We start from the raw sequence: 111992 nt of genomic DNA, 5'->3' as shown, positions 1-111992 counted from the left end.
GGACCGGCAAAGAATTGGCGGCTACAAAACCCGGTGGTTCGCCCTTCCCACGTGATATCCGGTGGGGAAGGATTTCTCGATGACCTGCAGCTGATGGTCCACCCGGGACTCGAGTTCGAGCACCACGCAGTCGTTGAGTGTCTTGGATTCCAGAACTATGTAGCGTTGGCCGCAATCCATAATCGGATCACCAGAGTGCAAATTTTCGACGGGGACCAATTCCGGGTTTCCGTGTGCCTCCACCCACCACACGTTAGGTCAATTCGGTGGGGGAGGGAATAGCGTGTCAGCGCCCCTGTTTGAAGAACACGCTGATATGAGAGATCAGCCCGTCGCCGCCCCGCTCGAACAGGATGCACTCCGGCCACCGCCGGGTGGCGCCGTCGATGTCGAACGCCTCGGTCAATTCGACGTAGCAGCGCCCGGCGTCCACGTGTGACACCCGCTGCACCTCGAGCCGGTGGCCGGGCAGCTCGGTGAGGACCCTGCGCAGGTAGTCCAGGTATTCGGCCTTGCCCTCGATGACGTCGCGGAACGGGCCCTCCCGGGTCAGCCCGTCGTCGGCGATGGTGCCGGCCAGGCCGTCCCAGTCGTGCGCGGCCAGGCACTGCAGGTAGCGCTCGACTACGCCGGTCCCGGCCGGATCGGGGGACTCCACGGACCTCACAGTAGGCCAGCCGAACAGGAAAAAATACTGCGGCAAAGCCGCGCGCGGGGCCGGCCGCGGCGGGAAACAATGGAGCGATGAGCCAACCGGACGCACCGCCGATGAGCTGGTGGGTGGTGGGCTCCGAGCACACGCTGAGCCAGCAGGTGCCGGCCCCGCCGGCCGCGGTCCGCGACTTCTACGTCGATTTGGACAACCTCAGGCTGGTCCACCCGCTGATCGTCGCGGTCCAGACGCTCTTTCGTGGGCAGACCCCGGACGGCTACCTGCACCGCTACCGGGTGACGGACCGGATCCCGTTGGGGCCCTTGGCCTTACGCATCAACTATCGGGCCCAGCTGCTGGTGCGCGCGGACGGGGTGGTGCTGACCGAGGCCGACCAGTCGCCGGGGGTGCGCCTGCGCGGCACGGTCAGCTTCGCGCCGACGGCCGCCGGCACCCGCATCACCGAACGGATCCGGATCGCGGCGCCGCGACCACTGGCCCCGATGACCGTCCGGCAAGCCGTCAAGGCGCACACGGCGATGCTGGCCGGGATCCGGAGCCACTTCGCGAATCCGGTTGAGCGGTAGCGCAAGATGGATTCGTGCCACGCCCCGGCGTGGCCCGGGGGACGCCACCAGAGAGCAAGGAGCCGCAATGAAGTGTCGTGCCGCCGTGATCCGCGGGGTCGGCCGGGACTGGGAGATCGCCGAGATCGAGCTCGACCCGCCGCGCAGCGGTGAGGTGCTGGTGCGGATGGCCGTCGCCGGGATCTGCCACTCCGACGACCATCTGTTCACCGGTGACGTGGTGCCGACGCCCGAGGTGGTCGCCGCGAGCGGTCAGCCCGCGCCGGACTGGTTCCCGCTGCTCGGCGGTCACGAGGGCGCCGGTGTCGTCGCGGAAGTCGGGCCCAACGTGACGTCGGTGCGCCCGGGCGACCACGTGGCGCTGTCGTTCATCCCGGCGTGCGGCAGCTGCCGGTTCTGCGTGAACGGCCAGAGCTACATCTGCGACGTCGGCGCCAGCCTGTTCGTGCGCGAGATGCCCACCGACGGGACCTGCCGCCGCCATCTCGGTGCGGAAAACCTGTTGGCCTACGGGCAACTCGGCACCTTCGCCGAGTACGCGGTGCTCTCGGAACGGTCCGTCATCAAGATCGACGAGGCGATTCCGTTCCATGCCGCCTCCCTGGTGTCGTGCGGGGTCAGCACCGGATGGGGCTCGGCGACGGTGTCGGCGGGCACCGAACCGGGCGACACCGTGGTGGTGATCGGCGCCGGCGGTGTCGGGATGAACGCGCTGCAGGGCGCCCGCGCGGTGGGCGCGAAGTACGTCGTCGCGGTGGATCCCATTGCAGCCAAACGGGATTCGGCCAAGATCTTCGGCGCCACGCACACCGCCGCGTCCGCGCGGGACGCCATACCGCTGGTCAGGGAGATCACCGCCGGCCTGATGGCCGACCGGGTGGTGGTCTGTCCCGGCGTGGTGCACGTGGACTCGATCCCGTTGGCGCTGGCGCTGCTGCGCAAGGGCGGGGTCTGCGTGCTGACCGGCATCACCCCGTTCACCGAGCCCCCGGTTCCGCTGGTGCTGCAGGAGATGACGCTGTCGGCCAAACAACTGCGGGGCGCCCTCTACGGCGGGATGAATCCGCGCACCAGCGTGCCGATGCTGTTGTCCCTGTATCAGGCGGGCGATTTGAAACTCGACGAGTTGGTCACCCGCCACTACCGGCTCGACGAGATCAACGAGGCATTCGCCGACCTGCGCGAGGGCCGCAACATCCGCGGCGTCATCGACTTCGCCGGCCGGTAGCCGCTAACTCACGGCGCGATCCACTCCGAGGTCAGCGCGTACTCCGACAGATACTTCGTCGAACTCCATCCGCCGTCGACGACGATCGTCTGGCCGTTGATGAAACTTCCGCCCGGCGAGCACAGGAACGCGACGGTGGCGGCGATGTCGTCGACGCTGCCCAACCGTTGGTGCGGTGTCATCTCCGTGTTGATCTTGCGAAAGCGCGGGTCCTGCAACCGGTTTTCCACCATCGGGGTGACCGTCACCCCCGGCGCGACGGCATTGCAGCGGATGCCGGAGGCGCCGTATTGGCAGGCGATGTGGGTGGTCAGCGCGGTCAGCCCGCCCTTGGCCGCGGAGTAGGCGCCGCCGCGCAGGCCGCCGACGACGGTGAACGTCGATGTCACGTTGATGATCGCCGATCCGGGCGGCAGGTGGGGCAGCACCTCGCGCGCGAGCCGAAACGGTGCCCGCAGCATCAAATTCAGGAAGTAGTCCAGGGTCTCGTCGTCGGTTTCGTGCAGCGGTTTGGGGCTGCCCACGCCGGCGTTGTTGATCAGGAAGTCGATGTGGCCCCACCGCTGCAGGGCGCGGTCCACGATGCGCCGCGGCGCGTCGTCGTCGGTCAGGTCGACCGCGACGGTGGCGACCCGGTCGGGGTCGCCGATCGCGGTTTCCAACTCGGCCAACCGCTTTGGGTCGCGGCCGGTGCCGAGCACCGCCATGCCCGTCCCGGCCAGCCTGGTCGCGCAGCCCAACCCGATGCCGCTGCTTGCGCCCGTGACGATCGCGACCTGCATGTCAGCCATCCTTACTCAGCGCCGCGCGGATCCGATGCTTGAGCACCTTGCCGGCGTCGTTCTTCGGCAGGGCATCCCAGAGCACCACCTGTTCGGGCGCCTTGAACTTGGCCACCCCCTTGCTCACCAGCAGCGCCAGCAGGCTGGCCACGTCCGGGCTCGCCCCGGGGGTCGGAACGATGACCGCGCACGCCCGCTCGCCGGTGCGCTCGTCGGGCAGCCCGACGACCGCGATCTCGGCGATGCCGGGATGGTCGGCCAGCAGGTCCTCCACCTCCTTGGCGGAGATGTTCTCGCCGCTGCGGATGATGACGTCCTTGGCGCGGCCGGTCACGACCAGGTACCGGTCGGCGGAATCGGCTAAGGCCCAGCGGCCCAGGTCGCCGATACGGAAAAACCCTGCGGCGTCGAAGGACTCGGCGTCGTCCTCCGGGTGGCGGTAGCCGCGCAGCATCTGCGGGCCGCGCACGCAGATCTCGCCGTCACCGGTGGGCGCCGCCGGGTGCGCGACGAGCTTGATCTCGGCGATGCCGGGCCGGCCGTCGGTGTCGGCGGCGTAGTCGGCCTCCTGCGGCCGGGGCGCCCCGACGGTGGCCACCGGCACCTCGGTGCAGCCGTACACCCGGGTGACGACCGCGCGGTCGAAATAGGCTGCGGCCCGGCGGATCAGTGACGGCGACACCGAGGCGCCGCCGCAGATGAACACCTTCAGGTCGGGCAGGCGGGTGCCGGCGTTCGCGGCGGCCGAGAGCAGCTGCTGCAAAAACGGTGTGGCCCCGGCCATGTGGGTGCAGCGATGCGCGGTCATCAACGCCACCGCCCGCGCCGGGTCCCACCGGTCCATCAGCACCGCCGTGGTGCCCAGCAGCAGCGGGCATTCAAACGCGTAGATCGAGCCGCCGATATGGGCGAGCGGCGACGGCACCAGGAATGTGTCGCCAGGATCGATCGCCCAGTGGTCACGGATCTGGCAGATCAGCGCATGTATCGAATTATGGGTGTGCAGAACGCCTTTCGGGCTGCTGGTGGTGCCGGAGGTATAGAGGATCATCCGCACCGCATCGGGATCCAGTGCCGGAAGGCCCCCGGGCGGTCCGCCCAGCATGCAGCGGTACGGGGTGTGCCGACCGGTTCGTCCCGTGTCGGGGCCGCGCAGCACCACCACCTGCGGCGCCGCGCTCATCGCGGCCGTCACGCGGTCCAGCATCGCCGGGTAGTCGTGGCCGCCGTACCGGTGCGGGACGAAAACCATTGCGGCGCCGGCATCCTCGAGAACGAAACGCAGGTCGTGGTCGCGCAGTGACGGCAGGATCGGGTTCACCACCATGCCGGCCAGTGTCGCGGCCAGGTAGATGACCGCGGCCTCGTGCCAGTTCGGCAGCATGAACGACACCACGCTGCCGGCCGGGATACGGGCCAGCAGGGCGGCGGCCAGCTCGCCGGCCTGGGCGTACAGGGTGGCGCAGTTCAGCCGAACCTCGTTGTCCACCAACGCTATCCGCTCTGGCGTACGTTGCGCAGCGGCGCGCGCCGCGTCGGCCAGTGTGCTGCGCACCCACCAGCCGCGCCGGTAGGCCAGGGATGTTTGCGCGGTGTCCGGGGCGGCGCGGGCGGTCATCTCAACCGGCCTGACCGGTGACGCGGCGCATCGTCATCGCGTACCGGAAGTTCGGGGACAGGTGGGTGTTGATCGTCACCTGGGCCACCTCGCCGTCGGAGGTGGTGTAGGTGCGCCGCATCTGCAGCGCGGCCGTCCCCGCCTCGGCGCCCAGACCGTCGGCGAGTTCCGGCGACAGCAGCACCGCGGCGATCTCCTGGTGCAACTGGGCGACGCTCACACCGAACAGGTCCTCGATCAACGGAAAGATCGGCCCGGCATGCCGTTGCAGCAGCCGGCCGACCGCGGCGAAGCTGCGGTTGATGTAGTACTCGGTGCGGCAGATCGGCACCGGGGCGCCGTCGGCCTGCCGATAGCCGCGCACCGACAGCCACTGGGTGCCGGGCTCGAGCCCGGTCCGGGCGGCCAGCTCGTCGTCGATCGTCACCATCGCGTTGGATTCGATGGTCAGCTGCGCGCCGGCCGCGAACGCGAGCAGGTCGTCGATCGACATCGCGTCCTGGGCATAGGAACTCGACGCCGGGCGGGGAACCACCCGGGTGCCCGCCCGCGGCCGGGACGCGACCAGGTTGTCCTCGCGCAGCCGGCGCAGGGCTTCGCGGATGGTGTAGCGGCTCACCGCGAAGCGTTCGCACAGTTGGTGTTCGGTCGGCAACTGCGACCCCACCGGATAGACCCCGTCGACGATCTCCTTGCGCAGCGCTCGCGCGATCTGCAGATAGCGGTGGTCGCCGGAGATGGTCTGCGGCATCAGTGGCCGTCCCGGGTCGGCCGCACCGCCAGCACGCTGCCCTCGCCGTCGGCCGAGACGTACAGCGTCCCGTCGGCCGCGGCGGTGATCCCGGCGAACGGGCCCTGCGGCCCGGAGAACGGCGGCATGCCCTTGAGCGGCTTGGGGTTCACCCCCGGCGGGGGACCGACCGGCAGGCCGGACGCGATGGTTCGCCGCGTCTTGTCGGCCGGATCGAACGCGATCAGCTCCTTGGCGCCGGCGCCGACCACGTAGAGCACACCTCCGTGCAGCAGAATGCCTTGCGGGCGTTGCAGATCGGCCATCACGGTGTCGACCTTCGAGCCGTCCACCCGGACCACCCGCCCGGCTCCGGCCTCGGCCACCAGAGCCGCCCCGTCGCTGCCGATCGCGACACCGACCGGCTCGCGCAGCCCGGCCGCCAGCACCTCGACGGCACCCGAGCGCTGCAGCGACAGCACCCGGCCGGTGCCCAGCTCGGCGACCACCACGCCGGCCGGCCCCGGGGCGATGCCGTAGAGCTGGTCGAAACCGTCTGCCAGCACCTCGCTTTCGCTGGCCTGGGGCCGGTAACAGCTGATCTGCCCGCCGGACGTGGTGACGACGAACTCGCCCGGTCCGCTCGCCGCGACACCGCGCAGGAACCCGGGATAGCCGGGGCTGAACAGCATCCCCACGGTGTGCAGGGCGCCGTCGGGCAGTGCGGCGTAGAAGTAGGTGCCGTCGGCGACGTAGAGCCGCCCGTCGTGGCCGACCGCGAGGTCCAGCGGCCAGTTGAGCCCACCGGGCAGTACGGATCGCGTGGTGCCGTCCGGTGATATCTCGGTGATCTCGCCGGTGAAGTTGGAGACGAACAGCCGGTCGCCGACGAAGGTGCAGTTGTCCAGGCCGGGGTTCAGCTGGGCGAGCACCTGCTGCTCGCCGCTGCGCGGATCGATGCGCAGCACCTGCCCGCTGGCCACCTGCGTCGAGACGATGTGGCCGCGCGCGTCGAACTTCACCGAGTCGGGCACACCGAGACCCGTTGCGACGCACTGCGGTTCGCCGCCGTCGGGGTCGACGCGCCAGATCTCGTTGGCGCCCATCACCGGGAAGTACAGCAGCCCGTCCGGGCCGACCTCCATCGCGTTGGGTGAGGGCACGTTGTCCAGCAGCACCCGGGGCGGCCCGCCGGCCAGGTCGAATTCGAGCAGCCGGCCGCCCTCCCGGCACTCGCCGATGAACAACCGGCCCCGATGGAACGTGATGCCGTTGGCCGACGGCACGTCGTCGCGCAGCACCCGCGTCCGGCCGCCAGTGTCGCGCACGCTGACCCGCCCGTCCATCACCTCGGTCGCATACAGGTTGCCGGCGGCGTCGAACGCCACGTCGTCGGGCGCCACGATGTCGCCGCCCTTGGGGCTGGCGGTCTCCAGTTCCCCGGTGTGGTGATCCAGCGCGCTGATCTGGCTCCCGGTCACCTGGGCGATGTAGATCCGGCCGTCGGGACCGGTGCGCAGACCGTTGGCGCCGAACAGCCGGCTGGGCGCGGTGACCCGGTGGAGCCGCCAACCCGGCGCGACGTCGATGGCGGGCACCGGCGAACCGGGCGTCGCGTACCGCGAGGGCTGCGTGGAGATGGCCCGTGAAATGGACATGCGTGCCGGGATCCTTCCGTCCGCCGTTGGGCTGGACGCTATCAACTCGGTGTAGTCCAGACAATAGCGGCCACTGCACCGTAGGCGGGCCTTGACAGCCGCCTTCGCCGATCGGAATAGTGTTCTCCACGGGACAGAATGCGATATTTTGTCCGGACAAAAATCGGGTGAACCTCTCCGCGACAGGCCCGCCGGTGTCCGGGCAGCAGAAAGCAGGTCATGGACGACGATCTCCTCAGGCTCGAGGGCCGCGTGGTGGTGGTGTCCGGCGCCGGTGGCGGCGGCATCGGCACCACCGTCACGGCCATGGCCGCCCGGGCCGGGGCCACCGTGATCGCGGTGAGCCGGTCGAAGGAGAACCTCGACGAGCACATCGCCCCGCTGGCGGCCCGGGGGCTGGCCGTCCTGCCCGTCGCCGCCGATGCCTCCACCGACGAGGGCATCGCCGCGGTGATCGACCAGGCGCGCCGGGCGGACGGGCAGCTGTACGGACTGGTCAACGTCGCCGGCGGTGCGGAACCGTCGACCTGGATGCCGTCGACCCGGGTGTCGCGCACCGACTGGCGCAAGATCTTCGCCGATAACCTCGAAACGGCGTTCTTCATGAGCCAGGCCGTCGCGGCCGAGCTCCTCGCACGGCGACTGCCCGGGTCGATCGTGTCGATCTCCTCGATCAGCGGCATGAACACCGCGCCGTTCCACATCGCCTACGGGACGGCCAAATCCGCCATCGCGGCGATGACCCGCACCATGGCGCTGGAGCTGGCGCAGTCCGCGATCCGGGTGAACGCCGTGGCGCCCGGCGTCACCGAGACGGCCGCTTCCCGCACCTACGTCGCCGACGACCCGGATCGGGATCGGCGGGCGATCGCGATGGGCCGCCGCGGCCGGCCCGAGGAGCAGGCCGGCGCCATCCTGTTTCTGCTCTCCGAGCTGTCGAGCTACGTCACCGGCCAGACGCTGCTCGTCGACGGCGGGCTGGACCTGCGGTGGAGTCACCTCGGCGCCGACAACACGTCGCTGTTCCTGCATGACGAATCCTTCCGCGCAGCGATCAGGAGGATGTGATGACCGACGTTGCCAAGGACGCGAATTCCGCGGTGGCAGAAGAACTCTCCACGCCGATGACGATCGGGGTGGAGGCGTACATCAGCGAGGACTATGCCCGCGCCGAGCGCGACAAGCTGTGGCGCAAGGTCTGGCAGCAGGTCGGCCGCGTCGAGGAACTGCCCGAGGTGGGCAGCTATCTGACCTACGACATTCTGGACGACTCGATCATCGTGGTGCGCACCGGCGCGAACGAGTTTCGCGCCCACCACAACGTGTGCATGCACCGCGGCCGGCGGCTGATCGACACCCCCGAGGGCGCCAAGAACGCGCTCGGACGCACCCGCAAGTCGTTCGTCTGCGGCTTTCACGGCTGGACCTACGGCCTGGACGGCGCCTGCACACACATTTGCGAGCAACAGGATTGGCGGCAGGCCCTCACGCCCGACAACACCCATCTGCGGCCCGTGAGGGTCGACACCTGGGGCGGCTGGCTGTGGATCAACATGGACCCCGACTGCGAGCCGCTGGCCGACTACCTGTTCCCCGCCGCGAAGATTCTCGAGCCGTTCGGGCTGGAGAAAATGCGCTACAAGTGGCGCAAGTGGCTCTACTTCGACTGCAACTGGAAGGTCGCGCTGGAGGCGTTCAACGAGACCTACCACGTCTACACCACCCATCCCGAGTTCAACAAGTTCGGCGAGTTCAAGGGTTGGGCGAAAGCCCAAGGCAGGCATAGCAACATCGGCTACGACGCGCCCGAGGACATGGAGGCCACCAAGTCCAAGATCCGGCTGGGCATCGGCGCCGACCCGCGGGTGTCGACCGCCGAGATGCAGGTGTACACCATGGAGGAGACCAACGCCACCACCACCCAGACCCTGGTGAACGCCGCCAAGCGGCTGGTCGACGAGTTGCCCGAGGGCACCCCGGCCGACAAGGTCCTCGAGCACTGGCTGGCGTCGGCCCGCCGCGACGACGAGGCGCGCGGCGTGATCTGGCCGACCATCCCGCCCGACATCCTCGGGCAGGCCGGCACCGCGTGGCAGATCTTCCCCAACTTCCAGATCGGGCAGGGCCTGACCAGCGCGCTGTGCTACGGAGCGCGGCCGCACCCCAGCTACAACCCCGACAAGTGCATCTTCGAGGTCTCGGTGTTCGAGCTGTACCCCAAAGGCGAAGAGCCACAAACGGAATGGGAATACACCCCGGTCGGTGACCCGCGATGGCGTTCCGTGCTGCCGCAGGACTTCTCCAACATGGCCGCCGTGCAGCAGGGCATGAAGTCACTCGGCTTCCCGGGCACCAAGCCCAACCCCTACCGGGAGCGCAGCACGGTCAACCTGCACTACCAATTGTCGCGGTACATGGGTACCGGTGCGCCCCGGGAACTCTCAGACAAGGAGCACCCACTGGCATGACCCCCGACGTGGACACGCAGCAGGACGGTTGCGGGCCGACCCAGACGCCCGACGACATCGACATCGACGCGCTGCGGCAGAAATACGCCCACGAGCGCGAAAAACGGCTGCGCAAAGAGGGTTCCAAGCAGTACATCGAATTGGAGGACGACTTCAGCGGCTACTACGAGGTCGACCCGTACACGCCGGTGACGCCGCGCGAGCCCATCCGCGAGGACATCGACGTCGCCGTCCTCGGCGGCGGGTTCGCGGGCCTGCTGTCGGCGGCCCACCTGAAGAAGGCGGGCGTCGACGACGTGCGCCTCATCGAACTCGGCGGCGACTTCGGCGGCGTCTGGTACTGGAACCGGTACCCGGGAATCCAGTGCGACAACGAATCCTATTGCTACATACCGCTTCTGGAAGAGCTCGACTTTATGCCGTCGAAGAAGTTCGCCGACGGCGCCGAGATCTACCAGCACTGCCGCAACATCGGCAAGCACTTCGGCCTGTACGACTCGGCGATCTTCTCCACCCAGGTGCACGACCTGCGCTGGGACGAGCAGATCAAGCGCTGGCGGGTCAGCACCAACCGCGGCGACGACATCCGCGCCCGGTTCGTGGTGCTGGCCTCGGGCCCGTTCCACCGGCCGAAGCTGCCCGGCATCCCCGGCATCAAAACCTTTGGCGGGCACAGCTTCCACTCGTCGCGGTGGGACTACGACTACACCGGGGGCGACTCGGGCGGCAACCTGCACAAACTGGCCGACAAGCGCGTCGGCGTCGTCGGCACCGGCGCCACGGGTATCCAGATCGTGCCGTTCCTGGCGCGCTACGCCCAGCACCTCTACGTGTTTCAGCGCACCCCGTCCACCGTCGACGCGCGCAACAACACCTCCTACCGACCCGGAATGGGTCAAGACGCTGCGACCCGGCTGGCAACGGGAGCGGCAACGCAACTTCCACGCCTGGACGTTCGAGGGCATGGCGCCGGGACAGCCGGACCTGGTGTGCGACTTCTGGACCGAGCTGGGGCGCAACACCGCGGCCCGGGTGCTCGCCCTGGACGACCCCGCATCCCTGACGCCCGAGCAGTTCATGGCGATCCGGGAGGAGGAGGACTACAAGATCATGGAGCGGCTGCGCCGCCGCATCGACACGCTGATCGACGACCCGGCGACCGCCGAAGCGCTCAAGCCCTACTACCGATTCCTGTGTAAGCGGCCCTGCTCCAACGACGACTACCTGCCCAGCTTCAACCGCCCGAACGTGACCCTGGTCGACGTGTCGGCGAGCAAGGGCGTCGAGCGGGCCACCGAAAAGGGTTTGGTGGCAAACGGTGTCGAGTACGAGCTGGACTGCATCATCTATGCCAGCGGCTTCGAGATCACCACCGAGATCAGCCGGCGCTACTCGATCGAGACGATCGCCGGACGCGACGGGCTGTCGCTGTTCGACTACTGGCGCGACGGCTACAAGACGCTGCACGGGATGACCAGCCGCGGGTTTCCGAACCAGTTCTACACCGGCTTCACCCAGGTCGGCATCTCGGCCAACATCGCCGCCAACTACGAACTCCAGGGCGAGCACATCGCCTACATCATCGCCGAGGCGCTGAAACGCGGGGCGGCCACGGTGGAGCCCAGCGACGAGGCGCAGCAACAGTGGTGCACCACGATCCGCGAAACCGCCGTCGACAACTCGGCTTTCGACGCGCAGTGCACGCCCGGCTATTACAACAACGAAGGCGGCGGCGGGGGCGAGGGCATCCGGTCTCACCTGGGTGAACCGTACGGTCCCGGCTTCTACGCCTTCGAGGACCTGCTGCGGGCCTGGCGCGACAAGGGTGATCTCGAAGGGCTGGTGCTCGGCAGTTGAGCGAAACCCTCGCGCCCCCACTGCGATTCGACGACCGCGTGGCCGTGGTGACCGGAGCCGGCCGCGGGCTGGGCCGCGCCTACGCTCACCTGCTCGCCGCGCGCGGCGCCAAGGTGGTGGTCAACGACGTCGGCGGAGCCCTGGACGGCGCGGGGGTCGACACCGGTCCCGCCGCGCAGGTGGTCGACGAGATCACCGCGGCCGGCGGAGACGCGGTGGCGTGCACCGAATCGGTCGCGACGCCGGAAGGCGGACGGGCGATCATCGAGACGGCGCTGGCGCACTACGGCCGCCTCGACGTGTTGGTGCACAACGCCGGCAACGTCCGTCGCGCCTCGCTCAAACAGATGAGCTACGAGGACTTCGACGCCGTGCTCGACGTGCATCTGCGCGGCGCGTTCCACGTGCTGCGTCCCGCGTTCCCGGTGATGTGCCGGGCGGGCTACGGCCGCATCGTGCTGACCTCGTCGATCGGCGGGTTGTACGGCAACCAGGGCGTGGCCAACTACGTGGCCGCCAAGGCCGGCGTGATCGGCTTGTCCAACGCCGCCGCGCTGGAGGGCGCCGCCGAGGGGGTGCGGTGCAATGTGATCGTGCCGGCCGCGCTGACCCGGATGGCCGACGGCATCGACACCTCCGCCTACCCGCCGATGGGGGCCGAGCTCGTCGCGCCCGTGGTGGGCTGGCTGGCGCACGAATCCTGTTCGGTCAGTGGCGAACTGTTCATCGCGCTGGCGGGCCGGGTGGCCCGGGCGGTCATCGCGGAAAGCCCCGGCGTGTGCCGGCCCGGGTGGACGGTCGAGGACGTCGGCGAGCACCTGGACGCGATCCGCTACGTCGAGGCGCCGCTGATCTTTCCGGTGGTCCCCGACGGGCACGCCGAGCACATCCGCTACAGCTTCGAGCTGGCGCAGCGCGCCAACGAGCAGGGGGCGCTGCATGGCTAACGGTCGGGCGCGCCGAGCGTGGGCCCTGTGCACGCCATCGCAAGGCTTTTCGTGCATAACCCCCACGCTCGGCGAGGCCGCACGGCAGCGGGCGCGGCATGGCTAGCCCCAGCGGCCCGATGGCCGGGGTGCGGGTGATCGACCTGACCGCGATGGTGATGGGGCCGTACTGCACGCAGATCATGGCCGACATGGGCGCCGACGTGATCAAAGTCGAACCGCCGCAAGGGGATAACACCCGCTACATCTCGGTGGGGCCGGCGCCGGGCATGAGCGGGGTGTTCGTCAACGTCAACCGGGGCAAGCGCAGCGTGGTGCTGGACCTGCAGACCGACGCCGGGGCACGCGCGTTGCGCGGCCTCGTCGAGACCGCCGACGTGTTCATCCACTCGATGCGCGCCAAGGCGATCGCCAGGCTTGGTTTCGGCTACGACGACGTCGCCGCGATCAACCCCGCCGTCGTCTACACCAACTGCTACGGGTACGGCCGGCGCGGACCCGACCGCGACCGCCCCGCCTACGACGACACCATTCAGGCCGAATGCGGCCTGCCGGCGGTGCAGCAGCAGCTGACCGGCCAGGCCGACTACGTGGGCACCATCATGGCCGACAAGATCGCCGGCCTCACAGCGCTTTACGCGACGACGATGGCGTTGTTCCACCGCGAGCGCACCGGGCAGGGCCAGGAGGTGGAGGTCGCCATGTTCGAGACTATGGCCTCGTTCATGCTCGTCGAGCACGCCAACGGCGCCCTGTTCGACCCGCCGCTGGGGCCCGCGGTGTATCCGCGCACGGTGGCGCCGAACCGCCGCCCGTACCGCACCAGCGACGGCTACATCGCCGCGCTGATCTACAACGACAAGCACTGGAACGCCTTCATGAACGCCGTGCGGCCGCCGTGGGCCAGCGAGCTGTATGCGACGCTGGAACAGCGCGCCGCGCAGATCGACACCGTCTACGGGCTGGTGGCCGAGACCATGAAAGAGCGGTCCACCGCCGAGTGGCTGGAGCTGCTCGGCGAGCTGGAAATACCTGCCGCGCCGCTGAATTCGCCCGCCGCGCTGTTCGACGACCCCCACCTCAACGCCGTCGGGATGTTCCAGACCGTCGACACCCCGCACGGCCCGGTGCGCTTCCCCGGCGTGCCGACCTGGTTCTCGCAGACCCCGGGCCGGGTGGCCGGGCCGGCGCCCGAGCTGGGCGCCCACACCGACGAAGTGCTCGCCGAAATCGGCGCTCGCGAGGGAAAGGAATCTCAATGAGCGTGTCAAGCGGTGAGGACGCCCGGTGAGTGCGTCAGGCAGCTGCCACGGTTGGTTGCTGGGGTTGCCAGGTTCTGTTGTCGCGCAGCAGTGCCCACAGGACGTCGACGTGGCGGCGTGCCAGGGCAAGCAGGGCCTGGGTGTGGATATGGTTCTCGGATCGTTTGCGGTCGTAGAAAGCCCGCGAGGGACCTTCGATCTTGAGGCTGGACAGGGCGGCGAGGTAGAACACGCGGCGCAGGCGCCGGTTGTAGCGCTTGGGCCGATGCAGATTGCCGGTGATACGGCCGGAATCGCGTGGGACGGGTACCAATCCGGCGAACGATGCCAGTCGGCCGGGGTTGGTGAAGGCGGCCATGTTGCCGCCGGTGATTACGAGGAACTCAGCGCCCAGGTGTGGCCCCATGCCGGGCATCGACTCGATGATGGCGGCGCTGGGATGCTCACGAAATTTGTTGGTGATTTGCTTATCGATGTCCTTGATCTGCCGATCCAAGTCCAGCAGCCGTGCTGCGAGTTGCTTGATGAGCGCGGCGGTTCCGGCTTCGCCGGGAAGGGTGATTATCTGGCCTGCTGCCGCGGCGAGCGCCTTGTCGGCGATCGTGTCGATGTTGTTGGGCCATGCCCGGTTTTTCCGAAGGTGCTTGATCACGCCAGCTCTTTTTGCCGACCGGATTTCGCCCGGAGTGCACATAGCGGATACCAGGATCAACGGCGCGCGGGTGGAGTAGTCGAACGCAGCTTCCAGAGCAGGGAAGATGGCGGTGAGCATCGAGCGCAGCCGGTTCACGCCTCGCACCCAGTCAGCCATCAGATCCGACCGGTATGCGGTCAGCGACCGCAATTCGGCAACCAGGTCTTCGCCGGGTACGACCGGGGACAGATCTCGTCGGTGCCGAGCGGTTTCGGCGATTACCCGCGCGTCTTTGGCGTCGGTCTTGCCTTCGCCGCGGAACGCATGACTCATCGTGTTAACCGTGCGGCCCGGCACATACACCACCTCGGCTTTCGCGCTCAGCAGTACGGCGATCAGCAGCGCCGCCGGCGGCGAGGTCAAATCGATCGCCCACACCACGTGGTTAGCAATCCGGCCGCCCTGGGCGATCAGGTCTTCGATCGCGGCCTGTTCGTTCGGGATTTTCTTCGACCACACCACCTTTCCGGTGTCATCGATCGCGCACGCATGATGAGTGGACTTACCGACGTCGATACCCACCCACACTCGGTCGGGTTCGGCCATACCGCTACTCCTGTCGTCGCAGTCCCCGCGGACAACCCCGCCAACAGGTCCTTAGAGCAGCGTCATCGAGTACGCGTCAGATCTCAATCAGTGGCCAGGACCGCCCAAAACGGCAGGGCGGCCATTCCTTTCAAGCAACAACCGTTGCAACAACACATTAGCCACACCCCACCGTCCTGGGCATCCAGGACATCCAATCCCAGACCCCTTCAACCCTAAGGAATCAGCGCATGACGCACGAATCGACCATCGCATGGCGGGAATTGCTGGCCGCCCTGGGCGAGCTCGACCGCTCCTTCCTGGAGGGCGACCGCGCGGTCAGCGACGACCGGCACATCGCCGACGGCTACCGCATGCTCGCCACCACCCTGGGCGTGGCGTTCGACACCTACCTGTTCCCCGAGCCCGACCGGCCGCAGTTCGTCGCGGTGAACACGCCGTTTCGCCGCGACCGGCGCTGGGGCGGCGACAACACCGACGCCTACTACTTCATCTGCCCGGTGGATCCGAAGCGCCGGTACCGGATCAGCGGCAACAAGGGTGACAGCGTGTACTTTTCGGTGACCGCCTACAACGAACCGTCACTCGGGGCGTGGTCGGACCGGGTCGTCGCGATCGTCCGCGACAGCGACCTGGACGTCGACGCCGACGGCAACTTCTCCTTCGAATTTCCCCCGACACCCGATGCGGCGGTGCTGATGACCCGCGACTACCAGGCCGACCCGCTGACCGGGCGCCCGGTGACGTGGCGAATCGAGGCGCTCGATGAGCCCGCGCCGATCCGGCACGGCGACGCCGAGACCGCCGCCCGGCTGCGCGCGGTCGCGACCTGGCTGCGCACCATGTTCGCCATCGTCCCGCTGGCGGTCGGCAACCGGGTTGACGACCAGCACGCGCTCGGGCACGAAACCGCCCACGCCGCAAACGCATTCGCCGACCCCTACCAGGTGCCCGACGCCAACTTCGGCTGGTCGGCACGCGATGCCTGCTACTCCTACGGCACTTTCGTGCTCGACGACGACGAGGCCCTGGTCATCACGCACCGGCCCCCGTCCTGCCGGTTCTGGAACATGGTGGTGTGGAACCAGTTCATGGCCACCTACGGCGCCGCGGAGGGCCCCGACGCCCGGTGCTCGATCAACGGCCACAGCGCCGTCGCCAACAGCGACGGCACCGTGACGATCGTGTTGTCCCGCGACCGCACGCCGCACCCGAATTCCGTTACCACGCTGGACTATCCGCGCGGCAACCTGGCCTTCCGGTGGTTCCTGGCCGATGGCGTGCCCGCCCGGCCCGAGGTGGAACTCGTCAAGGCCGCCGACGCCCCGACGGCGGTGCGCTGAGCCATCCCGTTGCGCCGAGCGTGGGGGCTGTGTAGGCGAGACGTCCGCAATCCGTACATAACCCCCACGCTCGGGAGTCGCTCAGGCTGCCACCGGCTCGCGGTCGGCGGGCTTGGCGGCGCCGGGGATCCACGCTTCCGGGAACGACAGCTTGACGATCTTGCGCACGACGGTGCCGAACTGGCGCAGCAGCGGCCCGCGGTTGTACGCGACGCCGTAGCGTTGGCAGATCGCCTGTACCTCCGGCGCGATCTCGGCGTAGCGCCGGGCCGGCATGTCGGGGAACAGGTGGTGCTCGATCTGGTGCGACAGGTTGCCGGAGAGCAGATGAAACAGCTTGCCGCCGATCAGGTTTGCCGAGCCGAGGATCTGGCGGAAGTACCACATGCCGCGCGACTCGTCCTGCGTCTCTTCGACGGTGAATTCCTGTGTGCCGTCCGGGAAGTGGCCGCAGAAGATGATCATGTACGACCACACGTTGCGGATCAGGTTGGCGGTGAGGTTGCCGGTGAACACGAACGGCGCGAAGGGCCCGGCCAGCAGCGGGAACGCGACATAGTCCTTGAGCGTCTGGCGGCGGGTCTTCTGCCAGATTTCGCGCAGCACCTCGCGCTTGTCCGCCAGCCGGATCTCTCCGGAGCGGATGCGTTCGGTTTCCAGCTCGTGCAGCGCCACCCCGTACTGGAACAGCACCATCAGCAGGAACGCGTAGAGCGGGTTGCCGAGGAAATACGGCTGCCACGGCTGGTCTTCGCTCATCCGCAGGATCCCGTACCCGATGTCGCGGTCCATGCCGACGATGTTGGTGTGGGTGTGGTGCATGTAGTTGTGCGAGTGCCGCCACTGGTCGGCCGGGCAGGCGGTGTCCCATTCAAAGGACCGGCCGCTGATCGCCGGGTCGCGCATCCAGTCGTACTGGCCGTGCATGACGTTGTGGCCGATCTCCATGTTGTCCAAGATCTTCGACAGGCCCAGCATGGTGGTGCCCAGCAGCCATGCCGGGGGCAGGAAGAGCAGGGCGCGGCCACCGACTTCCAGCGCGCGCTGCGCCTTGATGACGCGGCGAATGTAGTCGGCATCCTTTTCGCCGAGGTCGGCCATCACCCGTTCCTTGAGGGCGTCGAGCTCACGGCCGAATTCCTCGGCCTGTTCGGGGGTCAGGGTTATCTTGTTGTGTGTCACGGTTTTTCCTCCTCAGAGGGACAGGTCCACGTCACCGACCGGAACGGACACGCAGATCTGCACGTCCTCATCGGGAGCGGTCGAGACCGCACCGGTGACCAGGTTGCGCACGGTGCCGGCGGTTTTGCGCCGCGTGCAGGTGTGACAGATGCCCATCCGGCACCCGTTTTGCGGGGACAGTCCGGCGGCCTCGGCCTGCTCCAGCAACGACCGCCCGTCGTCGACGACGTCGACGCCGCTGTCGGAGAACGTGACTCGTCCGCCGGACGGGTCGGCCGGCGCCTCGAGCACCGGCGGAGTGAAGCTTTCGGTGTAGACGTTGTCGCAGTGCTCTCGGACGGCATCGACCAAAGATGTTGGGCCGCAGACGAACACCGCATCCGGTGCGGGCATCGCGGCGGCCAGGTGGTCGGGCCCGAAGCGTCCGGAAAGGTCGCCGCCCGCGGATCGGGTGTACCCGTGCAGCACCCGCACCGACGGCAGCGCGGCCAATTCGTCGCGGTAGCAGGCCTCGGCGGGGGTCGGCGCGTAGTGAATGAAGGCGATCTCGCCGCGATGCCGCTGGGAAACCAGCGTGCGCACCATCGCCATCACCGGGGTGATACCGCTGCCCCCGGAGACGAACAGGACGCGCCGCGGGCGCGGGTCCGGCAACACGAAATCGCCGCCGACGCCGGCCAGGCCGACCACCATGCCGCGTCGGGCGTGGTCGTACAGATGGTTCGAGACCAGCCCGCCGTCGTGTCGACCGATGGTCAACTCGAGGGTGGCCGCCCCTTCGCGGTTGGCCGGCGAATAGCACCGGGTGTGCCGGCGCCCGTCGATCTCCACGGTGAGGTTGACGTACTGGCCGGCTGTGACGGTATGGCTGGACAGGAAGGTGTCGTTGGGATCCAGGGTGAGCGTGACGCTGCGCGGCGTGGTGCGGCGCACGTCGGTCACTTTGGCGCGGGCCTCGCCCAGCGTCCACGTCGGTGCCACCAGCTCGGTGTAACGATCGACGCCGTGCGGACCGGTCAGCAGGTCGAGCAGCTCCGAACCCAGCACCCGCTGCCGCACGGTCCGCGCGAGGACCCGGCCGGAAGCCTGAACGGTTTGAGTGAACATATGTACACCGTTGCTCCGCTCTGGCCTAGCAGTCAAGGGTTTACGGCCCGTATGTGGTAGGGTTCACATAGTGAACAGCCGTACTCCTAGCTCACGGGTGCGCGGCTCCGGACGTGAGCGCTCCCGCGAAAGCCAGTCGCGGGAAGAGCGCAAGGAGGCGACCCGTCGCGCCATCATCGCCGCCGCCCTCAAGCTGCTGCAGGACCGCAGTTTCTCCAGCCTGAGCCTGCGCGAGGTGACCCGAGAGGTCGGGATCGTGCCGGCGGCGTTCTACCGGCACTTCGAGTCGATGGAATCCCTGGGCCTGGTGCTGATCGACGAGTCGTTCCGCAGCCTGCGCGACACCCTGCGCGACGCCCGGGCCGGCAAGCTCGACCCGAACCGGGTGATCGAGTCATCGGTGGAGATCCTGGTGGCCAGCGTCGCGGACCGGCGCGAGCATTGGCGGCTGATCGCCCGCGAGCGCAACAGCGGGCTGTCGGTGCTGCGCTACGCCATCCGCACCGAGATCCGGCTGATCACCTCCGAGCTGGCCACCGACCTGGCCCGGTTTCCCGGCCTGCACGAGTGGACCACCGAGGACCTCAACGTGCTAGCGACGCTGTTCGTCAACGCCATGATCCTGATCGCGGAGGCCATCGAGGATTCACAGAGTGCCGAGGCCCGCGAGGACATCCGCCGGCTCGCCGTCAAGCAGCTGCGGATGATCGCGACCGGCATCGCCGGCTGGCGAAGCACGCCCTGATTCGATTGGCTGCAGTAAACAGCCGACCACTGATTTACTCGTCGACGACGTCGTACAGCGAGTCGCCGTCTTCGGGCGTGCCGTCGATCTGACCCCGGTGAGCACGCCGGGGCCCGTCGTCGACCGGCTCGATGTCATCGGGGACGTCGGGCTCCTCGGCGGCCAGCCGGTCATCGAGGGATTCACCCTCGCGTTCCTCTCTGGCCGTCATGCCGAACCGGTTGGCCTCGCTCCAGTCCTCAGGCGGGTCGACCACGATGTCACCGTCGTGGTTGCGCAATTCGTCCGAGTCGGTGCCTTCGCTCGCGTTCAAGGTGTCACCCGGGCCGCCCTCCTCGGGGAAGTCCGTGGGATCCACCAGCTCGTCGGCCGGGGGGTTATCGCTCATGCTCATCCGGTTGCCCGCCGCGTCGGGGGGTTAAACGCGGGCAGCAGGCCAGCCCATCGCCCTCCTACCGTGGCGGGCGCCACATCGCCCACAGGCTCGGTCCGCCGTCCGGCAGCACGACCTCACGGGTGACGCTGAAGCCGAAACGCTCGTAGTACGGCACGTTTTCGGGCTTGCTCGACTCGAGATAGGCCGGACAGTACTCGGCGTCGCAGCGGTCCAGCCGCGACCGCATCAATGCCTGAGCAAATCCCTTGCCGCGGACCACCGGATCGCTTCCGATCACGGCCAGATACCAGTGCGGTTCCTCGGGATGCACGCTTTTCATCAATTCTTGTACCGCGCGTCCGCGCATCGAGCGTAGGCCGAATACCCGGATGAACGCCGGCGTCATCGCCAGCTGACCGCCGCGCGTCTCTTGCCACTGATCGGGCGGATCCCACAGCGCCGCCGCGCCGATCTCCGCCTCCACCCCAGCCACCTCCACACCGCCGCGGGTCAGGTGATGATGGCGGGTCATCGTCGCAAACAACCGGGACAGGTGCGCGATCCGCGTGTCCTGATCGGGAAGCAGCCAGATCATCACCGGATCGTCGTAGAAGGCGCGGGCCAGTGTGCGCGACAGCTCGCGAACATCGGCCTTGACCGCCGGGCGGACCTGCGGGCTCATCCGCATCACGGTAGTGCGTGTGAGGCCCGGTGTGACGGGTATGCCGACCGGGTGAGCGGCATCTCGCGGCGAGTGTTCGGGCGGCTGGCGGCCAGTGCGGGCATGCTCGGGTCCGTCGCGTTGGCGGAAGGGTGCGCGAAACCGACTGCCCAGCATGGCAAATCCAGCGGACCGCCGCCACCACCGGGCAAGGGCGTGGGTTTCGTCCTGTCCCACGAACAGTTCCGCACCGACCAGCTGGTGGCCCAGGCTCAGGCGGCCGAACACGCCGGCTTTCAACACGTATGGGCCAGCGACCACATCCAACCGTGGCAGGACGACGAGGGCCATGCGATGTTCCCGTGGCTAACGCTGGCGCTGGTCGGCAGTGCTACCAGCCACGTTTCGTTCGGCACCGGCGTGACCTGTCCGACCTACCGCTACCACCCCGCCACGGTCGCCCAGGCATTCGCCTCGCTGGCGATCCTCTACCCCGGCCGGGTGTTTCTGGGGGTAGGCACCGGCGAACGGCTCAACGAACAGGCCACCACGAACACCTACGGCAGCTACGTCGAGCGCCACGACAGGCTGACCGAAGCGGTACAGCTGATCCGCCAGCTGTGGAGCGGTTTGCGAATCTCGTTCACCGGCCACTATTTCCAGACGAATTCGGTGAAACTCTACGATGTTCCGGCCACGCCCCCACCGATCTTCGTCGCGGCCGCCGGACCGAAAAGCGTGAGACTGGCCGGACAGTATGGGGATGGCTGGATCAGCCAGGCCCATGACATCACGGATCCAAAGCTGTTGGCGGCCTTCGGCGTGGGCGCCCGGGACGCCGGGCGTGACGTCTCCGCCCTCGGAAAACGGGCCGAACTGTTCGCGGTCGTCGGTGATAACGCCGTAGCGACCCGGGCCGCCACGCTGTGGCGTTTTACCGCCGGGGCCGTCGATCAACCGAATCCCGTCGAGATCCAGCGCGCAGCGGAGTCCAACCCCATCGACAAGGTGCTGGCCGGCTGGACGGTCGGCACCGACCCGGCTGCCCACATCAACGCCGTCCAGCGGATTCTCGACGCCGGCGCAATCCCGTTTCTGCACTTTCCGCAAGACGATCCCGTCGTCGCCATCGAGTTCTACCGCGCCAACGTCTTGCCGAAGTTGCGCTGAACGGACCAGGCATCCACCGTTTCGGCGCCACTACCCAGGGTATCCGCACGCAACTCCTAACAGCCCCAACTGGAAGGCAACGCATGGACGCAATCACTTTCCTTCGTCAGGACCACAAGAGTGTGCTCGGTTTGTTGGAGACGCTCGACGGGGCACCATCGGGCGAGGGCGCTCAGGCGAGCGGCCTGGAAACCATGGTGAACAACCTCATCATCGCCGAATCGCAACACGAAGCCATTGAAGAACAGTTCTTCTGGCCAGCGGTGCGCGACGCGATCGGCGACGGCCTCGTCGACAAGGCGCTCGAGCAGGAGCAATCCGGAAAGAAGCTGCTGCAGCGCCTCGAGGACGGTAAACCGGGCGACCCGGATTATCACGAAGCGTTGCAGGAATTCGTCAAGGCGGCCCGTGAACACATCGTCTACGAGCAGAACGAGGTGTGGCCGCAGGTCGAAACCGTGCTCGGCCGTGAGGAATTGGAGAAGATCGGCGAAAAGCTGGAAGCGGCGAAGAAGGTCGCCCCGACCCGGCCGCATCCCGATACCCCACCCAACCCTGCCGTGCTGAAAACGATGGGCATGGGGACGGCAATCGTCGACCACGTCCGCGACGCGGTTACCGGTCGCGGCGAAGACAATCCGCCCGATTCGCAGATGCACTGACAAACATGGGAAAGGGCCGGGCGCTGTGCAATTCAGCGCCCGGCCCCCTGCTCTCCAGCTAGCCGGTGGGAACGTGCTGTTCGTGGGTGAAGGGCTTCTCAGCGTTGACGGCCGGCGAGCCGTCCGGAACTCGCTCGGCCCCCTTGTTCTTGCGCGTCTCGCTACCCAGCCACTGCTGTTCGGGCTTCTCGACGTAGTCCCATTCCGTGCCCTCTGGCCAGGGACCCTGGCCTTGGTTCCACGGACCGCGAATGGACTCGCCACCACCGTTGGACATGTTGAACGCCACGTTCTGGAAGCGCGGGTCGCCCGGCAGCTGTCCCGGCGGGAAGTTCACCGGGAGCTCATTGAGCGCCGCTGTGAACTGCTGATAGTGCGCCACCTCGCGCGTCATCAGGAACGTCAGGGTGTCCTGCACGCCTGGGTCGTCGGTGAACTGCTTGAGGTATTCATAGACGATCTTGGCGCGCGATTCCGCCGCGACGTTGTTGCGCAGATCCACGGTCGGGTCGCCGTTGGCGTCGATGTAGGCGCCGGTCCAGTTGTTGCCACCGGAATCCTTGACGTCCGGCCCACCGCCACTGAGCACCAGAAACAGCGGATTGACCGCGACCGAGTGGATGAGACCGTCCCGGCCGCCGCCGTTGGACGCCACCGCCGGCATCCAGTCACATTTCTCGTTGGCGATCTTGAGGTTGTCGTTGAGCCCGTCGAGCAACATCGTGATCATTGATCCGACCATTTCGAGGTGGCTGAGCTCCTCGGTCGCGATGTCCATGAACAGGTCATACATTTTCGGGTTCTTCTGCCGCAGCACGAATGCCTGGGTGAAGCACTGCAGCGCCGCGGTGAGTGCGCCGTTGGCCCCGCCGAATTGGTCCATCAGCAGCGACGCGAACCGAGGATCGGGTCGATCGACGCGAACCTCGAATTGAAGATCTTTGTTGTGCACAAACACTGGGGGCCTCCCTGGGGGTCGAGATCGAGCTGTCGACGCCGGATACCCGGGGTCTATTGCCCCAAACTCGGATGGCAGCAGCTTTCCCATCGACCGGCGGCCCGGCCCTCGGGTAAGCCGCGGGGGTGACGCATCGTGGCGCATCGTGGAGAATCCGGTTCCATGGAGTCTTTCGACGCGGCCTCTCGGCATGAGCTGGCTACCCGCATGGCGGAGCTCGCCCGGGAGACCGCGGCGCCGCGTTCACTCGACCGCGTTCTCGCCGACGTGACCGCCGCGGCGGTGGAGCTGATATCGGCGGCGGACGTCGCCGGGGTGTTGCTGGTGAAAGGGAGCGACGATTTCGAATCGGTCGCGGACACCGACAGCCTGGTCGCCAAACTCGACAAGCTGCAGCACGACTTCGCTGAGGGCCCTTGTCACGACGCCGCGCTGAAACAAACGATCGTGCGCGCCGACGACCTCCGCGACGAACCCCGCTGGCCTCGATACGCACCGGCCGCCGTGGAACACGGTGTCCTGAGCAGCCTCTCGTTCAAGCTCTACACCGCCGAGCGCACCGCGGGCGCGCTCAACCTGTTCAGTTTCCGGCCCAACGTGTGGGATACCGAAGCCGAAACCATCGGAACGGTGTTCGCCGCGCATGCCGCCTCGGCGATCATGGCCGGGCGGCACGGACAACAGATGCAGTCGGCCCTGTCCACGCGAGACCGCATCGGGCAGGCCAAGGGCATCATCATGGAGCGTTACGGCGTCGACGAATTGCGCGCCTTCGACCTGCTGCGCCGGCTCTCTCAGGAAAGCCAAACCAAGCTCATCGACGTCGCCCAGCGAGTGATCGACACCCGCCGCGGCGACGCCTGATCTCCCCGCCGCCCCGCTCTAGGATGGGATGGCTTCATCAACGAGTCCGGCGCGGCGCAGCGCCGGGGATTGGTTGGCCACGGTGTGGGATTTCGAGACGGACCCCGAATACCAGGCAAAGCTGGACTGGGTCGAAAAATTCATGGCCGAAGAGCTCGAACCGCTCGATCTCGTCGCGCTCGACCCCTATGACAAAAAGAACGCCGAAATGATGGCCATCCTGCGGCCCCTCCAGCAACAGGTGAAGGATCAGGGGCTGTGGGCCGCGCACCTGCGCCCTGAGTTGGGTGGCCAGGGCTTCGGTCAGGTCAAACTGGCGCTGCTCAACGAAATCTTGGGCCGCTCCCGCTGGGCTCCGTCGGTGTTCGGCTGTCAGGCACCGGATTCCGGCAACGCCGAGATCCTCGCCCTGTTCGGCACCGAAGAGCAGAAGGCACGCTACCTGCAGCCGCTGCTGGACGGCGAAATCACCTCCTGCTATTCGATGACCGAACCGCAAGGTGGTTCTGACCCAGGACAATTCGTCACCGCCGCAACCCGAGACGGCGACTACTGGGTCATCAATGGCGAGAAGTGGTTCTCCACCAACGCCAAACACGCGTCGTTCTTCATCGTCATGGCGGTCACGAACCCGCAGGCCCGCACCTACGACAAGATGTCGCTGTTCATCGTCCCGGCCGAAACGCCAGGCATCGAGATCGTCCGCAATGTCGGCGTCGGGGCAGAATCGGCAAAGCGGGCCACCCACGGCTACGTCCGCTACCACGACGTCCACGTGCCCGCCGACCACGTGCTGGGTGGTGAGGGGCAGGCGTTCATGATCGCGCAGACCCGCCTCGGCGGCGGCCGGATCCATCACGCCATGCGCACAATCGCGTTGGCCCGCAGCGCCTTTGACATGATGTGTGAGCGCGCGGTGTCGCGCAAGACCCGGCACGGCCGACTGTCCGATTTCCAGATGACCCAGGAGAAGATCGCCGACAGCTGGATCCAGATCGAGCAGTTCCGTCTGCTGGTGCTGCGCACCGCCTGGCTGATCGACAAGCACCACGACTACCAGAAGGTGCGTCGTGACATTGCGGCGGTGAAAGTGGCCATGCCCCAGGTGCTGCATGACGTCGCGCAGCGGGCCATGCACCTGCACGGTGCGCTCGGCGTCTCCGATGAGATGCCGTTCGTCAAGATGCTGGTGGCCGCCGAGTCGCTGGGTATCGCCGACGGCGCCACCGAGTTGCACAAGATGACGGTCGCCCGCCGGACGCTGCGCGAATACGAGCCGGTGACAACGCCTTTCCCGTCGGCGCATATTCCGACACGCCGCGCCGAAGCGCAGGCACGACTCGCCGAGCGGCTCGAGCACGTGGTCGCCGAATTTTAGCGGCCCACCGCAACAAGTCGACGCTCGGCCGCGAATTCAGCCGACGAAACGAACAACGCTTTCAGCCACGCACGCCGGCTTGGCCGATCCGTCGATTTCGACCGTGGTCGAGAAGGTTGCCTGCACGGCGCCGTTACCCACGTCGTCGACGCTGACCAACGAACTCTGGGCGCGCACCCGGGAGCCGACCGGAACCGGGGCGGGGAAACGAACCTTGTTGAGGCCGTAATTGATTGCAAGCTTGATGCCGTTGACGGTGTAGATCTGGTGCTGCAACCGGGGCAGCAGCGCCAAGGTCATGAAACCGTGGGCGATGGTCGTGCCGAAGGGACCCGACGCGGCCCGTTCCGGGTCGACGTGGATCCACTGGTGATCGCCGGTCGCATCGGCGAACAGGTTGACGTCTTCCTGGGTGATGGTGACCCAGTCACTGTGTCCCAGCGTCTCCCCCGCCGCGGCGGCGAGGTCGGCTACTGATTCGAAGGTGCGCATTGGGTGTCTCCTTGGTTTCGGCTGCCAACAATAGCGCCCGGCCACGGTTAGCCCGGACGGTCATGGGTAGTAGCCGGTGAGCCAGCGAACTCCACCGTCGCGGAAGGTCGTTTCATGCCCGATGTGATCGCCCACCATGGACTTCTCAAGGACACCCGGCTGCATGTCGACGACACCGGCGGGCCCGGCAGACCGGTGCTGCTCATGCACCCGTGGCCGCTGTCCGGCCAATCGTGGTCGGCCCAGGTCCCGGTGCTGCACGCCGCCGGCTATCGGGTGGTCACCTACGACCGGCGCGGTTTCGGGCGCAGCGACAAGCCGCTCACCGGGTACAGCTACTCCCAGCTCACGCACGACCTGCACACCCTGATCGAATCCCTCGACCTGCGCGACCTCACCCTGGTGGGCTCCTCGATGGGCGGCGGCGAGGTCGCCCGCTACCTGTCGACCTACGGCCCCGAGCGGGTGCGCAGCGTGGTGTTCGCCTCCTCGGTGACGCCGTACCTGTTGCAGACCACCGACAATCCGGACGGGCCGCTGACCATGAAGGACGCGGCGCGGGCGACGGCGTCGTTCGTCAAGGACCAGGACGCCTTCTACGACCATCAGATGACCGAGTTCTTCTCCGCCAACGGACAATTGCGGGTGAGCCCGGCGACCCGCGCCGAGGCGCTCAGGTTATGCAAGCAGGCCGGCAAGGAGGCGTCGCTGGCCTGCATGGCTGCCTGGGCCAACACCGACTTCCGTCCCGACCTGACCCGGGTGTCGGTGCCGGCGCTGATCATCCACGGCGAGGGCGACGAATCCGTGCCGCTCGCCGGGTCGGCGCAGCGCACCCACCGGGCGATACCGGGCAGCCGGCTGTGCGTGATCGCCGACGGGCCGCACGGTTGCCACATCAGCCACGCGCAAGAGTTCAACGCGACACTGCTGGACTTTCTGGCCGCCTAGGTGCCTGGGTGCGCGGCGCCGTTTCGGACGAGCCGTCGCGGGAATCCCACCCGCAACGCTGACCGCAGGAAAGGAAGGCGCATGCCAGACCACAAGGGCCACCGGGCCGAGGAAGACGTCGAACCCGAAAAGCACCAGGCTCGCTCCCGCGCGGGCAAGGGCAAAGACGACGGCTCCTACGTCGGTGCGGCGGGCTCGGACGACTCGTTCGACGCCGGTGAAACCGGCGCCGAAGCCCGCAGCGAACGCGGCTGATCAGCCGGCGAGCGCGCTGATCGCCGCTTGCAGCTTGGCGGTGGCTTGGTCGGCGACCTCCTGCAAGGCCCCCGCCTCGCCGGTCACCTTGACCATGAGTTGCGGGTCCATCGCCTCGACCAGCACCGCATCCCCCTCGGCGGGATCGGACCGCACCACCACATTGCACGGCAGCAACTGACCGATCTGGCGATCGATGCCCAGCGCGCGGTGCGCCAGCGCCGGGTTGCAGGCGCCCAGGATCAGGTAGTCCTCCATGTCCGCGCCGAGCTTTTGTTTCAGCGTGGCTTTCACGTCGATGGTGGTCAGTACGCCAAAACCCTGATCCGCCAGTGCTTTTGTGGTCCGGTCCACCGCGTCCGGGAACGAGGTGTGCAGCGTGGTGCTCAATTTCGATGTCACCTGTGACTCCTCCTGTTTGCGACCACTCGTCGTTCCGGCCCCGCGGTCAGGCCAGGCTCAGGAACAGTTTTTCCAGCTCATCGATCGACAGGGGCGGTTGCTGCTCGGTCCGCGTGATGCAGTCGCGCAATCCCGAGGCGATGATCTTGAAGCCCGCCCGGTCCAGCGCCTTCGACACCGCGGCCAGCTGGGTGACCACGTCCTTGCAGCTGCGGCCCTGCTCGATCATCGCGATGACGCCACCCAGCTGACCGTGCGCCCGGCGCAGCCGGGTCAGGACGACGTCGATGTCGCCGGGGTCGTGCCGGGCGGCATCGGCTTTGCGGGTGCGGCCGCTGTCGATTGCCATATATCCATATATACCATACCCCGTATGGTATATGCCCGCGGCGCTGCTTCCGGCGCCCGCGCCCCGCACGCACAATGGCGGCGTGAGGCTGCTGCTGATCGCCGACACGCACATCCCGGGCCGGGCTCGCGACCTGCCCGCGCAGGTGTGGGACGAAGTGGCCGGGGCCGACGTCGTGATCCACGCCGGCGACTGGACGGCACCGGAGTTCTTCGACGAGCTCGACGGCCGGGCCGCCCGGCTGGTGGCCTGCTGGGGCAACAACGACGGCCCGGCGCTTCGGGCGCGGCTGCCCGAGCGGGCCGACGTCACCCTGGCGGGCGTGCGGTTCACCGTCGTGCACGAGACCGGCGCCGCCGCGGGCCGGGAGGCGCGGATGTCGCGGCGGTACCCGGACAGCCAGGTGCTGGTGTTCGGGCACAGCCACATCCCCTGGGACACCACCACCCGAACCGGCCTGCGGCTGCTCAATCCGGGCTCGCCGACGGATCGCCGCCGCCAGCCGTTCTGCACCTACCTGACCGCGTGCGCCGCCGACGGCGCCGTGAGCGACGTGGTGCTGCACCGCCTCACCAAGTGACCGTGTCCCTGGTGGCGGCCCGTTCAGACCTATAAATAGCTCGGTTACAGAGGTATTATGGGCGGGGTGAAAGCACGCACGGACGTAACCTCCGAGCTGTTCGGCGTGGTCGGCCGGTTTCGCCGCCAACTGCGCAGGTCGGCCGGTCGCGCGTTCGATCCGGCCCGGCTCTCGGAGTCCCAGTCGGAATTGCTGTGGCTGGTCGGGCGGCGGCCCGGGATCTCGGTCAGCGCCGCGGCCGCCGAGCTCGGCCTGGTGCCCAACACCGCCTCGACCCTGGTCACCAAGCTGGTGTCGGGCGGATTCCTGCTGCGCGCCGCCGCGGACACCGACCGCCGGGTGTGCCAGCTGCGGCTCACCGAGTCCGCGCAGCAGATCGTCGACGAGTCCCGGGCCGCCCGGCGGGCATTGCTGTCCGAGGTGGTCGACGAACTCGACGACGACCAAATCGAGGCTTTGACAAGAGGATTGGAGGTCCTCGATATGATGACCCAAAAACTGCGGGAGCGGCGACCATGACCGGGCCGCTGCCGATGGCGATCGACGCCAAGCACCTGACCTACCGCTACGGCCAGTTCACCGCCGTCGACGACGTGACGTTGCAGGTGCGGCCCGGCGAAACGATGGGCCTGCTGGGGCCCAACGGCGCCGGAAAGACGACCATGGTCCGGATGCTGACCACGCTGGCCCCGGTGCAGCAAGGCGAGCTGCACATCTTCGGACTGGATGCGCGCCGCCGAACCACCGATATCCGCGCCAATATCGGCTATGTGCCGCAACAGCTTTCGGTCGAGCCCGCGCTCACCGGCCGGCAGAACGTGGCGTGGTTCGCCCGCTTGTACGGTGTGCCGCGCGCCGAGCGCGCCGAGCGGGTCGATCAGGCGCTGGCCGCGATGGACCTGCTCGACGTAGCCGACCGGCTGGCGTCGGCCTACTCCGGCGGCATGATCCGTCGTCTCGAGGTCGCCCAGGCGCTGGTCAACCGGCCGTCGCTGCTGGTGCTGGACGAACCGACCGTCGGGCTGGACCCGATCGCGCGCGACGGCGTCTGGGAGCACGTGCAGAAGATGCAGGCCCGGTTCGGCATGACCGTGCTGCTGACCACCCACTACATGGAGGAAGCCGACGCGCTGTGCGATCGAGTGGCGCTGATGCACCGCGGCGCGCTGCGCGCGGTCGGCGCACCCGACGAGCTGAAGGCCCGGATATCGCGGGTGTCGCCGCACGCCACGCTCGAGGACGTGTTCCGCCACTACGCGGCCTCCGACCTGGGCGGCGACGACGCGGCGCACCCGCGGCCATCGGGGTCCATCCGGCAGGTCCGCTCCAGCAGGAAGGTGGCTCGCCGTGTCGGTTGACAACGCCGCGGCCGCCACGCTGGTCCGCGCGCCGCGCGGATGGCAGCGGGTGGGCGCGCTGTCCAGTCGGGTCGGGGCGTTCGCGATCGTCGAGATGCAGAAGTTGCAGCACGACCGGACCGAACTGGTCACCCGGATGGTGCAACCGGCCCTGTGGCTGCTGATCTTCGGCACCACGTTCAGCCACCTGCACATGATCGACACCGGACCCGTGTCGTATCTGGCCTTCCTGGCACCGGGCATCATCGCCCAGTCGGCGCTGTTCATCTCCATTTTCTATGGGATACAGATCATTTGGGATCGCGACGCCGGCGTGCTGGCCAAACTCATGGTGACCCCGGCCCCGGCGTCGGCGCTGGTCACCGGCAAGGCCTTCGCGGCCGGCGTGCGCTCGGTGGCCCAGGTCGTCGGGGTGCTGGCGTTGGCCTACCTGATGCGAATCAGCTTGACCGTCAATCCATTACGGATCCTGGCGGCGATGGGCATCGTCATGCTGGGTGCCGCGTTCTTCGCCTGCCTGTCGATGACGCTGGCCGGTTTGGTGCGCAACCGCGATCGGCTGATGGGCATCGGGCAAGCGATCACGATGCCGTTGTTCTTCGCCTCCAACGCGCTGTACCCGGTCGAGCTGATGCCGACCTGGTTGCACGTGCTGAGCAAGATCAACCCGCTCAGCTACGAGGTCAACGCGCTGCGGGCGCTGCTGATCGGCACGCCGTTCAACCCGGTCGACATCGCGGTGCTGGCGGCGGCGGCGGTGACCGGAATCCTCACGGCCTCAACACTTCTGCGCCGCCTGGTCGCCTAGGCCTGCTGGCCCCGCTAGCGCATGCGCCGTCGCGGCGCAAGATCGCCGCACGGTTCCGAGAGTCGATCGTGACCCGACCGTGACGATTCCCGGCCGAGGCACAATCGTTAGCCAACCGCGATCTGTCGCTGCGGCCGCGACGAGCCGATTCGACCCGCCCGCTGTGTTTCACTCCCGGAGAACAGATTCCACCGCATGGTGCGGCAGATGAAAGTTGGGATGGGTAGAGAGCTATGTCGTTCATCGAAAAGGTGCGAAAGTTGCGTGGCGCGGCGGCTACCATGCCCCGCCGGCTGGCGATCGCGGCCGTGGGGGCCTCCCTGCTGTCCGGCGTCGCCGTCGCCGCGGGTGGCTCCCCCGTCGCGGGAGCCTTCTCCAAGCCGGGGCTTCCGGTGGAATACCTCGAGGTGCCGTCGCCGTCGATGGGCCGCAACATCAAGGTCCAATTCCAGGGCGGCGGGCCGCACGCGGTCTACCTGCTGGACGGCCTGCGCGCGCAGGACGACTACAACGGTTGGGACATCAACACCCCGGCGTTCGAGGAGTTCTACCAGTCCGGTCTTTCGGTGATCATGCCGGTCGGCGGCCAGTCCAGCTTCTACAGCAACTGGTATCAGCCGTCGTCGGGCAACGGGCAGAACTACACCTACAAGTGGGAGACGTTCCTGACCCAGGAGATGCCGCTGTGGATGCAGTCCAACAAGCAGGTCTCCCCGGCCGGCAACGCCGCGGTGGGGCTGTCCATGTCGGGTGGCTCCGCGCTGATCCTGGCCGCCTACTATCCGCAGCAATTCCCTTACGCCGCTTCGCTTTCCGGCTTCCTCAACCCGTCCGAGGGCTGGTGGCCCACGCTGATCGGCCTGGCCATGAACGACTCGGGCGGCTACAACGCCAACAGCATGTGGGGCCCGTCCACCGACCCGGCGTGGAAGCGCAATGACCCGATGGTCCAGATTCCGCGGCTGGTGGCCAACAACACCCGCATCTGGGTGTACTGCGGTAACGGCACCCCCAGCGATCTGGGCGGTGACAACGTGCCGGCCAAGTTCCTGGAGGGGTTGACGCTGCGCACCAACGAGCAGTTCCAGAACAACTACGCGGCCGCCGGCGGACGCAACGGGGTGTTCAACTTCCCGGCCAACGGCACCCACTCGTGGCCGTACTGGAACCAGCAGTTGATGGCGATGAAGCCGGACATGCAGCAGGTGCTGCTTTCCGGCAACACCACCGCGGCGCCGGCCCAACCGGCCCAACCGGCCCAGCCGGCGCAACCGGCCCAGCCCGCCACCTGACCCCGGCCAGCAGCGGCAGTAGCGCACCGGTCAGCGCTACTGCCGCTGCTTTGTCTCACGCCTCGTCGAGCAGCGCCCGGCGATCGGAATGGAAATAGGTGTAGCCGGTGGTCAACGCGCACATCACGGTGGCCGCCACCAACATCGACGTGCCGTTGACGAACAGACTGATGAAGCCGCCGACGGTGGCCCCCACCACGAAGCTGGCGAACAGCAGAAAATAGCCCAGCCAGTCCGCCGCCGTCCCACCGGCGATGTGGCGTTCGATGCCCTGCCCCATCTTGACCAGGGTTCCGGTCACGTAGCTCAGCGGAACCGACACCTCGCCGTCCTTGACGAACGACGTGTTCAACGCGCCGATGCCGAACGTCACCAACATGATCGGCGCGAAGTCGAGCAGGTTCTCCTCCCAGCCCTCGTCGATGACGTCCACCAGGGTGGCCGCCACCAGGCTGAACGTCGTCAGCACGGTGGGGCCGTGCGGGTGGTCCACCCAGAAATGCCGTCGGCACACCGAGGCGATCACCACGCCGGCGACGAAGCACACGATCAGCACCCCCGCCGTCACCGACAACACCACGTCGCCGCGGAAGTAGCCGAGCATCGCGCGCTGGGCGTTGCCGGTCATGAAGGTCACGAAGTAGCCGGCGGAGTGCGTGAAGGCGGTGGCTCCCAGCACCCCGGCCAGCACCGCCAGCACCCACGACAACCTGGTTTCGCTGTTGTTGATCTCACTCGGCACACGCACATGCTTCCAGACGGTGCCGGCGCGCGCAGGGCGCGCGGGTCAGGCCGCGGTCAACCGGGCGATGGAGCGCAGCGGGATCGGCAGCCAGCCGGGCCGGTGCCGCGCCTCGTACCCGGCCTCGTAGACCGCCTTGTCCAATTCGTAGGCGGCCAGCAGCGGCGCCGAATCGCGCGGGTCGATGCCGGAGGCGGCCGCATAGCCGTCACAGAACGCGGTGCGGTTGCGCTCCACCCATTCCCGGGCCCGGGCCGCCAGCTGCTTGTCCGTGTTTTGCGAGCCCTGCTCCACCAGCGGCCCGTAGGCGGCGTACTCGAACGACCGCAGCACGCCGGCCACGTCGCGCAGCGGTGAGTCGGGCGCGCGGCGTTCCTCGAGCGGCTGGCCCGGTTCGCCCTCGAAGTCGATGAGCAGCCAGCTCTCCGGGGTGCGCAGCACCTGGCCCAGGTGCAGGTCGCCGTGCACCCGCTGCACGGTGATGGTCTCGGTGGCCAGCTTGGCGAACCGCTCCTCGATGGTGGCCGCGTACTCGGTCAGCTCGGGCACCAGGGCCGCGGTCGAGGAGAGCCGCGCCAGCACGTTGTCCACCGGGAACGCGGCTTGCGAGGTGCCCAGCGTCTCGGCCAGGGTGGCGTGCACGGACGCCACCGCCTCGCCCAGGCGGTAGGACTCACCGGCGAAGTCGCCGCCGACCTCGTGCGCATACAGATCGCCCTCGGCGAACAGGTCGCGAACGCTGGCGGTGGCCATCGCCCAGCCCTCCGCGGCGTTGGCGGCGAACTCGGTCACCATGCCCAGCGGCCAGGCCGTCTCGGGGGTGCCGTCCGCACCCGCCATCTCGTAGGTGCCCAACAGCCGGGCGACGTGCGGGTTGCCGGCGCGGCCGAGCACCCGGTTCAGCTCGATGTCGGGGTTGATACCGCTGCTGACCCGGCGGAACACCTTGAAGATGGCGTCGCGGTCGAAGATCACGCTGGTGTTGGACTGCTCGGCGTCCGACACGTGCGCCATCGCCTCGAGCGGCAGCTGGGCGTCGGGCTCCTTGGCGAATCTCACCTCGGCCCCGGACGCGCGGCGCACCGCCGACGAGTCGATCAGGGAGAGCAAAAACTGCGGCGCCTCGTCGTCGTACAACGCGTCGAAGCCGGTCCGGTCGTCGGCGGCGCCGATGGTGGCCACGGTGCTGTACTCGGAGACCGGTGCGGCATCCCAGCGCACCAGGACCTGGTAGCGGTCCCGTGAGCCGTCGGCGTAGTCGGCGTCGACCAGCACCAGGTCCAGATCGTCGCGCAACCCGACGATCACGCTCGGTTCGGCGCCGGTCAGCCGGCGGTTGCGGCCGGCGTACCAACGTTGCTGCGGAAGCCAATCGGACCACGGCAGCTTGGCGGGTTCGGTCATCTGCGCCGCTCCTTCTCATACCTAACGCTGTGTACCGTCGCGGCGCGAGTCATGTGTCCTCCTCGCATGCGGTCAGCTGGAACCAATAGAAACCGTGCCCCGGCAGGGTCAGCAGGTAGGGCAGGTGCCCGATGCGGGGGAACTCCACGTGCCCGGTCAGCTCGACCGGGATGCACCCGCTCCAGTGCTGCAGATTCAGCTCGATCGGCTGCGGGAACCGCGACAGGTTGTTGACGCACAGCACGGTGTCCCCGTCGTTGGACACCTGCCGCACGAACGCCAGCACCGACGGGTTGGACCCGCCGAGCTCCTCGAACGTGCCGATCGCGAAGGCCTCGTGCCGGCGCCGCACGGCCAGCATGGTGCGGGTGAAGTTGAGCAGCGACGTCGAGGTGTCGCGCTGCGCCTCCACGTTGACCGCCTGGTAGCCGTACACCGGGTCCTGGCTGGGTGGCAGATACAGCCGGCCGGGGTTGGCCTTGGAGAAGCCGGCGTTGCGGTCCGGCGTCCACTGCATCGGCGTGCGCACCCCGTCGCGATCCCCCAGCCAGATCACGTCGCCCATGCCGATCTCGTCGCCGTAGTAGAGCACCGGCGAGCCGGGCAGGGACAGCAGCAGGGCGGTGAACAGCTCGATCTGGTTGCGGTCGTTGTCCAGCAGCGGCGCCAGCCGGCGGCGGATGCCGACGTTGGCCTTCATCCGCGGATCCTTGGCGTACTCGGCGTACATGTAGTCGCGCTCTTCGTCGGTGACCATCTCCAGCGTCAACTCGTCGTGGTTGCGCAGGAAGATCCCCCACTGCGCCATCTCGGGGATCTGCGGCGTCTGGGCCAGGATCTCCGAGATCGGGAATCGCGACTCGCGGCGCACGGCCATGAAGATGCGCGGCATCAGCGGGAAGTGGAACGCCATGTGGCATTCGTCGCCGCCGGTGCTGGGGTCGCCGAAATACTCGACCACGTCGGCCGGCCACTGGTTGGCCTCGGCCAGCAACACCCGGCCCGGGAACTCGTCGTCGACGACCTTGCGGACCCGCTTGAGGAAGGCGTGCGTCTCCGGCAGGTTCTCGCAGTTGGTGCCCTCCCGCTCGAACAGGTAGGGCACCGCGTCCAGCCGGAACCCGTCGATTCCCAGCCCGAGCCAGAACCGGATCACGTCGATCATGGCTTCCTGCACGGCCGGGTTGTCGTAGTTCAGGTCGGGCTGGTGGGAGAAGAACCGGTGCCAGTAGAACTGGCGGCGCACCGGGTCGAACGTCCAGTTGGACTCCTCGGTGTCGACGAAGATGATGCGGGCGTCGGCGTAGCGGTCGCTGGTGTCGCTCCACACGTAGAAGTCGCCGTACGGTCCGTCGGGGTCGTGCCGGGACTCCTGGAACCAGGGGTGCGACTCCGATGTGTGATTCATCACCAGGTCGGTGATCACCCGGATGCCCCGCTCGTGGGCGGCGTTGAGCAGCGCCACGAAATCCTCGACCGTGCCGAACTCCGGCAGCACCTTGTAGAAATCCCGGATGTCGTAACCGCCGTCGCGCAGCGGCGAGTCGTAGAACGGGGGCAGCCAGATGCAGTCGATGCCCAGCCACTGCAGGTAGTCCAGCTGCGCCAGCAGACCGCGCAGGTCGCCGGCGCCGTCGGCGTTGGCGTCGAAGAACGCGCGGACCAGCACCTCGTAGAACACGGCGTGCTTGAACCACGTCGGGTCGGTGGGCAGCGCGGCGGCGTTGTCGAAGTCCTCGGCCTCGGGGTGCTCGACGACACCGTCCTGGACGTGACTGCCTTCCTCGGGATGGTGTTCGACAGCTTCTCTTGCGTCGTTCATCGAATCCACGATGCCACGGGTACCCTGAGTGCGAGTTTCGGAACCCCCCTCGCCCGGCCGCGACGAATCACGCCCGGTGCCAAGCGAATTGGCCACCGACCCGCTCTCACCGGCGCGGATGTCAGGCCGGCGGCCCCTCCGCCAGGGTGATGTTCGCGGTGCGCTCGCCGCCGTCGACGGACCGGAAGTGCACCGCGATGGTGTCACCGGGATGGTGCGGGACGAGCACCTCGGTCATCGACGTCGCCCCGTTGATCGGGACGGTGTCGACGCCGGTGATGACGTCGCCGGGCGCGATGCCCGCGGCCGCGGCCGGGCCGGTGTTGACCACCCGCTGCACCCGCGCGCCGTTGCCGTTGTTGTCCGTCACGCCCAGCCCGAGGAATGCGGTGGGCCCGATGTGCACGGTGTTGGAGCCGGCGCCGGAGCGGATCTGGTTGGCGACGGCCATGGCGCGGCCGATCGGGATGGCGAAGCCCTGCCCGCCGGACATCTTGTAGCTGTCGGTGGCGGCGGTGTCCACGCCGATCACCTGCCCGGCGCTGTTCACCATCGGGCCACCGGAGTCGCCCGGCTTGATCGGCGCGTCGGCCTGGATCAGGCCGCCGAGGTTCTCCTGCGCGCCGGTCAGCGTGTCGGTCGCCGAGACGCTCTGGTTGAGCGCGACGACCTTGCCGGCCACCGCGTTGGGGGTGCCGCCCTGGCCGCCGACGTTGCCGAGCGCGACGATGGGCTCGCCCACCGTGGCCTCGCCGCCGATGGTGGCGGTGGGCAGGCCGGTCGCGCCGCGCAGCTGCAGCACGGCGATGTCCTGGGTGCGGTCATAGCCGACCACGTCGACGGCGTAGGTCTGCCCGTTGCCGACGTCGAACGCGCTGATTTCGGTGGCGCCCGAGATGACGTGGTTGTTGGTGAGCACCACGCCGTTCGGGTCGATCACGATGCCGGTACCGGCGCCCACCGCGTTGTTGTAGCCGAACTTGGTGTCGATGTTGACCACTTGCGGCCCCACCTGACCGACCATGGCCGACGGGTCGATCGGCGCCAGGGGGCGATCGGCGAACCGGTCCAGCGCCAGGCCCGACGGTGCCGCGGACGCCGGCGCCAGCCCCACGCCGGACCCCAGACCGAGGCCCAGCCCGACCACGGTCAGCACACCGACCAACCATGACCACCAGACCGAGCGGTGGTGCGATTTGCTCATCCCGTCACCCTCCTGCGTCGCGGTAAACACCAAACTGTCCCGGCCTGAGGATCCTGGCGGCACAATTTTGTGTATATAACCGTAATGCAGGTAGCTATGCACGGCATGTGCCAGGTTCTCAGCCGGCTCATAGGCTTACCGCCGTTTGCTGCCGCGCGCCCTACCCTGATCTGGTGGGCGAATTCGACGCCAGGGCGAGGTTCGGCCGGGCCTCGGTAGCCCGGTTGGCCAGCGTCTCCCCGGGCGGGCAGCCCCACCTGGTGCCGGTCGTCTTCGCCCTCGCGCAAGGCCCCGACGCGGACCATGACGCCGACCCGGACGTGGTGTACACGGCCGTCGACGCCAAACCCAAGACCACGCGGCGGCTGCGGCGGCTGGCCAACATCGACGCCAACCCGCAGGTGAGCCTGCTGGCCGACCACTACGCCGACGATTGGACCCGGCTGTGGTGGGTGCGCGCCGACGGTCTGGCCACCATCCACCGCGACGGGGCGGCCCTGGAGACCGGCTACCGGCTGCTGCGCGCGAAATACCCTCAGTACCAATCGGTTCCGTTGGACGGTCCGGTGATCGCGATCGCGGTGCGGCGGTGGTCCGGCTGGGCGCCCTGAGGCGCCGGCGCCGCGCGGGCGGATCGGCCCGAAAACGCTGATCCGGCCCGACGGTCTTGTGGTCGACGGAAGTTCGGTGAAGGGTAGCTAGAAAGGTGCTAGCCGGGCCGGCAACGGTGCGCCCCGGGCGACCTGGAGGAAAGTCATGGCGGACAAGACAACTACTTCCCAAGGCGCGGGAAACGCTCCTACCGCCAAGAGTCCGGGCGAGATTCGCAACGTCGTGCTGGTGGGACCGTCGGGCGGCGGCAAAACCACTCTGGTCGAAGCGCTGCTGGTCGCCGCCGGGGTGTTGAACCGCCCCGGCTCGGTCGCCGACGGCAGCACGGTCTGCGACTACGACGAGGCCGAGATCCGCCAGCAACGGTCGGTGGGGGTCGCCGTGGCGTCCCTGTCGCACGACGGCGTCAAGGTCAACCTGGTCGACACACCCGGATACGCCGACTTCGTCGGCGAGCTGCGCGCCGGGCTGCGGGCCGCCGACTGCGCGCTGTTCGTGATCGCGGCCAACGAGGGTGTCGACGAGCCCACCAAACTGTTGTGGCAGGAATGCAACCAGGTGGGCATGCCCCGCGCGGTGCTGATCACCAAGCTCGACCACGCCCGCGCCAACTACGCCGAGGCGCTGGCCGCCGCGCAGAACGCGTTCGGCGACAAGGTTTTACCGCTGTACCTGCCCACCGGTCTGCCGGCCTGCACCGGCCTGATCGGCCTGTTGTCGCAGCGGCGCTACGCCTACGCCGACGGCAAACGCGCTGTGCGGCCGCCGGATCCCGCCGACGCCGCGCAGATCGAGGCCGCTCGCGGCACCCTGATCGAGGGGATCATCGAGGAGTCCGAGGACGAGTCGCTGATGGAGCGGTACCTGGGTGGGGAGTCCATCGACGAAACGGTGCTCATCGCCGACCTGGAGCGGGCCGTCGCCCGCGGGTCGTTCTTCCCGGTGATCCCGGTCTGCAGCAGCACCGGCGTCGGCACGTGCGAGCTGCTGGAGGTCGCCACCCGCGGCTTCCCGTCGCCGATGGAACACCCGCTGCCGGAGGTCTTCACCCAGGTCGGCGCGCCGCGCGCCGGGCTGGCCTGCGACCCCGACGGCCCGTTGCTCGCCGAGGTGGTGAAGACGACGTCGGACCCCTACGTGGGCAGGGTCAGCCTGGTCCGGGTGTTCTCCGGGACCATCAGGCCCGACGCGACGGTTCACGTGTCAGGCCATTTTGCGTCGTTCTTCGGCACCGGCAACGGGAACGGCCATGCCCACCCCGATCACGACGAGGACGAGCGCATCGGGGTGCTGTCCTTCCCGCTGGGCAAGCAGCAACGCCCGGCCTCGGCCGTGGTGGCCGGTGACATCTGCGCGATCGGCAAGCTGAGCCGGGCCGAAACCGGCGACACGCTGTCGGACAAGTCCGAGCCGCTGGTGCTCAAGCCCTGGACCATGCCCGAGCCGCTGCTGCCGGTCGCGATCGCCGCGCACGCCAAGACCGACGAGGACAAGCTGTCGGTGGGGCTGGGCCGGCTGGCCGCCGAGGATCCGACGCTGCGGATCGAGCAGAACCAGGAGACCCACCAGATCGTGCTGTGGTGCATGGGCGAATCGCACGCCGGTGTCGTGCTGGACGCGCTGGCCAACCGGTACGGCGTCACGGTGGACACCGTGGAGCTGCGGATCCCGCTGCGAGAGACGTTCGCGGGCAAGGCCAAAGGGCACGGCCGGCACGTCAAACAGTCCGGCGGCCACGGCCAGTACGCGGTGTGCGACATCGAGGTGGAGCCGCTGCCGGAAGGCTCCGGGTTCGAGTTCGTCGACAAGGTGGTCGGCGGGGCGGTGCCGCGGCAGTTCATTCCGAGCGTGGAGAAGGGGGTGCGCGCCCAGATGGAAAAGGGTGTGCACGCGGGTTACCCGGTGGTCGACATTCGCGTCACCCTGCTCGACGGCAAGGCGCACAGCGTCGACTCGTCGGACTTCGCGTTCCAGATGGCGGGCGCGCTGGCGCTGCGGGAGGCGGCCGCGGCCACCAAGGTGGTGTTGCTCGAGCCCATCGACGAGATTTCGGTGCTGGTGCCCGACGATTTCGTCGGTGCGGTGATGGGCGATCTGTCCGGCCGGCGCGGCCGCGTGCTCGGCACCGACACCGCCGGTCACGAGCGCACCGTGGTCAAGGCCGAGGTGCCGCAGGTGGAGCTGACCCGCTACGCCATCGACCTGCGGTCGCTGGCGCACGGCGCGGCCTCGTTCACCCGGTCGTTCGCCCGCTACGAGCCGATGCCGGAATCCGCGGCCGCCCGAGTGGCCACCGCCGCGGTCTGACCCGAATCACACTGCCGGTCAAGCGCTTTCGCCGAATTGTTCGGCCACCGCGCGGCGGTCCAGCGAGCCCTTCGCGGTGTGCGGCAGCTCGGCGGCCCGCCGGAACTCGGCCGGCACCTCGAAGGGCGCCAGCCGTTCCCGGCAGAACGACGCCAGCTCGTCGGCCGTCGGCGCCGCCGAGCCGCGGGTGACGATCACCGCGGCCACCGTTTCGCCGTACAGCTGGTCCGGCCGGCCGAACACGGCCGCCTCCAGCACGTCGGGGTGGCCGGCCAGCACACCCTCGACCCGTTCCGGCGAGATCTTCTCCCCGCCCCGGTTGATCAGTTCCTTGATCCGGCCGCGGATGACCAGGTCGCCGGCGGCCGACAGGGTGCCCAGGTCGCCGGTGTGCAGCCACCCGTCGGTGAAGTTGGCGGCGGTGATCGCCGGATCGCCGAGGTAGCCGCGCACCACGGTGGCGCCGCGCAGCCAGACCTCGCCGACGGTGTCGGCGGGCAGCGGTTGCCCGTCCGGCCCGGCGATCCGGATGTCCGGGCCGGTCGACCGGCCGACGAGACCCGGTGTGGCGCCGGGGTTTTCGCTGTGCACGGCGCCGTCGATGGCGGTGGTGGACACCTGGTGGGTGGCCTCGGTCATCCCGAAGGCGCACACCACGGGCGCACCGAAGGTGTCCTGCAGCGCCTGCGCGGTCTCGGCCGTCAGCGGCGCGCTGCAGCTGCGGATGAACCGCAGCGCGTGGGTGCCGCGCGGCGCTTCGGTGCGGGCACGCTCCAGCAGGATCTGATGGATGGTCGGGACGGCCGTGTACCAGGTGGCGCCGACGGCGGAGATGTCGTCCCAGAAGGTGTGCGCCGAGAACTTTCCGCGCGCGGGCAACAACACCGCTCCCCCGGATGCCAGGGTGGCCAGCAGCGCGGCCAGCAGACCGTGCCCGTGGTAGAGCGGCATCACCGCCACCGTCGCATCCCGCGGCCCCAGCCCGTATCCGGCGACAATAGACCGGATCGAGGCGGCGATGTTGTGCCGGGTCCAGGGCACCATTTTCGGTGCCCCGGTGGTTCCCCCGGTGAACATGATCATGGCGTCGTCGTCGCGCAGGCCCTGCGGCGCGGTCACGTCGTGTGTGGGCGCCGCGGTGACGGTCAGGTCGACCGTCGGGGCGCCGTCGTCGGGCCCGACCGTGACGGTGACCGGCCAGCAGGGGGCGCTCTCGGGTGCCGTCTGGCCCTCGCCGAGCCGGTCGACGAGCACCGCCCGAGCGCCCACCGACCGGCTGCGGGACAGCTGGTCGGCGGCGGGCAGGGCCGGATCCAGCGGCGCCACAACGAGATCCGCCCGCGACGCGGCCAGCAGCGCGACCACGAATTCGGGGTTGCTGCCGGCGCGCAGCCCGACCCGGTCGCCCGGCCCCAAACCGGCGGCCCGCAGCCGGGCGGCCAGGTCATCGACGAGCCGGACCAGATCCGCATAGGCGATCGGGGTGCGCCCGGAGGCGACCAGCAGCGCCGGCGCCCGCGGCGCCCGCTGCGCGGCCGCCTCGACCAGGTCGGCCAGCCGCGGTCCGGCGGCCGTCGCGCTCGGTGTCGCCTCGGACGTCATCGCCACATCCTTTCCCGTTGTGCCGTCGCTGCCACCATGCCGGGCGCCGTTGCGCTGCGTCCAATACCGATCCGCTCACGATCGATAAGCTCCAATTATCGACCCCGGCCGTCCCGGCGCTGACCTGCCGCGATAAACGTCGTGAATGGCCGGATAGCGCGTTCGACTTGGACACCTGACGGTCGGCGGGGTCATTGTGATGGCTGGGCAGTATCCACACCCGCACGGCAGGAGTCGCCACATGTCCGCAACCTCGGCATCCGCCGGCCCGGCGCCGGAATCCGCACGGCTGATCGACGGCTTCCATCTGGTGGTGCAGGCGCTGCGGGCCAACGATGTCGCGACCATCTACGGCATCGTCGGCATTCCGATCACCGACCTGGCCCGCGTCGCGCAGGCGTCGGGCATCCGCTACCTCGGCTTTCGGCAGGAGGCCTCGGCCGGCAACGCGGCGGCAGCCGCGGGATTCCTCACCCGTCGTCCCGGCGTGTGCCTGACCACGTCGGGACCCGGCTTCCTCAACGCCCTGCCCGCGCTGGCGAACGCCACGACGAACTGCTTCCCGATGATCCAGATCTCCGGCTCGAGCGATCGGGCGCTGGTCGATCTGCGCCGCGGCGATTACCAGGACCTCGACCAGCTGGACGCCGCAAGGCCTTTCGCGAAGGCGGCGTACCGGATCAACCGCGTCGACGACATCGGCCGCGGCGTCGCGCGCGCCGTGCGGACGGCGGTCTCCGGCCGCCCCGGCGGTGTCTTCCTGGACATCCCCGGCGACGTCCTGGGCCAGGCCATGGACGCTTCGGCCGCCGCCGGCACGCTGTGGCGGGTCGTCGACCCCGCCCCCCGCCAGCTGCCCGCGCCCGAGGCGCTCGATCGCGCGCTGGACGTGCTCACCAACGCCCGGCGGCCGTTGATCGTGCTGGGCAAGGGCGCGGCATACGCCCAGGCCGACAACGAGATTCGGCGATTCGTCGAGTGCACCGGGATTCCGTTCCTGCCGATGTCGATGGCCAAGGGGCTGATACCGGACGCGCACCCACAGTCCGTCGCGGCCGCGCGCTCGCTGGCCATCGGGCGCGCCGACGCGGTGCTGTTGGTCGGCGCCCGGCTGAATTGGCTTCTGGGACACGGGGAATCGCCGCAATGGTCGGCCGGCGTCAAGTTCGTCCAGGTCGACATCGAGCCGTCGGAGTTCGACAGCAACCAGCAGATCGCCGCGCCGCTGGCCGGCGACATCGGCTCGGTGATGTCCGCGCTGTGCGACGCGCTGGCCGCCCGGCCGATCACCGTACCGGCGCGGTGGACCGAGGAACTGGCCGAGCGCCGGGCCCACAACGACGCCAAGATGCGCGAGCGCCTCGCCGAGGACCCGCACCCGATGCGGTTCTACAACGCCCTGGGCGCGATTCGCGCTGTGCTGCAAGACAACCGCGACGTCTACGTGGTCAACGAGGGGGCCAACGCGCTCGACCTGGCCCGCAACGTCGTCGACATGGAACTGCCTCGGCACCGGCTCGACACCGGAACCTGGGGCGTGATGGGCATCGGCATGGGCTTCGCCATCGGCGCCGCGGTCGAGACCGGTCGGCCGGTGGTCGCGATCGAGGGCGACAGCGCGTTCGGCTTCAGCGGGATGGAGATCGAGACCATCTGCCGCTACCGCCTGCCGGTGACCGTCGTCATCCTCAACAACGGCGGTGTCTACCGCGGCGACGAGGCCCCGCACGGGGATGACCCGGCGCCCACCGTGCTCAGCGCCCGGGCCCGCCACGAGCTGATCGCGGAGGCGTTCGGCGGCAAGGGATATCACGTCAGCACGGCGGCCGAACTGCGGGCGGCGCTGACGGAGGCGATCGGCTCCGGCGGGCCGTCGCTGATCGACTGCGAGCTCGATCCGACCGCCGGGATGGAAAGCGGCCACCTGGCCAACCGGAACCCGGCCAGCGCGGCGTCGCCGGCCGCGGTCAGCGCCGGCGCGTGACGCCCAGCAGCTGCGCGTCGAAGAAGTCGTTCAGCTGCAGCCGGCCGGCGGACGCGGCCAGCGCCCGCGCGATCGGCGAGCCGGGGCCGTGCGACTTGATGGCCAGCACCACGTCGGCGGTGAGCACCGGATCGACCAACTCCACCGCCCGGATGCCGGGGCCCAGCGGCGATGCCCACAGCCAGGTGTGCGGCACGATGGACGCCCAACTACCCGCCGACGCCTGCGCGAACAGCGAAGCCACGGAGTCGGTTTCGACCTGCGGGTGCAGCGTGATGCCGTGGTCGGCGAACGCCCGGTCGATGATCTGGCGGTCCCGCATGTCCGGGGTGAGCAGGGCCAGCGGCAACTGGGCGGCCTGCACCCAGGTCATGGTGGCGGCGCCGGATGCAAGCAGGTCCGCCGGTGCCAGCAACACATAACGCTCGCGGTAGACCGGCACCAGGTTCACGTCGGGGATGTCGTCGGGCGCGGTATGGGCGATGGCAGCGTCGAGTTCGAACTCGCGCAACCGCCGGTACAGCTCGCCGGCCGAGAGCCGGGACAGGATCTGCACCTTCACCAACGGGTGCGCGGAGCAGAACGCGGACAGCAGCAGGGACGCGGTGGTGGACGCGGTCGGCACGGTGCCCAGCCGAAGCGTCCCGGTGACCCCCGACCGAACGGCGTCGACCTCGGCCTTGAACGCGTCGTGCTCGGCGAGAATCCGCCTGGCCCACACCACCAATCGCTCACCCTCGGGGGTGAGGCCCTCGAAACTGTGGCCACGATTGATCAGCGTGACGTTCAGCTCCTTTTCCAGCTTGGCGATCGCGGCGGACAGCGCCGGCTGGGACACGAAGCACTTCTCGGCGGCCCGGGCGAAGTGCCGCTCGGAGGCCACCGCCACGAAGTACTCCAGCTGACGGAACAGCACCCGCACTCCTGTCGTGGTCGGGCTCGGCCTTGCGATCTCGCCGAGGCTAACCCGCGGCTACCCGCCGAGCCAATCCAGCGTCTGCGCGGTGTCGCGCACCGCCACCCCGATGGCCCGGCATTCCTGGGCGCCGCGGTCGTACAAACCCGAGATGGCGTCGGTCACCAGCACGATGCGAAAGTCGCGTTCGGACGCCTCGTAGATCGACGTGCGGGGACAGTTGGGGAAATTGCAGCCCGCGAAAACCAATGTGTCCGTGCCGCTTTCGCGCAGATGCTGCTCGAGCTTGGTGCCGTAGAAGGCTCCCCAGCGCGGCTTGTACATCACGTGCTCGGCCGGCCCGATCTGCTGGAAGCCACCGGAGAGCAGCAATTGGTGGTCCAGCTCAACGGCTTTCGGCAACAGCTCGGGCGTGATCTGTGAGCCGGGGCTGCCCGGCTCCGCCACGCGGGCGCCGTCCTCGATAAAGCGGCGCCGCACCGGGTCGGCGTTCGACCCGTCGGCCCGGTACAGGCGCACCACGTGCACGATCGGCAGCTCGCGGCGCCGGAAGGCGCGGGCCAGCTCGGCCATTGCGCCGAGCGCCGCACTCGTTCCCTCGACTCGCATCGGGGCGTCGTCGGCGTAGAAATCGCGTTGCACGTCGATCAGCACCAGCGCCGCCGAGTCCGCGCAGGGACGCGTGTAGTGATCCTCACCAGCCATGCCCACTCCTCGCCGCGATTGCACCCAACCGGTGATCGGAACGCGACCGCGCCGACCGAACCGAACTGTCATTGTTTGCTGAAACCGGTGGTCGGCGGACAACAAGTAGAATATCGGTGTGTTGATCGCACCATCTCGAAGGGTGGACGCTATGCGTCGAGCGGGTCGTTATCTATTTGTTATGGTCGCGATCACGGTCATGGCCCTGGTAGCGCCGGTCGGCCGCGGCGGCGCTTCGGTGCCGTTGCCCCAGCCAGTCCCCGGCATCGCCTCGATTTTGCCCGCCAACGGGGCCGTGGTGGGTGTGGCCCACCCGATCGTCGTGACGTTCACCGCACCGGCGGCCGACCGGGCCGCCGTCGAGCGGTCGATTCACGTGGTGTCGCCGGCCGGTGTCCGCGGGCATTTCGAGTGGGCCGACGACAACACGGTCGTCCGGTTCGTCCCGAACCGGTATTGGCCCGCGCACGGCCACGTTTCGGTCGGCGTGCAGGCGCTGACCACCGGTTTCGACACCGGCGACGCGCTGCTGGGCGTTGCCAGCATCTCCAAACACACCTTCACCGTGAGCCGCAACGGCGAGGTGCTGCGCACCATGCCGGCGTCGATGGGCAAACCCAGCCGGCCCACCCCGATCGGTAACTTCACCGCGCTGGAAAAGCAGCGTTCGGTGGTGATGGACTCGCGCACCATCGGCATCCCGCTCAGCTCGCCGGAGGGCTACAAGATCACCGCCCAGTACGCGGTTCGGGTCACCTGGAGCGGGGTGTACGTGCATTCGGCGCCGTGGTCGGTCGACTCGCAGGGCTACGCGAACGTCAGCCATGGATGCATCAACCTGAGCCCCGATAACGCCGCGTGGTACTTCAACGAGGTCAACGTCGGCGACCCCATCCAGGTCGTGGCCTGACCGGCGACCGGCCATCGTCAGATGGCAACGGCCGCCGCCGGTTTCGGCTCCGCCGACTCGCAGCATCCGTTGCCGTCACCGAAACACATTGGCCCCGGCGGTCTTTCGCGGCTAGCCGGGCAGCCCGGTCCTGATCGCGGCGTCCTGCTTGCGGGCGATGTCGACCGCGACGGCCGGGTCGATCGGGTCGTTGGGCGCGCTGTCGAATTCCAGGGTGACCAGGGCCCTGCCCTCGGTGAACAACAGCACCGTCATCGCCTGGGTGTTGTCCGAGGAGCCGCCCGAAATCGTTGTCCCGTTGGCGCCGACGGCAACCGGGCGCCAGTCGCCGTTCACCTTGCCGGCGTAACTGCTCTTGGTGGCGGCCAGTTCGGCGGTGGCGGCCGGGGCGTCGGCGGCGATCACGATGGTGTCCCACAGCCGCCGGCTGCTGTCGGCGTTGGCGAAAAGCTGCGCGGCCCCTGGGGCGTTGTTGGGGTTGAGCATCGGTGACTGGGGAGCGCTCAGACCTCCGCCGACGTCGCTCGGCTTGATCAGCAGGTAGCCGTAGTCGCTGGGTTGTCCCGGCGGCGGGCCGGTGACGGCGCCCGAACTGCTCGACGGCGTGGGCGAACCGGAGCCCGGCGACGAGCCCTTGCCGCCGCCTCCGCAACCGGCGGCCGCGATGACGACCGCAGCGCAGCCGGCGATGCCGATCCGAGCGGCCTGCACGCAGCTTCCTTCCCCCAACGAGGTTCACCACCGCCCCGGCGCCGCCGGCGAAACGCCGGTGGGCATCGGGCAGCTGTTATGAACATATGCCCAATTCTCGGCCGGTGGGTAGTGCCGCCGCGCGCCTATGCTGGCGGGGGCGGGCATCCGACGGGGAGGGGAACGGCATGACGGCTGCAGCGGCGCGCGCGGTTCGGTTCGACCGGTACGGCGGACGCGAGGTGTTGTATGTCGCCGACATCGAGATGCCCGCGCCCGGGCCGGGCGAGGTGGTCGTCGAGGTGCGCGCCGCCGGGATCAATCCCGGGGAGGCCGCCATCCGGGTCGGGGCGTTGCACGAGAGGTTCCCGGCCACCTTCCCCTCCGGTGAGGGCAGCGACCTGGCCGGCGTGGTCACGGAGGTGGGGCCGGGGGTGACCGAATTCGCGGTCGGCGACGAGGTTTTGGGGTTCAGTCTGCGCCGGTCCAGCCATGCCACCCACACCGCCGTCCCGGTGGGGCAGTTGATCCGCAAGCCGCCCGAACTGAGTTGGGAAGTGGCGGGTTCGCTGTATGTGGTGGGTGTGACGGCCTACGCCGCGGTGCGTGCGGTGGCGCCGCAACCGGGTGAGACGGTCGCGGTGTCGGCGGCCGCGGGCGGGGTGGGCAGCCTGGTGACGCAGCTGCTGGTGCTGCGCAAGGCGCGGGTGCTCGGCATCGCCGGCCCGGGCAATGCGGACTGGCTGCGCGCGCACGGTGTCGTCCCGATCGCCTACGGGGACGGTCTGGCCGATCGGCTGCGCGAGGCGGCGCCGGACGGAATCGACGCGTTCATCGACCTTTTCGGCCCGCAGTACGTGCAGCTCGCCGTGGACCTCGGTGTGCCACCGGAGCGGATCGACACGATCATCTCCTTCGAGAAGGCCGCGGAAGTGGGCGCCAAGACCGAAGGCAGCGCCGAGGCGTCGACCCCGGAAGTGCTGGCCGAGATGGCCGATCTGATCGTCTCCGGCGCCCTCGAGTTCGACATCGCCGCGACCTATCCGCTGGATCGGGTCGCCGACGCGTTCGCCGAACTCGAGCAGCGGCACACCCACGGGAAAATCGTTCTGCTGCCCACTGATTCACAGTGATTCACAGTGAGGCGGCCGGGCCGACCACGCCGGCCTGCACGAGCTTGATGATGACGAACACCACGGCCACCACCAGGTAGCCCCGCAGGGTGAACAGCCCCGCCCGGCGCATCGGCGACATCGCCGGCCGGTCGAGCAGGGCCAGGCTGGGGGTTTGCCAGTTCTCCCGGTCCTGCCGGCGCACGGCCCGCCGCTCGGCGCGGGTCAGCGACGACGCGTCGTCGAGCTCATCGACCTGCTCGGGATCCAGGCCGCCGCCCAGCGTACGCACGATGGCCTCGGCCTCGGCGAGGTCGCGCTGGCGCCGGCCCACGACGATCATCACCGCACCGGCGACGACGCCGAGCACGGCACCGGCCGCCAGCCCGGCTTCGATGGTGCCGGTGGACAGATCGGGGAAGAACGTTGTCGCCGTCAGCGCCAGCGACAACAGCACCAGGCACCACACGATGGTCCACGCGGCGATGTTCTGCCGCACCGTGTTCACCCACGGCCCCAGCACCGCCCGGTCGTTGCACAGCAACACCAGGAAGACGGTCGCCGAGGGCAGCAGCACGCCGGCCAGCGCCTGCACGCCCTGGGTCACCAGGCCCAGGATGTGGTCCGGGCTGAAGGAGACCGCGGCCGACGCCGCGAGCAGCACCGCGTAGCCGCCGTAGAACAGCGGCGCCTCGGTGATCTTCCAGTGCAACGAGTGCCGCTTGCCCATGGCGTCACCGACCGCGTAGGAGGTCGCCAGTCCGACGGCGTTGGCGCCGATCAGCGAGGCGTCCAGCAGGATGATCGCGAACAACACCCCGACCGTGCGGCCCAGGTGCGCCGACAGCCCGGCGGCCACCGCCCCGGCGTCGGTGAAGTGGCCGGCAGCGGCGGTCCCGGCCAATCCGAACGCCGTCACCGCCATCAGCGCCGTCGCCCCGACCATGACCACCACGATCCCGATCACCAAATCGGCTCGCCCGTAAGGGATCCAGCGCGCGGTGATGCGCTTGTCCACCACGTTGGACTGCTGGAAGAACAGCTGCCACGGCGCGACGGTGGTGCCCACGATCGCGACCACCAGCAGCAGCACGGTCGAGTTGAGCCCGCCCGGGAACTGCGGGATCAACCCGGCCACAGTCGTTTTCGGGGCCGGATGCACCAACAGGACCATCGGGAAGATCAGCACGTTCACCGCGATCAGCAGGAACATCAACCGCTCCCAGCGGCGGAACGAGCCGCCGGCCACGACGGCGAACAGCAGCGCCGCGGCGGCCGGGACGGCGACGATCTTCGGGCAACCCAGGAAGCCGAGAGCCAGTGCCACACCGATGAATTCGGTGACGATCGTCAGCGCGTTGAGGATCAGCAGATCACCGACGCTGAAGGCGCCCCAGAACCTGCCGAACCGCTCGAAGATCAACCGCGCGTGCCCCACCCGGGCGACCGCGCCCAGCCGCAGCACCATTTCCTGGTTCACGTAGAGCACCGGGATCAGCAAGACCAGCGTCCACAGCAGGCCCATCCCGTAGTTCTGGCCGGCCTGCGCGTAGGTCGCGACCCCGCCGGCGTCGTTGTCGCCGACCATCACGATCAGTCCGGGACCGGTGATGACCGCCAACGTCCGCAGCTGGCGCCAGCGCCCGCCCGCGGCCCCGTCGGCGCCGCGCCGGATGCGGCCGAACGCGCCGACGATGTCGCCGACGTGGGCGGCGTCGGACACCGCCGAACTCTGCACGGCAGCGCCCGGGGTGCGCCGGCCGCGGGTGTGCATCGAAGTCATCGGAAGCCTCGCTCTCTCGGACGTGTCCTCACTCGGCGTGAGGCGGACGCGGGTACGGCATGCCGCGCGCCCGCGGCGACGGACCGGCGCTAGCGCCCCCGCCGCCGCGGGCATCGGCAACCGGTCACCGGTGCTGGTCGGCGGAACCCAACGGGTGCCCGCCCAGCGACGCGGTGATCACCGCGATCGGCATCCGCGAGACATACAGGTTGGCCCGCTCCTGTGGCGTCATGGCGGTCCGCTGGTGAAACTTGTTGGCCAGCAACCGGCCCGCGCGCAGCATCGACCATCCACGCCGACTGGAAACAGTCGGAAAACGGTGCGTGACAACAAAAGCCATGATCTTCTCCTGCCGGAGGCCCGACCGACAGCGACGCGTCAGCCGCGCGACCAGCAGTGAAGGTCAGGCGGTGGACATGATGCCGGAGCCGGATCGGGACGAAACGGATTTCGGATAGGGACTATCGCCGGGACTCATCTCGCCCTCACCTCCTCACGGCCAAGACACACGCGGGTGCCACCACATCCACCTGAACGAAAGAGGATTCGATGACCGGCCCGGAGAACGCCGCCGGTCGCACCCCTCTCGTCGGAGCTTCGGCACTGCACGGCGTATCCGGGGTCCGGAAGCCACTTGGGCTCAACCCTTGGGTCCGGGAAGAGCTGTCCTGACCCGGGGCGTCTCTCGACGTTCGGGGTCAGTGGCCTGTATCCATGCAGACGCCTCACCTACCGAGGTGCTTGCGGAGACCATAGTGACACCGCGGCCGCGAGCTCGTCAAACCGCTTAACGGATCCCTGATGGCCACCGACGGCGCCCAGCCCGCACTCAGACTTCGCGCCTAGGCTCGTGCACCATGACCACAACGTTGCAGGATCCCCGGGTCGCATCGGCGCTCGACCGCATGTATTCCGAGTCGAAGAACCAGATGTCGTTGTTGCGCGAGCGGCGCGGCACATTCGATCAGCCGATGACGGCGCAGCAGCGGGCCGACGCGATGAGCGAGTTCTACATCCCGGTGACGCCGGAAGCGGGCCGGCTGCTGTACTCGCTGGTGCGCGCCACCCGCCCGGCCACCGTCGTCGAGTTCGGGATGTCGTTCGGCATCTCCGCCGTGCACCTGGCCGCCGCGGTCCGCGACAACGGCAGCGGCCGGGTGGTGACCACCGAGCTGAGCGACACCAAGATCGCCGCGGCCAAGAAGACGTTCGCCGAGACCGGACTGGACGATGTGATCACGATCCTTCACGGTGACGCGCTGACCACGCTGGCGGATCTGCCGGGCCCGGTGGACTTCGTGCTGCTCGACGGCTGGAAGGACCTGTATCTGCCGGTGCTCGAGCTGCTCGAACCGCGGCTTTCCCCAGGGGTTTTGGTGGTCGCCGACAACACCAGCGCGGCCGACACCCAGCCCTACCTCGACCGGGTGCGCAACCCCGACAACGGCTACGTCAGCTTCAACTTCCAGGTCCGCGACAGCGACAGCATGGAAATCAGCTGCCGCACAAGCGGTTAGGGTCTCACCTCAGCGACTCCTCCAGCCACGGTGTCAACCACTTCACCCCTTCCGGGGTGAGGTGCACACCGTCGCTGCGTACCTTGATGCCGTCCACCTTGGCGGTGTAAACCCCGTCCGGGCACAGCTTCTTGTTCAGGTCGAGGATCGCCACGTTGGGATGGTGCGCGACGGTCTTGCGCAGCATGGTGTTCCACAGGTTGACCCGATCCGGCTGGTCCTCGGGATACAAACGGCCGTCCGGCTTTTCGCCGCCGCGGCTGTACGGCACGGTGGCCACCACCACCCGGACGCCGGTGGAGCCGACGATGTTCAGCGCCCGCTCCAGCTCACCGTTGAGGTACGCGTCGAAGGTGGGGTCGCCGATGTGGGTCCATTGGCCCTCGTTGACCCGGTCCACCGTTTCCCAGCGGCCGATGATCAGCAGCGCGACGTCGGGCTGGTCCTGGCTGACCTGCCTCGACCAGCGGATCGGCCAGCCGTCGCATTCCGGCCGCTGCTCCAGCGTTTCGCCGATGTACCGGTACGGGGTGCCGCGCACCAGGCTGCATCCGATGACGGTGTGGTCGAGGAAGGCGAACCCCGGCGTCGGCGGCAGGTAATGCATCCACGTCCACCCGATCGAATCGCCGAACACCGAAACGGTGAACGGGCGATTGGGATCTCGCGGCCGGCTATTTCCGGGCGGCGACGGCGACACCGCCGCGACCGCCGAGACGCCGGGCGGCAGCCCCGCCTCACGCAGGCCCGGCCCGGTGCCCACCGGCACCACCAGCAGCGTGACCGCGGCGGCGCTGGCCACCGTCGCCGCGGCCAGCGGCAACAGCGGCACCCGCGCCGGGCGCCAGCGCCGGATGGGCTGCTCGAGCAGCCACCACGACGCGGCGGCCACCGCCACCGTCGCCGCGCACCGCGCGGCGAACAGCGGCATACCGGCCCACCCGGAACGTTCCCCGTTGAGCGCCAAGAAGATTGGCCAGTGCCACAGGTAGACGCCGTAGGAGATGGTGCCCAACCAGACCAGCGGCGGCAGCGCCAGCACCCGCGCCACCACGCCGCGCTGCTCCACCGCGACGGGGGCGATCACCGCCACGGCCGCGATCGCGACGCCGATCAGCAGGCCGTGCCGGAATTCGCCGCTGGCGCCGCTGGCGTAGTGGGTCGCCGCCGCCAGCCCGGCCAATCCCAGCACCGGCAGGATCCGGGCGACGCGGCGCGCCCACCGGGTGCGCAGCATGCACCAGCCGCGGTTCATCGACGGCCAGTCGGACACCAGCAGCGCCGCCGCGGCCGCGCCGACCAGCAATGCCTGCGCCCGGGTGTCGGTGCCGAAGTAGATGCGGTCGCGGGTGCCGTCGGCGGCCATCACGATGGCCACCGCCGCGGACGCCAGCGCGCCCACGGTGGCGATGACGAACGCGCTGAACCGCACCCCGCCGACGGTGGCGCGGGTGCAGCGGCGCCGGGCGCGCGCGGCCAGCGCCAGCGCGACCGCGATGAGCAGCAGCGGCCAGACGAAGTAGTACTGCTCCTCCACGCCGAGCGACCAGGTGTGCTGCAGCGGCGACGGCGGCGCGCCCTGGGTGAAGTAGTCGGTTTTCTGGGCGACGAACCGCCAGTTCGCCACCCACAGGAACGCCGCGATCGCGTCGTCGCGCAGCCCGGTGAGCGAGCGTTCGGGCAGCAGCTGGCGGGCGGCGGCCACGGTGAGCACCATCAGCACCAGCGCCGGAAGCAGCCGTCGGGCGCGCCGGATCCAGAATCCGGTCAGCTCGATGCGCCCGGTGCGGCCCAGCTCGTCGAGCAGCAGCGAGGTGATCAGGAACCCGCTGAGCACGAAAAAGACGTCGACGCCGATGAATCCGCCGCTGACGCCGGGGATGCCGCCGTGGCCGATGAGCACCAGTGCCACCGCGATGGCGCGCAGCCCGTCCAGCGCCGGGATGCCGCTGCGCCGTTCCGGTCGGTCCCAGATCGCCAGCCGCCCCACCCGGCGCACCGGGGCGACCCACCGGGGCCGAGTACCACGAGCCGGCGCGGGGTGGGACCCGCCCGGCTCGGTGTCTGCTGTCAGCGCGCCGTGACTACCATCTCGCCCGGCGCCATGGTTGATGCCGATACGTCGCTGCCCCTCCTGTTGATCGCAGCCAGCTTAAGGGTGGGCATGCGCGATCGCGTGGAAGGACACGCACCGGATTTGCGCTGTGCGGGGCCTGATTTGGGCGTGACGGGAGCTACCGGTCGCCCTGGGCCGGCGCGTAGCCGAGGATGCTTTTGACTTCCAGGTACTCGTGGAAGCCGAAGTCGCTCCATTCGCGGCCGTTGCCGCTGCGTTTGTAGCCGCCGAACGGCGCGTTCAGGTCGAAGGCGTGGTTGATGGTCACCCATCCGGCCCGGATCTTGCCGGCCACCTCGCGCGCCGTGTCCAGGTCAGCGCCCGAGACGTAGCCGGCCAGGCCGTAATCGGTGTCGTTGGCGAGTCGGACGGCGTGGTCGAGGTCGTCGTAGCCGAGAATGCACAGCACCGGACCGAAGATCTCCTCGCGGGCGATCGTCATGTCGTTGGTGACGTCGGCGAAGACGGTCGGCTTGACGTAGTAGCCCTGGTCGAGCCCCGCCGGCCGGCCCGGGCCGCCGGCCACCACCGTCGCGCCCTCGTCGATGCCCTGCTGGATCAGCCGCTGCACCTTCTCGAACTGCGCGCGCGACGCCACCGGCCCGATCGCCGTCGCGTCGTCGGGGTCGCCCACCTGCACCTGTTCGGCGACCTCGCGGGCGATGGAGATGGCCTCGGCCATCCGGGACGCGGGCACCAGCATGCGCGACGGGGCGTTACAGCTCTGCCCCGAATTGGGCATCATGTTGGCCACCCCGGCCCGGACCGCGTCGGCGAAGCCGCCGTCGTCCAGGACGATGTTGGGGCTTTTTCCGCCGAGTTCCTGGGTGACGCGCTTGACCGTCGGGGCGGCGTTGCGGGCCACCTCGACCCCGGCGCGGGTGGACCCGGTGAACGACACCAGGTCGATGTCGGGATGGCTCGCCAGGGCCGCGCCCACGCCCGGCCCGTCGCCGTTGACCAGGTTGAACACCCCGGCCGGCACCCCCGCGGCGGCCAGGATCTCGGCGAAGATGTACGACGAGAACGGCGCCACCTCGGACGGTTTCAGCACCACGGTGCAGCCGGTGGCCAGCGCCGGGTAGACCTTCACCGCGACCTGGTTGATCGGCCAGTTCCACGGGGTGATCAGCCCGCAGACGCCGATGGGTTCCCTGGCGATCAGCGTCGCCCCGCGTTGCTCGGTGAACGCGAAGTTCTTCAACACCTCGATGGCCGTGGTCAGGTGGCCGATGCCGAGAAAGACCTGCGGGCCGGCCGCCAGCGAGGGCGGCGCGCCGATCTCCTCGGTGACCGCCGCGGCGAGATCGTCGGCGCGCTTCTGGTATTCGGCGAGGATGGACTGCAACAGGTCCAGCCGGTCTTCGCGGCTGCTCTGAGACCAGCGGCCGAAGGCTCGGCGCGCGGCGCCGACCGCGACGTCGACGTCGGCCGCCGACCCCAGCGAGATCTTGCCGCACACCTGTTCGGTCGCCGGGTTTTCCACGTCGAACGTGTTGGGCCGCACCGGGTCGACCCATTGTCCGTCGATGTAGAACTTCAGGTATTCGCGCATCAGATCATCCTTCTCTTACTGGGTGCCCTCGGCATACCAGGTGCGGAATTCGTCGTACTTGGGCATCTCCTCGGAATTGGCCTTCGGATCGATGCAGACGTGCACGACGGCGGGCTTGCCGCTGGCGTAGGACCGTTGGATCGCCGGGCCGATCTCGTCCTCCTTCTCCACGTACTCGCCGTGGCAGCCGAAGCCCTCGGCGACCTTGTCCAGCCGCACGTCCTTGCTCCAGTGCACGCCGGGCTGCGGCGACGGCTGAGAGAAGGTGCGCTTGTAGACGCCCACCTCGAGGCCCCACTGGTGGTCGACGCCCACCACGCAGACCAGTGGAAGTCCTTGCCGCGCAGCGGTTTCCAGCTCGGCGATGTGGAAGAGGAAGGCCGAGTCGCTGGTCAACAGCATCACCGGCCGCTTGCCGCCCTCGGCGATGGACGCCCCGACCGCATACGGCAGGCCGGTTCCCAGGTGGCCGAAGTTCTGGTTCCAGATGACGTCGCGCGGCTTGGCCTGCGAGTAGGTCCAGCCGAAGATGACGGTGGCGCCGCCGTCGCGCACCATGATGCCGTCGTCGGGAAAGGCCCGGGTGGCCTCGACGACGAACCGGGCCGGGTGGATCGGGGTGCGGCCCGTCGGCGCGTTCTCGGCGAGCTGCGCCAGCTCCGCCGCGTCCTGCTCGATCCAGCGGTCCAGATCCGGCGAGGGCTTGCGCGGGGTGTCCCGCAGCGCCGCCACCAGCTGCGGTACCACCCCGCGCAGATCACCGACCAGCGGCACGTCGATGGGACGGTTGACGCCGATGGCGGCCGGATCCTGTTCCACCAGAATCCATTTGCGTGTGGCGTCGTTCTGCGCCCAGTGCCGGGTCCGGCCGTAGTGGCTCGGTTCGCCGAGCTCGGTGCCCAACGCCAGGCACAGGTCGGAGGTCACCACCGCCTCCACGGCGGCCGGGGAGAATCCGTAGGCGAAGGTGCGGTCCTGCAGACCGTCGATGAAGGAGGTGCCGCCGGAGGTCTGGATCACCGGGCAGGCCATCAGCTCGGCCAGCTCCCGGACCGCGGCGCCGGTGCGCGAGGTGTGCACCCCGTGCCCGACCAGCAGGATCGGGCTCTCGGCGGCGCGGATCAGCCGCACCGCCTCGGCCACCTCGCGCTCACCGGCGGTCTGGTTGACCAGCCGGTACCGGTGCGGCGGCAGCGGGTCGGACACGTCGAGCTCGGAGAGGATCACGTGGGAGGGGTATTCGATGTAGGCCGGGCCGGGCGTGCCGGACATGGCCCGGCGCAGCGCCTCGTGGATGATCTCGTCGGTCTGGTCGGCGTATTCGATGGACGCGCTGTATTTGACCGACGGCGCGAAAAGCGGCTCCTGGCGCACGAATTGGATGCGCCCGCGGCGCACCCGGCGTTCGGTGACGCGGGCCCGCTGGCCGCCGAGAAAGATCACCGGCGAGTTTTCCACCAGCGCGCACTGGATGGCCCCGGCGATGTTGGCCATGCCCGGGCCGAGCGTGCCGATGCACAGGCCGGGCTTGCCGGTCATCCGCGACGCCGCCTCGGCCATGAATCCCGCGCTCAGCTCGTGGTGCGGCGAGACCACCGACCAGCCCCGGGATTCGGCCTCTAAGAACATGTGCACGAAGTTGGGGTCCGGGATGCCGAACAGGGTGTTCACCCCCTCGGCCTGGAAGAGATCGAGGATCCGCTGATAAACCGGCACACCCATTTACAGTTCCTTAGGGTTGAAGGGGTCTGGGATTGGATGTCCTGGATGCCCAGGACGGTGGGGTGTGGCTAATGTGTTGTTGCAACGGTTGTTGCTTGAAAGGAATGGCCGCCCTGCCGTTTTGGACGGTCCTGGCCACTGATTGAGATCTGACGCGTACTCGATGACGCTGCTCTAAGGACCTGTTGGCGGGGTTGTCCGCGGGGACTGCGACGACAGGAGTAGCGGTATGGCCGAACCCGACCGAGTGTGGGTGGGTATCGACGTCGGTAAGTCCACTCATCATGCGTGCGCGATCGATGACACCGGAAAGGTGGTGTGGTCGAAGAAAATCCCGAACGAACAGGCCGCGATCGAAGACCTGATCGCCCAGGGCGGCCGGATTGCTAACCACGTGGTGTGGGCGATCGATTTGACCTCGCCGCCGGCGGCGCTGCTGATCGCCGTACTGCTGAGCGCGAAAGCCGAGGTGGTGTATGTGCCGGGCCGCACGGTTAACACGATGAGTCATGCGTTCCGCGGCGAAGGCAAGACCGACGCCAAAGACGCGCGGGTAATCGCCGAAACCGCTCGGCACCGACGAGATCTGTCCCCGGTCGTACCCGGCGAAGACCTGGTTGCCGAATTGCGGTCGCTGACCGCATACCGGTCGGATCTGATGGCTGACTGGGTGCGAGGCGTGAACCGGCTGCGCTCGATGCTCACCGCCATCTTCCCTGCTCTGGAAGCTGCGTTCGACTACTCCACCCGCGCGCCGTTGATCCTGGTATCCGCTATGTGCACTCCGGGCGAAATCCGGTCGGCAAAAAGAGCTGGCGTGATCAAGCACCTTCGGAAAAACCGGGCATGGCCCAACAACATCGACACGATCGCCGACAAGGCGCTCGCCGCGGCAGCAGGCCAGATAATCACCCTTCCCGGCGAAGCCGGAACCGCCGCGCTCATCAAGCAACTCGCAGCACGGCTGCTGGACTTGGATCGGCAGATCAAGGACATCGATAAGCAAATCACCAACAAATTTCGTGAGCATCCCAGCGCCGCCATCATCGAGTCGATGCCCGGCATGGGGCCACACCTGGGCGCTGAGTTCCTCGTAATCACCGGCGGCAACATGGCCGCCTTCACCAACCCCGGCCGACTGGCATCGTTCGCCGGATTGGTACCCGTCCCACGCGATTCCGGCCGTATCACCGGCAATCTGCATCGGCCCAAGCGCTACAACCGGCGCCTGCGCCGCGTGTTCTACCTCGCCGCCCTGTCCAGCCTCAAGATCGAAGGTCCCTCGCGGGCTTTCTACGACCGCAAACGATCCGAGAACCATATCCACACCCAGGCCCTGCTTGCCCTGGCACGCCGCCACGTCGACGTCCTGTGGGCACTGCTGCGCGACAACAGAACCTGGCAACCCCAGCAACCAACCGTGGCAGCTGCCTGACGCACTCACCGGGCGTCCTCACCGCTTGACACGCTCATTGAGATTCCTTTCAGGAGCAACCTGGTGGTGCGATCGACCCACGCGTCGTCGAGCTCGGTGGGGCGGGTCAGCAGGGCCACCAAGGTGACGCCCGCGATGGTCTCGGCCAGTTCGGCGGCGGTGACGTCGGGCCGTGCCTCGCCGCGCGCCGCGGCGGCGGCGAGCCAGTCGGCCAGGCCGCCGCCGATGGCGCCGGCGAACCGCTCCAGCAGCGCCGAATGCAGGCTCGGATCGGCGGCCATTTCGCCGATCAGCCCGGGCAGGGCGGCCTTGGCGGCCGGGGTGGTGAGGAAAACCATTGTGCGGCGCACCATCTCGCGCAGGTCGTCGGCCGTCGACCCGGTGTCGGGGATGGCGGTGTCGGCGCCGACCGGGAACACCGCCTCGTGCACCAGGTGCGCCTTGCTGGGCCAGCGGCGGTAGATCGCGGGCTTGCTGGTGCCGGCTCGCTGCGCGATGGCGGAGACCAGCAGCCCGGGATAGCCCGTCTCCGCCAGCAGCTCCACCGTCGCGCGCAGCACCGCGGCATCGATCCGGGGATCACGGGGTCGGCCAAAATCCACTACCATTACGAAACTCAGAGTAACATAAGTCGGCGTGACCGTTCGCCTCGAAGACCTGGCCGAGCCGCAGTTCAGCGCCGAGGGCCGACAGATCCTGGACATGATGGCCGCGATGGCCCCGCAGTGCCCGCTGGATGCCGACGCGCTGCACGCCCAGGCCAGCGCCGACACCGGCCTGCACGACTTCGGGCCCGACGACTACCGGGAGCGCCTCGAGGTCTACCTGACCGCGCTGCGCGAAATCGACGGGCTGCACGCCGCCGGGACGGTCAACTTCTACGGTCAGCTGCTGCAGATCCTCAAGAACCGGCTGCTGCTGACCGACCTGCTCAAGCGCCATCCCGAGATCCACGACATCGAACTGCGCTCCCCGGTGGTGATCGCCGGGCTGCCCCGCACCGGCACCACCCACCTGCACAACCTGCTGGCCGCGCCACCCACCTTCCGCACCATGCCCTACTGGGAAAGCGTGGAGCCGTTTCCGATGCCCAATGAGGTTGGCGTGCAACCGGATCCGCGGCGAACCCGGATGGACGTCGCGGTCGGGGTGATCAACACGGTGATGCCATATTTCGCGCTGATGCACGAGATGACCACCGATCACGTCCCACGAGGAGATCCAGTTGCTGGCCAACGACGTGTCCACCATGCTGCTGGAGACGCTCGCCGAGGTGCCGCGCTGGCGCGCCTACTACCAGGCCCACGATCAGACGCCGCACTACGAATATCTGGCCACCCAGCTGCGGGCGATGCAGTTCCTGCGCGGCGGCCGGCGCTGGCTGCTCAAGTCGCCTCAGCATCTCGAGCAGGTGCCGGTGCTGGATCGGGTGTTCCCGGACAGCATCGTCGTGTTCACTCACCGCGACCCGGTGCCGGTGGCGCTGTCGATGATCGCGATGATCACCTACTCGGCCCGCATGCACCGCTCGCCGGTGCCGGTGCGCCAGATCGCCGAGTCCTGGATCGACCGCCTGGGGCAGATGCTGGCCGCGCTGGTCCGCGACCGCGACGTCATCGGCCCGGACCGTTCGATCGACATCCGCTTCGACGACTTCATGGCCGACGAACTCGGCGTGGCCGAGCGGGTCTACGCCCTGGCGGACGAGCCGTTCACCGACGACGCGCGCGCGGCCGTCGCCGACTACCTGGCGGGTCACCGCCGCGGCCGGCTGGGCAACGTCGAAACGTCCTACGAGATGTTCGGGTTGGACGAGGACAGCCTGCGCGAGCGTTTCGCCCCCTACGTCGAGCGGTTCCTGGCCTAATCCCGCGCCGGCGGCTACCTTCTCAACACATGGTCACCATGCCCGAGCTGGACGGCGTCGAACACCGCTACGTGGATCTCGGAGACGACGTGACGATCCATGTCGCGGACGCGGGTCCGGCGAGCGGCCCGGCGGTGATGCTGGTGCACGGCTTCCCGCAGAACTGGTGGGAGTGGCGCGCGTTGATCGGGCCGCTGGCCGCCGACGGCTACCGGGTGCTGTGCCCGGACCTGCGCGGCGCCGGGTGGAGTTCGGCGCCGCGGTCGAGTTACCGCAAGGACGAGATGGCCGACGACCTGGCCGGGGTGCTCGATCGCCTGGGCGTCCGGTCGGTCGACCTGGTGGCCCACGACTGGGGCGGACCGGTCGCGTTCATCATGATGCTGCGCCACCCGGAAAAGGTGACCGGCTTCTTCGGGGTGAACACCTCGGCGCCGTTCGTGAAGCGCTCGCTGTCGACGATCCGCAATGTGTGGCGGTTCTGGTATCAGATCCCGATCTCGTTGCCGGTCATCGGCCCCCGGGTGATCAGCACCCCGGATTCCCGGTTCGTGCGGCTGCTGGGGTCCTGGGTCGGCGGCGGCTACACGCTGCCCGAGGAGGACGTCCGCCTCTACCTCGAGTGCATGCGCCAACCGGGGCACGCCGAGGCGGGCTCGCGGTGGTATCGGTCGTTTCAGACCAGGGAGATGCTGAGCTGGATGCGCGGGGAGTACGACGGCGCCCGCGTGCACGTTCCGGTGCGCTGGCTGTCGGGCACCGAGGACCCGGTGCTTACCCCAGACCTGTTGGACGGATACGCCGAGCGGATCGACGACTTTCAGCTGGAGCTGGTCGACGGCGTCGGGCATTGGATCGTCGACCAGCGGCCCGATCTGGTGCTGGACCGGGTGCGGGCCTTCCTGCGCCGCGAAACTTAAACTGCGGCGCCGGTTTTCGGCGTGTCGTGTGCGTGACGTAAGTGTCGTGGCGTGCCGGGCGGTACGCGCCGCGCGCCCTAGTCGACGCCGATGGTGACCTCGGTCGATTTGATGAACACGGTCGCCGGCTTACCGACCTCGAGGCCGAGGTCGGTCGCGGCATCCCTGGTGACCGACGACGTGACGACCTGGTCGCCGCCGTCCAGCGTCACCTTCACCACGGCCATCACGGTGCCGAGTTCGACCTCGGTGATGGTCCCCCTGAGCTGGTTTCGGGTCGAGAGCCGCATCGCAAGAACCTCCATGTCGCAACGGTCGGGATCTGCGGTGAGCGTAGCCCTACCCGGCTCGGCCCGGAATGGCTTGGGAGACTTCCACTTACGCGAGCGGACGGGCCTAGTGCCGGGGGCCGAGCAGAGCTACGGACGCATCCACCGCCGGTTCCACGATTCCTCGGACCGGTTTTCCGTCTTCGACCGCAAGTGCGGTCAGCTCCCGCAGCCCGCCGAGCAGGATCACGGCCAGCGGCGCGGTCAGCGGAGGAAGCTGCGCGCGGCGGAATCCGGGACTGGCGCTCAGGTCGATCAGCAGGCTGGTCAGCAACTGCAACCCGCGGCGCTGCACCGGGCGCGCGGCCGCACCCAGCGAGGGCAGCTCGCGGATCCAGCTCAACGTGATGGCCGGACGCGCCTCGATGTATCCCACGTAGGCCTCGACCGCCTGGCGGATCTGCACGTGCCAATCCGCCTCGGGATCGACCGAGGCCGCGATCTTGGCCCCCAATTTCTCGATGTCGACCGCCAGCAGCTCGAGAAAGCACTCTTCCTTGCCGGCGAAGTGGTCGTAGAAGGTGCGCTTGGAGGTCCGTGCGCAGCGGACGACGTCGGCGACGGTGCTGGCGCGGTAGCCGCGCTCGCCGATCGAGGTGGCCAGACCGTCGAGCAATCGGAGCCGAAATGGATCGATCTCGCCGAGATCGGGCTCGCCATCCGTTGCGGTCATTGCTGAGGTCACGGCCGGCGCCCCCTCTCGGTTCGAAACGCATCTTGTCAGCTTTGGTACTGCAGAGTACCGTACTTCGAAAGGTCTGTGGTACATCGCGGTACCAACCCCGGCCCGGGGCAGATGTTGGGAGCAATGCATGAGCGAAGTAGCCACCGCCCCGCCGGCCGCGGTCCATCTGCCTCCCGCGGTCCGAGGCCCGAAACTGTTGCAGGGCATCGGGTTTGCCGTGTCGCGCCGAACCATGATGCGACGGCTTTCCCGCCGTTACGGCAACGTCTTCACGCTGCGCCTGCCGATGTGGGGGCCCGTCGTCATGGTCAGCGATCCCCAGCTCGCCAAGCAGATCTTCACCACCAGCCCGGACGAACTGGGCAACATCCAGCCCAATTTGAGCAGGCTGTTCGGCTCCGGCTCGGTGTTCGGGCTCGAGGGCGACGACCACCGCCGGCGGCGACGGCTGCTGGCGCCGCCGTTTCACGGCAAGAGCATGAAGAACTACGAGAGCATCATCGAAGAGGAGACGCTGCGCGAGACGGCCGGCTGGCCGGAGGGCGAGTCATTCCCGACGTTGCCGCCGATGATGCGGATCACGCTCAACGCGATCCTGCGCGCGGTCTTCGGGGCCGAGGGCGCCGAGCTCGACGAGCTGCGCCGGCTCATCCCGCCCTGGGTCACCCTGGGTTCACGGCTTGCGGCGCTGCCGAAGCCGCAGCGCTACCCGCGGTTCGGCCCGTGGGGCCAACTGGACAGGTGGCGCCGCCAATACGACGGCGTCATCGAGAGGCTGATCGCCGCGGAGCAGGCCGACCCGAACTTCGCCGAGCGGACCGACGTGCTGGCGCTGCTGCTGCGCAGCACCTACGACGACGGTGCGGCCATGTCGCACAAGGAGATCGGCGACGAGCTGTTGACCCTGCTGGCCGCCGGGCACGAGACCACGGCGTCGACGCTGGCGTGGGCGTTCGAGCGGATCAGCCGGCACCCCGAGCTGTTGGCGCGGCTGGTCGAGGAGGCCGACAACGGCGGCAACGAGCTGCGCCAGGCGGCGATCCTGGAGGTGCAACGGGCAAGGACCGTCATCGATTTCGCCGGCCGCCACGTCTATCCCGACGTGTACCGGCTCGGCGAATGGGTGATCCCGCGCGGCTATTCGATCATCGTCGGCATCGCGCAGATCCACGACAACCCCGATGTGTTCCCCGACCCCCGGCGGTTCGACCCGCAACGCTTCATCGACAACAAGCCGTCGGCGCTGTCCTGGATCCCGTTCGGTGGCGGGACGCGCCGGTGCGTCGGGGCGGCGTTCGCGAACATGGAGATGGACGTGGTGCTACGAACGGTGTTGCGCCACTTCACCATTGAAACCACCGACGCACCGGACGAGCCCTGGCACTGCCGCGGCGTGGCCTTCACCCCCAAACACGGCGGTCGGATCGTGGTGCACCGGCGCTGAGCCGGGCGCGGTTCAGCTACCGGAGGTGGCCCGGCGCGGCAGTTTCCAGCCCGGGCGGATGTAGTGGCAGGTGTACCCGTTGGGGTAGCGCTGCAGGTAATCCTGGTGTTCGGGCTCGGCTTCCCAGAAATCGCCGGCCGGGCTGACCTCGGTCACCACCTTGCCGGGCCACAGCCCGGAGGCCTCCACATCGGCGATGGTGTCCAGCGCGATCCGCTTCTGCTCGTCGTCGGTGTAGAAGATCGCCGAGCGGTAGCTGGGTCCGCGGTCGTTGCCCTGCCGGTCTTTCGTTGTCGGATCGTGGATCTGGAAGAAGAACTCCAGGATCTGCCGGTAGTCGGTGACCGCCGGGTCGTAGATGATCTCGACGGCCTCGGCGTGGGTGCCGTGGTTGCGGTAGGTCGCGTTGGGGACGTCACCGCCGGTGTAGCCGACCCGGGTGGACACCACGCCGGGTTGCTTGCGGATGAGTTCTTGCATCCCCCAGAAGCACCCGCCGGCCAGAATCGCTTTCTGCGTGTTCGTCATGTCATCGCCTCGTTTCGATCTCGCCGAATAGCCGCAGTCCCCCTCCGATTATCCTGACGTTCGCCATCGAATACACCCGCGAGGCAAAGCTCTCGACAAACTGCGGTAGAACGTGTTCTAGTTTTGGCGTGAGCAGCCCGCAATTCTCCCGTAGTGAGCTCGTCGATGCCTTCGCGAAATTCGAAGCGACGGTCGATGCCGCGGCCCAATCGCACGACTGGGATGCCTGGGTCGAGCACTACACCCCCGACGTGGAGTACGTCGAGCACGCGGCCGGCACCATGCACGGCCGCGACGAGGTGCGCCAGTGGATCAAGCGGACCATGACGACCTATCCCGGCAGCCACATGGTCGCGTTCCCGTCGCTGTGGTCGGTGGTCGACGAGGAGCGCGGCCGGATCATCTGCGAACTCGACAACCCGATGAAAGACCCCGGCGACGGCAGCGTCATCACCGCGACCAACATCTCGATCATCACCTACGCCGGCGACGGACTGTGGTCGCGGCAGGAGGACGTCTACAACCCGTTGCGCTTCCTGCGCGCCGCGATGAAGTGGTGCCGCAAGGCGCAGACGCTGGGCACCCTCGACGACGCGGCCGCGCAGTGGATGCGCCAGAACGGGGGCGCGCAGTGAGCGGCAAACCCAAACTGGTCATCGGCGCCAACGGTTTTCTGGGTTCGCACGTGACCCGCCAGCTCGTCGCCGACGGGGCGCAGGTGCGCGCGATGGTGCGCGCCTGCGCCAATACCCGTGGTATCGACGACCTTTCGCTAACCCGCTTCCACGGCGACGTGTTCGACACCGCAGTTCTGTCCGAGGCGATGGACGGCGTCGACGACGTCTACTACTGCGTGGTCGACACCCGCGCCTGGGTGCGCGACACCTCGCCGCTGTTTCGCACCAATGTCGAAGGGCTGCACAACGTTCTGGATGTGGCCGTCACGCAACCTGAGCTGCGCAAGTTCATCTTCACCAGCACCTACGCGACGGTCGGGCGACGGCGCGGGCACGTGGCGACCGAGGACGACGTCATCGGCACCCGCGGGCTGTCCGACTACGTCAAATCCCGCGTGCAGGCCGAAAACCTGGTGATGCGCTATGTGGCCGAGGCCGGGCTGCCCGCGGTCGCGATGTGCGTGTCGACCACCTACGGCAGCGGCGACTGGGGCCGCACCCCGCACGGCGCCTTCATCGCCGGGGCCGTGTTCGGCAAGTTGCCGTTCACCATGGAGGGCATCCAGCTGGAAGTCGTCGGCGTCACCGACGCCGCGAAGGCCATGGTCCTGGCCGCCGACCGCGGCCGTGTCGGCGAGCGGTACCTGATCTCCGAGCGGATGATCGCGCTCAAAGAGGTGGTGCGGATCGCCGCCGACGAAGCCGGGGTGCCGCCACCGCGGCGCTCGATCTCCGTCCCGACGCTGTATGCCCTTGGCGCACTGGGCGATCTGCGCGCCCGGCTCACCGGCAAGGATGCCGAACTCAGCCTCGCCTCGGTGCGAATGATGCGCGCCGAGGCGCCCGTCGACCACAGCAAGGCCGTCCGCGAACTCGGTTGGCAGCCACGCCCGGTCGAGGAGTCCATTCGCGAGGCGGCGCGGTTCTGGGCGGCGATGCGAAATGCCAAGGGCAAGAGCGCGACTCCCCGCTGAACACCACGCCGATCACCGTTCAGGATGCGCCGCGGCCCGTCGCGGGCGACTAGCCTCGGCGGTATCGGGGCCCATTGAACGCGTCGAACTGCAGCTCACCGGACGCTTGTGCCCGCGGTGGCGAACATGGCGCAATACCACCGTTACGCATTCGGCTGACCGGGAAGGGTTAAGCGCGGATGGGCGTTGCACACCTCACCGGCGTCTTGAGGAGGAACCACCATGGCCCACCCGGAAATCAAAGAGCCCAGTGCGGGACACCCGATCACCATCGAGCCGACGCGGGGCCGGGTGCAGGTACGTGTCAACGGCGAGCTGATCGCCGACAGCACCGCCGCACTGGAATTGCGTGAAGCGACATTGCCTGCGGTGCAATACATTCCGTTCACCGACGTGGCGCAGGACCGGCTCACCCGCACCGACACCCGCACCTACTGCCCGTTCAAGGGCGAGGCCAGCTACTACAGCGTGACCACCTCGGCCGGCGACACCGTCGACGACGTGATCTGGACCTACGAGCAGCCCTACCCCGCCGTGGCGGCGATCGCCGGGCACGCCGCGTTCTACCCCGACAAGGCCGAGATCAGCATCTCGACCGACTGAGCTCAGTAGCCGATCCATCCGGGCATCGCGTTATCCACCGCCCGGGTGTCGCTGTACACGCGCATCGACACGATCAGCCCGTCGCGGGTGTCGAAAATGCACACGAACGGGCTGTCGTACTCGACGCCCGCGGAGGTGGTTCCGGCGGCCTGCGCCTCCACCACGACCGTCTCGCCCTCGTTGACACAGCGCACCAGGTCGATGGTCAGCTCCAGGTCTTGTTTGCGCCGCTCGATCGCCCGCCGCAAGGTGTCCTTGTCGCAAGCCGCGCGGGTGTAGAGCGTCCAGTAGCTGAAGTCGTCGCTGAGCAGCGCGAAGCCCTCGTCCAGATCGCCGCCCTCGGTGGTGCTCTGTAAGAACATCCAGGCCAGTTCGCCCTGAGGATCATCGAACGGCGTCATCACACCGCAATATTGACGTGGCACGCAGTTCACGGTCAATCAGGGCAAATCGGAGAGCATCGGGTGAAGAGCAGCGCGCGCACCGTGGTGTTTCCCGGAGCGGTCAGCTTCGGGCACACCCTGGCGCCCCTCCGCCGCGGCCTGGGCGATCCCTGCTTCCTGGCCCCGGGCGACGGCTCGATCTGGCGGACCAGCCTGCTGCCCACCGGCCCGGTCACCGCCCGGATCAGCCGCGCGGGGACCAACGCCGTGCAGTGTGTGGCGTGGGGAGCCGGCGCGGCGCAGTTCGTCGACATGCTGCCGGCGATGCTGGGCAGCGAGGACGACGCCTCGGACTTCGTGCCGCGGCATCCGACGGTCGCCGCCGCGCAGCGGCGCGTCCCGCACCTGCGGCTGGGCCGCACCGGGCTGGTGCTGGAAGCGCTGATCCCGGCGATCATCGAGCAGCGGGTGCCGGGCGCGGACGCGTTCCGCTCCTGGCGCGTGCTGGTGTCGAAGTACGGCACGCCGGCGCCGGGACCGGCGCCGGAGCGGATGAGGGTCCCGCCGTCGGCGCAGGCGTGGCGCAGCATCCCGTCGTGGGAGTTCCACCGCGCCAACGTCGACCCGCGGCGGGCGCAGACGGTGGTGACCTGCGCGCGGCGCGCCGCCTCGCTGGAACGGCTGGTGTCGCGGCCGGCCGCGCAGGCGCGCGCGGCGTTGACGTCGCTGCCGGGGGTGGGGGAGTGGACTGCCGCCGAGACGGCGCAACGGGCCTTCGGCGACGCCGACGCCGTGTCGGTGGGCGACTACCACATTCCCAAGATGGTCGGCTGGACGCTGCTGGGCCGTCCCGTCGACGACGCGGGCATGCTCGAATTACTGGAGCCGATGCGGCCGCATCGCCAGCGGGTGGTCCGGTTGCTCGAAGCCAGCGGGCTGGCTCGTGAACCCCGGCGGGGGCCGCGGCTTCCGGTCCAGCAAATCCACTCGCTTTGATTCGCGGCGTTTTTCGCACCTTGGCATCGGGTACTCGACAGCCCAAGTGACCGAGTGTGAACCGAGGGAAGGAAGCCAGGAACAAGCGATGAGTGAGTTCACAATTCCGGGATTGACCGACAAGCAGGCGGCGCGGCTCACCGAACTGCTGCAAAAGCAACTGAGCACCTACAACGATCTTCACCTGACGCTCAAGCACATTCACTGGAACGTGGTGGGCCCCAACTTCATCGGCGTGCACGAGATGATCGACCCGCAAGTGGAGGCGGTCCGCGGTTTCGCCGACGACGTCGCGGAACGCATTGCGGCGCTTGGTGCTTCGCCGCAGGGCACGCCCGGGGCCATCATCAAGGACCGGTCGTGGGACGACTACTCGGTGGGCCGCGACACCGTCCAGGCGCACTTGGCCGCCCTTGATCTCGTCTACAACGGGGTGATCGAAGACATCCGCCAATACATCGACGAGACGGACGAACTCGACCAGGTGACCCAGGACCTGTTGATCGGGCAGGCGGCGCAGCTGGAGAAGTTCCAGTGGTTCGTCCGGGCGCACCTGGAAAGCGCCGGCGGGCAGTTGGCGCACAAGGGTAAAAGCACCGAACGCGCCGCCGCGCAGAGCGCGCGCGGCAAATCCTGACCCACCCCGCAGCGAACGACGGATCGCCCCGGCACAGCGCCGGGGCGATCGCGCGTCCGGCCCCTCAGGAATAAGTGGACCGTAGTCCGGTTATACCGGGTAGTCCGCAACATCGAGGAGGCCAAATGCCTGCAGTCACGGCCAACACGCTCACCTTGCCGCGGGTCGGTGGCCCCGGCCCCGCCGACACCGAACGCCCGGTGCGATCCATCACCACCGGCCCCCGGGGCTACGAGGGCGAAGGGTTCCCGGTGGTGCGCGCCTTCGCCGGGGTCAGCACCGCCGCCCTGGACCCGTTCGTGCACATGGACCAGCTGGGCGAGGTCGACTATCAGCCCGGCGAGCCCCGGGGCACCGACTGGCACCCGCACCGCGGCTTCGAAACCGTGACCTATCTGCTCGACGGGAAGTTCGCCCACCAGGACTCGCACGGGGGCGGGGGTCTGATCACCGACGGCGCCACCCAGTGGATGACCGCCGGGTCGGGCGTCTTGCACATCGAGACGCCCCCGGCCGAACTAGTCGACAGCGGTGGGCTGTTCCACGGCATCCAGCTGTGGGTGAACCTGCCCCGCAAGGACAAGTTCACCCCGCCCCGCTACCAGGCCATCGAAGGCGGCGACGTCGCGTTACTGGCCTCCGACGACGGCGGCGCGTTGCTGCGCATCATCGCCGGCGAGGTCGACGGGCACCACGGCCCGGGCGTCACCCACACGCCGATCACGCTGGCGCACGCGACGATCGCGAACGGCGCGCGGCTCAACCTTCCGTGGCGGCGCGATTTCAACGCGCTGGTGTACGTGCTGTCCGGCGACGGCTACGTCGGCCCGGTCGCGCACCCGATTCGTCAGGGGCAGTTGGCCGTGCTGGGGCCGGGTGACCGGATCACCGTCGGCGCGCGCGAGGTCCAGGATTCGGGGCCGGATCGCGGCGCGATTGATGTGCTGCTGCTCGGCGGGCGGCCCATTCGCGAGCCGGTATTCCACTACGGGCCTTTCGTGATGAACACGCGCACGGAATTGATCGAGGCGCTGCAGGACTACCAGGCCGGAAAGTTTGGCAGCATTCCGCCAAACGCGCTAATGCCGCACCGCCGCGATGGCACACTCTGAGAATGCTTCCACGGGGGAATCGCAGGCCAGGGCGTCCGCCTGCGGCCAAAGCCGATGAAACCCGGCAACGCATCATTCAGGCCGCTCGCCTGGTTTTCAGCGAACGCGGTTATGACGGCGAGACCTTCCAGGCCATCGCGGCGCGCGCCGATTTGACCCGGCCGGCGATCAATCACTACTTCTCGAGCAAGCGGGCGCTGTATCAGGAAGTGATGGACGAGACGAATGAATTCGTCATCGGGGTCGGGATAAAAGAGGCAGACCGCGAAACCACGCTGGTGGGGCGGCTCACGGCATTCATCTCCGCGGCGGTGAAAGCCAATGCCGAGAATCCGGCGGGTTCCGCATTCATTATCGGCGGCGTCCTGGAATCGCAGCGGCACCCCGAATGGAACACAGCGGAAAACGATTCCGTGCGCATTGCCCGCGAATTCTTGATCCGCGTGGTCAACGACGCGATCGAGCACGGCGAGGTCGCGGCCGACATCGACGCGTCGGCCTTGGTGGAGACCCTGCTCGTGGTGATGTGCGGGGTGGGGCTGTACGCCGGCTACGTCGAGACCTATCAGGAGATGCTGGCCGTAACCGGCATGCTGCGACAGCTGCTGGAAGGCGCGCTGTGGCGTCCCGGGTCCTAAGCGCGGACGGGCGCGCAGTGAAGTTGCGCACAAAGCGTATAGGCTAACTAACTTATCCCGGTAGCATGGTCCGGACATGACTGATCTGGACTCCTCGCTGCCGCCGTCCGTCCGGACCGCCGGCGACAGCTGGACCATCACCGAACTCGTCGGCGCCACCGCGTTGGGCGTCGCCGCGGCGCGTGCGGCGGAGACCGCCGGTCCCGATCCGCTGATCCGCGACGAATTCGCCGGCCTGCTGGTGTCGTCCGCCGGCCCGGCCTGGGCGCGGCTGGCCGACCCGGAGCAGTCCTGGCTCGACGACGATCCGCACGGCAAACGCGCGCACCGCGTCGGCATCGACTACCAGGCCGTGCGCACCCACTACTTCGACGAGTACTTCGACGGCGCGCTGCGCGCCGGGATCCGGCAGGTGGTGATCCTGGCCGCCGGGCTGGACTCGCGGGCCTACCGACTGAACTGGCCCGCCGGCACCACCGTCTACGAGATCGACCAGCCCAAGGTGCTGGAGTACAAGACCGAGACCCTGCAGCGGCACGGCGCCACCCCCGCCGCCGTCCGGCGTCCCGTCCCGGTCGACCTGCGTGACGACTGGCCCGCGGCCCTCACCGCCGCCGGCTTCCAGGCCGCCCGGCCCACCGCCTGGCTGGCCGAAGGACTGCTGCCCTACCTGCCGAGCGACGCCCAGGACCGGCTGTTCGAGATGGTCACCGCGCTCAGCGCCGCCGGCAGCCAGGTCGCCGTCGAGGTGTTCGGCATGAACTCGCGCAGCAACGCGCAGCGCTGGCTGCGGATGCGCGAGCGGCTGGGCCTGGACGTCAACGTCGCCGCGCTGACCTACCACGAGCCGGACCGCTCGGATGCCGCCGCCTGGCTGACCGGGCACGGCTGGCGGGTGCACAGCGTCGACAACCGCGACGAGATGGCCCGGCTGGGCCGCCCGGTACCCGAGGACCTGTCCGACGAGGCGGTCCGCAGCACGTTGCTGCGCGCCCACCTCGGCGGGTCCACCGGCTGACTTCCCCCGAGGATTCCAAGGAGCAAACGCCATGAGCTCACTGCGCACCCACGACGACACCTGGGACATCAAGAGCAGTGTCGGCACCACCGCGGTGATGGTGGCCGCCGCCCGCGCCGTCGAGACCGAGCAGCCCGACCCGCTGATCCGCGACCCGTACGCCAAGCTGCTGGTCACCAACTCCGGCGCCGGCGTGCTGTGGGAGGCCATGCTCGACCCCGACATCGCCGCCCGGGTGGAGGCCCTGGACGAGGAATCGGCGGCGCACCTGCACCACATGCGCGGCTACCAGGCGGTGCGGACCCACTTCTTCGACACCTACTTCGCCGACGCCGTCGCCGCCGGGATCCGGCAGATCGTGATCCTGGCCTCGGGACTGGACTCCCGGGCGTACCGGCTGGACTGGCCGGCCGGCACCACCGTCTACGAGATCGATCAGCCGCAGGTGCTGGCCTACAAATCCACCACCCTCGCCGAGAACGGGGTGACGCCGTCCGCCGATCGCCGCGAGGTCGCCGTCGATCTGCGCCAGGACTGGCCGGCCGCGCTGCGCGCCGCCGGCTTCGACCCCACCCAGCGCACCGCCTGGCTGGCCGAAGGGCTGCTGGTGTACCTGCCCGCCGAGGCGCAGGACCGGCTGTTCACCCTGATCGGCGAGCTCAGCCCGGCCGGCAGCCGGGTGGCCGCCGAAACCGCGCCCAACCACGCCGACGAGCGGCGCCAGCAGATGCGGGAACGGTTCAAGAAGGTGGCCGACGAGATCGGCTTCGAGCAGACCGTCGACGTCGGCGAGCTGATGTACCGCGACGACCACCGCGCCGACGTCACCGAGTGGCTCAACGCGCACGGCTGGCGCGCCACGGCCGAGCACTCGACCGCCGCGATGCGCCGGCTCGGTCGCTGGATCGAGAACGTCCCGCTGGCCGACGACAAGGACGCCTTCTCCGACTTCGTCGTCGCCGAGCGCCGCTAAGGGGCATTCCCGGCTGGCGCGCGGCCCCGGTTACCGGGATTTGACCTGGTCATCGGGAACAATGGTCAGCCATTATGGGCAGCGCTGGAACCGGTCACCCGCGCCGCTGGGTGCTGTTGAAGGGCCGGCTCGTCGCCAGCGTCGCGTCGGCGTTCGTCATGGCCGTCACCGGTGTCGGCTGGACCGGCTATCACACCGCGCTGGGCCGGATCATCATCTCGCATGCCCTGCCCAACGGGGCGATGTCGCTCGGCGACAACCAGAACATCCTGCTGATGGGCCTGGACAGCCGGTTGGACCAGAACGGCCGACCGCTGCCGCCGGAAATCTACGACGCGCTGCACGCCGGCGACGAAAGCTCCGGCGGCTACAACGCCAATGTCCTTATCGTCGTTCATCTTTCGGACGGTGACGGGCCCGTCACCGCGGTGTCGATCCCGCGCGACGACTACGCCGAGTTGCCGGGCTGCCCGGGATCGGTGTGTGCCGGCAAGATCAAACAGGCCTACGGGCTGGCCTATCAGCAGTCGCTGAATGCGCAGGCCGCCGGGAATTCCGGCGCCGGGGCCACCGACCTGGCCGCTCGCGAGCAGACCGCCCGCGAGGCCGGCCGCAAGGCCGAGATCGGCGCCGTCACCGACTTTCTGGGCATCTCGGTCGACCACTTCGTCGAGGTCACCCTGGGCGCCTTCTTCCAGATCGCCAAGGCGGTCGAGCCGATCACGGTGTGCCTGGCCGGCGACACCCGGGACAGCTATTCGGGGGCGGACTTCCACCAGGGCGTGCAGCGCATCGACGCGGCCGAGGCGATGGCCTTCGTGCGGCAGCGGCGCGACGAAAACGACGGCTCCTTCACCGATTTCGACCGGACCCGCCGCCAGCAGGCGTTCCTGGTGTCGCTGGTCGAGGCGGCGCGCAGCGGCGGCGCGCTGTCCAGTGTCAGCGGGTTGCGCAAGCTGCTGCAGGTCGCCCGGGACAACGTCGCCGTCGACGCCGGGCTGGACCTGATGCAGTTCGCCGCGCGGGCCTCGCAACTGGCCGGGCGGCCGCTGTCGCTGTACACCCTGCCGATCTCGGGCTTCGGCAAGGACCCCAACGGCTCCGACATCAACCTGGTCGACCTTCCCGCGATCCGGCGCATCGTCAACGAACGCTTCATGTCCGACGCGCCGGCCGCGCTGGACGCCGCGGTCCCGGGCTCCCAGCCACCGGCCGCCCCCGCCGAGCCCGCGGTCCTCGACGTCGTCAACGCCACCACACACGACGGGCTGGCCGCCGCCGTCGAGGAGGCGCTGGCCGGCCGCGGCTTCACCCGGGGCAGCGCCACGACCGCCCCCACCCAGGCCGAGGACAGCAGCATCGAATACGGCCCCGGCGCCGAGGCGGCCGCGCGGCTGCTGGCCGACCAACTGCACCTGCCGGCCACCGCGCAGAGCGCGGTCGCGCCCGGCACCGTGCGGCTGACCGTCGGCGCCGCGTTCCCGGCCGCCGACTACCTCGCCCATCCCGGCGCCTCGGGGTCGGGACAGGTGAGCACGGTATCCGCCACCGGCACCGGCGATCACGCCCCCGCGCCGACCGACCTCAGCCAGATGACGGCCACCAGCGTCCCCTGCGTCAAGTAACCGCGGGGCCCGGCCGCGGGCCGGATCCTTCCTATTGCTCTCCCAACCAGATGGTTAGGATCGCGGTTATCACCGATGAGCGGCCGCCGCGCAGCGCGACTCTGCTCGGGAAGGACAATGATGACCACCGAATCGGTTGCATCGAAGACCACAACTTCGGCCAACGGGACCGCATCGGCCGACATCGCCGGCACGGTTGCCCGGCTTCGTCAGACCTTCGCCACCGGACGCACCCGCGACGTCGAATGGCGCAAGCGCCAGCTGCTGCAACTGCAGAAGCTGATGGAGGAGAACGAGGCCGCGATCGCCGCCGCGCTGGCCGAAGACCTGGACCGCGGCCCGTTCGAGGCCTACATCGCCGACATCGCCACCACCGCCGGTGAGGCCAAGTATGCGGCCAAACGGGTGCGCAAGTGGACCCGGCGCCGCTATCAGCTGCTGGAGCTGCCGCAGCTGCCCGGCCGCGGCTGGGTGGAGTACGAACCCTACGGCACCGTGCTGATCATCGGCGCCTGGAACTACCCCTTCTACCTCACCCTCGGCCCGGCCGTCGGGGCGATCGCCGCCGGCAACGCCGTCATCCTCAAGCCGTCGGAGATCGCGGCCGCGTCCTCGCGGGTGATGGCCGAGCTGGTGCCGAAATACCTTGACAACGACGCCATCGCGGTGATCGAGGGCGACGGGGCGACCAGCCAGGAGCTCATCGCCCAGGGCCTGGACCGGGTGATGTTCACCGGCGGCACCGAAATCGGGCGCAAGGTCTACGAGGGCGCGGCCCCGCACCTGACGCCGTGCACCCTGGAGCTGGGCGGCAAGAGCCCGGTCATCGTCGCGGCCGACGCCGACGTGGAGGTGGCGGCCAAGCGGATCGCCTGGATGAAACTGCTCAACGCCGGGCAGACCTGTGTGGTACCCGATTACGTGTTGGCGGACGCCAAGATTCGCGACGAACTGGTGGACAAGATCGGTGCCGCCATCACCAAGTTCACCGCCGACAAGCCCGAGGGCATGCGGGTGGTCAACCAGCGCCAGTTCGACCGGATCAGCAGCTACCTGTCCGGGTCGGACGGCAAGGTCACCGTCGGCGGGGCGTGCGACCCGTCCACCCTGCGCATCCAGCCCGCCGTGGTGGTCGACCCGGACCCCGACGGGCCGCTGATGCGCAACGAGATCTTCGGGCCGGTGCTGCCGGTGATCACCGTCCAAAACCTGGACGAGGCAATACGTTTCGTGAACTCACGGCCCAAGCCGCTGTCGGCGTACCTGTTCACCAAGACGCGCGAGACCCGCGAGCGGGTGATCAAGGAGGTGCCGGCCGGCGGCATGCTGATCAACCACCTCGCCTTCCAGGTGTCGACGGCCAAGCTGCCGTTCGGCGGGGTCGGCGCGTCGGGAATGGGCGCCTACCACGGTCGCTACGGCTTCGAGGAGTTCAGCCACCGCAAGTCGGTGTTGACCAAACCCACCCGTCCCGACCTGTCGAGCTTCATCTACCCTCCGTACACGGAGCGGGCCTTCAAGATGGCCCGCAAGATGTTCTGACCGCTGGCTTCACCGAATCGGTTGTCAGACAGAGCTTTTCACAGCAGAGAGGAATCTTATGCCCGGAGTGCAGGATCGCGTCATCGTCGTCACCGGAGCCGGTGGCGGGCTGGGCCGTGAGTACGCCCTGACGCTGGCCCGCGAGGGTGCCAGCGTGGTCGTCAACGACCTCGGCGGGGCCCGCGACGGCACCGGCGCCGGCCACAACATGGCCGACCAGGTGGTCAAGGAGATCAAGGACGCCGGCGGCCGCGCGGTGGCCAACTACGACAGCGTGGCCGAGCCCGCGGGCGCGGAGAACATCATCAAAACCGCGCTCGATGAGTTCGGCGCCGTGCACGGCGTGGTGAGCAACGCCGGGATCCTGCGCGACGGCACCTTCCACAAGATGTCGTTCGAGAACTGGGACGCCGTGCTCAAGGTGCACCTGTACGGCGGGTACAACGTGATCCGCGCCGCCTGGCCGCACTTCCGCGAGCAGAGCTACGGCCGGGTCGTCGTCGCCACCTCCACCAGCGGCCTGTTCGGCAACTTCGGCCAAACCAATTACGGGGCAGCCAAACTCGGCCTGGTCGGCCTGATCAACAGCCTGGCGCTGGAGGGGGCCAAGTACAACATCCACGCCAACGCGATCGCCCCGATCGCAGCGACCCGGATGACCGAGGACATCCTGCCCAAGGAAGTGCTGGCCAAGCTGACCCCCGAGTACGTCGCGCCGGTGGTCGCCTACCTGTGCACTGAGGAAAACCCCAACAGCGCTTCGGTTTTCGTGGTCGGTGGCGGCAAGGTGCAGCGCGTCGCGCTGTTCGAGAACGCCGGCGTCACCTACGACAAGCCGCCGACGGTGCAGGACGTCGCCGCGCGGTGGGACGAGATCACCGATCTGTCCGCGGCCAAGCAGGCCGACTTCAAGCTGGGTTAGGCAGCGCGCGGTCGGCGGGTCAGGCGAGCAGCGCCGCGCGCAGGCGTTGCACGTCTGCCTCGCCGACCCCGGCGTCGCGCAGGTAGGCCTGCAGCGACCCGAACTTCTCGTCGATGGTTTGCCGGGCGGCGGCCAGGTACTCCTCGCGCACCCCCAGCACACCGTCGGACAGCCGCGCCTCGGTCCAGGTCACCACCTCCGGGGTCAGCTCGGTGTCCTGGCGCTGCGCGATCATCGCCGAGATCTGCGCGCGCAGCGCGGGCGCGGCGTCGTTGCTGCGCAGAAAGTCGGCGACGATGACGTCGCGGTCGACGCCGACCGCTTCGAGCACCGTCGCCACCACGAATCCGGTGCGGTCCTTGCCGGCGAAGCAGTGGGTGAGCACCGCACGCCCGGCGGCCAGCAGCGAGATGACCCGGTGCAGCGCTCGCTGCGCCCCGTTACGCGTTGGGAATTGCCGGTATTCGTCGATCATGTAGCGGGTGGCGGCCTCGTCGACGGACTCCGCCGACTGCTCGGCCCCGTCGCCGGTGAGCAGCCGCTGGAAGGCGTGCTCGTGCGGCGCCTGGTCGTCGGTGCCGGCCTCGTGCTCGCCGAGATCGGGAAAGGGCAGCAGGTGCACCTCGACCCCGTCGGGAACCCGGCCCGGGCCGCGCCGGGCCACCTCGCGGGCCGCGCGCAGGTCGGCGACGTCGGTGATGCCCAGCCGGCGCAGCGTCGCGCGGCCCTCGTCGTCGAGCCCGCTCAGCTCGCCGGACCGGAACAGCCGACCCGGCCGCAGCATGGGCGCACCGTCGGCGACGTCACGAAAGTTCCACGCGCCGGACAGTTCTCGCAGCGCCTCAGGCATGCGCTGTGACCGCCGCGGCGAGCGCAGACTTTTCCCGGCCCAGTTCGGCGCGGGCGATGGTCCGCATGTGCACCTCGTCCGGGCCGTCGAAGATCCGCATGGCGCGATGCCAGCCGTACAGGCGGGCCAGCACCGTGTCGTCGCTGACCCCGGCGGCGCCGTGCACCTGGATGGCCCGGTCGATGACGTCACAGGCCACCTTCGGGGCCACCGCCTTGATCTGGGAGACCAGCAGATGCGCGGCCTTGTTGCCGTGCTGGTCGATGGTCCACGCCGCCTTCTCGCAGAGCAGCCGCGCCTGGTCGATTTCGTTGCGGGACTTGGCAATCGACTCCCGGACCACGCCCTGCTCGGCCAGCGGGCGGCCGAACGCCACCCGCTTTTGAGCCCGGTCGACCATCAGCGCCAGCGCCCGCTCGGCCCCGCCGAGGGCGCGCATGCAGTGGTGGATGCGGCCCGGTCCGAGCCGGGCCTGGGCGATCGCGAAGCCCGAGCCCTCCTCGCCGAGCAGGTTGGTGACCGGCACCCGCACGTTGTCGTAGACGATCTCGCAGTGGCCGTGCTGGTCCTGCCAGCCGAACACCGGGGTGGAGCGCACCACCGTCACCCCCGGGGTGTCCATCGGCACCAGCACCATCGACTGTTGTTGGTGGCTGGCCGCGTCGGGGTTGGTGCGGCCCATCACGATCAGGATCTTGCAGCGCGGGTCCGCCGCGCCCGACGTCCACCACTTGCGGCCGTTGATCACGTAGTCGGCGCCGTCGCGCACGATGGAGGTCTCGATGTTGCGGGCGTCGCTGGACGCGACGGCGGGCTCGGTCATGGAGAAGGCGCTGCGGATCTCGCCGGCCAGCAACGGCTCCAGCCACTGCTTGCGCTGCTCCTCGGTGGCGAACAGGTGCAGCGTCTCCATGTTGCCGGTGTCGGGCGCCGCGCAGTTGAGCGCCTCGGGCGCGATCTCCAGGCTCCAGCCGGTGATCTCGGCCAGCGGCGCGTATTCCAGGTTGGTCAGACCCGACTCGGCGGGCAGGAACAGGTTCCACAGCCCCTGCTGCTTGGCCTTGACCTTGAGCTGTTCCACCACCGGCGGGACGGTGTGGTCGTGCGGGCCGGCCTCGTGCCGGTACTTGTCGTATTCGGCCTCGGCCGCGAAGACGTGCTCGGTCATGAAATCGGTCAGCCGCTTGTGGTAGTCGCTGGCTTTGGCCGACATCGCGAAGTCCATGCCCGTCACCATAGGACACGGGTCGCCGCCCAACGCGAGCAGACGCAAAAGCCCCCGACACGCCGCTGGGAATGGGCTTTTGTGTCTGCTCGCGGTAGAGATGCGGCATGACCGAATCCCGACCCCCCTTCCCGCCGTTCACCCGGGACACGGCCCTGCAGAAGGTGCAGGCCGCCGAGGACGCCTGGAACACCCGCGATCCCGAGCACGTCAGCCTCGCGTACACGCCCGATTCGCGGTGGCGCAACCGCGACGAGTACATCGTGGGCCGCGATCAGATCGTCGCCTTTTTGACCCGCAAGTGGCAGCGCGAACTCGACTACTCGCTGCGCAAGAGCCTGTGGGACTTCCACGACAACCGCATCGCGGTGCGGTTCCAGTACGAGTGCCGCGACCGGTCCGGCCAGTGGTACCGCAGCTACGGCAACGAGCTGTGGGAGTTCACCGAATCGGGGCTGATGGCCCGCCGCGAGGCCAGCATCAACGACGTGCCGATCGACGAGTCGCAGCGCCGCTACTTCGGGCCGCGCCCGGCATCCGAACACGGCCGGGAGATTCCGCTCTGGTAGCGCCGGCGCGGCGGCGACGGCGCGGGCCGGGTGCGGCCTGCGGCGCGGCGCGGCGACCGGGTTAGGGTGTTCACGCCAACAGGGTCGCCGATGAGTTGCCGGTAGGCAAGGAAATCAGCAAGGAAAGTAGATGTACGCGCCATGACAAATGCGCAGGCCAACGCGGTCAAGGTAGGGGTGGTCGCCGAATCCGGGGCCGACGAGCGGCGGGTCGCGCTGGTGCCCAAGGCGGTGGCGTCGCTGGTGGGCAGCGGCCTGGCGGTGGTGGTCGAGTCCGGCGCGGGCGAGCGGGCCCTGCTGCCCGACGCGCTCTACACCGAGGCCGGCGCCGGCATCGGGGACGCGTGGGCCGCCGACATCGTGGTCAAGGTCGCGCCGCCGACCGCCGACGAGGTCGCCAAGCTGCACAGCGGTCAGACGCTGATCGGCTTCCTGGCGCCGCGCAACGCCGACAACTCGATCGGCGCTTTGAAGCAGGCGGGCGTGCAGGCCTTCGCGCTGGAGGCCATTCCGCGGATCTCGCGGGCCCAGGCGATGGACGCGCTGTCGTCGCAGGGCAACGTGGCCGGCTACAAGGCGGTGCTGCTGGCCGCCTCGGAGTCGACCCGGTTCTTCCCGATGCTGACGACGGCGGCGGGCACGGTGAAACCGGCCAGCGTGCTGGTGCTCGGCGTCGGGGTGGCCGGGTTGCAGGCGCTGGCGACGGCCAAGCGGCTGGGCGCGCGCACGTCGGGCTACGACGTGCGTCCCGAGGTCGCGGACCAGGTGCGCTCGGTGGGCGCGCAGTGGCTCGACCTGGGCATCGATGCGGCCGGTGAGGGCGGATACGCCCGCGAGCTCACCGAGGAAGAGCGGGCCCAGCAGCAGAAGGCCCTGGAGGAGGCCATCGCCGGGTTCGACGTGGTGATCACCACGGCGTTGGTGCCCGGCCGCCCGGCGCCGCGACTGGTGACCGCCGCGGCGGTCGAGTCGATGAAGCCGGGCAGCGTGGTGGTGGACCTGGCCGGCGAGACCGGCGGCAACTGCGAGCTGACCGAGCCGGGCAAGACGGTGGTCAAGCACGACGTCACCATCGCCGCCCCGCTGAACCTGCCGGCGACCATGCCCGAGCACGCCAGCGAGCTCTACAGCAAGAACATCACCGCGCTGCTGGACCTGCTGATCAAAGACGGCAAGCTGGCCCCCGACTTCGACGACGAAGTCGTGGCGGCGGCGTGTGTGACACGGGAGAGTGCATAGATGTACGACGAACTGTTGGCCAACCTGGCGATCCTGGTGCTGTCCGGGTTCGTCGGGTTCGCGGTCATCTCCAAGGTGCCCAACACGCTGCACACGCCGCTGATGTCGGGCACCAACGCCATCCACGGCATCGTGGTGCTCGGCGCGCTGGTGGTGTTCGGCTCGGTCGAGCATCCGTCGCTGGCGATGCAGATCATCCTGTTCGTCGCGGTGGTGTTCGGAACCCTGAACGTCATCGGCGGGTTCATCGTCACCGACCGGATGCTGGGCATGTTCAAGAGCAAGAAACCCGCCAAGGCTGACGAGGCGGCCAAATGAACTACTTGGTGATCGGCCTCTACATCGTTTCCTTCGCGCTGTTCATCTACGGCCTGATGGGGCTGACCGGGCCCAAGACGGCGGTGCGCGGCAACCTGATCGCCGCGGTGGGCATGGCCATCGCGGTGGCCGCGACGCTGATCAAGATTCGCCACACCGACCAATGGGTGCTGATCATCGCCGGCCTGGTGGTTGGTGTGGTGCTCGGCGTCCCGCCGGCCCGCTACACCAAGATGACGGCCATGCCGCAGCTGGTGGCCTTCTTCAACGGCGTCGGAGGTGGCACCGTCGCGCTGATCGCCCTGTCGGAATTCATTGAGACATCCGGCTTTTCGGCGTTCCAGCACGGCGAGTCACCGACGGTGCACATCGTGGTGGCGTCGTTGTTCGCCGCGATCATCGGATCGATCTCGTTCTGGGGCTCGATCATCGCGTTCGGCAAGCTGCAGGAGATCATCTCCGGCGCCCCGATCGGCTTCGGCAAGGCCCAGCAGCCGATCAACCTGCTGCTGCTGGCCGGCGCCGTGGCCGCCGCGGTGGTGATCGGTCTGCACGCCCATCCCGGCAGCGGCGGGGTGTCGCTGTGGTGGATGATCGGGCTGCTGGCCGCCGCCGGCGTGCTGGGCCTGATGGTGGTGCTGCCCATCGGCGGCGCTGACATGCCGGTGGTCATCTCGCTGCTCAACGCGATGACCGGGCTCTCGGCCGCGGCCGCGGGGCTGGCGCTGAACAACACCGCGATGATCGTGGCCGGCATGATCGTCGGCGCCTCGGGTTCGATCCTGACCAACCTGATGGCCAAGGCGATGAACCGCTCCATCCCGGCGATCGTCGCCGGCGGCTTCGGCGGTGGGGGCGTGGCACCGGGCGGCGGTGACGGCGGCGACAAGCACGTCAAGTCCACCTCGGCGGCCGACGCCGCGATCCAGATGGCCTACGCCAACCAGGTGATCGTGGTGCCCGGTTACGGCCTGGCCGTCGCGCAGGCCCAGCACGCCGTCAAGGACATGGCCGCGCTGCTGGAGGAGAAGGGCGTGCCGGTGAAGTACGCCATCCACCCGGTGGCCGGCCGGATGCCCGGGCACATGAACGTGCTGCTGGCCGAGGCCGAGGTCGACTACGACGCGATGAAGGACATGGACGACATCAACGACGAGTTCGCCCGCACCGACGTCGCGATCGTGATCGGCGCCAACGACGTCACCAACCCGGCCGCCCGCAACGAGGCGTCCAGCCCGATCTACGGCATGCCGATTCTCAACGTGGACAAGGCCAAGTCGGTGATCGTGCTCAAGCGGTCGATGAACTCCGGCTTCGCCGGCATCGACAACCCGCTGTTCTACGCCGAGGGGACGACGATGCTGTTCGGCGACGCGAAGAAGTCGGTGACCGAGGTCGCCGAGGAACTGAAGGCGCTCTAACTGGCGCTCTAACGCGGTGCCTAGACGGGCGGGTAGGCCGGCGGCGGGTAGCCGTTGCCGTCGGTGACCCCGCGCAACCCCCAGGTGAGGTACCGCATGAAGAACTCGATTTCGTCGCTTCCGTCGTAATCCGGACTCGGATCCATCGGCCCCACCTCTCGACTCAGCGCATTCGAGGAAAGTCTAGTCGCATAGCCGTCGACGGGACACCCGGCGTTTTGCTTAAACTGTCCAACCAGTTGATTGATAGTTATCCTTGGCCGAACCGGGGCTGGCCTGCCCGTACCGACGATAGTGAGAACAGATGCCCGCCGACAGCAGCACCCCGAATGGGCAAACCCGCCGCGAAGAGCTGCTGGCCGTCGCCACCAAGCTGTTCGCCGCGCGCGGCTATCACGGCACCCGGATGGACGACGTCGCCGACGTGATCGGGCTGAACAAGGCGACCGTCTACCACTACTACGCCAGCAAGTCGCTGATCCTCTACGACATCTACCAGCAGGCCGCCGAGCGGACGCTGGCCGCGGTCCACGACGACCCCTCGATGACCGCCCGCGAGGCGCTGTACCAGTACACCGTGCGGCTGCTCGACCAGATCGCCGCCAACCCCGAGGGTGCGGCCGTCTACTTCCAGGAGCAGCCCTACATCACCGAGTGGTTCACCAAGGAACAGGTCGCCGCGGTCCGGGAAAAGGAGACCCAGGTCTACGAGCACGTGCACGGGCTCATCGACCGCGGGATCGCCAGCGGGGAGTTCTACGAGTGCGACTCGCACGTCCTGGCGCTCGGCTACATCGGCATGACGCTCGGCGCCTACCGGTGGTTGCGCCCGAGCGGACGCCGCAGCGCCAAGGAGATCGCCGCCGAATTCAGCACCGCGCTGCTGCGCGGCCTGATCCGCGACGAGGAGATCCGCACCACCTCGCCGCTGGGTCCCTGACCCTCTCGTCGTAGCCGACGGACGCGGAACCGCCGGCGGCTCCGGGCCGGTAGGCGCTGCCCATTTAATGGACTAGTGTCTAGAAAAGTTTTGGGCGCTCAACGGACGGAGACTGTCATGGCGATCCGCGTCGCGCACGTCGGCACCGGAAACGTCGGCGGACTGGCCCTCGCCGAACTGATCACCAACCCGCGCTACGAGCTGACCGGGGTGTGCGTGTCCACCCCGGAGAAGGTCGGCAAGGACGCCGGCGAGCTGTGCGGCGTCGGACTCGATGCCGGGGTGGTCACCGGCGTCGCCGCCGTCGGCGACCTGGACGCCGTCATCGCCGCCAAGCCCGAATGCGTGGTGTACTGCGCGATGGGCGACACCCGGCTGCCCGAGGCGATGGCCGACGTCATGCGCATCCTGGCCGCCGGCATCAACGTCGTCGGATCGTCGCCCGGGCTGCTGCAATACCCCTGGGGTGTGATGCCTGAGAAGTACATCGCCCGCGTGGAAGACGCTGCCAGGCAAGGCAATTCGAGCATCTTCATCAGTGGTGTCGACCCGGGCTTCGCCAATGACCTGATCCCGCTGGCACTGGCGGGAACCTGTCAGCGGGTGGAGCAGGTGCGCTGCATGGAGATTCACGACTACGCCAGCTACAACGGCGCGGAAGTCATGGGCTACATGGGATTCGGCCGTCCGCTCGACGAGATCCCGATGCTGCTGCAGCCGGGAGTCCTCAGCATCGCCTGGGGAACCGCGATCCGTCAGCTGGCCGCCGGACTGGGCATCGAGGTCGACGAGATCACCGAGTCCTACCAGCGCGAGCCGGCGCCGGAGGACTTCGACATCGCGGTGGGCCGGGTGGCCAAGGGCACGCTGGCGGTGCTGCAGTTCGAGATTCGCGGCATGGTCAACGGCCACCCCGCCATCGTCATCGAGCACGTCACCCGGCTGCGGCCGGATCTGCGCCCCGACCTGCCGCAGCCGGCCGCGGGCGACGGGTCCTACCGGGTCGAGATCACCGGGGAGCCGTCGTACGCCGTCGACATCGTCCCGAGCAGCCGCAAGGGAGACCACAACCACGCCGCGATCGCGGGAGCCGCGGGCCGTATCGTCAACGCCATCCCGGCGGTGATCGCGGCCCCACCCGGCATCCGCACCACCCTCGATCTGCCGCTGGTGACCGGCAAAGGCCTTTACGCACCAAGCACTTTGGTGACCACCTGAATCGAAAGGAGACCCGCGTGGGACGGGTAGACGGCAAGGTTGCGCTAATCAGCGGGGGCGCCCGCGGCATGGGCGCCGAGCACGCGCGGCTGCTGGCGGCCGAGGGCGCCAAGGTGGTGATCGGCGACATCCTCGACGACGAGGGCAAGGCCGTGGCCGACGAGATCGGCGACTCGGTGCGCTACGTCCACCTGGACGTCACCCAGCCCGACCAGTGGGACGCCGCCGTGGAAACCGCCGTCGGCGAATTCGGCAAGCTCAACGTGTTGGTCAACAACGCCGGCACCGTCGCGCTCGGGCCGCTGAAGAGTTTCGATCTGGCCAAGTGGCAGAAGGTGATTGACGTCAACCTGACCGGCACCTTCCTGGGCATGCGGGTGGCCGTCGAGCCGATGATCGCGGCCGGCGGCGGCTCGATCATCAACATCTCCTCCATCGAGGGGCTGCGCGGTGCGCCCATGGTGCACCCCTACGTCGCATCCAAGTGGGGCGTGCGCGGCCTGGCGAAGTCCGCGGCGCTGGAGCTGGCGCCGCACAACATCCGGGTCAACTCCGTGCACCCCGGCTTCATCCGCACCCCGATGACCAAACACCTGCCCGACGACATGGTGACCGTCCCGCTCGGCCGTCCGGCCGAGTCCCGCGAGGTGTCGACGTTCGTCTTGTTCCTGGCCAGCGACGAGTCGTCGTACGCGACCGGCAGCGAATTCGTGATGGACGGCGGACTGGTCACCGACGTGCCGCACAAGCAGTTCTAGCGCGGTGCTATAACCGCGAACATGCTGCGCGCGTTGGCGGATACGGTCGGATCCACTCACGTCGTCACCGACCCCGACGTGCTGGCGGCGCGCAGCGTCGACCACACCGGCCGCTATCGCGGGCGGGCCAGCGCGCTGGTGCGGCCGGGCTCGGCCGAGCAACTCGCCGAGGTGCTGCGGGTGTGCCGGGACGCCGGCGCCCACGTGACGGTGCAGGGTGGGCGGACGTCGCTGGTGGCCGGGACGGTGCCCGAGCACGACGACGTGTTGCTGTCCACCGAACGGCTGCACCGCATCGCCGACGTCGACACCGTCGAGCGTCGCATCGAGGTCGGCGCCGGGGCCACGCTGGCCGCGGTGCAGCAGGCCGCGTCGGCCGCCAACCTGGTGTTCGGCGTGGACCTCGCGGCCCGCGACAGCGCGACCGTCGGCGGCATGGCCTCCACGAATGCCGGTGGGCTGCACACTGTTCGGTACGGCAACATGGGCGAGCAGGTGCTCGGCATCCAGGTCGCGCTGCCCGACGGCGCGCTGCTGCGCCGGCGCAGCCGGGTGCGCCGGGACAACACCGGCTACGACCTGCCCGCGCTGTTCGTCGGCGCCGAGGGCACGCTGGGCGTGATCACCGAGCTGGACCTGCGACTGCATCCCACCCCGACGCACACGGTGACGGCGATCTGCGGGTTCGCCGACCTCGATGCCGTGGTGGCCGCCGGGCGCACGTTCCGCGACGTGGACGGCATCGCTGCGCTGGAATTGATCGACGGCCGGGCGGCTGCGCTGACCCGCGAGCATCGCGGCGTGCCCGCCCCGGTCGACGCCGACTGGCTGCTGCTGGTGGAGTTGGCCGCCGACCACGACCAGACCGAGCGGCTCGCTGGCCTGCTGGACGACGCGCCGCTCAGCGGCGAACCGGCAGTCGGCGTGGATGCCGTTGCGCGGCAACGGTTGTGGCGGGTCAGGGAGGCGCTGGCCGAGGTGCTCGGCGTGTACGGGCCGCCGCTGAAGTTCGACGTCTCGCTGCCGCTGTCGTCGATCAGCGAATTCGAAAGAGCCGCAATCGATTTGGTGCACACCCACGCGCCCGACGCGCTGCCGGTGCTGTTCGGCCACATCGGCGAGGGCAACCTGCACCTGAACGTGTTGCGCTGTGCGGCCGACCGGGAGCACGCGCTGTATGAGCCGATGATGGACCTCATCGCGGCAAGCGGCGGCAACGTCAGCTCCGAACACGGCGTCGGCAGCCGCAAGCGGCCCTACCTCGGCATGTCCCGGGAGCCCGCCGACATCGCCGCGATGCGCACCGTCAAGGCCGCACTCGACCCGACGGGCTACCTCAACGCCGCGGTGCTGTTCGACTGATCCCGGCCGGCGGTCAGTCGGTCGGCGCCTTGATGCCGACGGCGTGGCGCAGCTGGGCCAGGAACTGATCGGCGTCGTCGCTGCGCACGATGTAGTGCGAGATCGCGATCCGGATCACCGTGGCCGCCTTCACCGCGGCGTTGGGTCCGGGCAGGTGGCGCTGCAGGCCCTCGCGCATCTGCGGGATCACCCCGGAGAACTGGGCGATGGTGTGCTCGGGCTCGACGTCGACCATGCGGACGCCGGAGTAGGAATGCTGATAGTCGACGATGAACCGCAGCACCGCGTCCAGCTTGTCCACACCCTTGAGACCCGCGGTGGCCTTGACCAGGCCGCTTTCGAAGATCTGGCGCTCGTAGGCCGAAAACGCCGACAGCAGCTCCTCTTTCGAGGCGAACCAGCGGTACAGCGTCGGGCGGGACACCCCGGCCTGGGTGGCGACGTCGGACAGGCTGAGCTTGGTCTTGCCGTTGCGACCGAGCACCTCGGCGGTGGCCGCCAGAATGCGCTGGCGGGTCGAGGTGTCGGTGTCGGCGATCGCCGTCGCCCGGACCGGGTGGCTCATGATTCAAACTTTACGAAGTGTCGCCGCGGTGTCATGGTCATTCGCTCCCACGTTAGGCCCGACCGGGCCGCCGGCGCACCAGAACCGACTGCTGGATGGCGCCCACGGCGCCCTGCTCGTCGAACAACGTGCCGATCGTCGTGCCGATCCCGTCCGGCCCGTAGCTGGTCTCGGCCCGGATGCCGATCCAGTCGCCGTCGGGGACCCGGAACACGTGCACGGCCAGATCGGTGTTGAGGAACGTCCACTTGGTGATGTCCAGCTTGCTGCCGATGCCGTTGGCGCAGTCGGCCACCGCGAACAGCCGCTGTAGCCGGGTCATCGATTCGCCCTTCACCAGGTCGACGGTCGGGCTGATCCAGGATTCCCCGGGGCCCTCGCTCAGCGGCTCGGTCAACCACAGCCACTGCAGGCTGTGCACGTAGTTGCGGTCCCAGTCGCGCGCCTTGAGGTTGCGGTCGTAGGCCTCGGCCCGCGGACGCGGCAGCGGCGCCGCCGCGTGCGCCAGGGATCCGGTGTCCTGGTGCTGCAACCGCCAGCCGCTGGCGCGCGCCACCGGCCGCGGGGCGCCGTCGGGCCCCGGCGCCAGCATCTGGGCGCCGAGCAGTTCGATCTGCTTGCCGGGGCGCTGCACCTCTGCGCGCACCCACAGGTCGCCCTCGACCGGCACCCCACCCAGCAGGTCGATCACCACCCGGGACAGCCGGGTGTCATCGCGCTGCTCGCAGCGCTCCAGGGCCCGCGTCAGCAGTGCCGACACCGGACCGCCGTGCTGGATCGTCGCCGACCAGGTGCCACGCGCCAGATCGGTGGCCCGGAACCTCTCGCCCGACGCGTCGGAGTCGATCAGCTCGTAGTAGGCGTCGGTCATCGTCAACCTCTCCGGAAAGTCAGGGCAGGCCGGCGCCGGGCGTGGTCACCGTGACGGCATCCAACCGGGACAGGCGGGTGCCGACCAGACGCTGAGGATAGGCGTCCGTGCTCGACAACAAAAACAGCGTGCGGCGCTGCGGACCGCCCAGTGCGCAGGCGATGGCCACGCGATCGCCGATGTCGATGCGGTCGGTGACGGCGCCGCCGGCCACGATCCGCTCGAACTGGTGCGCCAGCGTCATCGCCGCCCACACCCCGCCGTCGGCGTCCAGCGCGATGCCGTCGGGCGGCCCGTCCAGGCCGTCGGCGAAGACCCGCCGGTCCGACAGTGCGCCGTCGTCGTCGATGGCGAACGCGCTCAGCCGCCGCCCGGTGGACTCGGCGACGATCAGCGTCGCCCCGTCCGGGGTGATCGCCATGCCGTTGGGGAAGTCCAGGTCGTCGGCCACCACGGTCGCACGGTCGTCGGGGTCCAGCCGGATGATCGCGCCGCCGGTGAAGGCCTGGCAGCCGATGTAGGCGCGGCCCGCGCGGTCGACCACCATGTCGCCCAGGTCGGCCGGCGCGATGTCGGCGAGTTCGGCGACGGTGACCACCGTTTCGCCGTCGTAGCGCAACACCCGCCGGTCGCGCGTGGAGGCGATCAGCAACGAGCCGTCGGGGCGGAATCCCAGCCCGGACGGACAGTGCCCGGGCAGCGGCAGGGTGGTCAGCGCGCCACCCATGGTGGTGGTGTGCACCGCTTCGCCGAGCATGTCGGAGAACCACAGCAGACCCTCGAACCAGCGCGGGCCCTCGCCGAAGCAGAACCCGTTGACCAGTGGCTCGGGGATCATCCGCTCATGCCTTCGGCAAACCTTCCGCTTTACAAAACATCGACAAAGTGTCATGCACCGCGGGTGCCGGTGTCAATCGAGCGCGGCGAGCTCCCGCGCGACGGCCTCGTGGTAGGCGTCGATCCTGGCCGGGTTGGCCTGCACGAACAGCTGATCGGGCAGCGGGGCGTCCTTGTCCGCCTCGATCGTCATGGTGCGGGAGAACAGCGTGATGTCGTGGCCGGGGCGGGTGAACCGGTAGCAGACCGTGATGCGGCCCGGCAGGCCGCCGTTGCCGTCGCGGTCGTGGCCCAGCCGGCCGATCGAGGTGAACACGAACAGCGACGGGCGCACCGCGGCGGCCAGCTGCCAGCTGAAGATCCGGTCGCCGTCGGGGCCGGTCTCCTCCCAGGTGTCGCCCACCCGCAGCGGAAGCTCGGGCAGCTTGCCGATGTGGGCGCTGCCGGGATAGGTCTTGGTCCAGTTCTGCGGATTGGTGACGAAGTCGTACACCGTTTCGGCGGACTGGGTGAACGCGGTCTCCGAGCTGGTGGTGACGATGCCCAATTGTATTGCCTCCCTGTGCGTTCCGTCGCCCGGCCGCTATGCCGCCCCGCCGTGTTGTTAGCCAAGCTTTACAAATCTTACGCAAAGTGTCACGCTGAGCGCGAAGCTGGGCGACACGAGAGGTGGAATCCGAGTTGAGCAAGGTTTCCCAGGAATCGACCGAGTGGACGGTGCAGGGCCTGCTGGATCTGTTCGAGGTGCGGCCCGACGGGCAGGACCGGTTCACCGCCGACACCGCCGGTGATATCGGGGGCGGGGGCGACGAACGCCAGGTGGTCGAGGGCACCCAGGTGCTCGCGCAGGCGATCGTCGCGGTGGCCAAGCGGTTCGGTGACAAGTCGGTGCGCTCGGCGCACGCCGTGTTCTCCCGCGCAGTCGCGGTCGGACCGCCCATCGAGCTGGTCCTCGACGTCGTGGCCGAAGGCCGGTCCACCGCCACCGCCGTCGTCGCCGTGCACCAGAACGGCCGGCGCTGCCTGAGCATCACCGTGCTGGCCGACGTGCCCACCGGCGACGTCATCCGCCACCAGCTGCCCCGGCCCGACGTCGCCGGGCCCGCCGACGCCAACCCCTCCCCGATGCCGATGGTCGGCCGGGAGCTGCGCCTGGTGGACGTCGTCGACGTCAACAGCCCCGACGAGGTCGGCCCGCCGGAGCTGTACGCCTGGCTGCACTACGACCCCATCCCCACCCGTGACGACCTGGCCAAGGCGCTGCTGGCCTACTTCACCGGGCACCTGGGCATCTCCACCACCATGCGCGCGCATCCGGGCATCGGCACCGCCCAGGCGCACCTGACCGTGTCCACCGCGCCGATGAGCATCTCGGTCGCCTTCCACGAGCCGGTGCGCTGGGACGGCTGGCTGCTCTACAGCCACGAGAGCACCCAGGTGGGCGCCGGAATGTCGTATGTGCGCGGCACCGTGCACACCGAACAGGGCGAGCTGTTGGCCTCCTTCGCGCAGGAGGCGCTGATCCGCCCGCTGCGCACCAGCGACACCGCGATCGATTCCCGGGCCCGCTTCTAACGGCCATGCGCTTCACCATCACCCACCCGATGCACAGCCATCCCTACAACCGGGAGCTGGTCAGCGGGGACGGCATCGCCAAGGTGGCCGCGGCGGCCGAGGCGGCCGGGATCCACGGCTTCGGCTTCACCGACCACCCCGCGCCGTCGCAGCGCTGGCTCGAGGCCGGCGGGCATGACGCGTTGGATCCTTTCGTGGCACTGGGTTTCGCCGCCGCCACCACGTCCACGCTGCGGTTGATCCCCAACATCGTGGTGCTGCCGTATCGAAACCCGTTCGTGGTGGCCAAATCCGGCGCCACCCTCGACCTGCTCTCCGGCGGCCGCTTCACCCTCGCCGTCGGCGTGGGCTACCTCAAGCGCGAGTTCGCGGCGCTGGGCGTCAGTTACGACGAGCGCGCCGAGCTGTTCGAGGAGGCCCTGCAGGTGATCCGCGCCGTGTGGACCGGCGACGACATCTCGTTCGAGGGAAGGCATTTCAGCGCCCGCGGCATCACCGCGCATCCCCGGCCGGTCAGCAGCCCGCATCCGCCGATCTGGATCGGCGGCAACACCGCCGCCGCGCGCCAGCGGGTGGCCGACTACGGCGACGGCTGGTGCCCGTTTCCCGCCCCGCCGCAGCTGGCCCGGACGGCCGGCACCGCCGTCATCGACTCGGTGGCCAAACTCGCCGACGGCATCGCCGACCTGCGTCGCAGATGCGATGCGGCGCAACGTGATTGGTCGACGATCGACATCACCTTCACCAACTTCGAGGGTGGTAGCCCCGTCGACGACGAATTCAACGCCGACGCCTATCTCGACGGCCTGGACAAGCTGGCCAAGCTGGGGGTGACCTGGGTGAGCGTGCACCTGCCCGGCGACAGCATGGCCCACGCGCTGGAGACCCTGGACCGGTTCCGCACCCTGGTCGTCGACGCCGCCTAGCCGCAACCATGGACTTCTCCCGGGTAGAACTTTCGGCGCAGGACGCGGCCTTCCAGCAGAGCACGCGCGCGTTCCTGGCCGAGCACGTCACCGACGAGGTGCGCCGGCGTGATCGCGAAACCGGCGAAAACTTCAGTGAGCCGGTGCATGTGGCGCTGGGTGAAGCGGGTTACCTGGAATCGGATTGGAAGCTGGAGTCCGAGGGCGGATTCGATCCGGTGCGCCGGCGGATTTTTCAGCTCGAGATCGGCCGCGCGCACACGCCGTGGTTCCACTGGGGCACCACGGCGGTGGTCGCGCGGTTGGTCAAGCAATTCGGGGCGCCCGAACTCGCCGACGCGATCCTGCCCGGCGTGTTGTCCGGGAAGATCCGGCTCTGCCTGGGCTACACCGAACCCGAGGGCGGCTCCGACGTCGCCACCTGCAAAACCCGGGCCGTGCGGGACGGGTCGGGCTGGATCATCAACGGCTCCAAGATGTTCACCTCGAACGCGCAGAACGCCGAGTACGTCTTCCTGCTCACCAACACCGATCCGCGGCGGCCGAAACACAAGAACCTGACCATGTTCCTGGTGCCGCTCGACTCAGCGGGCATCGAGATCCAGGGCATCCGCACCGTCGACGGCGACCGCACCAACATCGTCTACTACAGCGACGTGCGCGTCGACGACCTCTACCGCATCGGCGAGGTCAACGGCGGCTGGACGGTGATGCGGTTCGCCCTCGACGCCGAACACGGCATCACCGACCCCCAAGACCATGGCCTGCAGAACATTTCGATGCTCTCCGAGCACGGCCACCTGATGGCCGAGGCGGCCGACGGGGTCGCGGCCATCCTGGCCAGACCCGATGCGGCCGGCCGCCGGCCCATCGACGACGAGTCGGTCAAATACCGGCTCGGGCGCGGCATGGCCCGCATCGAGGCGGCCATGTCGACCCCCGGCATGTACGGACGCGTGGCGCTCATTCAAACCATGCGTGAGGTATCCCAGGAACTGATGGACCTGCTGGGGACCGCATCGGCCTTGCCCACCGACACCCCGGGTTCACCCGACGACGGCGCCATCGAGTTCATCTTCCGGCACGCCGTGCCCGCCGGCATCTACGGCGGCACCATGGAGGTGTTCCGCAACATGATCGCCCAGCACGAGCTGGGGCTCGGACGGCCTAGCTACGGGCGCTGACCGGCAGCTCGGCCAGCAGCTCGACGCGGGTGTCGTCGAAACTCAGAAAACCCTTGATGGGCAGGCTTTCCGGCGGCGGATCCGGATAGCACCAGCCGACGTCGTCGACCACCCGGTCGCCGTCGACCAGCGACCAGTACGTCGCGAAACCCTTGTAGTTGCAGTAACTCGTCGTCTCCGAGCGGCGCAGCAGATCGGTGCGCACGTGCGCGGGATCGACGTACAGCCTGGGCGGCAGGGCGGTCTCGAAAACGATCGTCGTGTGGTCGGTGTCCACCAGCGTGGTGCCGCCGACGCGCACCCGCAGCCGCCGGCGGGTGCCCCGGCAGTCCACACGGTGATACGGATTGGGCGGGTAGTGCACGAGCTTGCGTCCCTCCTCCCACCAGGTGTCCACGGCGTCCCAGGGGACGTGGACGAAACCGGGCGCCTCCGGCTCCGGCTCCCCGGGCAGGCCGGCGACCTCGTCGGCCGGGAAGACGTAGCTCAGCGGCCGCCCCCGCCGGTGCACCATCAGCGCCCGTTCGGTGTCGATCACCGAACGCCCGTCCTTGACCGCCTGCACCCGCCGGGGATGCGGTTCAACGTAGACGACCTCGGCGGGGATCGGCGGCGAGAACCGCCCCGCCGGATCGCTGCTGAGCGGACCCCGCCCGGCCACCAAAGACATGGGTCGTCCTCCCATCGCACGCAAACCCCACCCGAGGCCCACGCTAGCGTGACACTCGACACGCGGCGCCACGATGGCGTGACGCCCGAACGGCAGAAGGCGGGAACTCACCCATGGCGGGACCGGTGGAAGGCGTCACAGTCGTCGAACTCGGGGTCTGGGTGGCCGGGCCGGCCGCCGGCGGCATCCTGGCCGACTGGGGCGCCGACGTGATCAAGATCGAGCCGCCGACCGGCGACCCGGCCCGCATGTTCGGCCGCATGCTGGGCTGCGACCTGGGGCTGAACCCGCCGTTCGAGATGGACAACCGGTCCAAGCGCAGCGTCGTGCTGGACCTGAGCAGCGAACCGGAGCGCCGGGCGGCGTTCGAATTGCTTTCCGGCGCAGACGTTTTCCTGACCAACGTGCGGCCCGGGGCGCTGCAGCGGCTGGGGCTGGACTTCGCGTCGGTGTCGGCGGCCAACCCCCGGCTGGTGTACGGGCTGATCACCGGGTACGGGGAGAGCGGGCCGGACGCCGACCGCGCCGCCTTCGACGTGGCCGCGTTCTGGTCCCGCGCCGGGGTGGCCCATCTGCTCACCCGGCCCGGCGACACGCCCCCGTTCCAGCGCGGCGGCATGGGCGACCATTCGGCCGGGATGACGATGGCCGCGGCGGTGTGCGCGGCGCTGCTGGCGCGCGAGCGCACCGGGGCCGGCCAACTGGTGACCACCTCGCTGTACCGGCAGGGCGCCTACACCGTCAGCTTCGACCTGAACACCTACCTGATGAGCGGCCAGCCCATCGCGATCGGGCAACGCGAGTCGATGGGCAACCCGTGCATGAACAACTACGCCGCCTCCGACGGACGGCGGTTCTGGATCGTCGGGCTCGAGCCCGAGCGGCACTGGCCGGCGTTGTGCCGCGCGGTGGGCCGCCCCGAGTGGCGCGACGATCCCCGCTTCGCCGACGCCCGCGCCCGCGCCGCCAACTCGGTGGCGCTGATCGCGGCGCTGGACGAGATCTTCGCGACCCGCCCGCTCGACGAGTGGGCGCAGATCTTCGCCAACGAACCGGACTTCTTCTGGTCGCCGGTCAACTCGCTGGAAGACGTGGTGGCCGACGAGCAGTTCCACGCCGCGGGCGGGATCGTTTACGTGCCCGACGGCGCCGACGACCAAGCCGCGGTGCCGATGGTGGCCACCCCGGCGGATTTCCACGGCACGCCGTGGGCACCGCGTTCTGCGGCACCGGAACTCGGGCAGCACACCGCGGAGGTCCTCGCCGAGCTCAAGGCGCGCCGGGGCTCCTGACCGGCCGCCGGGAGCTTTACAAATTTGCGCGGAAGTGTCACGCTGTGCGGTGAGTCGCATCGCCGGGACCGGCAAGCGGCTCCAGCCCGTGCAAAGCCCATGACAAGCGCTCGAGGCCCGGCAACGGATTCGTTGCGGGCGGTGGTGAGGAATGGATCGATGGTCGCTCCGACGTTCGACATCAGCAAGAGCAGCGCCGCCCGGGTCACCCGCGCGAACGACGAGGGCCTGCGGTATCGGCTCGACGTCGTCGCCGCCAGCGCCGTCGACGTCGTGCAGTCGGCCGGCGGCTGGCTCTACGACCGGGCGATGGCCGGCTGGGAGGTGACCGTGCTGCTCCCGCACGGCTGCAACACCCGCTCGCTGCGGATCCTGGGGGTGCGCGCCGCCGACCTCGACTCCGGGCTCGCCGGGCTGGGCCAGGGCGCCGCCGGCCTGGCCGTCAGCGCCGACGCGTTCACCGCCGACGCCCGGGTGCGCGACACGGTGCTCGAATCGCTGCACAACCGGCTCACCGCGGTCGCGCTGTGGGGCGACGGCTGGCCGCTGGGCGTGAGCCGCGCGACCACCCGGGCCCAGCACCTGCTCAGCGGAGCCGCGCGCAGGTTCAAGGGCTATGCGCTTGCCGCAGAAGGGATTTCGGACGGCGGCATCGCCCCCGCCGAATCGTTGCTGTGCGACGTGTGCTCGGCCGCCGACTCAGAGCTGGTCCGGCTCGACTAGCCCATGAAGAAGTACTACCGACACACGCTGCTCTACCTGCACGAGACGATCTCGCTGGGATCCGGGCGAAGCGACCGCTTCACCGAGGTCTTCACCGACACGTATCGGCCGATGATGGACCAGCTCGGCGCCCGGCTGTTCGCGATCTGGGAATCCACCCCGTACAACGGTCACTGGCCGCAGGTGACGATCATCTGGGAGGTCGACGGATTCGCCGACTACGCCAGGATCGGCGCCGCCCAGGCGCGCGGCGGCAGCCACGAGGCCGCGGCCGGAAAATGGTCGGCGTTTCTGGCCGACATCGGCGCCTCGGGGGAGGGGCGCATCATGTACCCGGGCCCCAGCAACAAGACGCTCGCCCAGCTGCGCGAGGCCAATTTCATTGCGCCCCTGGTGATTCAGGAGATCATGCAGACCAAGCCGGGCCGCCAGGACGACTACATCCGGGAGCTGGAGCGACTCTACGTGCCGTGGTCGGAGCGCACCGGAAAGCGCTGGCTGGGTTCGTTCACCACCACCTTCCGCTACAACGAGGTCATCCACTACTGGGCGCTGGACGGCGGCTGGGACTGCTTCGCCAACCACTACCCGTCGTGGAAGGAGAGCCCGCCCGCCGAGATCGTCACCTGGATGAGCGTGGCCCCGGCCCTGCGCGACGGCTGGGAGGATTCCATCCTGCAGGCCCTACCCCCCTCGCCGCTGCAGTGACGGCCCAAGGAGCGCCGGTGGACTTCGCCTACGATCCCTTCGACGCCGAGGTGATGGCAAACCCGTTGCCGTACTACCGGATTCTGCGCGACCACCACCCGGTGTACTACATGCCGCAGTGGGACACCTTCGCGCTGTCCCGGTTCGACGACATCTGGAGGGTGCTCGAGGTCAACAACGGCACCTTCGTCGCCTCGGAGGGCACGCTGCCGCCGGCATCGGTGCTGGCCCAGCACAACGACGGCCCGGTCGACGACTCGCCGCTGCACCCGCTGCCGTTTCACGCCATGTTCGACGCCGACCTCTACGGCGAGATCCGTCGCACCCATTCGCGCCCGTTCCGGCCGCGGGCGGTCACCGACCTCGAGGGCCGGATCCGGACCCTGGCCAACGAACGCCTGGACGAGCTGCTGGCGCGCGGCTCCTTCGACCTGACCCAGGAGTACGGCGGGGTGGTGGTGGCCACCATCGTCTGCGAATTGCTGGGCATCCCAACCGATCTCGCGCCGCAGGTGCTCGCCGCGGTCAATGCCGGCAGCCTGGCCGAGCCGGGCGTCGGCGTTGACACCGGGCAGGCGCGCCCCAACTACTTCGAGTTCCTGCTGCCCGCGGTGCAGCGCCGCCGCGCCGACCCGTCCGGGCCGCCGCTCGAGGTGGTGGACGGCCTGCTCGGCTACCAGCTGCCCGACGGCAGCGCGCTCGACGACCTCGAGGTGGCGACCCAGATGCTGTGCATCTTCATCGGCGGCACCGAGACGGTGCCCAAGATCGTCGCCCAGGGGCTCTGGGAGCTCAGCCGGCATCCCGACCAGCTGGCCGCCGTGCGCGCCGACCCGCAGCACAACATTCCGGTGGCCCGCGAGGAGATGATCCGCTACTGCACGCCCGCACAGTGGTTCGCGCGAACGGTGCGCAAGCCCTTCGACATTCACGGGCAGACCCTCAACCCGGGCCAGCGGGTGATCACCCTGCTCGCCTCGGCCAACCGCGACGAACGCGAATACCCCGACCCCGACGACTTCGTCTGGGACCGGCCCATCCGCCGCTCCCTGGCCTTCGGCCGCGGCCAGCACTTCTGCATCGGCTACCACCTAGCCAGGCTGGAAGTGGCTGTGCTGCTGCAAGAATGGCTGCGCCGGGTACCCGACTACGCGATCCGGGCCGACGCCGCCACCCGGTTGCCGTCCAGCTTCCAATGGGGCTGGAACAAGATCCCGGTGGAGGTCTGAGGTGTGGTGCTACCGGATCGTCGCGCCGTATCGGTTCGAACCGACCGCGATCGACGACAAGACCCCCGAGTGCCTCGCCGACGGGCAAGTGCTGCTGCGGTTTTCGGCCGCCGGCGTGTGCGGCAGCGACCTGCCCGCCTTCCGCGGCGCCCGGGGCCGGCTGCCCGGCGACGACGGCCGCAGCGGCCCCGAGAAGGACGGCTTTCCCATCCACGAGGTCGCCGGCGAGGTGATCGCCAGCCGGCATCCGGCGCACCGTCCCGGAGACCGCGTCGTCGGCTGGGCATCCGGATTCGACGGCCTGATGGAACGCGTCGTCAGCGACGGCGACGGGCTGGCGCCCTATGATCCGGCGCTCAGCCCGGCGCAGGCGGTCGGGCTGCAGCCGCTGGCCTGCGTGCTCTACGCCTGCGAGCAGCTCGAGCTGGCCGGCAAGCACGTCGCGATCATCGGCCAGGGATCGATCGGCCTGCTGTTCTCCTACGTCGCCAAGGCGGCCGGCGCGCGGCGGGTCACCGGAGTGGACCCCATCGACCGCCGCGACGTGGCAAGGGCGTTCGGCGTCGACGACCCGGTGCGCGCCACCAGCGACCGCTGGGTCAGCCAGCTCGACCCCGCCGACCGCGCCGACGTCGTCATCGAGGCCGTCGGCCACCAGGTCGCCACCCTGGCGCACGCCATCGACGCCGCCGCGCCCGGCGGCACCGTGTTCTACTTCGGTGTGGCTGACGACGACACCTACCCGATCAGCATGCGGACCATGCTGCGCAACAACCTCACCCTGAAATCCGGTGTGACACTGGACCGGCGGCGGATGCTGGAGCTGGCCGGCAAGTTCGCCGCCGAGCATCCCTGGCTGCTGGGCGCCTACCTGACCCACACGTTCGGCGTCGACGAGGTGCAGGACGCCTTCGAGCTGGCCTGCCGGCCGGTCGCCGACCGGATCAAGATCGCGATCGCCGGGTGAGTGGCCGACCGTGACCGCGCCGAGCAACCTGCGGCTGGCCCTGAACCGGCGGACCCCGATATTCGGCGGCTGGGTCACCGGCCCGACACTGCTGGGGCCGGAGGAATTCGCCCGCGCCGGTTACGATTACGTCGGCTTCGACGCCCAGCACGGCTATCTGGACGACGCCGACATCGCCGGCGTGCTGCGCCGCATCGAACACCTGCCGATCGGCACCGTGGTGCGCCTGCCCAACGCCGACGCCGCACCGATCGGGCGGGTGGCCGACGCCGGGGCCGACGCCGTCGTCATCGCGATGATCGAGTCGCCCGACCAGGCCGCGGCCGCGGTGGCCGCCACCCGCTACCCGCCGGCGGGCGTGCGCAGCTTCGGCCCGCTGCGCGTCAGCCTGGGCCATGATCCGGCGGCCCACGAGTCGCGGGTCAGCGTGTTCGCGATGATCGAGACCGCGGCGGCGCTGTCCGGCATCACCCAGATCTGCGCCGTCGACGGGCTGACCGGAATCTACGTCGGCCCCGCCGATCTGGCCATCTCGCTGGGCGCCGGCGTGATCGGCGCGACCCGGCAGCCGGAAGTGCTCGACGCGATCGTGCACATCCACAAGGCGGCCACCAAGGCCGGCCTGGTCACCGGCATCCACGCCGGGGACGGCAGCACGGGACATGCCATGGCGCAGTTGGGATTCGACATGATCACGCTGGCCGCCGAGGCACAGGCACTGCGCCGCGGCGCCGCCGAACACCTGCGTGAGGCGACGCAATGACCGGCGGATCGGCCCAGCCGCCGCGGGTGGCGCTGGTGACCGGCGCGGCCGGCGGTCAGGGCCGGGCCATCGCCGAACGGCTGCGCGGCAACGGGTTTGCGGTGGCCGCGTGTGATCGGCGCATCGACGAACTGGCCGCCACGGTGGCCGCATCGGGCGACGACCGGCTGATCGCGGTCGAGCTCGACGTCACCTCCGAGCAACAATGGCGCTCGGCCGTCGAACGCGTGGTGGACCGTTTCGGCGCGCTGAGCGCGCTGGTGAACTGCGCCGGCGTGCTGCACCGCACCCCGCTGCCGCAGGAGACCGCGGATGCCTTCGAAAACGCCTGGCGGGTCAACTGTTTCGGTGCCTTCCTGGGCATACGTGCGGCGCTGGAGCGGCTCCGCGGGACACCCGGCGCGTCGATCGTCAACATCTGCAGCACCGGTGCGATCCGCCCGTTCCCGCAGCACTGCGCCTACGGCTCGTCGAAATGGGCGCTGCGCGGCCTGACCCAAACCGCCGCCGCCGAACTCGCCCCGGCCGGTATCCGGGTCAACGCGGTGTTCCCCGGCCCGATCGCCACGCCGATGCTCGACGAGGCCACCCAGACCCGGCTGGCCGCGGCCGCGTCCTTCGGGCGGATCGGGCAGCCCGGTGAGGTCGCCGACGCGGTGGCGTTCCTGGTGTCCGCCGAGGCGTCGTTCATCACCGGCGCCGAACTCGTCGTCGATGGCGGGCAATGCCTGCAGATCCGATGAGCGAGCTGTCGATCGGCATCATCGGCGCCGGCCCGGGTGGCCTGGCGCTGGGAATCCTGCTGTCGCAGGCTGGGTTTGATGACTTCACCATCTTCGACCGGGAAGACGGCGTGGGCGGCACCTGGCGGATCAACACCTACCCGGGCCTGGCCTGCGACGTCAAATCCCACCTGTACTCGTACTCGTTCGACCTGAACGCGCACTGGTCGCGGCTGTGGTCGGGACAGCCCGAGATCCTGGACTACTTCCAGCGCTGCGCGGACAAATACGGGCTGGGGCCACATCTGCGGCTGGGCACCGAAATCCGCTCCGCCCACTGGGATGCCGACACGCAGCGGTGGCGGCTGACCACCGCGTCCGGCCACCGGCACCACTTCGACGTGGTGGTCTCGGCCGTCGGCCTGTTCACCCGCCCGCTGCTTCCCGAGCTGGTCGAGGAGGAGCCGTTCACCGGGACGGTGATGCACTCGGCGCGCTGGGACCACTCGATTCCGTTGCACGGCAAACGGATCGCCGTGCTGGGCACCGGGTCCACCGCCTCCCAGCTGATTCCGGAATTGGCCAAGGTGGCCGAGCGGGTGTATTCGGTGCAGCGGTCGCCGACCTGGATCCTGCCCAAGCCCGACCGGCCCTACACGCGGTGGGAGCGTTGGGCGTTCGCGCACCTGCCGTTGGCGAAGAAGCTCTACCGGACCAGGTTGTGGCTGCGCAGCGAATCCAACATCTCGGTGATCGAGCACGGCAGCGAGAAGACCGGGCAATTCACCAACATCGCGCTGGGACTGCTGGAGGCGAGCGTCCCCGACGAGGAACTGCGCCGCAAGCTCACGCCCGATCATCCGATGGGCTGCAAACGGCTGGTGTTCTCCTCGGACTACCTGCCCGCGCTGACCCGGCCCAACGTCGAGGTGCTGACCAGCCCCGCGCGCTCCCTGCGCCGGCGGTCGCTGGTCACCGAGGACGGCACCGAGCGCGAGGTCGACCTGGTGGTCTGCGCCACCGGCTACGCCGCCGCCGACTATCTCGGCGAACTCGACGTGACCGGCGAGCACGGGGTCACGCTGCGCGAGGTGTGGCGCGACGGCGCCTACGCCTACCTCGGCATGGCCGTACCGGGATTCCCGAACTTCTTCATGCTGTACGGACCCAACACCAACGTCGGCTCCAACAGCGTCATCTTCGTCCTCGAGGCCCAGGCCCGCTACATCGTGCGGGCCCTGAAGTATCTGCGCCGCCACCGCCGCCGCTACATCGCGGTGCGGCCCGCCGCGCTGGCCGACTTCGTCGCCAAGATCGACCGATGGATGGTTGGCACCGTCTGGACCACCCAGTGCAGCAACTACTTTCGCGCCCCCAACGGCCGCGTCGTCACCCAGTGGCCGCGCAGCGCACGCGCCTTCTGGTCGATGACGCGCCGGTTCAGGCCGGCCGACTACCGGTTCCAGGCCCCGACGGTCCGCGTCCCGGCCCCGGCCTCCGAGGCGGACGCGCGGTGACGGCGCTGGACGGCGCCGAGCGCCTCGACCCGGCGCTGCGCGCGGTCGCCACCACCCGGACCGACTTCTCGCCCGCCGCAATCGAACTCACCCGGGCACCGTTCAACGAGCGCCGCCGGCTGGCCGCCGCGCAGACCGACACCGCCGGCGTGCGGATCGTCGACGACGACGCGAACGGCGTCGACGTGCGCATCTATCGCGGCGGGCCCGAACCGGCGCCCGCCGTAATCTACTGCCACGCCGGCGGATTCGCGCTGGGCAACCTGGACACCGACCACCGCCAGTGCGTGGAGCTGGCCCGGCGCGGCCGCTGCACGGTGGTGTCGGTCGACTACCGGCTGGCCCCCGAACACCCCTACCCGGCCGCGCTGCAGGACGCGGGCACCGTGTTGCGGTGGGTGCACGCCGAAGCCGCCGCCCTCGGCGTGGACCCGGCCCGGCTCGCCGTCGCGGGCAGCAGTGCCGGCGCCGCCCTGGCCGCCTGCCTGGCGCACCCCGACGGGTCGTTGCCGGCCGTGGTGTTCCAGCTGCTGCACCAGCCGGTGCTCGACGACCGGGCCACCGGGTCGAAGGCGCGGTTCCGGACCAGCCCGGCCTTCGACGGCGAGGCCGCCGAGCTGATGTGGCGCTACTACCTGGGCCCGACCGTGGGGTCCGCGGCCGCCGTACCCGCACGGCGGCCCGAATTAGCCGGGCTGCCACCGGCTTTGATCACCTGCGCCGAGATCGACCCGTTCCGCGACGAGGCCATCGACTACGCCCGGCGGCTACTGGACGCCGGGGTCTGCACCGAGCTGCACGTGTTCGCCCGTGCCTGCCACGGCTTCGACTCGCTGCTGCCGGACTGGCCGGGCTCGCAGCGATTGTTCGCGCTGCAGGGCGAGGTGCTGTCGGCGGCGTTGCACCGCGGCAGCACTCACTGATGTCGTCCTGCGCGCTTCGGTAGGGGCATCAAACCACTAGATTGTCGGATGTGCGCCGTACGGTCTTGCCTGGAGGTACGGAAGACATGCTGATCAGGTCACTCCCGCCGTGCGAGCGGCCCCGGGAACGGCTGCTCACTTGCGGAGTGGACGCATTGACGGCGGGCGAGCTTATCGCGCTTGTGCTCCGCAACGGCACCAAGGGCAAGAGCGCCCTAGAACTCGCGTCCGAGTTGATCGCAGAGTACGGCTCAGCCCAGGCACTGGCTGGCGCGCGACCGGAGGAGCTGGCGATGCGTCCCGGCGTCGGACCGGCTAAGGCGGCTGCGCTTGTGGCCGCCTTTCAACTCAGCCGGCGAAGCGTTCGCAGTGATCCGTCACAGCTGCGGAGCGCTGAGGACGTCGCAACAATCGCACGAGGAGAACTCGCCGGCGCTCGCCGTGAGCGGCTCATTGTCGTGATCTGCGACTCGGCAAATCACGTTAAGAAGGTTGTAACCGTCTCAGAAGGTGCGCTTGCCCGGTCGATCGTGCCCGTGCGCGAGATACTGAACGCAGTACTCCGACACGACGGGCGGGCCTTCGCGATTGCACATAATCACCCGAGCGGCGCTGCCGAAGCCAGCGACGCCGATCGGCAAGTCACGGCGTCGGTGAGAGCGGCCGCAACCACCGTCGGCTTGCGCTTCCTGGGCCACGTCGTGGTGGCGAATGACCGCTGGAACGCTGTCGCTTAGGTGAGGCGGGTAAAGGTCGCATTGAGGGAGGCCGGCAATAGCGATCTAGCCAATGCGCTGGCCTTCTGGTTGAGGGCGCGGAACTCTCCGGCGCTTGCTCGAAGAGCATCCAAGCTGGCCACGATCTCCTGTTGATCTTCACGCGACGGAATCGGAACTAAGAGTTCACGCAGAAAATCTGCTGGCACGCGTTGCTGTCCAGCAGTGCCGGTGAAGTGCTCAGTCGCGTTCAGGCGGACCGCGCGTGTCCGGAGGATTCGATGAATGTATTCCGCAGACACCTCATTTCCCGGCCTAACGACATGAAACTCAGTGGAGCCGAGCCCATAGTCGCGGTCAGAGAATACTGCCGACTTGCCGTTCTGCATGCAGGGCGTGATGCGCGCGAAAATCACGTCCCCCCTTCGGAACTGCTTATAGCCAGCGCCCAGCTCAGCGACCGATCGGACTTCTGCGTCAGACACCGAGCCAGTGTCGGCATCAACAGCTGCCATCGGTACGAACGCAACAAGGGTGTCGGCCGCCAGTCGAGTCGGTCGGGGGTTTATCTCAGCAACGTCGGCTAGGCGTCGGGCCGGAACTCCAGTCTTGCCGAGCCCGGCAATTAGTTTGGACTCCCGGCTGTCCGTGAGGGCGCGGAACAGAGTCTCCCCATGACGTCGCCTCTCGCTCGCCAATTGGACGACTTCTGACAGGCGATCTAGTTGACTGGCCACCTGGCGCTGTTCGTCGATTGGCGGGAGTGGAATCTCCAGTGCCTCGAACCGGTCGATTGCAAGGGTGCGGTTCCGGATGGTCGTCCCCGGCGCAGCTTTTCGAATCAACTCCATTCCAGGCTCGCTCAGGAAGAACCACTTCGCCCAGGCTGTATCTACCTGTCCGTCACGCGAAACATAGGTCAGAAACCTGTGCGTCCCAATTGTCCCCGCGTCACGTTCTTGGGCGCATGCGATCGCGCCTTCCCATGCCTGAATGTTGCTCAATACAAGGTCGCCCGGTGCAATGGAGAAGAACCGGTAGTCACCGAGTTCTGAACCACGCCTCGGCTCCCGGTGAAAGATGCCCTTGCCGAACGAGTACACGCCGATGAGCGAGTACTCGGTAAAAGGTTCGATATCGACACTGCGCCGTTGCAACGACAGCACGTCGCCCACACGAACGCGCTCGACGGTCATGGGCCCTCCCCAGTGACCTCGCGCTGGAGGCCATCCAAAAGCGCCAAGATCGAACGTTCGGTGTCGATCAGTTCAGCCAGCAGTTCTGCTGGCGGGCGGTGGGCGAGGTCGTCGCCTCGGTTCGGATTACGCAGATCGAGGTTGTACATATCATTGGCCTCGATGTCGGCGATCGGCACTCGCCAAGCGCGCTCGTTCTCGACGCGGTTCGACCACCAGACCTGGCAGTCCGCGAACTCCTCGAAGCGCATGGGCTTTGACTTCGAGTACTTCTTGCGGCCCTCAGGCGGCGAGATCTCGTAGTACCAAATCTCTTTCGTCCGGCCAGTCTTGTCGAAGAACAGCAGATTCGACGGAATATCCGTGTAGGGCGCGAAGGCGCCGTCAGGCAGGCGGACAATCGTATGCAGGTTGCACTCGGTGAGCAGTTGCTTCTTGATCCGCGCACCGACACCACCGCCGAATAGCAGACCGTTTGGCACGACGATGCCGCATCGGCCGCCGTCCTTGAGCATGCGGATGACGAGTTGGAGGAACAGCCAGGCAGTTTCGGCGGTCTGTTTGTCGGCGGGGAAATTGGCTTGGATCGACTTCTCTTCCTCGCCGCCAAACGGGGGATTAGTGAGTATCACGTCGACGCGCCGCGCCTTGCTGATCTGCGTGATGGATTCGGCGAGCGCATTGCCGCGAGTGATGTTGGGCTGACCGACGCCGTGCAGGACGAGGTTCATCATCCCGAGCAGGAACGGCAGCGGCTTTTTCTCGATCCCACGTAGGTTCTCGTGCAGGGCTCGGAGTTGGGCTGTCGTGGTCACCTTCGGGCTGAGGTGTTCGAGCGCTTCGACGAGGAACCCGCCGGTCCCGCACGCTGGGTCGAGAATGACCTCGCCGAGCCGTGGGTCGACCTGCTGGACGATGAACCGGATGATCGGCCGCGGTGTGTAGAATTCGCCAGAATCCCCCGCAGCGTCGCGCATCTCGCGCAGCATCGATTCGTAGAGGTGCGCCATCGTGTGGATGTCGTCGGATGAGGCGAAGTTGATCTCGTTAACCTTGTTGACGACATCGCGGAGAAGGTATCCGGACAGCATCCGGTTGTAGGTTTCTTTGAAGACGGCGGCGAGGACATCACGCGGATCGTGGGACCCGGTGCCGGACAGGCCGCGCAGGTATGGCAGCAGCTCGTTGTTGACGAAGGTGAGCAGCGCGTCGCCGGTCCGCCCGTTCGGGTCCGCTGCCCAATCACGCCAGCGGTACGGCGCCTCGATCGCGGGACGGAAGTTCTCCTCGGTGATCTCGCGGTTTTCCTCAAGGCCGTCAAAGGCTTTGAGGAACAGCAGCCAAGCCAGTTGTGGGATGCGGTCAAGGTCGCCGTTGAGCCCGGCGTCCTTGCGCATGTAGTCGCGCGCGGATTTGATCACTGCGGCGAGCTTCGCCTGCGGTGAAGTTGCCATTGGAGCCTGCTTCTTCGCTTTCGCCGCCACCTACTGCCCCTTCTCGGTTGGGTACATCTGGTTCCAAAGGCTCTGCACAAGCGCGACCGCCTGCGGGAAGGTTCGGGCCTCGACATCATGGTCGTCAGCTAGTTGCGCGTACCGGGCAGGCCATGAGGAGGGCAGCGCAGGGAGTGGCCGCGGCGGCCCCGTCCCGTTTCGTTCGGCCCAGACCGCACGTGCGGCGTCAGCGACTAGGCCAGAATTGAGCAAGTCGTTCTCGATCAGGAGGACGAGGTCGAGTAGGTCGCGGACGCGCGAGTTCTCGCGGTCTTCGAAGTCCCGGGTCATAGCGTGGAACTTCTCGGCAGCGTGGCGGTGCACGTCGACAATCTCGACTTCCGTCGTCGGGATACCTGCGAAATCAAGGGAATTCGGCAAGGGCAACTGGTCGGTCGCCTGTAGTTCGTGCGCCCGAGGTGAGACGTCCAGCTTGATCGCCCCGAACGGCTTGCCGGCGAGGAAGGCCGCGACCGGCACGCGCCAAGTGAGGTGCCCACCGCCGTCCTCGCGAAGTGCGGTCGGTTCGCTTACTTCGAAGATGAACCGATCGCCGAACGGATCGTCGGACAATGCGTCGATCAGGCGCTCATGAAGGACGGCCGGGCTCAGTACATCGTCGCGCAGGCCTACGTCGATATCTTTTGTCACACGCGCGGCGTCGCTCAGCCGCACTTCGAGGGCCATGCCGCCCTTGAGTACCCAGAGTCCTGGTTCGGCGGCCTGCAGGCGCGCCATGATCCGTTCGAACAGGACCCGTCGGCGGAGCCGGTCCAGACCGACGCCCGCCTCTCGCGAGGCCATGAGCAGTCGGTGTTCCAGGGCAGTTCGCAATGCCTGCGGGGAGCTGTAGGTCATGAGGTGTCGCTGCGGTTGAGCGCGCGCTCGAGGTAGAGCGCTGCGCGTGCGTCGATGGATTCGGCTCGCGTTCGCAGTGATCGGATGCTAAGGAGCCCGCGCTGTCGGGCATCCGCCACTGCTCGGGCCAGTTGATCCTCGTCAGGTGCTGTCGCGGCGACGTCAATCAGCGACCGAATGGGAGTCGTGACTCGGAAGCCGGTTCCATCCTGGACATCATCGGTATCGAGCTCGGCGTGATGCAGGACGACGGCGTCGTCGTGCATTGTGAAGTCAGGCGGCACGGTTAGCTGTACGCGCGCCGATTCGAACTCGCCGATGCCATGCACCGCGAGAGCCGTTTCATGTGAGATGACCCCTCGGCCGCGCGACCACAGTGACCACCTCACGAGGTCGTCATGAACGTCGGGGATCCATTCGGCGAGTCGGAACAGTCCGCGCTCGATCCGTAGCCAGTTGCCTGCGGCGACGTGGTAGGCATGTGCTTGGTACGAGTAACCGACGGCCTTGGCCTGGGCAGCAGTGAAGTACCCGGCCTGCTCGGAGGCAAGGTTGAATAGCCTCCTTCGGAGATCGCGGCGGTCGGCAGGCACATTATCGATCCTATATCAAAACTGTAGTTTTACTGTTATACCTCTATACAAACTCAAGTTTTCATTGAGTATCAGGAGACATACACGAGTTCTCCGAGCCTCGTTTGAGCTGCACGCCACTCCTCGGGTGAACCGAACCGTCGGGCAATCTCGACTGGCGTACCGAGTGACGACAACGGCGGGACCTGGAGCACACCGGGGCTTTCCAACTCACTGATCCCGTACTCGGCGTACTTGTCGAGGAGGTACTCGAGCACCTCGCGGGCGGCGGGTTGAAAGGCCTCGAAGAAATCCGAATATTCCTTGCGGACGCGCCGCACCCGATCCGTACGCGTCGCCAGAGGCTGATTCCAAGCGAGGTGCACGAGAACATCGATCGGGTCGGCGTCGGGCAGACCGGCACGATCAGCTAGCTCGTCGGCGTCGATCCCGTGTTCGGCCAGGGCATCGAGCACCTCGCGGCGGCTGACCCGGCTCGCCCACTTCGCTCGCAGTTCATTGGCGCTCGGGAACAGCGACCGGACGGTCTCGGTCACTAGGTCGCGGTACTCCACCAGCCGCAACTGCTGGGTCTGCGGGTCGAGTTCGTACACGGCTTCTGCGGTCACGATGACCTCAACGTCGTCCACGTAGAACTTGGCTCGTGGCGCGGGGAGATCCTCCGGGTCAAGATCAACATCCACATCAGCGGGCCGCGGCGTTGGTTCAAACGACGGCTCCGGCTCCTCGACCACAACATCCTCAACGACATCGCCTTCGTCGTTGATTGCCTCCTCGATCACGTGCTCAGGGGGACCGTCGAATTCTGGATCACTGAACAAAGCACTCGCGCCGGAATAATCGATGATTTCGAACGAGAGTTTGTCCTCGTCGGGGAACAGCCGCGTGCCACGGCCGATCATCTGCTTGAACAGAGCCATCGATCCGACCGGACGGAACAGAACGATATTGCGCACCGTCGGCGCGTCGACCCCGGTTGAAAGCATTTCGGACGTCGTCGCGATCACGGGGAACTGCGCTTCGGTGTCGCAGAACCGACTGAGATGTCCCTGGCCGATCTCCTGTTCGTCGCTGACGATCCGTACCACATAGTCCCGATGCTGCGGCGTGAGGTCGGAGTTCGCATTGTGCAGAGCCCGACGCATCTGGTCAGCGTGCTCCTGGTTCGCGCAGAACACGATTGTCTTGGCGAACCGATCGGTTGCGTGAAGGTAGTTCGTGAGGTGCTTGGCAGCCGCCTCGGTGCGGCTCAGCAGCGAGACCACCCGCTCGAAGTCTGGCGTCGTGTACAGCCCGGGCGGGATCTCTTTTCCGAATAGGTCGAGCTGGCCCTGCTCGGGTGCCCATCCATGCGCGTCGGGGCTGAGCACAACCCGACGCACACGATAGGGCGCTAGGAAACCGTCCTCAATCCCCTGAGCCAAGGTGTACTCGAACAGCGGTGCACCGCCGAAGTACGCGTAAGTGTCAGCTGTCTCGTCGCGCTTGGGCGTGGCCGTCATACCCAGCTGCGTCGCCGGACTGAAGTGATCGAGGATCTTCCGCCACGAGGACTCGGCTCGAGCGCTACCGCGGTGGCACTCATCGACGATGACCAGGTCGAAGAAGTCTCGGGCGAATTGGCGAAACATACCGGTTGGCTCGTCGCCGCCATCGGCGAGCTGTTGGTAGAGGCCGAAGTAAATCTCGCGACCCGACTTGGCAGTTCCTTTCAGCTTCCAAATTGGCGAACCTTCGCCAGCCCCGAAGGCTGGCTTGAACTCGCGCTCGATCGGTTGGTCGACAAGCACGTTCCGGTCGGCCAGGTAGAGGATGCGCGGATGCCGGCCGTGGACCCACTGACTGTTCCAGAGCTTCCACACGATCTGCATCGATACGAACGTCTTGCCGGTACCCGTAGCCATAGTGAGGAGCAACCTTTTGTCGCCCGCGAGGATGGCCTCGACTGTGCGGTTGATCGCGGTCCGCTGGTAATAGCGCGGCTCTTTAACTGTGCCATCCGCATTACGCAGCGAACGGTTGAACGGAAGCAGAAGGCCATCGGCGGCAGAATCGTCTTTTATCCCCTTCCATTCTCGATAACGGGCCCACAACATTTCGGGTGAAGGGAACGTGGACAGGTTGGCTCGCTCAATACCGGTGTTTCGGTCGTCTTCGACGATGCTCACGCCGTTCGTCGAGTAGGCGAACGGCACGTCGAGCAATTGTGCGTAGTTCTTCGCTTGTTGCATCCCCTTGCCGGGGGTCGAGTATTCGCGCTTGGCTTCGACAACGCCGATCGGCATACCCGGCTCGTACTCCAGCACGTAGTCGGCTCGAAGCGGAGCGGTTCGCCGGTGTTTAGATCCGACCTTGACAATTCGTCCGTCGGTGATGCGGTACTGCTCGATGATTTGCTCTTCTGTCCACCCCGCGTCTTTCAGTTTCGGGAGCACATAATTGCGGCATGTGTCGGCCTCGCTCGGCCGCCTTCGTGACTTTAGTGATGCGCCAGGTGTTGTCGGCGGATCGTCTTCCGGGTCGCCAAATAGCGTACGGAGCGCTGCGCGGACGATTTCGCTGACCGATGTCTGCTCCGAATTAGCGCGCGCTTCGAGACGTTCCTTGAGTTCCGGCGGTACACGGATCGGTACGACCTCGGCTCGTCGCTTTGGCCGATGCTGCGGTCGGATTGTTTTGGTGTCGTAACCCGTCTCTGCTTCAGCGGCGGCGGACGGCAAATCAGCCGCGATAGCGGCGTCAGGCGGTTGAGCGGCTTCCGTTGCAAGGTACAGGAGTGCAGCGTGCCGAATCAGCTCGCTGACTGACGTGCGCTCGGCCGCGGCTCGTCTTTTGACGGCTGCGTGCAAATCGGCATGGAGTCGGACGGGTAGTACGACGGCCGCAGCGGATCCCATAAGAGGGCGCCCAGGGGCGCGTGAAATGCGGAGAGGGTCGTAGCCTCGCTCAGCCTCAGCGGCGAGCGCTGCAAGATCCTCCTCTGCGAGGGTTCCTTCGGAACTGAGCCCTGCGCGCTTGCTTTCCCTTTTCATGTGATCACATCCCGCAATCCGGGACCAGTATTAGATATTGACGTCGACAACGCATCGCGTGCCAGATCAGATGATCCCCGTTGGGCCGGCGACCGCCGACGAGTTCCAATAAGTTGGCCGCGCTGTCTGGCCCGATGGTCAATATTTTCGGGGGATCGGCGCCGTCGTCGATGGTGCCCTCGAACACGTAATTGTCGTAGGCGTGGGAGATCTCCTCGATCGAATAGCCGTGCTTCAGCGCTGATTGAGCCACTCGAAGCACAGCACCCAAGTGTAATACGAAATTATCGCCTGTCCAGAGGGTCGTTGCGGGTGGTTGGCGTGGCGATGTCCGCCTAGTCCGCGATTAGGCGTCGAACCGGATCAGCTGGCGCACCGCGGTGCCGTCGGCCAGATGATCCATCGCCTCGTTGATGTCTTCCAGCCGGATCGTGGACGACACCAGCGATTCCACCGGCAGCCGGCCCGCGCGCCACAGCTCGACGAACCGGGGGATGTCCCGGCTCGGCACCGCCGAACCGAGGTAGCTGCCGATCAGCGACCGGCCCTCGGCCACAAAACCCAACGGCGACACCGTGATCCGCGCGTCCGGCGGCGGCAGGCCGACGGTGATGGTACGCCCGCCGGGGGCCGTCAGGTCGATCGCGGTCTGCAGCGCGGCGGGATGGCCGACGGCTTCGATCACCACCGCCGCCTTCACCCGCGCCTCGACGGCCTGCTGCGGCGTGTACGCCTGGTGCGCGCCCAACCGCCGGGCCGCGGCCAGCTTCTCCGGCAGCTGGTCGACGGCGACCACCGGAACGCCGTCGTAGGTGAGCGCGGTCAGCAGCGCCGCCATCCCCACGCCGCCCAGCCCGACGACGGCGACCGTCTGGCCCGGCGCGGGGCGGCCCACGTTGAGCACCGCGCCGCCGCCGGTCAGCACCGCGCAGCCGAGCAGCGCGGCGACCTCGGCCGGCACGTCGGGCGGCACCTCGACCGCGCTGGCCCGGTTGACCACCGCGTGCGTGGCGAACCCCGAGACCCCGAGGTGGTGATACACCGGCCGGCCGGCCCGGCTGAGCCGAATATCGCCGCCCAGCAGCGTGCCGGCCCCGTTGGCCGCGCTGCCCGGTTCACACGGCGTCAGGCCCTCGGTGGCGCACGCCGCGCACCGGCCGCAGCGCGGCAGGAACACCAGCACCACCCGGGCGCCCACGGCCAGGTCGGCGACCCCGGGACCGACGCGCTCGACGATCCCGGCCGCCTCGTGACCGAGCAGCATCGGCACCGGGCGCACCCGGTTGCCGTCGACCACCGACAGGTCGGAATGGCAGATGCCGGCCGCCTCGATGCGGACCAAGACCTCGTCGCGCCCCGGGGGCGCCAACTCCACGTCGGTGATGCTGATCGGTCGCGAGCGCGCATACGGCCGGGGCGCCCCGATGCGCTGCAGCACCGCTCCCCGAATTCCGGACATGCTGGAATACAACCATGGCGTCGGCTCCCGTAGTTCCCCCCGCCCCGGAGGGGTTGACCAGCAACGACTTCCCGGTGCTGTGGCCGGTGGGCACCCGGTGGGCAGACAACGACATGTTCGGCCACCTCAACAACGCGGTCTACTACCAACTATTCGACACCGCCATCAACGGCTGGATCAACACCAGCACCGGCCTGGACCCGCTCACCACGCCCGCGCTGGGCATCGTCGCCGAGTCGGGCTGCCGGTACCTCTCCGAACTGCACTTCCCCGAGGGCCTGCAGGTGGGGCTGGCCGTCACCCGGTTGGGCCGCAGCAGCGTCACCTACCGGCTGGGCGTGTTCCGGTCCGCGGCGCCGGGCAGCGCCGAGCCCATCACCGCGCTGGGGCATTGGGTGCACGTCTACGTCGACCGGGACACCCGCAAGCCGGTGCCCATCCCCGACCCGATCCGGACCCTGCTGGCCGGCGCCGCCGTCGGGGACGCCGCACCGAAATAGCGCCCGGCGCTGGGACTTTCGCGTGCCCCGTTATGCTTCGCGCATGCCCGTTTTGAGCAAGACCGTCGAGGTCAACACCGACGCCGCCGCGATCATGGCCATCGTCGCCGATTTCGAGCGGTACCCGGAGTGGAGTGACGGGGTCACGGGCTGCTGGGTGCTGGCCCGCTACGACGACGGCCGCCCCAGCCAGTTGCGGCTGGACGCCGCCTACCAGGGCTTCGAGGGCGTCTACATCCAGGCCGTCTACTACCCGGGGCCGAACCAGATCCAGACCGTCATGCAGCAGGGGGAGCTGTTCAAGAAGCAGGAGCAGCTGTTCAGCGTGGTGGAGATGGGCGCCTCGAGCCTGCTGACGGTGGACATCGACGTCGAGCCGTCGATGCCGGTGCCCGCGCCGATGGTGAAGTCGATGCTGAACAACGTGCTCGACCACCTGGCCGACAACCTCAAGCAGCGCGCCGAGCAGCTGGCCGCGAACTAACCCCGGTTGCTCGGCGTGCCGGTGCGGTCGCGCATCGCGGTCAGCCGCGCCGCCGCGTCGGTGAACTGCCAGACCGTGTGCTCGATCACCGCGGCGGTGTCGCGGCGGCGCAGCGCGGCGATCAGTTGCCGGTGGTTGTCGACGGCGGCCCGCCCCCACTGCGGGTCGGCGGCGTACACCAGCACCGGCATGTAGCGGGCGGCGTTGAGCAGGAACCAGGCCAGCTTGATCCGGCCGCTGGCCTGGTTGAAGACCCGGTGGAAGCCGAACTCGAGGCCCGCGATGGTCTCGGCGTCGCCGGACCCGACGGCCGCGG

General features: G+C 68.5%; 112 protein-coding genes, 2 pseudogenes and 1 riboswitch (1 of these 115 cut by a window edge). Of the genes and pseudogenes, 65 read left to right on the top strand and 49 right to left on the bottom strand.

The window, feature by feature from the left end; translation table 11 throughout:
* Window positions 1-21: 21 nt before the first annotated feature.
* Window positions 22-243: a hypothetical protein gene (locus tag MAA44156_RS22700; RefSeq protein ID WP_029248662.1), complete on the bottom strand. Its 222-nt coding sequence runs from the start codon at window positions 241-243 to the stop codon at window positions 22-24.
* A gap of 43 nt (window positions 244-286) precedes the next feature.
* Window positions 287-658 carry a nuclear transport factor 2 family protein gene (locus MAA44156_RS22695; RefSeq protein WP_003874272.1) on the bottom strand — a complete coding sequence of 124 codons (372 nt, stop codon included), beginning with the start codon at window positions 656-658 and terminating at the stop codon, window positions 287-289.
* Window positions 659-744: 86 nt separating this feature from the next.
* Here MAA44156_RS22695 and MAA44156_RS22690 point away from each other — a divergent pair, with 86 nt between their 5' ends.
* The gene (locus tag MAA44156_RS22690) at window positions 745-1239 is read left to right on the top strand and encodes an SRPBCC family protein (RefSeq protein WP_009979864.1); all 495 of its coding nucleotides are present in this window, start codon (window positions 745-747) and stop codon (window positions 1237-1239) included.
* A gap of 67 nt (window positions 1240-1306) precedes the next feature.
* Window positions 1307-2467, top strand: coding sequence for an NDMA-dependent alcohol dehydrogenase (locus MAA44156_RS22685; RefSeq protein ID WP_023879483.1), 1161 nt, complete (start codon window positions 1307-1309; stop codon window positions 2465-2467).
* A gap of 8 nt (window positions 2468-2475) precedes the next feature.
* On the opposite strand, the gene MAA44156_RS22680 is transcribed toward MAA44156_RS22685, so the two are convergent.
* From MAA44156_RS22680 to MAA44156_RS22665, 4 genes are read right to left on the bottom strand one after another with little or no spacing between them, the layout of a single operon-like run.
* Window positions 2476-3258, bottom strand: a complete 783-nt coding sequence (locus MAA44156_RS22680) for an SDR family NAD(P)-dependent oxidoreductase (protein ID WP_023879482.1) — start codon at window positions 3256-3258, stop codon at window positions 2476-2478.
* The gene (locus MAA44156_RS22675; protein ID WP_009979860.1) at window positions 3251-4867 is read right to left on the bottom strand and encodes an AMP-binding protein; all 1617 of its coding nucleotides are present in this window, start codon (window positions 4865-4867) and stop codon (window positions 3251-3253) included. Before MAA44156_RS22675 ends, MAA44156_RS22680 begins: the two co-directional genes overlap by 8 nt.
* Window position 4868: 1 nt before the next feature.
* Window positions 4869-5618: a GntR family transcriptional regulator gene (locus MAA44156_RS22670; protein WP_009979859.1), complete on the bottom strand. Its 750-nt coding sequence runs from the start codon at window positions 5616-5618 to the stop codon at window positions 4869-4871.
* The gene (locus tag MAA44156_RS22665; protein WP_029248661.1) at window positions 5618-7255 is read right to left on the bottom strand and encodes a Vgb family protein; all 1638 of its coding nucleotides are present in this window, start codon (window positions 7253-7255) and stop codon (window positions 5618-5620) included. The genes MAA44156_RS22670 and MAA44156_RS22665 overlap by 1 nt, the downstream gene beginning before the upstream one ends.
* A gap of 219 nt (window positions 7256-7474) precedes the next feature.
* On the opposite strand from MAA44156_RS22665, the gene MAA44156_RS22660 reads away from it, so the two are divergent.
* The 5 genes and pseudogenes from MAA44156_RS22660 to MAA44156_RS22640 all read left to right on the top strand — a co-directional run bounded on the left by MAA44156_RS22660 (window position 7475) and on the right by MAA44156_RS22640 (window position 13789).
* Complete coding sequence (locus MAA44156_RS22660) at window positions 7475-8323, top strand: SDR family NAD(P)-dependent oxidoreductase (protein WP_009979856.1); 849 nt, start codon at window positions 7475-7477, stop codon at window positions 8321-8323.
* Window positions 8323-9723 carry an aromatic ring-hydroxylating oxygenase subunit alpha gene (locus MAA44156_RS22655; RefSeq protein ID WP_009979855.1) on the top strand — a complete coding sequence of 467 codons (1401 nt, stop codon included), beginning with the start codon at window positions 8323-8325 and terminating at the stop codon, window positions 9721-9723. The genes MAA44156_RS22660 and MAA44156_RS22655 overlap by 1 nt, the downstream gene beginning before the upstream one ends.
* A pseudogene (locus tag MAA44156_RS22650) lies at window positions 9720-11580 on the top strand (flavin-containing monooxygenase). The gene MAA44156_RS22655 and the pseudogene MAA44156_RS22650 overlap by 4 nt, the downstream one beginning before the upstream one ends.
* Window positions 11581-11618: 38 nt before the next feature.
* Window positions 11619-12527 (top strand): SDR family NAD(P)-dependent oxidoreductase, encoded by a 909-nt coding sequence (locus MAA44156_RS22645; protein WP_029248660.1) that lies wholly within the window; start codon window positions 11619-11621, stop codon window positions 12525-12527.
* Between the two features lie 119 nt (window positions 12528-12646).
* The gene (locus MAA44156_RS22640) at window positions 12647-13789 is read left to right on the top strand and encodes a CaiB/BaiF CoA transferase family protein (RefSeq protein ID WP_121035756.1); all 1143 of its coding nucleotides are present in this window, start codon (window positions 12647-12649) and stop codon (window positions 13787-13789) included.
* Between the two features lie 34 nt (window positions 13790-13823).
* Here MAA44156_RS22640 and MAA44156_RS22635 read toward each other — a convergent pair whose 3' ends face one another.
* Window positions 13824-15029 carry an IS110-like element IS901 family transposase gene (locus MAA44156_RS22635; protein ID WP_009974923.1) on the bottom strand — a complete coding sequence of 402 codons (1206 nt, stop codon included), beginning with the start codon at window positions 15027-15029 and terminating at the stop codon, window positions 13824-13826.
* A 230-nt stretch (window positions 15030-15259) separates the two neighbouring features.
* Here MAA44156_RS22635 and MAA44156_RS22630 point away from each other — a divergent pair, with 230 nt between their 5' ends.
* Entirely contained in the window at window positions 15260-16372 is a 1113-nt protein-coding gene (locus MAA44156_RS22630) for a DUF1214 domain-containing protein (protein ID WP_029248652.1), read from the top strand.
* A gap of 81 nt (window positions 16373-16453) precedes the next feature.
* On the opposite strand, the gene MAA44156_RS22625 is transcribed toward MAA44156_RS22630, so the two are convergent.
* Window positions 16454-17554: a fatty acid desaturase family protein gene (locus MAA44156_RS22625; RefSeq protein ID WP_009979804.1), complete on the bottom strand. Its 1101-nt coding sequence runs from the start codon at window positions 17552-17554 to the stop codon at window positions 16454-16456.
* Between the two features lie 12 nt (window positions 17555-17566).
* Window positions 17567-18661 (bottom strand): ferredoxin reductase, encoded by a 1095-nt coding sequence (locus MAA44156_RS22620; RefSeq protein WP_009979805.1) that lies wholly within the window; start codon window positions 18659-18661, stop codon window positions 17567-17569.
* A gap of 97 nt (window positions 18662-18758) precedes the next feature.
* On the opposite strand from MAA44156_RS22620, the gene MAA44156_RS22615 reads away from it, so the two are divergent.
* Window positions 18759-19406 (top strand): TetR family transcriptional regulator, encoded by a 648-nt coding sequence (locus MAA44156_RS22615; RefSeq protein WP_009979806.1) that lies wholly within the window; start codon window positions 18759-18761, stop codon window positions 19404-19406.
* A 34-nt stretch (window positions 19407-19440) separates the two neighbouring features.
* Here the strand turns inward: MAA44156_RS22615 and MAA44156_RS22610 are convergent, their stop codons facing one another.
* Complete coding sequence (locus MAA44156_RS22610) at window positions 19441-19794, bottom strand: hypothetical protein (RefSeq protein ID WP_009979807.1); 354 nt, start codon at window positions 19792-19794, stop codon at window positions 19441-19443.
* A 64-nt stretch (window positions 19795-19858) separates the two neighbouring features.
* Window positions 19859-20464, bottom strand: a complete 606-nt coding sequence (locus MAA44156_RS22605) for a GNAT family N-acetyltransferase (protein WP_009979808.1) — start codon at window positions 20462-20464, stop codon at window positions 19859-19861.
* 51 nt (window positions 20465-20515) lie between these two features.
* Between MAA44156_RS22605 and MAA44156_RS22600 the strand changes: the two genes are divergently transcribed.
* Together MAA44156_RS22600 and MAA44156_RS22595 are read left to right on the top strand one after the other, a co-directional pair.
* Window positions 20516-21613, top strand: a complete 1098-nt coding sequence (locus MAA44156_RS22600; protein WP_029248653.1) for a F420-dependent hydroxymycolic acid dehydrogenase — start codon at window positions 20516-20518, stop codon at window positions 21611-21613.
* Window positions 21614-21696: 83 nt separating this feature from the next.
* Window positions 21697-22275 carry a hemerythrin domain-containing protein gene (locus tag MAA44156_RS22595; protein WP_009979811.1) on the top strand — a complete coding sequence of 193 codons (579 nt, stop codon included), beginning with the start codon at window positions 21697-21699 and terminating at the stop codon, window positions 22273-22275.
* Between the two features lie 58 nt (window positions 22276-22333).
* On the opposite strand, the gene MAA44156_RS22590 is transcribed toward MAA44156_RS22595, so the two are convergent.
* Window positions 22334-23233, bottom strand: a complete 900-nt coding sequence (locus tag MAA44156_RS22590) for a manganese catalase family protein (RefSeq protein WP_009979812.1) — start codon at window positions 23231-23233, stop codon at window positions 22334-22336.
* 162 nt (window positions 23234-23395) lie between these two features.
* Between MAA44156_RS22590 and MAA44156_RS22585 the strand changes: the two genes are divergently transcribed.
* Window positions 23396-24097, top strand: coding sequence for a GAF and ANTAR domain-containing protein (locus MAA44156_RS22585; protein WP_029248654.1), 702 nt, complete (start codon window positions 23396-23398; stop codon window positions 24095-24097).
* A gap of 82 nt (window positions 24098-24179) precedes the next feature.
* Entirely contained in the window at window positions 24180-25475 is a 1296-nt protein-coding gene (locus MAA44156_RS22580) for an acyl-CoA dehydrogenase family protein (RefSeq protein ID WP_009979814.1), read from the top strand.
* A 36-nt stretch (window positions 25476-25511) separates the two neighbouring features.
* On the opposite strand, the gene MAA44156_RS22575 is transcribed toward MAA44156_RS22580, so the two are convergent.
* The gene (locus tag MAA44156_RS22575; protein WP_009979815.1) at window positions 25512-25967 is read right to left on the bottom strand and encodes a MaoC family dehydratase; all 456 of its coding nucleotides are present in this window, start codon (window positions 25965-25967) and stop codon (window positions 25512-25514) included.
* A gap of 114 nt (window positions 25968-26081) precedes the next feature.
* On the opposite strand from MAA44156_RS22575, the gene MAA44156_RS22570 reads away from it, so the two are divergent.
* Together MAA44156_RS22570 and MAA44156_RS23380 are read left to right on the top strand one after the other, a co-directional pair.
* Window positions 26082-26918 (top strand): alpha/beta fold hydrolase, encoded by an 837-nt coding sequence (locus MAA44156_RS22570; RefSeq protein ID WP_009979816.1) that lies wholly within the window; start codon window positions 26082-26084, stop codon window positions 26916-26918.
* An 81-nt stretch (window positions 26919-26999) separates the two neighbouring features.
* Window positions 27000-27173, top strand: coding sequence for a hypothetical protein (locus MAA44156_RS23380; RefSeq protein ID WP_003874233.1), 174 nt, complete (start codon window positions 27000-27002; stop codon window positions 27171-27173).
* Here the strand turns inward: MAA44156_RS23380 and MAA44156_RS22565 are convergent, their stop codons facing one another.
* Window positions 27174-27575, bottom strand: coding sequence for a DUF302 domain-containing protein (locus tag MAA44156_RS22565; RefSeq protein ID WP_019733147.1), 402 nt, complete (start codon window positions 27573-27575; stop codon window positions 27174-27176). It abuts the gene before it with no gap.
* A 46-nt stretch (window positions 27576-27621) separates the two neighbouring features.
* Window positions 27622-27924 carry a metal-sensitive transcriptional regulator gene (locus MAA44156_RS22560; protein ID WP_003879054.1) on the bottom strand — a complete coding sequence of 101 codons (303 nt, stop codon included), beginning with the start codon at window positions 27922-27924 and terminating at the stop codon, window positions 27622-27624.
* An 82-nt stretch (window positions 27925-28006) separates the two neighbouring features.
* Between MAA44156_RS22560 and MAA44156_RS22555 the strand changes: the two genes are divergently transcribed.
* From MAA44156_RS22555 to ag85C, 5 genes are all read left to right on the top strand, one after another.
* Window positions 28007-28504, top strand: coding sequence for a metallophosphoesterase family protein (locus tag MAA44156_RS22555; protein ID WP_003879053.1), 498 nt, complete (start codon window positions 28007-28009; stop codon window positions 28502-28504).
* 57 nt (window positions 28505-28561) lie between these two features.
* Window positions 28562-29023 (top strand): MarR family winged helix-turn-helix transcriptional regulator, encoded by a 462-nt coding sequence (locus MAA44156_RS22550; protein ID WP_003874237.1) that lies wholly within the window; start codon window positions 28562-28564, stop codon window positions 29021-29023.
* Window positions 29020-29862 carry an ATP-binding cassette domain-containing protein gene (locus tag MAA44156_RS22545; RefSeq protein WP_009979819.1) on the top strand — a complete coding sequence of 281 codons (843 nt, stop codon included), beginning with the start codon at window positions 29020-29022 and terminating at the stop codon, window positions 29860-29862. The genes MAA44156_RS22550 and MAA44156_RS22545 overlap by 4 nt, the downstream gene beginning before the upstream one ends.
* Window positions 29852-30670, top strand: coding sequence for an ABC transporter permease (locus MAA44156_RS22540; protein WP_009979820.1), 819 nt, complete (start codon window positions 29852-29854; stop codon window positions 30668-30670). The genes MAA44156_RS22545 and MAA44156_RS22540 overlap by 11 nt, the downstream gene beginning before the upstream one ends.
* A gap of 233 nt (window positions 30671-30903) precedes the next feature.
* Window positions 30904-31962, top strand: coding sequence for a diacylglycerol acyltransferase/mycolyltransferase Ag85C (ag85C, locus tag MAA44156_RS22535; RefSeq protein ID WP_009979822.1), 1059 nt, complete (start codon window positions 30904-30906; stop codon window positions 31960-31962).
* Between the two features lie 55 nt (window positions 31963-32017).
* Here the strand turns inward: ag85C and MAA44156_RS22530 are convergent, their stop codons facing one another.
* The 4 genes from MAA44156_RS22530 to MAA44156_RS22515 form a co-directional block, all read right to left on the bottom strand.
* Window positions 32018-32704 (bottom strand): YoaK family protein, encoded by a 687-nt coding sequence (locus tag MAA44156_RS22530; protein ID WP_009979823.1) that lies wholly within the window; start codon window positions 32702-32704, stop codon window positions 32018-32020.
* A gap of 45 nt (window positions 32705-32749) precedes the next feature.
* Window positions 32750-34108 carry a maltokinase N-terminal cap-like domain-containing protein gene (locus tag MAA44156_RS22525; protein ID WP_009979824.1) on the bottom strand — a complete coding sequence of 453 codons (1359 nt, stop codon included), beginning with the start codon at window positions 34106-34108 and terminating at the stop codon, window positions 32750-32752.
* A gap of 49 nt (window positions 34109-34157) precedes the next feature.
* Window positions 34158-35930, bottom strand: coding sequence for a maltose alpha-D-glucosyltransferase (gene treS / locus MAA44156_RS22520; RefSeq protein WP_003874243.1), 1773 nt, complete (start codon window positions 35928-35930; stop codon window positions 34158-34160).
* Window positions 35931-36051: 121 nt separating this feature from the next.
* Window positions 36052-37134 (bottom strand): S1C family serine protease, encoded by a 1083-nt coding sequence (locus MAA44156_RS22515; protein WP_009979825.1) that lies wholly within the window; start codon window positions 37132-37134, stop codon window positions 36052-36054.
* Window positions 37135-37307: 173 nt separating this feature from the next.
* On the opposite strand from MAA44156_RS22515, the gene MAA44156_RS22510 reads away from it, so the two are divergent.
* Window positions 37308-37745: a TIGR03668 family PPOX class F420-dependent oxidoreductase gene (locus MAA44156_RS22510; protein WP_009979826.1), complete on the top strand. Its 438-nt coding sequence runs from the start codon at window positions 37308-37310 to the stop codon at window positions 37743-37745.
* A 145-nt stretch (window positions 37746-37890) separates the two neighbouring features.
* A complete protein-coding gene (locus MAA44156_RS22505; RefSeq protein ID WP_023879471.1) occupies window positions 37891-40053 on the top strand; it encodes an elongation factor G-like protein EF-G2 in 2163 nt (720 codons plus the stop codon).
* A gap of 18 nt (window positions 40054-40071) precedes the next feature.
* Here MAA44156_RS22505 and MAA44156_RS22500 read toward each other — a convergent pair whose 3' ends face one another.
* The gene (locus MAA44156_RS22500) at window positions 40072-41655 is read right to left on the bottom strand and encodes a FadD7 family fatty acid--CoA ligase (protein WP_029248656.1); all 1584 of its coding nucleotides are present in this window, start codon (window positions 41653-41655) and stop codon (window positions 40072-40074) included.
* 241 nt (window positions 41656-41896) lie between these two features.
* Between MAA44156_RS22500 and oxc the strand changes: the two genes are divergently transcribed.
* Window positions 41897-43639 (top strand): oxalyl-CoA decarboxylase, encoded by a 1743-nt coding sequence (gene oxc, locus MAA44156_RS22495; RefSeq protein ID WP_009979829.1) that lies wholly within the window; start codon window positions 41897-41899, stop codon window positions 43637-43639.
* Here oxc and MAA44156_RS22490 read toward each other — a convergent pair.
* Together MAA44156_RS22490 and MAA44156_RS22485 are read right to left on the bottom strand one after the other, a co-directional pair.
* Window positions 43623-44555, bottom strand: a complete 933-nt coding sequence (locus MAA44156_RS22490; protein ID WP_009979830.1) for a LysR family transcriptional regulator — start codon at window positions 44553-44555, stop codon at window positions 43623-43625. The genes oxc and MAA44156_RS22490 overlap by 17 nt on opposite strands.
* Before the next feature lie 57 nt (window positions 44556-44612).
* Entirely contained in the window at window positions 44613-45365 is a 753-nt protein-coding gene (locus MAA44156_RS22485; protein ID WP_023879476.1) for a cysteine hydrolase family protein, read from the bottom strand.
* Window positions 45366-45411: 46 nt separating this feature from the next.
* Between MAA44156_RS22485 and MAA44156_RS22480 the strand changes: the two genes are divergently transcribed.
* Window positions 45412-46170, top strand: coding sequence for a L,D-transpeptidase (locus tag MAA44156_RS22480; protein ID WP_009979832.1), 759 nt, complete (start codon window positions 45412-45414; stop codon window positions 46168-46170).
* Between the two features lie 111 nt (window positions 46171-46281).
* Here MAA44156_RS22480 and MAA44156_RS22475 read toward each other — a convergent pair whose 3' ends face one another.
* Window positions 46282-46881, bottom strand: coding sequence for a hypothetical protein (locus MAA44156_RS22475; RefSeq protein WP_009979835.1), 600 nt, complete (start codon window positions 46879-46881; stop codon window positions 46282-46284).
* Between the two features lie 167 nt (window positions 46882-47048).
* On the opposite strand from MAA44156_RS22475, the gene MAA44156_RS22470 reads away from it, so the two are divergent.
* A complete protein-coding gene (locus MAA44156_RS22470) occupies window positions 47049-47993 on the top strand; it encodes an NADP-dependent oxidoreductase (RefSeq protein WP_009979836.1) in 945 nt (314 codons plus the stop codon).
* 1 nt (window position 47994) lies between these two features.
* Here the strand turns inward: MAA44156_RS22470 and MAA44156_RS22465 are convergent, their stop codons facing one another.
* Both MAA44156_RS22465 and MAA44156_RS23375 read right to left on the bottom strand, forming a co-directional pair.
* Complete coding sequence (locus tag MAA44156_RS22465) at window positions 47995-49755, bottom strand: NRAMP family divalent metal transporter (protein WP_029248658.1); 1761 nt, start codon at window positions 49753-49755, stop codon at window positions 47995-47997.
* Between the two features lie 124 nt (window positions 49756-49879).
* A complete protein-coding gene (locus MAA44156_RS23375; RefSeq protein ID WP_009979838.1) occupies window positions 49880-50038 on the bottom strand; it encodes a hypothetical protein in 159 nt (52 codons plus the stop codon).
* A gap of 291 nt (window positions 50039-50329) precedes the next feature.
* A riboswitch (M-box (ykoK) riboswitch) is annotated at window positions 50330-50499 on the bottom strand.
* A 113-nt stretch (window positions 50500-50612) separates the two neighbouring features.
* On the opposite strand from MAA44156_RS23375, the gene MAA44156_RS22460 reads away from it, so the two are divergent.
* Complete coding sequence (locus MAA44156_RS22460; RefSeq protein WP_023860826.1) at window positions 50613-51272, top strand: O-methyltransferase; 660 nt, start codon at window positions 50613-50615, stop codon at window positions 51270-51272.
* Between the two features lie 4 nt (window positions 51273-51276).
* Here MAA44156_RS22460 and MAA44156_RS22455 read toward each other — a convergent pair whose 3' ends face one another.
* From MAA44156_RS22455 to MAA44156_RS22445, 3 genes are all read right to left on the bottom strand, one after another.
* Window positions 51277-53271 carry an acyltransferase family protein gene (locus MAA44156_RS22455; protein ID WP_065370903.1) on the bottom strand — a complete coding sequence of 665 codons (1995 nt, stop codon included), beginning with the start codon at window positions 53269-53271 and terminating at the stop codon, window positions 51277-51279.
* Between the two features lie 235 nt (window positions 53272-53506).
* On the bottom strand, window positions 53507-54943 hold the full coding sequence (locus MAA44156_RS22450; RefSeq protein WP_009979848.1) for an aldehyde dehydrogenase family protein: 1437 nt from the start codon (window positions 54941-54943) through the stop codon (window positions 53507-53509).
* 15 nt (window positions 54944-54958) lie between these two features.
* On the bottom strand, window positions 54959-56665 hold the full coding sequence (locus tag MAA44156_RS22445) for a thiamine pyrophosphate-binding protein (protein WP_009979849.1): 1707 nt from the start codon (window positions 56663-56665) through the stop codon (window positions 54959-54961).
* Between the two features lie 229 nt (window positions 56666-56894).
* Here MAA44156_RS22445 and MAA44156_RS22440 point away from each other — a divergent pair, with 229 nt between their 5' ends.
* Entirely contained in the window at window positions 56895-58100 is a 1206-nt protein-coding gene (locus tag MAA44156_RS22440; protein WP_009974923.1) for an IS110-like element IS901 family transposase, read from the top strand.
* Between the two features lie 5 nt (window positions 58101-58105).
* On the opposite strand, the gene MAA44156_RS22435 is transcribed toward MAA44156_RS22440, so the two are convergent.
* Window positions 58106-58708, bottom strand: a complete 603-nt coding sequence (locus MAA44156_RS22435) for a TetR/AcrR family transcriptional regulator (protein ID WP_121035750.1) — start codon at window positions 58706-58708, stop codon at window positions 58106-58108.
* 28 nt (window positions 58709-58736) lie between these two features.
* On the opposite strand from MAA44156_RS22435, the pseudogene MAA44156_RS22430 reads away from it, so the two are divergent.
* Both MAA44156_RS22430 and MAA44156_RS22425 read left to right on the top strand, forming a co-directional pair.
* Window positions 58737-59967: pseudogene (locus tag MAA44156_RS22430) on the top strand (sulfotransferase family protein).
* Between the two features lie 29 nt (window positions 59968-59996).
* Window positions 59997-60887 carry an alpha/beta fold hydrolase gene (locus tag MAA44156_RS22425; RefSeq protein ID WP_003874219.1) on the top strand — a complete coding sequence of 297 codons (891 nt, stop codon included), beginning with the start codon at window positions 59997-59999 and terminating at the stop codon, window positions 60885-60887.
* Between the two features lie 77 nt (window positions 60888-60964).
* On the opposite strand, the gene MAA44156_RS22420 is transcribed toward MAA44156_RS22425, so the two are convergent.
* The gene (locus tag MAA44156_RS22420) at window positions 60965-61177 is read right to left on the bottom strand and encodes a TOBE domain-containing protein (RefSeq protein ID WP_003879062.1); all 213 of its coding nucleotides are present in this window, start codon (window positions 61175-61177) and stop codon (window positions 60965-60967) included.
* A gap of 106 nt (window positions 61178-61283) precedes the next feature.
* On the bottom strand, window positions 61284-61889 hold the full coding sequence (locus MAA44156_RS22415; RefSeq protein WP_003879063.1) for a TetR/AcrR family transcriptional regulator: 606 nt from the start codon (window positions 61887-61889) through the stop codon (window positions 61284-61286).
* A 139-nt stretch (window positions 61890-62028) separates the two neighbouring features.
* Between MAA44156_RS22415 and MAA44156_RS22410 the strand changes: the two genes are divergently transcribed.
* A complete protein-coding gene (locus tag MAA44156_RS22410; protein WP_009979796.1) occupies window positions 62029-63345 on the top strand; it encodes a cytochrome P450 in 1317 nt (438 codons plus the stop codon).
* A gap of 12 nt (window positions 63346-63357) precedes the next feature.
* Here the strand turns inward: MAA44156_RS22410 and msrA are convergent, their stop codons facing one another.
* On the bottom strand, window positions 63358-63873 hold the full coding sequence (gene msrA, locus MAA44156_RS22405; protein WP_003874215.1) for a peptide-methionine (S)-S-oxide reductase MsrA: 516 nt from the start codon (window positions 63871-63873) through the stop codon (window positions 63358-63360).
* 128 nt (window positions 63874-64001) lie between these two features.
* On the opposite strand from msrA, the gene MAA44156_RS22400 reads away from it, so the two are divergent.
* The 3 genes from MAA44156_RS22400 to MAA44156_RS22390 all read left to right on the top strand — a co-directional run bounded on the left by MAA44156_RS22400 (window position 64002) and on the right by MAA44156_RS22390 (window position 66127).
* Window positions 64002-64508: a nuclear transport factor 2 family protein gene (locus MAA44156_RS22400; protein ID WP_009979794.1), complete on the top strand. Its 507-nt coding sequence runs from the start codon at window positions 64002-64004 to the stop codon at window positions 64506-64508.
* The gene (locus tag MAA44156_RS22395) at window positions 64505-65524 is read left to right on the top strand and encodes an NAD-dependent epimerase/dehydratase family protein (protein ID WP_009979793.1); all 1020 of its coding nucleotides are present in this window, start codon (window positions 64505-64507) and stop codon (window positions 65522-65524) included. The genes MAA44156_RS22400 and MAA44156_RS22395 overlap by 4 nt, the downstream gene beginning before the upstream one ends.
* Before the next feature lie 222 nt (window positions 65525-65746).
* Window positions 65747-66127 (top strand): DUF427 domain-containing protein, encoded by a 381-nt coding sequence (locus tag MAA44156_RS22390; protein WP_009979791.1) that lies wholly within the window; start codon window positions 65747-65749, stop codon window positions 66125-66127.
* A gap of 2 nt (window positions 66128-66129) precedes the next feature.
* Here the strand turns inward: MAA44156_RS22390 and MAA44156_RS22385 are convergent, their stop codons facing one another.
* Complete coding sequence (locus tag MAA44156_RS22385) at window positions 66130-66531, bottom strand: nuclear transport factor 2 family protein (RefSeq protein ID WP_011726492.1); 402 nt, start codon at window positions 66529-66531, stop codon at window positions 66130-66132.
* 60 nt (window positions 66532-66591) lie between these two features.
* Between MAA44156_RS22385 and MAA44156_RS22380 the strand changes: the two genes are divergently transcribed.
* The 9 genes from MAA44156_RS22380 to MAA44156_RS22340 all read left to right on the top strand — a co-directional run bounded on the left by MAA44156_RS22380 (window position 66592) and on the right by MAA44156_RS22340 (window position 75973).
* Window positions 66592-67506, top strand: a complete 915-nt coding sequence (locus MAA44156_RS22380; protein ID WP_009979790.1) for a DNA-3-methyladenine glycosylase family protein — start codon at window positions 66592-66594, stop codon at window positions 67504-67506.
* Between the two features lie 88 nt (window positions 67507-67594).
* Complete coding sequence (locus tag MAA44156_RS22375) at window positions 67595-68143, top strand: Dps family protein (RefSeq protein WP_003879065.1); 549 nt, start codon at window positions 67595-67597, stop codon at window positions 68141-68143.
* Between the two features lie 125 nt (window positions 68144-68268).
* Window positions 68269-69255 (top strand): pirin family protein, encoded by a 987-nt coding sequence (locus MAA44156_RS22370; RefSeq protein ID WP_009979789.1) that lies wholly within the window; start codon window positions 68269-68271, stop codon window positions 69253-69255.
* Window positions 69256-69257: 2 nt separating this feature from the next.
* The gene (locus MAA44156_RS22365) at window positions 69258-69893 is read left to right on the top strand and encodes a TetR/AcrR family transcriptional regulator (RefSeq protein ID WP_009979788.1); all 636 of its coding nucleotides are present in this window, start codon (window positions 69258-69260) and stop codon (window positions 69891-69893) included.
* A 76-nt stretch (window positions 69894-69969) separates the two neighbouring features.
* A complete protein-coding gene (locus tag MAA44156_RS22360; protein WP_009979787.1) occupies window positions 69970-70911 on the top strand; it encodes a class I SAM-dependent methyltransferase in 942 nt (313 codons plus the stop codon).
* A 31-nt stretch (window positions 70912-70942) separates the two neighbouring features.
* Window positions 70943-71884 carry a class I SAM-dependent methyltransferase gene (locus MAA44156_RS22355; RefSeq protein WP_009979785.1) on the top strand — a complete coding sequence of 314 codons (942 nt, stop codon included), beginning with the start codon at window positions 70943-70945 and terminating at the stop codon, window positions 71882-71884.
* Between the two features lie 74 nt (window positions 71885-71958).
* On the top strand, window positions 71959-73509 hold the full coding sequence (locus MAA44156_RS22350) for an LCP family protein (protein WP_009979784.1): 1551 nt from the start codon (window positions 71959-71961) through the stop codon (window positions 73507-73509).
* 117 nt (window positions 73510-73626) lie between these two features.
* On the top strand, window positions 73627-75051 hold the full coding sequence (locus MAA44156_RS22345) for an aldehyde dehydrogenase family protein (protein WP_033716641.1): 1425 nt from the start codon (window positions 73627-73629) through the stop codon (window positions 75049-75051).
* Window positions 75052-75109: 58 nt separating this feature from the next.
* Complete coding sequence (locus MAA44156_RS22340; protein WP_009979780.1) at window positions 75110-75973, top strand: SDR family oxidoreductase; 864 nt, start codon at window positions 75110-75112, stop codon at window positions 75971-75973.
* A gap of 19 nt (window positions 75974-75992) precedes the next feature.
* Here MAA44156_RS22340 and MAA44156_RS22335 read toward each other — a convergent pair whose 3' ends face one another.
* Together MAA44156_RS22335 and MAA44156_RS22330 are read right to left on the bottom strand one after the other, a co-directional pair.
* Window positions 75993-76823 carry a tyrosine-protein phosphatase gene (locus MAA44156_RS22335; RefSeq protein WP_009979776.1) on the bottom strand — a complete coding sequence of 277 codons (831 nt, stop codon included), beginning with the start codon at window positions 76821-76823 and terminating at the stop codon, window positions 75993-75995.
* Window positions 76816-78036 (bottom strand): acyl-CoA dehydrogenase family protein, encoded by a 1221-nt coding sequence (locus tag MAA44156_RS22330; RefSeq protein WP_009979775.1) that lies wholly within the window; start codon window positions 78034-78036, stop codon window positions 76816-76818. Before MAA44156_RS22330 ends, MAA44156_RS22335 begins: the two co-directional genes overlap by 8 nt.
* 119 nt (window positions 78037-78155) lie before the next feature.
* Between MAA44156_RS22330 and MAA44156_RS22325 the strand changes: the two genes are divergently transcribed.
* From MAA44156_RS22325 to MAA44156_RS22310, 4 genes are all read left to right on the top strand, one after another.
* Window positions 78156-78617 carry a nuclear transport factor 2 family protein gene (locus MAA44156_RS22325; RefSeq protein WP_009979774.1) on the top strand — a complete coding sequence of 154 codons (462 nt, stop codon included), beginning with the start codon at window positions 78156-78158 and terminating at the stop codon, window positions 78615-78617.
* 141 nt (window positions 78618-78758) lie between these two features.
* Window positions 78759-79856: a Re/Si-specific NAD(P)(+) transhydrogenase subunit alpha gene (locus MAA44156_RS22320; protein ID WP_009979773.1), complete on the top strand. Its 1098-nt coding sequence runs from the start codon at window positions 78759-78761 to the stop codon at window positions 79854-79856.
* Window positions 79857-80174 (top strand): NAD(P) transhydrogenase subunit alpha part 2, encoded by a 318-nt coding sequence (locus tag MAA44156_RS22315; RefSeq protein ID WP_003874196.1) that lies wholly within the window; start codon window positions 79857-79859, stop codon window positions 80172-80174.
* The gene (locus tag MAA44156_RS22310; RefSeq protein ID WP_009979772.1) at window positions 80171-81595 is read left to right on the top strand and encodes an NAD(P)(+) transhydrogenase (Re/Si-specific) subunit beta; all 1425 of its coding nucleotides are present in this window, start codon (window positions 80171-80173) and stop codon (window positions 81593-81595) included. The genes MAA44156_RS22315 and MAA44156_RS22310 overlap by 4 nt, the downstream gene beginning before the upstream one ends.
* Before the next feature lie 20 nt (window positions 81596-81615).
* Here MAA44156_RS22310 and MAA44156_RS22305 read toward each other — a convergent pair whose 3' ends face one another.
* Window positions 81616-81741 (bottom strand): hypothetical protein, encoded by a 126-nt coding sequence (locus tag MAA44156_RS22305; RefSeq protein ID WP_003874194.1) that lies wholly within the window; start codon window positions 81739-81741, stop codon window positions 81616-81618.
* Between the two features lie 158 nt (window positions 81742-81899).
* On the opposite strand from MAA44156_RS22305, the gene MAA44156_RS22300 reads away from it, so the two are divergent.
* From MAA44156_RS22300 to MAA44156_RS22285, 4 genes are all read left to right on the top strand, one after another.
* The gene (locus MAA44156_RS22300; RefSeq protein ID WP_003874193.1) at window positions 81900-82535 is read left to right on the top strand and encodes a TetR/AcrR family transcriptional regulator; all 636 of its coding nucleotides are present in this window, start codon (window positions 81900-81902) and stop codon (window positions 82533-82535) included.
* Between the two features lie 117 nt (window positions 82536-82652).
* Window positions 82653-83753: an NAD(P)H-dependent amine dehydrogenase family protein gene (locus tag MAA44156_RS22295; protein ID WP_009979770.1), complete on the top strand. Its 1101-nt coding sequence runs from the start codon at window positions 82653-82655 to the stop codon at window positions 83751-83753.
* A 17-nt stretch (window positions 83754-83770) separates the two neighbouring features.
* Window positions 83771-84511: a glucose 1-dehydrogenase gene (locus MAA44156_RS22290; protein ID WP_003874189.1), complete on the top strand. Its 741-nt coding sequence runs from the start codon at window positions 83771-83773 to the stop codon at window positions 84509-84511.
* A gap of 21 nt (window positions 84512-84532) precedes the next feature.
* Window positions 84533-85873, top strand: a complete 1341-nt coding sequence (locus MAA44156_RS22285; protein ID WP_009979769.1) for an FAD-binding oxidoreductase — start codon at window positions 84533-84535, stop codon at window positions 85871-85873.
* Window positions 85874-85886: 13 nt separating this feature from the next.
* Here MAA44156_RS22285 and MAA44156_RS22280 read toward each other — a convergent pair whose 3' ends face one another.
* From MAA44156_RS22280 to MAA44156_RS22265, 4 genes are all read right to left on the bottom strand, one after another.
* Complete coding sequence (locus MAA44156_RS22280) at window positions 85887-86438, bottom strand: TetR/AcrR family transcriptional regulator (RefSeq protein WP_009979768.1); 552 nt, start codon at window positions 86436-86438, stop codon at window positions 85887-85889.
* A 52-nt stretch (window positions 86439-86490) separates the two neighbouring features.
* Window positions 86491-87309, bottom strand: a complete 819-nt coding sequence (locus MAA44156_RS22275; RefSeq protein WP_009979766.1) for a thioesterase family protein — start codon at window positions 87307-87309, stop codon at window positions 86491-86493.
* Between the two features lie 19 nt (window positions 87310-87328).
* Window positions 87329-88147 (bottom strand): SMP-30/gluconolactonase/LRE family protein, encoded by an 819-nt coding sequence (locus tag MAA44156_RS22270; RefSeq protein ID WP_009979765.1) that lies wholly within the window; start codon window positions 88145-88147, stop codon window positions 87329-87331.
* A gap of 72 nt (window positions 88148-88219) precedes the next feature.
* A complete protein-coding gene (locus MAA44156_RS22265) occupies window positions 88220-88693 on the bottom strand; it encodes an SRPBCC family protein (protein WP_009979764.1) in 474 nt (157 codons plus the stop codon).
* 122 nt (window positions 88694-88815) lie between these two features.
* On the opposite strand from MAA44156_RS22265, the gene MAA44156_RS22260 reads away from it, so the two are divergent.
* The 3 genes from MAA44156_RS22260 to MAA44156_RS22250 are packed head-to-tail and all read left to right on the top strand — an operon-like array spanning window position 88816 to window position 91831.
* Window positions 88816-89721: an acyl-CoA thioesterase gene (locus tag MAA44156_RS22260; protein ID WP_009979763.1), complete on the top strand. Its 906-nt coding sequence runs from the start codon at window positions 88816-88818 to the stop codon at window positions 89719-89721.
* 5 nt (window positions 89722-89726) lie between these two features.
* Window positions 89727-90647, top strand: coding sequence for an LLM class F420-dependent oxidoreductase (locus tag MAA44156_RS22255; RefSeq protein ID WP_009979762.1), 921 nt, complete (start codon window positions 89727-89729; stop codon window positions 90645-90647).
* Between the two features lie 8 nt (window positions 90648-90655).
* A complete protein-coding gene (locus MAA44156_RS22250; RefSeq protein ID WP_009979761.1) occupies window positions 90656-91831 on the top strand; it encodes an acyl-CoA dehydrogenase family protein in 1176 nt (391 codons plus the stop codon).
* Here the strand turns inward: MAA44156_RS22250 and MAA44156_RS22245 are convergent.
* Window positions 91815-92501, bottom strand: a complete 687-nt coding sequence (locus tag MAA44156_RS22245) for a DUF427 domain-containing protein (protein WP_009979760.1) — start codon at window positions 92499-92501, stop codon at window positions 91815-91817. The genes MAA44156_RS22250 and MAA44156_RS22245 overlap by 17 nt on opposite strands.
* 113 nt (window positions 92502-92614) lie before the next feature.
* On the opposite strand from MAA44156_RS22245, the gene MAA44156_RS22240 reads away from it, so the two are divergent.
* From MAA44156_RS22240 to MAA44156_RS22195, 10 genes are all read left to right on the top strand, one after another.
* Window positions 92615-93793 (top strand): CoA transferase, encoded by a 1179-nt coding sequence (locus MAA44156_RS22240; RefSeq protein ID WP_009979758.1) that lies wholly within the window; start codon window positions 92615-92617, stop codon window positions 93791-93793.
* Between the two features lie 159 nt (window positions 93794-93952).
* Window positions 93953-94516 (top strand): hypothetical protein, encoded by a 564-nt coding sequence (locus tag MAA44156_RS22235; RefSeq protein ID WP_009979757.1) that lies wholly within the window; start codon window positions 93953-93955, stop codon window positions 94514-94516.
* Window positions 94517-94519: 3 nt separating this feature from the next.
* On the top strand, window positions 94520-95224 hold the full coding sequence (locus tag MAA44156_RS22230; protein ID WP_009979756.1) for a hypothetical protein: 705 nt from the start codon (window positions 94520-94522) through the stop codon (window positions 95222-95224).
* A 17-nt stretch (window positions 95225-95241) separates the two neighbouring features.
* A complete protein-coding gene (locus MAA44156_RS22225; RefSeq protein ID WP_009979755.1) occupies window positions 95242-96453 on the top strand; it encodes a cytochrome P450 in 1212 nt (403 codons plus the stop codon).
* 1 nt (window position 96454) lies between these two features.
* Complete coding sequence (locus MAA44156_RS22220) at window positions 96455-97420, top strand: zinc-binding dehydrogenase (protein WP_009979754.1); 966 nt, start codon at window positions 96455-96457, stop codon at window positions 97418-97420.
* Between the two features lie 10 nt (window positions 97421-97430).
* Window positions 97431-98183, top strand: coding sequence for an HpcH/HpaI aldolase family protein (locus MAA44156_RS22215; RefSeq protein ID WP_009979753.1), 753 nt, complete (start codon window positions 97431-97433; stop codon window positions 98181-98183).
* Window positions 98180-98926, top strand: a complete 747-nt coding sequence (locus tag MAA44156_RS22210) for an SDR family NAD(P)-dependent oxidoreductase (RefSeq protein ID WP_009979752.1) — start codon at window positions 98180-98182, stop codon at window positions 98924-98926. The genes MAA44156_RS22215 and MAA44156_RS22210 overlap by 4 nt, the downstream gene beginning before the upstream one ends.
* Window positions 98908-100422, top strand: coding sequence for a flavin-containing monooxygenase (locus MAA44156_RS22205; RefSeq protein WP_023879452.1), 1515 nt, complete (start codon window positions 98908-98910; stop codon window positions 100420-100422). The genes MAA44156_RS22210 and MAA44156_RS22205 overlap by 19 nt, the downstream gene beginning before the upstream one ends.
* Window positions 100419-101345 (top strand): alpha/beta hydrolase, encoded by a 927-nt coding sequence (locus MAA44156_RS22200; protein ID WP_009979749.1) that lies wholly within the window; start codon window positions 100419-100421, stop codon window positions 101343-101345. Before MAA44156_RS22205 ends, MAA44156_RS22200 begins: the two co-directional genes overlap by 4 nt.
* An 86-nt stretch (window positions 101346-101431) precedes the next feature.
* The gene (locus MAA44156_RS22195; RefSeq protein WP_029248650.1) at window positions 101432-102082 is read left to right on the top strand and encodes a JAB domain-containing protein; all 651 of its coding nucleotides are present in this window, start codon (window positions 101432-101434) and stop codon (window positions 102080-102082) included.
* Here the strand turns inward: MAA44156_RS22195 and MAA44156_RS22190 are convergent.
* The 7 genes from MAA44156_RS22190 to MAA44156_RS22160 all read right to left on the bottom strand — a co-directional run bounded on the left by MAA44156_RS22190 (window position 102079) and on the right by MAA44156_RS22160 (window position 110692).
* Entirely contained in the window at window positions 102079-103257 is a 1179-nt protein-coding gene (locus tag MAA44156_RS22190; RefSeq protein WP_009979745.1) for a restriction endonuclease subunit S, read from the bottom strand. The two genes, MAA44156_RS22195 and MAA44156_RS22190, sit on opposite strands and share 4 nt — an antisense overlap.
* On the bottom strand, window positions 103254-104741 hold the full coding sequence (locus tag MAA44156_RS22185) for a class I SAM-dependent DNA methyltransferase (RefSeq protein ID WP_011726394.1): 1488 nt from the start codon (window positions 104739-104741) through the stop codon (window positions 103254-103256). The genes MAA44156_RS22190 and MAA44156_RS22185 overlap by 4 nt, the downstream gene beginning before the upstream one ends.
* Window positions 104742-105608 (bottom strand): nucleotidyl transferase AbiEii/AbiGii toxin family protein, encoded by an 867-nt coding sequence (locus tag MAA44156_RS22180; RefSeq protein ID WP_009979743.1) that lies wholly within the window; start codon window positions 105606-105608, stop codon window positions 104742-104744.
* Entirely contained in the window at window positions 105605-106201 is a 597-nt protein-coding gene (locus tag MAA44156_RS22175) for a type IV toxin-antitoxin system AbiEi family antitoxin domain-containing protein (RefSeq protein WP_009979742.1), read from the bottom strand. Before MAA44156_RS22175 ends, MAA44156_RS22180 begins: the two co-directional genes overlap by 4 nt.
* Before the next feature lie 71 nt (window positions 106202-106272).
* On the bottom strand, window positions 106273-109050 hold the full coding sequence (gene hsdR, locus MAA44156_RS22170; RefSeq protein WP_159105954.1) for an EcoAI/FtnUII family type I restriction enzme subunit R: 2778 nt from the start codon (window positions 109048-109050) through the stop codon (window positions 106273-106275).
* A 187-nt stretch (window positions 109051-109237) separates the two neighbouring features.
* Window positions 109238-109486, bottom strand: a complete 249-nt coding sequence (locus tag MAA44156_RS22165; RefSeq protein ID WP_009979740.1) for a hypothetical protein — start codon at window positions 109484-109486, stop codon at window positions 109238-109240.
* A 93-nt stretch (window positions 109487-109579) separates the two neighbouring features.
* The gene (locus MAA44156_RS22160) at window positions 109580-110692 is read right to left on the bottom strand and encodes an alcohol dehydrogenase catalytic domain-containing protein (protein ID WP_033721277.1); all 1113 of its coding nucleotides are present in this window, start codon (window positions 110690-110692) and stop codon (window positions 109580-109582) included.
* A gap of 14 nt (window positions 110693-110706) precedes the next feature.
* On the opposite strand from MAA44156_RS22160, the gene MAA44156_RS22155 reads away from it, so the two are divergent.
* Both MAA44156_RS22155 and MAA44156_RS22150 read left to right on the top strand, forming a co-directional pair.
* Window positions 110707-111192, top strand: coding sequence for an acyl-CoA thioesterase (locus tag MAA44156_RS22155; protein ID WP_023879447.1), 486 nt, complete (start codon window positions 110707-110709; stop codon window positions 111190-111192).
* Between the two features lie 43 nt (window positions 111193-111235).
* A complete protein-coding gene (locus tag MAA44156_RS22150) occupies window positions 111236-111676 on the top strand; it encodes an SRPBCC family protein (RefSeq protein WP_003874167.1) in 441 nt (146 codons plus the stop codon).
* Here the strand turns inward: MAA44156_RS22150 and MAA44156_RS22145 are convergent.
* Window positions 111673-111992, bottom strand: partial view of a GntR family transcriptional regulator gene (locus MAA44156_RS22145; RefSeq protein WP_011726390.1) — the end only. Its footprint extends 370 nt past the window's final position; 320 of the gene's 690 nt are visible here — the last part of the coding sequence; its start codon lies off the right edge, out of view; the stop codon is at window positions 111673-111675. The two genes, MAA44156_RS22150 and MAA44156_RS22145, sit on opposite strands and share 4 nt — an antisense overlap.

The sequence above is a fragment of the Mycobacterium avium subsp. avium genome, assembly GCF_009741445.1.
In the GTDB taxonomy this organism is placed as follows: domain Bacteria; phylum Actinomycetota; class Actinomycetes; order Mycobacteriales; family Mycobacteriaceae; genus Mycobacterium; species Mycobacterium avium.
This window is presented reverse-complemented; position numbering and strand designations above follow the sequence as displayed.

Coding starts and splice junctions, on each gene's coding strand:
- MAA44156_RS22470 (WP_009979836.1), top strand. CDS start 47,049: ATGACGGCTGCAGCGGCGCGCGCGGTTCGGTTCGACCGGTACGGCGGA.
- MAA44156_RS22155 (WP_023879447.1), top strand. CDS start 110,707: ATGGCGTCGGCTCCCGTAGTTCCCCCCGCCCCGGAGGGGTTGACCAGC.
- treS (WP_003874243.1), bottom strand. CDS start 35,930: ATGAACGACGCAAGAGAAGCTGTCGAACACCATCCCGAGGAAGGCAGT.
- MAA44156_RS22445 (WP_009979849.1), bottom strand. CDS start 56,665: ATGGGTGTGCCGGTTTATCAGCGGATCCTCGATCTCTTCCAGGCCGAG.
- MAA44156_RS22575 (WP_009979815.1), bottom strand. CDS start 25,967: ATGCGCACCTTCGAATCAGTAGCCGACCTCGCCGCCGCGGCGGGGGAG.
- MAA44156_RS22285 (WP_009979769.1), top strand. CDS start 84,533: ATGCTGCGCGCGTTGGCGGATACGGTCGGATCCACTCACGTCGTCACC.
- MAA44156_RS22275 (WP_009979766.1), bottom strand. CDS start 87,309: ATGACCGACGCCTACTACGAGCTGATCGACTCCGACGCGTCGGGCGAG.
- MAA44156_RS22305 (WP_003874194.1), bottom strand. CDS start 81,741: ATGGATCCGAGTCCGGATTACGACGGAAGCGACGAAATCGAGTTCTTC.
- MAA44156_RS22235 (WP_009979757.1), top strand. CDS start 93,953: ATGGTCGCTCCGACGTTCGACATCAGCAAGAGCAGCGCCGCCCGGGTC.
- MAA44156_RS22605 (WP_009979808.1), bottom strand. CDS start 20,464: ATGAGCCCGCAGGTCCGCCCGGCGGTCAAGGCCGATGTTCGCGAGCTG.
- MAA44156_RS22195 (WP_029248650.1), top strand. CDS start 101,432: ATGCTGATCAGGTCACTCCCGCCGTGCGAGCGGCCCCGGGAACGGCTG.
- MAA44156_RS22660 (WP_009979856.1), top strand. CDS start 7,475: ATGGACGACGATCTCCTCAGGCTCGAGGGCCGCGTGGTGGTGGTGTCC.
- MAA44156_RS22335 (WP_009979776.1), bottom strand. CDS start 76,823: ATGCCTGAGGCGCTGCGAGAACTGTCCGGCGCGTGGAACTTTCGTGAC.
- MAA44156_RS22270 (WP_009979765.1), bottom strand. CDS start 88,147: ATGATCCCCGAGCCACTGGTCAACGGGTTCTGCTTCGGCGAGGGCCCG.
- MAA44156_RS22320 (WP_009979773.1), top strand. CDS start 78,759: ATGACAAATGCGCAGGCCAACGCGGTCAAGGTAGGGGTGGTCGCCGAA.
- MAA44156_RS22355 (WP_009979785.1), top strand. CDS start 70,943: ATGAGCTCACTGCGCACCCACGACGACACCTGGGACATCAAGAGCAGT.
- MAA44156_RS22340 (WP_009979780.1), top strand. CDS start 75,110: ATGCCCGGAGTGCAGGATCGCGTCATCGTCGTCACCGGAGCCGGTGGC.
- MAA44156_RS22460 (WP_023860826.1), top strand. CDS start 50,613: ATGACCACAACGTTGCAGGATCCCCGGGTCGCATCGGCGCTCGACCGC.
- MAA44156_RS22515 (WP_009979825.1), bottom strand. CDS start 37,134: ATGAGCAAATCGCACCACCGCTCGGTCTGGTGGTCATGGTTGGTCGGT.
- MAA44156_RS22560 (WP_003879054.1), bottom strand. CDS start 27,924: ATGGCAATCGACAGCGGCCGCACCCGCAAAGCCGATGCCGCCCGGCAC.
- MAA44156_RS22245 (WP_009979760.1), bottom strand. CDS start 92,501: ATGTCTTTGGTGGCCGGGCGGGGTCCGCTCAGCAGCGATCCGGCGGGG.
- MAA44156_RS22205 (WP_023879452.1), top strand. CDS start 98,908: ATGCCTGCAGATCCGATGAGCGAGCTGTCGATCGGCATCATCGGCGCC.
- MAA44156_RS22150 (WP_003874167.1), top strand. CDS start 111,236: ATGCCCGTTTTGAGCAAGACCGTCGAGGTCAACACCGACGCCGCCGCG.
- MAA44156_RS22350 (WP_009979784.1), top strand. CDS start 71,959: ATGGGCAGCGCTGGAACCGGTCACCCGCGCCGCTGGGTGCTGTTGAAG.
- MAA44156_RS22370 (WP_009979789.1), top strand. CDS start 68,269: ATGCCTGCAGTCACGGCCAACACGCTCACCTTGCCGCGGGTCGGTGGC.
- MAA44156_RS22415 (WP_003879063.1), bottom strand. CDS start 61,889: ATGACCGCAACGGATGGCGAGCCCGATCTCGGCGAGATCGATCCATTT.
- MAA44156_RS22670 (WP_009979859.1), bottom strand. CDS start 5,618: ATGCCGCAGACCATCTCCGGCGACCACCGCTATCTGCAGATCGCGCGA.
- MAA44156_RS22230 (WP_009979756.1), top strand. CDS start 94,520: ATGAAGAAGTACTACCGACACACGCTGCTCTACCTGCACGAGACGATC.
- MAA44156_RS22365 (WP_009979788.1), top strand. CDS start 69,258: ATGCTTCCACGGGGGAATCGCAGGCCAGGGCGTCCGCCTGCGGCCAAA.
- MAA44156_RS22435 (WP_121035750.1), bottom strand. CDS start 58,708: ATGGTAGTGGATTTTGGCCGACCCCGTGATCCCCGGATCGATGCCGCG.
- MAA44156_RS22640 (WP_121035756.1), top strand. CDS start 12,647: ATGGCCGGGGTGCGGGTGATCGACCTGACCGCGATGGTGATGGGGCCG.
- MAA44156_RS22280 (WP_009979768.1), bottom strand. CDS start 86,438: ATGAGCCACCCGGTCCGGGCGACGGCGATCGCCGACACCGACACCTCG.
- MAA44156_RS22160 (WP_033721277.1), bottom strand. CDS start 110,692: ATGTCCGGAATTCGGGGAGCGGTGCTGCAGCGCATCGGGGCGCCCCGG.
- MAA44156_RS22300 (WP_003874193.1), top strand. CDS start 81,900: ATGCCCGCCGACAGCAGCACCCCGAATGGGCAAACCCGCCGCGAAGAG.
- MAA44156_RS22240 (WP_009979758.1), top strand. CDS start 92,615: ATGGCGGGACCGGTGGAAGGCGTCACAGTCGTCGAACTCGGGGTCTGG.
- MAA44156_RS22410 (WP_009979796.1), top strand. CDS start 62,029: ATGAGCGAAGTAGCCACCGCCCCGCCGGCCGCGGTCCATCTGCCTCCC.
- MAA44156_RS22570 (WP_009979816.1), top strand. CDS start 26,082: ATGCCCGATGTGATCGCCCACCATGGACTTCTCAAGGACACCCGGCTG.
- MAA44156_RS22295 (WP_009979770.1), top strand. CDS start 82,653: ATGGCGATCCGCGTCGCGCACGTCGGCACCGGAAACGTCGGCGGACTG.
- msrA (WP_003874215.1), bottom strand. CDS start 63,873: ATGACGAACACGCAGAAAGCGATTCTGGCCGGCGGGTGCTTCTGGGGG.
- MAA44156_RS23375 (WP_009979838.1), bottom strand. CDS start 50,038: ATGCTGCGCGCGGGCCGGTTGCTGGCCAACAAGTTTCACCAGCGGACC.
- MAA44156_RS22210 (WP_009979752.1), top strand. CDS start 98,180: ATGACCGGCGGATCGGCCCAGCCGCCGCGGGTGGCGCTGGTGACCGGC.
- MAA44156_RS22390 (WP_009979791.1), top strand. CDS start 65,747: ATGGCCCACCCGGAAATCAAAGAGCCCAGTGCGGGACACCCGATCACC.
- MAA44156_RS22325 (WP_009979774.1), top strand. CDS start 78,156: ATGACCGAATCCCGACCCCCCTTCCCGCCGTTCACCCGGGACACGGCC.
- MAA44156_RS22180 (WP_009979743.1), bottom strand. CDS start 105,608: ATGACCTACAGCTCCCCGCAGGCATTGCGAACTGCCCTGGAACACCGA.
- MAA44156_RS23380 (WP_003874233.1), top strand. CDS start 27,000: ATGCCAGACCACAAGGGCCACCGGGCCGAGGAAGACGTCGAACCCGAA.
- MAA44156_RS22550 (WP_003874237.1), top strand. CDS start 28,562: ATGGGCGGGGTGAAAGCACGCACGGACGTAACCTCCGAGCTGTTCGGC.
- ag85C (WP_009979822.1), top strand. CDS start 30,904: ATGTCGTTCATCGAAAAGGTGCGAAAGTTGCGTGGCGCGGCGGCTACC.
- MAA44156_RS22635 (WP_009974923.1), bottom strand. CDS start 15,029: ATGGCCGAACCCGACCGAGTGTGGGTGGGTATCGACGTCGGTAAGTCC.
- MAA44156_RS22425 (WP_003874219.1), top strand. CDS start 59,997: ATGGTCACCATGCCCGAGCTGGACGGCGTCGAACACCGCTACGTGGAT.
- MAA44156_RS22505 (WP_023879471.1), top strand. CDS start 37,891: ATGGCGGACAAGACAACTACTTCCCAAGGCGCGGGAAACGCTCCTACC.
- MAA44156_RS22450 (WP_009979848.1), bottom strand. CDS start 54,943: ATGCGCGAATACCTGAAGTTCTACATCGACGGACAATGGGTCGACCCG.
- MAA44156_RS22480 (WP_009979832.1), top strand. CDS start 45,412: ATGCGTCGAGCGGGTCGTTATCTATTTGTTATGGTCGCGATCACGGTC.
- MAA44156_RS22420 (WP_003879062.1), bottom strand. CDS start 61,177: ATGCGGCTCTCGACCCGAAACCAGCTCAGGGGGACCATCACCGAGGTC.
- MAA44156_RS22585 (WP_029248654.1), top strand. CDS start 23,396: ATGGAGTCTTTCGACGCGGCCTCTCGGCATGAGCTGGCTACCCGCATG.
- MAA44156_RS22250 (WP_009979761.1), top strand. CDS start 90,656: ATGGACTTCTCCCGGGTAGAACTTTCGGCGCAGGACGCGGCCTTCCAG.
- MAA44156_RS22680 (WP_023879482.1), bottom strand. CDS start 3,258: ATGGCTGACATGCAGGTCGCGATCGTCACGGGCGCAAGCAGCGGCATC.
- MAA44156_RS22630 (WP_029248652.1), top strand. CDS start 15,260: ATGACGCACGAATCGACCATCGCATGGCGGGAATTGCTGGCCGCCCTG.
- MAA44156_RS22345 (WP_033716641.1), top strand. CDS start 73,627: ATGATGACCACCGAATCGGTTGCATCGAAGACCACAACTTCGGCCAAC.
- MAA44156_RS22375 (WP_003879065.1), top strand. CDS start 67,595: ATGAGTGAGTTCACAATTCCGGGATTGACCGACAAGCAGGCGGCGCGG.
- MAA44156_RS22525 (WP_009979824.1), bottom strand. CDS start 34,108: ATGACCGAACCCGCCAAGCTGCCGTGGTCCGATTGGCTTCCGCAGCAA.
- MAA44156_RS22665 (WP_029248661.1), bottom strand. CDS start 7,255: ATGTCCATTTCACGGGCCATCTCCACGCAGCCCTCGCGGTACGCGACG.
- MAA44156_RS22465 (WP_029248658.1), bottom strand. CDS start 49,755: ATGACTTCGATGCACACCCGCGGCCGGCGCACCCCGGGCGCTGCCGTG.
- MAA44156_RS22620 (WP_009979805.1), bottom strand. CDS start 18,661: ATGTTCACTCAAACCGTTCAGGCTTCCGGCCGGGTCCTCGCGCGGACC.
- MAA44156_RS22500 (WP_029248656.1), bottom strand. CDS start 41,655: ATGACGTCCGAGGCGACACCGAGCGCGACGGCCGCCGGACCGCGGCTG.
- MAA44156_RS22360 (WP_009979787.1), top strand. CDS start 69,970: ATGACTGATCTGGACTCCTCGCTGCCGCCGTCCGTCCGGACCGCCGGC.
- MAA44156_RS22595 (WP_009979811.1), top strand. CDS start 21,697: ATGGACGCAATCACTTTCCTTCGTCAGGACCACAAGAGTGTGCTCGGT.
- MAA44156_RS22255 (WP_009979762.1), top strand. CDS start 89,727: ATGCGCTTCACCATCACCCACCCGATGCACAGCCATCCCTACAACCGG.
- MAA44156_RS22330 (WP_009979775.1), bottom strand. CDS start 78,036: ATGTCGGCCAAAGCCAGCGACTACCACAAGCGGCTGACCGATTTCATG.
- MAA44156_RS22675 (WP_009979860.1), bottom strand. CDS start 4,867: ATGACCGCCCGCGCCGCCCCGGACACCGCGCAAACATCCCTGGCCTAC.
- MAA44156_RS22190 (WP_009979745.1), bottom strand. CDS start 103,257: ATGACCGTCGAGCGCGTTCGTGTGGGCGACGTGCTGTCGTTGCAACGG.
- oxc (WP_009979829.1), top strand. CDS start 41,897: ATGTCCGCAACCTCGGCATCCGCCGGCCCGGCGCCGGAATCCGCACGG.
- MAA44156_RS22690 (WP_009979864.1), top strand. CDS start 745: ATGAGCCAACCGGACGCACCGCCGATGAGCTGGTGGGTGGTGGGCTCC.
- MAA44156_RS22610 (WP_009979807.1), bottom strand. CDS start 19,794: ATGAGCGATAACCCCCCGGCCGACGAGCTGGTGGATCCCACGGACTTC.
- MAA44156_RS22310 (WP_009979772.1), top strand. CDS start 80,171: ATGAACTACTTGGTGATCGGCCTCTACATCGTTTCCTTCGCGCTGTTC.
- MAA44156_RS22545 (WP_009979819.1), top strand. CDS start 29,020: ATGACCGGGCCGCTGCCGATGGCGATCGACGCCAAGCACCTGACCTAC.
- MAA44156_RS22315 (WP_003874196.1), top strand. CDS start 79,857: ATGTACGACGAACTGTTGGCCAACCTGGCGATCCTGGTGCTGTCCGGG.
- MAA44156_RS22655 (WP_009979855.1), top strand. CDS start 8,323: ATGACCGACGTTGCCAAGGACGCGAATTCCGCGGTGGCAGAAGAACTC.
- MAA44156_RS22440 (WP_009974923.1), top strand. CDS start 56,895: ATGGCCGAACCCGACCGAGTGTGGGTGGGTATCGACGTCGGTAAGTCC.
- MAA44156_RS22685 (WP_023879483.1), top strand. CDS start 1,307: ATGAAGTGTCGTGCCGCCGTGATCCGCGGGGTCGGCCGGGACTGGGAG.